At 55.7% G+C, this 115,343-nt stretch carries 103 protein-coding genes and 1 pseudogene (2 of these 104 running past the window's edge); 60 read left to right on the forward strand and 44 right to left on the reverse strand.

Translation table 11 applies throughout. The features are described 5' to 3' along the window. Together gshA and FQ179_RS19085 are read left to right on the forward strand one after the other, a co-directional pair. Positions 1-588, forward strand: the final stretch of a protein-coding gene (gene gshA / locus FQ179_RS19080) for a glutamate--cysteine ligase (protein ID WP_149398909.1). Its footprint begins 1,071 nt before the window's first position; 588 of the gene's 1,659 nt are visible here — the last part of the coding sequence; its start codon lies off the left edge, out of view; its stop codon occupies positions 586-588. Positions 589-944: 356 nt separating this feature from the next. Continuing rightward, the gene (locus FQ179_RS19085) at positions 945-1,757 is read left to right on the forward strand and encodes a Crp/Fnr family transcriptional regulator (protein ID WP_149398910.1); all 813 of its coding nucleotides are present in this window, start codon (positions 945-947) and stop codon (positions 1,755-1,757) included. Here the strand turns inward: FQ179_RS19085 and FQ179_RS19090 are convergent. The 5 genes from FQ179_RS19090 to FQ179_RS19110 form a co-directional block, all read right to left on the reverse strand. Further along, positions 1,746-3,179 carry an NnrS family protein gene (locus FQ179_RS19090; protein WP_223146295.1) on the reverse strand — a complete coding sequence of 478 codons (1,434 nt, stop codon included), beginning with the start codon at positions 3,177-3,179 and terminating at the stop codon, positions 1,746-1,748. The two genes, FQ179_RS19085 and FQ179_RS19090, sit on opposite strands and share 12 nt — an antisense overlap. Then, entirely contained in the window at positions 3,176-3,970 is a 795-nt protein-coding gene (locus tag FQ179_RS19095) for an ABC transporter ATP-binding protein (protein ID WP_149398911.1), read from the reverse strand. The genes FQ179_RS19090 and FQ179_RS19095 overlap by 4 nt, the downstream gene beginning before the upstream one ends. Then, entirely contained in the window at positions 3,967-4,770 is an 804-nt protein-coding gene (locus FQ179_RS19100) for an ABC transporter permease (RefSeq protein WP_149398912.1), read from the reverse strand. Before FQ179_RS19100 ends, FQ179_RS19095 begins: the two co-directional genes overlap by 4 nt. Before the next feature lie 8 nt (positions 4,771-4,778). After that, positions 4,779-5,834 carry an ABC transporter substrate-binding protein gene (locus FQ179_RS19105; RefSeq protein ID WP_223146296.1) on the reverse strand — a complete coding sequence of 352 codons (1,056 nt, stop codon included), beginning with the start codon at positions 5,832-5,834 and terminating at the stop codon, positions 4,779-4,781. Between the two features lie 147 nt (positions 5,835-5,981). Next, complete coding sequence (locus FQ179_RS19110) at positions 5,982-6,887, reverse strand: Rossmann-like and DUF2520 domain-containing protein (RefSeq protein WP_188074665.1); 906 nt, start codon at positions 6,885-6,887, stop codon at positions 5,982-5,984. A 393-nt stretch (positions 6,888-7,280) separates the two neighbouring features. Here FQ179_RS19110 and pdxK point away from each other — a divergent pair, with 393 nt between their 5' ends. Both pdxK and FQ179_RS19120 read left to right on the forward strand, forming a co-directional pair. After that, positions 7,281-8,096, forward strand: coding sequence for a pyridoxine/pyridoxal/pyridoxamine kinase (gene pdxK, locus FQ179_RS19115; RefSeq protein WP_149398914.1), 816 nt, complete (start codon positions 7,281-7,283; stop codon positions 8,094-8,096). Between the two features lie 64 nt (positions 8,097-8,160). After that, positions 8,161-8,967, forward strand: coding sequence for an META and DUF4377 domain-containing protein (locus tag FQ179_RS19120; protein WP_149398915.1), 807 nt, complete (start codon positions 8,161-8,163; stop codon positions 8,965-8,967). Positions 8,968-9,218: 251 nt separating this feature from the next. Here FQ179_RS19120 and FQ179_RS19125 read toward each other — a convergent pair whose 3' ends face one another. Together FQ179_RS19125 and FQ179_RS19130 are read right to left on the reverse strand one after the other, a co-directional pair. Then, complete coding sequence (locus tag FQ179_RS19125) at positions 9,219-10,718, reverse strand: tripartite tricarboxylate transporter permease (protein ID WP_149398916.1); 1,500 nt, start codon at positions 10,716-10,718, stop codon at positions 9,219-9,221. A 2-nt stretch (positions 10,719-10,720) separates the two neighbouring features. After that, complete coding sequence (locus FQ179_RS19130; protein ID WP_149398917.1) at positions 10,721-11,203, reverse strand: tripartite tricarboxylate transporter TctB family protein; 483 nt, start codon at positions 11,201-11,203, stop codon at positions 10,721-10,723. A 287-nt stretch (positions 11,204-11,490) separates the two neighbouring features. Between FQ179_RS19130 and FQ179_RS19135 the strand changes: the two genes are divergently transcribed. The 5 genes from FQ179_RS19135 to FQ179_RS19155 all read left to right on the forward strand — a co-directional run bounded on the left by FQ179_RS19135 (position 11,491) and on the right by FQ179_RS19155 (position 14,945). Further along, positions 11,491-11,919 (forward strand): DUF5602 domain-containing protein, encoded by a 429-nt coding sequence (locus FQ179_RS19135; protein ID WP_255475070.1) that lies wholly within the window; start codon positions 11,491-11,493, stop codon positions 11,917-11,919. Next, positions 11,916-12,434: a plastocyanin/azurin family copper-binding protein gene (locus FQ179_RS19140; RefSeq protein ID WP_149398918.1), complete on the forward strand. Its 519-nt coding sequence runs from the start codon at positions 11,916-11,918 to the stop codon at positions 12,432-12,434. Before FQ179_RS19135 ends, FQ179_RS19140 begins: the two co-directional genes overlap by 4 nt. Before the next feature lie 199 nt (positions 12,435-12,633). Further along, positions 12,634-13,365, forward strand: coding sequence for a GTP cyclohydrolase I (gene folE, locus FQ179_RS19145; RefSeq protein WP_149398919.1), 732 nt, complete (start codon positions 12,634-12,636; stop codon positions 13,363-13,365). Positions 13,366-13,485: 120 nt separating this feature from the next. Then, the gene (locus tag FQ179_RS19150) at positions 13,486-14,208 is read left to right on the forward strand and encodes a ferredoxin--NADP reductase (protein WP_370459902.1); all 723 of its coding nucleotides are present in this window, start codon (positions 13,486-13,488) and stop codon (positions 14,206-14,208) included. 35 nt (positions 14,209-14,243) lie between these two features. Further along, on the forward strand, positions 14,244-14,945 hold the full coding sequence (locus FQ179_RS19155; RefSeq protein ID WP_149398920.1) for an RNA polymerase sigma factor: 702 nt from the start codon (positions 14,244-14,246) through the stop codon (positions 14,943-14,945). A gap of 49 nt (positions 14,946-14,994) precedes the next feature. Here FQ179_RS19155 and FQ179_RS19160 read toward each other — a convergent pair whose 3' ends face one another. The 5 genes from FQ179_RS19160 to FQ179_RS19180 all read right to left on the reverse strand — a co-directional run bounded on the left by FQ179_RS19160 (position 14,995) and on the right by FQ179_RS19180 (position 22,269). Next, entirely contained in the window at positions 14,995-16,074 is a 1,080-nt protein-coding gene (locus FQ179_RS19160; RefSeq protein ID WP_149398921.1) for an ABC transporter ATP-binding protein, read from the reverse strand. Beyond that, positions 16,067-17,836 (reverse strand): iron ABC transporter permease, encoded by a 1,770-nt coding sequence (locus FQ179_RS19165; protein WP_149398922.1) that lies wholly within the window; start codon positions 17,834-17,836, stop codon positions 16,067-16,069. The genes FQ179_RS19160 and FQ179_RS19165 overlap by 8 nt, the downstream gene beginning before the upstream one ends. A gap of 83 nt (positions 17,837-17,919) precedes the next feature. Further along, entirely contained in the window at positions 17,920-19,017 is a 1,098-nt protein-coding gene (locus FQ179_RS19170) for an ABC transporter substrate-binding protein (protein ID WP_149398923.1), read from the reverse strand. A gap of 77 nt (positions 19,018-19,094) precedes the next feature. Continuing rightward, the gene (locus FQ179_RS19175) at positions 19,095-21,608 is read right to left on the reverse strand and encodes an extracellular solute-binding protein (RefSeq protein ID WP_149398924.1); all 2,514 of its coding nucleotides are present in this window, start codon (positions 21,606-21,608) and stop codon (positions 19,095-19,097) included. Next, positions 21,598-22,269, reverse strand: a complete 672-nt coding sequence (locus FQ179_RS19180) for a response regulator transcription factor (RefSeq protein WP_149398925.1) — start codon at positions 22,267-22,269, stop codon at positions 21,598-21,600. The genes FQ179_RS19175 and FQ179_RS19180 overlap by 11 nt, the downstream gene beginning before the upstream one ends. A gap of 645 nt (positions 22,270-22,914) precedes the next feature. On the opposite strand from FQ179_RS19180, the gene FQ179_RS19185 reads away from it, so the two are divergent. The 4 genes from FQ179_RS19185 (at position 22,915) to FQ179_RS19200 (ending at position 26,899) form a co-directional block, all read left to right on the forward strand. After that, positions 22,915-23,925, forward strand: coding sequence for a tripartite tricarboxylate transporter substrate binding protein (locus FQ179_RS19185; protein WP_149398926.1), 1,011 nt, complete (start codon positions 22,915-22,917; stop codon positions 23,923-23,925). A 104-nt stretch (positions 23,926-24,029) separates the two neighbouring features. Continuing rightward, positions 24,030-25,289: a CaiB/BaiF CoA-transferase family protein gene (locus tag FQ179_RS19190; RefSeq protein ID WP_149398927.1), complete on the forward strand. Its 1,260-nt coding sequence runs from the start codon at positions 24,030-24,032 to the stop codon at positions 25,287-25,289. A gap of 24 nt (positions 25,290-25,313) precedes the next feature. Next, on the forward strand, positions 25,314-26,045 hold the full coding sequence (locus FQ179_RS19195; protein ID WP_149398928.1) for an enoyl-CoA hydratase/isomerase family protein: 732 nt from the start codon (positions 25,314-25,316) through the stop codon (positions 26,043-26,045). A gap of 77 nt (positions 26,046-26,122) precedes the next feature. Next, a complete protein-coding gene (locus FQ179_RS19200; protein WP_149398929.1) occupies positions 26,123-26,899 on the forward strand; it encodes an enoyl-CoA hydratase/isomerase family protein in 777 nt (258 codons plus the stop codon). Between the two features lie 288 nt (positions 26,900-27,187). Here the strand turns inward: FQ179_RS19200 and FQ179_RS19205 are convergent, their stop codons facing one another. The 7 genes from FQ179_RS19205 to FQ179_RS19235 all read right to left on the reverse strand — a co-directional run bounded on the left by FQ179_RS19205 (position 27,188) and on the right by FQ179_RS19235 (position 36,038). Next, positions 27,188-28,177: a tripartite tricarboxylate transporter substrate binding protein gene (locus FQ179_RS19205; RefSeq protein ID WP_149398930.1), complete on the reverse strand. Its 990-nt coding sequence runs from the start codon at positions 28,175-28,177 to the stop codon at positions 27,188-27,190. Between the two features lie 37 nt (positions 28,178-28,214). Beyond that, positions 28,215-29,210 (reverse strand): tripartite tricarboxylate transporter substrate binding protein, encoded by a 996-nt coding sequence (locus FQ179_RS19210; RefSeq protein WP_149398931.1) that lies wholly within the window; start codon positions 29,208-29,210, stop codon positions 28,215-28,217. A 27-nt stretch (positions 29,211-29,237) separates the two neighbouring features. Then, positions 29,238-31,187: an acyl-CoA synthetase gene (locus tag FQ179_RS19215; protein ID WP_149398932.1), complete on the reverse strand. Its 1,950-nt coding sequence runs from the start codon at positions 31,185-31,187 to the stop codon at positions 29,238-29,240. A gap of 37 nt (positions 31,188-31,224) precedes the next feature. After that, positions 31,225-32,430 (reverse strand): CaiB/BaiF CoA-transferase family protein, encoded by a 1,206-nt coding sequence (locus FQ179_RS19220; protein ID WP_149398933.1) that lies wholly within the window; start codon positions 32,428-32,430, stop codon positions 31,225-31,227. Positions 32,431-32,495: 65 nt separating this feature from the next. Next, entirely contained in the window at positions 32,496-33,638 is a 1,143-nt protein-coding gene (locus tag FQ179_RS19225) for an acyl-CoA dehydrogenase family protein (protein ID WP_149398934.1), read from the reverse strand. Positions 33,639-33,651: 13 nt separating this feature from the next. Next, on the reverse strand, positions 33,652-34,848 hold the full coding sequence (locus tag FQ179_RS19230; RefSeq protein ID WP_149398935.1) for an acyl-CoA dehydrogenase family protein: 1,197 nt from the start codon (positions 34,846-34,848) through the stop codon (positions 33,652-33,654). An 8-nt stretch (positions 34,849-34,856) separates the two neighbouring features. Then, complete coding sequence (locus FQ179_RS19235) at positions 34,857-36,038, reverse strand: acetyl-CoA C-acyltransferase (protein ID WP_149398936.1); 1,182 nt, start codon at positions 36,036-36,038, stop codon at positions 34,857-34,859. Between the two features lie 416 nt (positions 36,039-36,454). Here FQ179_RS19235 and FQ179_RS19240 point away from each other — a divergent pair, with 416 nt between their 5' ends. Continuing rightward, entirely contained in the window at positions 36,455-37,225 is a 771-nt protein-coding gene (locus FQ179_RS19240; RefSeq protein ID WP_149398937.1) for an IclR family transcriptional regulator C-terminal domain-containing protein, read from the forward strand. 125 nt (positions 37,226-37,350) lie between these two features. Here FQ179_RS19240 and gspF read toward each other — a convergent pair. Beyond that, positions 37,351-38,331: pseudogene (gene gspF / locus FQ179_RS19245) on the reverse strand (type II secretion system inner membrane protein GspF); the annotation flags it as partial. A 91-nt stretch (positions 38,332-38,422) separates the two neighbouring features. On the opposite strand from gspF, the gene FQ179_RS19250 reads away from it, so the two are divergent. Next, on the forward strand, positions 38,423-38,845 hold the full coding sequence (locus tag FQ179_RS19250) for a CopG family transcriptional regulator (protein ID WP_149398938.1): 423 nt from the start codon (positions 38,423-38,425) through the stop codon (positions 38,843-38,845). Between the two features lie 30 nt (positions 38,846-38,875). After that, complete coding sequence (locus tag FQ179_RS19255) at positions 38,876-39,979, forward strand: PHB depolymerase family esterase (protein WP_149398939.1); 1,104 nt, start codon at positions 38,876-38,878, stop codon at positions 39,977-39,979. Between the two features lie 39 nt (positions 39,980-40,018). Here FQ179_RS19255 and FQ179_RS19260 read toward each other — a convergent pair whose 3' ends face one another. The 4 genes from FQ179_RS19260 to FQ179_RS19275 all read right to left on the reverse strand — a co-directional run bounded on the left by FQ179_RS19260 (position 40,019) and on the right by FQ179_RS19275 (position 43,365). Then, positions 40,019-40,342 carry a type II toxin-antitoxin system HicB family antitoxin gene (locus tag FQ179_RS19260; RefSeq protein ID WP_149398940.1) on the reverse strand — a complete coding sequence of 108 codons (324 nt, stop codon included), beginning with the start codon at positions 40,340-40,342 and terminating at the stop codon, positions 40,019-40,021. Between the two features lie 3 nt (positions 40,343-40,345). After that, positions 40,346-40,600, reverse strand: a complete 255-nt coding sequence (locus tag FQ179_RS19265) for a toxin HicA (RefSeq protein WP_149398941.1) — start codon at positions 40,598-40,600, stop codon at positions 40,346-40,348. A 147-nt stretch (positions 40,601-40,747) separates the two neighbouring features. Continuing rightward, entirely contained in the window at positions 40,748-41,731 is a 984-nt protein-coding gene (locus FQ179_RS19270; protein WP_149398942.1) for a tripartite tricarboxylate transporter substrate binding protein, read from the reverse strand. Between the two features lie 212 nt (positions 41,732-41,943). Further along, on the reverse strand, positions 41,944-43,365 hold the full coding sequence (locus tag FQ179_RS19275) for a CoA transferase (RefSeq protein WP_149398943.1): 1,422 nt from the start codon (positions 43,363-43,365) through the stop codon (positions 41,944-41,946). A gap of 93 nt (positions 43,366-43,458) precedes the next feature. Between FQ179_RS19275 and FQ179_RS19280 the strand changes: the two genes are divergently transcribed. From FQ179_RS19280 to FQ179_RS19295, 4 genes are all read left to right on the forward strand, one after another. Then, entirely contained in the window at positions 43,459-44,367 is a 909-nt protein-coding gene (locus FQ179_RS19280; protein WP_149398944.1) for a LysR family transcriptional regulator, read from the forward strand. Positions 44,368-44,523: 156 nt separating this feature from the next. After that, positions 44,524-45,324, forward strand: a complete 801-nt coding sequence (locus FQ179_RS19285) for an SDR family NAD(P)-dependent oxidoreductase (RefSeq protein WP_149398945.1) — start codon at positions 44,524-44,526, stop codon at positions 45,322-45,324. An 11-nt stretch (positions 45,325-45,335) separates the two neighbouring features. After that, complete coding sequence (locus FQ179_RS19290; RefSeq protein WP_149398946.1) at positions 45,336-46,277, forward strand: SMP-30/gluconolactonase/LRE family protein; 942 nt, start codon at positions 45,336-45,338, stop codon at positions 46,275-46,277. Positions 46,278-46,300: 23 nt separating this feature from the next. Continuing rightward, the gene (locus FQ179_RS19295; protein WP_149398947.1) at positions 46,301-47,269 is read left to right on the forward strand and encodes a tripartite tricarboxylate transporter substrate binding protein; all 969 of its coding nucleotides are present in this window, start codon (positions 46,301-46,303) and stop codon (positions 47,267-47,269) included. Between the two features lie 13 nt (positions 47,270-47,282). Here FQ179_RS19295 and FQ179_RS19300 read toward each other — a convergent pair whose 3' ends face one another. Next, positions 47,283-48,188, reverse strand: coding sequence for a LysR family transcriptional regulator (locus FQ179_RS19300; protein WP_188074666.1), 906 nt, complete (start codon positions 48,186-48,188; stop codon positions 47,283-47,285). Between the two features lie 112 nt (positions 48,189-48,300). Here FQ179_RS19300 and FQ179_RS19305 point away from each other — a divergent pair, with 112 nt between their 5' ends. From FQ179_RS19305 to FQ179_RS19330, 6 genes are all read left to right on the forward strand, one after another. Further along, complete coding sequence (locus tag FQ179_RS19305) at positions 48,301-49,125, forward strand: amidohydrolase (protein WP_255475071.1); 825 nt, start codon at positions 48,301-48,303, stop codon at positions 49,123-49,125. Then, a complete protein-coding gene (locus FQ179_RS19310; RefSeq protein ID WP_370459903.1) occupies positions 49,122-49,787 on the forward strand; it encodes a hypothetical protein in 666 nt (221 codons plus the stop codon). Before FQ179_RS19305 ends, FQ179_RS19310 begins: the two co-directional genes overlap by 4 nt. 51 nt (positions 49,788-49,838) lie before the next feature. Next, the gene (locus FQ179_RS19315; RefSeq protein ID WP_149398950.1) at positions 49,839-50,405 is read left to right on the forward strand and encodes a carboxymuconolactone decarboxylase family protein; all 567 of its coding nucleotides are present in this window, start codon (positions 49,839-49,841) and stop codon (positions 50,403-50,405) included. A gap of 32 nt (positions 50,406-50,437) precedes the next feature. Beyond that, positions 50,438-50,857, forward strand: coding sequence for a DUF2946 family protein (locus tag FQ179_RS19320; RefSeq protein ID WP_149398951.1), 420 nt, complete (start codon positions 50,438-50,440; stop codon positions 50,855-50,857). A gap of 65 nt (positions 50,858-50,922) precedes the next feature. Next, a complete protein-coding gene (locus FQ179_RS19325) occupies positions 50,923-53,052 on the forward strand; it encodes a TonB-dependent siderophore receptor (protein WP_149398952.1) in 2,130 nt (709 codons plus the stop codon). Between the two features lie 15 nt (positions 53,053-53,067). Continuing rightward, positions 53,068-54,648 (forward strand): PepSY domain-containing protein, encoded by a 1,581-nt coding sequence (locus FQ179_RS19330; protein WP_255475072.1) that lies wholly within the window; start codon positions 53,068-53,070, stop codon positions 54,646-54,648. A 54-nt stretch (positions 54,649-54,702) separates the two neighbouring features. On the opposite strand, the gene FQ179_RS19335 is transcribed toward FQ179_RS19330, so the two are convergent. After that, positions 54,703-55,026, reverse strand: coding sequence for a type II toxin-antitoxin system PemK/MazF family toxin (locus FQ179_RS19335; protein WP_149398953.1), 324 nt, complete (start codon positions 55,024-55,026; stop codon positions 54,703-54,705). Next, on the reverse strand, positions 55,023-55,232 hold the full coding sequence (locus tag FQ179_RS19340; RefSeq protein ID WP_149398954.1) for an antitoxin MazE family protein: 210 nt from the start codon (positions 55,230-55,232) through the stop codon (positions 55,023-55,025). The genes FQ179_RS19335 and FQ179_RS19340 overlap by 4 nt, the downstream gene beginning before the upstream one ends. A 202-nt stretch (positions 55,233-55,434) precedes the next feature. On the opposite strand from FQ179_RS19340, the gene FQ179_RS19345 reads away from it, so the two are divergent. Beyond that, positions 55,435-56,535, forward strand: a complete 1,101-nt coding sequence (locus FQ179_RS19345; protein WP_149398955.1) for a hypothetical protein — start codon at positions 55,435-55,437, stop codon at positions 56,533-56,535. 92 nt (positions 56,536-56,627) lie between these two features. Here FQ179_RS19345 and FQ179_RS19350 read toward each other — a convergent pair whose 3' ends face one another. Both FQ179_RS19350 and FQ179_RS19355 read right to left on the reverse strand, forming a co-directional pair. Further along, complete coding sequence (locus FQ179_RS19350) at positions 56,628-57,086, reverse strand: hypothetical protein (protein ID WP_188074667.1); 459 nt, start codon at positions 57,084-57,086, stop codon at positions 56,628-56,630. A gap of 368 nt (positions 57,087-57,454) precedes the next feature. Continuing rightward, a complete protein-coding gene (locus FQ179_RS19355; protein WP_149398957.1) occupies positions 57,455-58,828 on the reverse strand; it encodes a bifunctional DedA family/phosphatase PAP2 family protein in 1,374 nt (457 codons plus the stop codon). Positions 58,829-58,933: 105 nt separating this feature from the next. On the opposite strand from FQ179_RS19355, the gene FQ179_RS19360 reads away from it, so the two are divergent. The 11 genes from FQ179_RS19360 to kdpE all read left to right on the forward strand — a co-directional run bounded on the left by FQ179_RS19360 (position 58,934) and on the right by kdpE (position 71,771). Further along, complete coding sequence (locus FQ179_RS19360) at positions 58,934-59,269, forward strand: PepSY domain-containing protein (protein WP_149398958.1); 336 nt, start codon at positions 58,934-58,936, stop codon at positions 59,267-59,269. Positions 59,270-59,342: 73 nt separating this feature from the next. Then, entirely contained in the window at positions 59,343-60,101 is a 759-nt protein-coding gene (locus FQ179_RS19365) for a hypothetical protein (protein ID WP_149398959.1), read from the forward strand. Between the two features lie 25 nt (positions 60,102-60,126). Beyond that, complete coding sequence (locus FQ179_RS19370) at positions 60,127-60,792, forward strand: response regulator transcription factor (RefSeq protein WP_149398960.1); 666 nt, start codon at positions 60,127-60,129, stop codon at positions 60,790-60,792. Further along, positions 60,768-62,126 (forward strand): ATP-binding protein, encoded by a 1,359-nt coding sequence (locus tag FQ179_RS19375; protein WP_149398961.1) that lies wholly within the window; start codon positions 60,768-60,770, stop codon positions 62,124-62,126. Before FQ179_RS19370 ends, FQ179_RS19375 begins: the two co-directional genes overlap by 25 nt. 63 nt (positions 62,127-62,189) lie before the next feature. Continuing rightward, positions 62,190-62,909 (forward strand): DUF1003 domain-containing protein, encoded by a 720-nt coding sequence (locus tag FQ179_RS22815; RefSeq protein WP_255475073.1) that lies wholly within the window; start codon positions 62,190-62,192, stop codon positions 62,907-62,909. 632 nt (positions 62,910-63,541) lie between these two features. Beyond that, positions 63,542-63,631 carry a K(+)-transporting ATPase subunit F gene (kdpF, locus tag FQ179_RS19390; RefSeq protein ID WP_149398962.1) on the forward strand — a complete coding sequence of 30 codons (90 nt, stop codon included), beginning with the start codon at positions 63,542-63,544 and terminating at the stop codon, positions 63,629-63,631. 175 nt (positions 63,632-63,806) lie between these two features. Further along, positions 63,807-65,510 (forward strand): potassium-transporting ATPase subunit KdpA, encoded by a 1,704-nt coding sequence (gene kdpA, locus FQ179_RS19395; protein WP_149398963.1) that lies wholly within the window; start codon positions 63,807-63,809, stop codon positions 65,508-65,510. A 9-nt stretch (positions 65,511-65,519) separates the two neighbouring features. Then, the gene (gene kdpC, locus FQ179_RS19400) at positions 65,520-66,179 is read left to right on the forward strand and encodes a potassium-transporting ATPase subunit KdpC (protein WP_149398964.1); all 660 of its coding nucleotides are present in this window, start codon (positions 65,520-65,522) and stop codon (positions 66,177-66,179) included. 2 nt (positions 66,180-66,181) lie between these two features. After that, positions 66,182-68,266: a potassium-transporting ATPase subunit KdpB gene (gene kdpB / locus FQ179_RS19405; protein ID WP_149398965.1), complete on the forward strand. Its 2,085-nt coding sequence runs from the start codon at positions 66,182-66,184 to the stop codon at positions 68,264-68,266. Between the two features lie 59 nt (positions 68,267-68,325). Beyond that, positions 68,326-71,052 (forward strand): DUF4118 domain-containing protein, encoded by a 2,727-nt coding sequence (locus FQ179_RS19410; protein ID WP_149398966.1) that lies wholly within the window; start codon positions 68,326-68,328, stop codon positions 71,050-71,052. 26 nt (positions 71,053-71,078) lie between these two features. Then, positions 71,079-71,771 (forward strand): two-component system response regulator KdpE, encoded by a 693-nt coding sequence (gene kdpE / locus FQ179_RS19415; protein ID WP_149398967.1) that lies wholly within the window; start codon positions 71,079-71,081, stop codon positions 71,769-71,771. Positions 71,772-71,950: 179 nt separating this feature from the next. On the opposite strand, the gene FQ179_RS19420 is transcribed toward kdpE, so the two are convergent. Both FQ179_RS19420 and FQ179_RS19425 read right to left on the reverse strand, forming a co-directional pair. Then, the gene (locus tag FQ179_RS19420; protein ID WP_149398968.1) at positions 71,951-74,335 is read right to left on the reverse strand and encodes a heavy metal translocating P-type ATPase; all 2,385 of its coding nucleotides are present in this window, start codon (positions 74,333-74,335) and stop codon (positions 71,951-71,953) included. A gap of 316 nt (positions 74,336-74,651) precedes the next feature. Continuing rightward, entirely contained in the window at positions 74,652-75,512 is an 861-nt protein-coding gene (locus tag FQ179_RS19425; protein WP_149398969.1) for a DUF4396 domain-containing protein, read from the reverse strand. A gap of 615 nt (positions 75,513-76,127) precedes the next feature. Between FQ179_RS19425 and FQ179_RS19430 the strand changes: the two genes are divergently transcribed. Continuing rightward, entirely contained in the window at positions 76,128-76,319 is a 192-nt protein-coding gene (locus FQ179_RS19430) for a hypothetical protein (RefSeq protein ID WP_149398970.1), read from the forward strand. 19 nt (positions 76,320-76,338) lie between these two features. Beyond that, a complete protein-coding gene (locus FQ179_RS19435; RefSeq protein ID WP_223146298.1) occupies positions 76,339-79,254 on the forward strand; it encodes a plasma-membrane proton-efflux P-type ATPase in 2,916 nt (971 codons plus the stop codon). A gap of 230 nt (positions 79,255-79,484) precedes the next feature. On the opposite strand, the gene FQ179_RS19440 is transcribed toward FQ179_RS19435, so the two are convergent. Beyond that, entirely contained in the window at positions 79,485-80,894 is a 1,410-nt protein-coding gene (locus tag FQ179_RS19440) for a Cu(+)/Ag(+) sensor histidine kinase (RefSeq protein ID WP_149398971.1), read from the reverse strand. Positions 80,895-80,899: 5 nt separating this feature from the next. After that, positions 80,900-81,583: a heavy metal response regulator transcription factor gene (locus FQ179_RS19445; protein ID WP_149398972.1), complete on the reverse strand. Its 684-nt coding sequence runs from the start codon at positions 81,581-81,583 to the stop codon at positions 80,900-80,902. Positions 81,584-81,985: 402 nt separating this feature from the next. On the opposite strand from FQ179_RS19445, the gene FQ179_RS19450 reads away from it, so the two are divergent. Continuing rightward, on the forward strand, positions 81,986-82,219 hold the full coding sequence (locus FQ179_RS19450) for a four-helix bundle copper-binding protein (protein WP_370459918.1): 234 nt from the start codon (positions 81,986-81,988) through the stop codon (positions 82,217-82,219). A gap of 181 nt (positions 82,220-82,400) precedes the next feature. Here the strand turns inward: FQ179_RS19450 and FQ179_RS19455 are convergent, their stop codons facing one another. Beyond that, positions 82,401-83,819: a sugar porter family MFS transporter gene (locus tag FQ179_RS19455; RefSeq protein ID WP_149398974.1), complete on the reverse strand. Its 1,419-nt coding sequence runs from the start codon at positions 83,817-83,819 to the stop codon at positions 82,401-82,403. A 622-nt stretch (positions 83,820-84,441) separates the two neighbouring features. Between FQ179_RS19455 and FQ179_RS19460 the strand changes: the two genes are divergently transcribed. The 4 genes from FQ179_RS19460 to FQ179_RS19475 all read left to right on the forward strand — a co-directional run bounded on the left by FQ179_RS19460 (position 84,442) and on the right by FQ179_RS19475 (position 88,394). Next, positions 84,442-86,307: a copper resistance system multicopper oxidase gene (locus FQ179_RS19460; protein WP_149398975.1), complete on the forward strand. Its 1,866-nt coding sequence runs from the start codon at positions 84,442-84,444 to the stop codon at positions 86,305-86,307. Continuing rightward, on the forward strand, positions 86,304-87,281 hold the full coding sequence (locus tag FQ179_RS19465) for a copper resistance protein B (RefSeq protein ID WP_255475074.1): 978 nt from the start codon (positions 86,304-86,306) through the stop codon (positions 87,279-87,281). The genes FQ179_RS19460 and FQ179_RS19465 overlap by 4 nt, the downstream gene beginning before the upstream one ends. A gap of 66 nt (positions 87,282-87,347) precedes the next feature. Then, complete coding sequence (locus FQ179_RS19470; RefSeq protein WP_149398976.1) at positions 87,348-87,860, forward strand: plastocyanin/azurin family copper-binding protein; 513 nt, start codon at positions 87,348-87,350, stop codon at positions 87,858-87,860. Positions 87,861-87,908: 48 nt separating this feature from the next. Then, positions 87,909-88,394: a cytochrome c gene (locus FQ179_RS19475; RefSeq protein ID WP_149398977.1), complete on the forward strand. Its 486-nt coding sequence runs from the start codon at positions 87,909-87,911 to the stop codon at positions 88,392-88,394. A gap of 400 nt (positions 88,395-88,794) precedes the next feature. Here FQ179_RS19475 and FQ179_RS19480 read toward each other — a convergent pair whose 3' ends face one another. Continuing rightward, positions 88,795-89,484, reverse strand: a complete 690-nt coding sequence (locus FQ179_RS19480; RefSeq protein WP_149398978.1) for a VIT family protein — start codon at positions 89,482-89,484, stop codon at positions 88,795-88,797. Between the two features lie 270 nt (positions 89,485-89,754). On the opposite strand from FQ179_RS19480, the gene FQ179_RS19485 reads away from it, so the two are divergent. After that, positions 89,755-90,345, forward strand: coding sequence for a cytochrome b (locus tag FQ179_RS19485; protein WP_149398979.1), 591 nt, complete (start codon positions 89,755-89,757; stop codon positions 90,343-90,345). 126 nt (positions 90,346-90,471) lie between these two features. Here FQ179_RS19485 and FQ179_RS22380 read toward each other — a convergent pair whose 3' ends face one another. Further along, positions 90,472-90,633, reverse strand: a complete 162-nt coding sequence (locus FQ179_RS22380) for a hypothetical protein (RefSeq protein WP_188074668.1) — start codon at positions 90,631-90,633, stop codon at positions 90,472-90,474. A gap of 365 nt (positions 90,634-90,998) precedes the next feature. On the opposite strand from FQ179_RS22380, the gene FQ179_RS19500 reads away from it, so the two are divergent. From FQ179_RS19500 to FQ179_RS19525, 6 genes are all read left to right on the forward strand, one after another. After that, on the forward strand, positions 90,999-92,261 hold the full coding sequence (locus FQ179_RS19500) for a ferric reductase-like transmembrane domain-containing protein (protein ID WP_149398981.1): 1,263 nt from the start codon (positions 90,999-91,001) through the stop codon (positions 92,259-92,261). 74 nt (positions 92,262-92,335) lie between these two features. After that, on the forward strand, positions 92,336-92,629 hold the full coding sequence (locus FQ179_RS19505; protein WP_149398982.1) for an I78 family peptidase inhibitor: 294 nt from the start codon (positions 92,336-92,338) through the stop codon (positions 92,627-92,629). A 219-nt stretch (positions 92,630-92,848) separates the two neighbouring features. Then, positions 92,849-94,993 (forward strand): hydantoinase/oxoprolinase family protein, encoded by a 2,145-nt coding sequence (locus FQ179_RS19510; RefSeq protein ID WP_149398983.1) that lies wholly within the window; start codon positions 92,849-92,851, stop codon positions 94,991-94,993. A 12-nt stretch (positions 94,994-95,005) separates the two neighbouring features. Beyond that, positions 95,006-97,327 (forward strand): hydantoinase B/oxoprolinase family protein, encoded by a 2,322-nt coding sequence (locus FQ179_RS19515; protein WP_149398984.1) that lies wholly within the window; start codon positions 95,006-95,008, stop codon positions 97,325-97,327. A 55-nt stretch (positions 97,328-97,382) separates the two neighbouring features. After that, positions 97,383-97,889 carry an acetone carboxylase subunit gamma gene (locus FQ179_RS19520; RefSeq protein WP_149398985.1) on the forward strand — a complete coding sequence of 169 codons (507 nt, stop codon included), beginning with the start codon at positions 97,383-97,385 and terminating at the stop codon, positions 97,887-97,889. Between the two features lie 147 nt (positions 97,890-98,036). Beyond that, a complete protein-coding gene (locus FQ179_RS19525) occupies positions 98,037-99,254 on the forward strand; it encodes a sigma-54-dependent Fis family transcriptional regulator (protein ID WP_149398986.1) in 1,218 nt (405 codons plus the stop codon). Between the two features lie 33 nt (positions 99,255-99,287). On the opposite strand, the gene FQ179_RS19530 is transcribed toward FQ179_RS19525, so the two are convergent. The 4 genes from FQ179_RS19530 to FQ179_RS19545 form a co-directional block, all read right to left on the reverse strand. After that, positions 99,288-99,590 carry a type II toxin-antitoxin system RelE/ParE family toxin gene (locus FQ179_RS19530; RefSeq protein ID WP_149398987.1) on the reverse strand — a complete coding sequence of 101 codons (303 nt, stop codon included), beginning with the start codon at positions 99,588-99,590 and terminating at the stop codon, positions 99,288-99,290. A gap of 5 nt (positions 99,591-99,595) precedes the next feature. Further along, the gene (locus FQ179_RS19535; RefSeq protein ID WP_149398988.1) at positions 99,596-100,033 is read right to left on the reverse strand and encodes a hypothetical protein; all 438 of its coding nucleotides are present in this window, start codon (positions 100,031-100,033) and stop codon (positions 99,596-99,598) included. 100 nt (positions 100,034-100,133) lie between these two features. Then, positions 100,134-101,975 carry a chloride channel protein gene (locus FQ179_RS19540; RefSeq protein WP_223146299.1) on the reverse strand — a complete coding sequence of 614 codons (1,842 nt, stop codon included), beginning with the start codon at positions 101,973-101,975 and terminating at the stop codon, positions 100,134-100,136. A gap of 427 nt (positions 101,976-102,402) precedes the next feature. Further along, on the reverse strand, positions 102,403-103,110 hold the full coding sequence (locus tag FQ179_RS19545; protein ID WP_255475075.1) for an HD domain-containing protein: 708 nt from the start codon (positions 103,108-103,110) through the stop codon (positions 102,403-102,405). Positions 103,111-103,430: 320 nt separating this feature from the next. On the opposite strand from FQ179_RS19545, the gene FQ179_RS19550 reads away from it, so the two are divergent. Genes FQ179_RS19550 through FQ179_RS19565 form a run of 4 tightly spaced genes read left to right on the forward strand, consistent with a single transcriptional unit; the run spans position 103,431 to position 107,245 of the window. Next, positions 103,431-104,261, forward strand: coding sequence for an ABC transporter ATP-binding protein (locus FQ179_RS19550; RefSeq protein ID WP_223146300.1), 831 nt, complete (start codon positions 103,431-103,433; stop codon positions 104,259-104,261). Continuing rightward, entirely contained in the window at positions 104,242-104,949 is a 708-nt protein-coding gene (locus FQ179_RS19555) for an ABC transporter ATP-binding protein (RefSeq protein ID WP_149398989.1), read from the forward strand. Before FQ179_RS19550 ends, FQ179_RS19555 begins: the two co-directional genes overlap by 20 nt. After that, entirely contained in the window at positions 104,921-106,027 is a 1,107-nt protein-coding gene (locus FQ179_RS19560; RefSeq protein ID WP_188074669.1) for a branched-chain amino acid ABC transporter permease, read from the forward strand. The genes FQ179_RS19555 and FQ179_RS19560 overlap by 29 nt, the downstream gene beginning before the upstream one ends. 12 nt (positions 106,028-106,039) lie before the next feature. Continuing rightward, positions 106,040-107,245, forward strand: a complete 1,206-nt coding sequence (locus FQ179_RS19565) for a branched-chain amino acid ABC transporter permease (protein ID WP_223146301.1) — start codon at positions 106,040-106,042, stop codon at positions 107,243-107,245. A gap of 270 nt (positions 107,246-107,515) precedes the next feature. Here FQ179_RS19565 and FQ179_RS19570 read toward each other — a convergent pair whose 3' ends face one another. Continuing rightward, the gene (locus FQ179_RS19570) at positions 107,516-108,865 is read right to left on the reverse strand and encodes an ABC transporter substrate-binding protein (protein WP_149398991.1); all 1,350 of its coding nucleotides are present in this window, start codon (positions 108,863-108,865) and stop codon (positions 107,516-107,518) included. A gap of 326 nt (positions 108,866-109,191) precedes the next feature. Between FQ179_RS19570 and FQ179_RS19575 the strand changes: the two genes are divergently transcribed. After that, positions 109,192-109,494, forward strand: coding sequence for a HigA family addiction module antitoxin (locus FQ179_RS19575; protein WP_149398992.1), 303 nt, complete (start codon positions 109,192-109,194; stop codon positions 109,492-109,494). 109 nt (positions 109,495-109,603) lie between these two features. Further along, positions 109,604-109,834 (forward strand): hypothetical protein, encoded by a 231-nt coding sequence (locus tag FQ179_RS19580; protein ID WP_149398993.1) that lies wholly within the window; start codon positions 109,604-109,606, stop codon positions 109,832-109,834. A gap of 20 nt (positions 109,835-109,854) precedes the next feature. Here the strand turns inward: FQ179_RS19580 and FQ179_RS19585 are convergent, their stop codons facing one another. Continuing rightward, a complete protein-coding gene (locus tag FQ179_RS19585; protein WP_149398994.1) occupies positions 109,855-110,523 on the reverse strand; it encodes an FMN-dependent NADH-azoreductase in 669 nt (222 codons plus the stop codon). A gap of 75 nt (positions 110,524-110,598) precedes the next feature. Then, a complete protein-coding gene (locus tag FQ179_RS22510; RefSeq protein WP_223146302.1) occupies positions 110,599-110,763 on the reverse strand; it encodes a hypothetical protein in 165 nt (54 codons plus the stop codon). A 313-nt stretch (positions 110,764-111,076) separates the two neighbouring features. On the opposite strand from FQ179_RS22510, the gene FQ179_RS19595 reads away from it, so the two are divergent. After that, complete coding sequence (locus FQ179_RS19595) at positions 111,077-111,982, forward strand: LysR family transcriptional regulator (protein WP_149398995.1); 906 nt, start codon at positions 111,077-111,079, stop codon at positions 111,980-111,982. A 196-nt stretch (positions 111,983-112,178) separates the two neighbouring features. On the opposite strand, the gene FQ179_RS22980 is transcribed toward FQ179_RS19595, so the two are convergent. Further along, positions 112,179-112,472: a hypothetical protein gene (locus tag FQ179_RS22980; RefSeq protein ID WP_370459905.1), complete on the reverse strand. Its 294-nt coding sequence runs from the start codon at positions 112,470-112,472 to the stop codon at positions 112,179-112,181. Positions 112,473-113,304: 832 nt separating this feature from the next. On the opposite strand from FQ179_RS22980, the gene FQ179_RS19605 reads away from it, so the two are divergent. Continuing rightward, positions 113,305-115,343, forward strand: partial view of a cation-translocating P-type ATPase gene (locus tag FQ179_RS19605; protein WP_149398996.1) — the 5' portion only. It continues 865 nt past the right edge of the window; only the first 2,039 of its 2,904 coding nucleotides appear in the window; it begins with the start codon at positions 113,305-113,307; its stop codon lies off the right edge, out of view.

The following is a 115,343-nucleotide window of genomic DNA, read 5'->3' on the forward strand; positions in this document are numbered from 1 at the left end:
TGCCTGGATATCGACCCGTTTTCGCCCCTGGGCATATCGGCTCAAACCAGCCGCTTCATGGATGCCTTTCTGCTTTTCTGCGCTACCGAAGAAAGCCGGAACTTTCCCCAGAACGGCTACTGTGCCGACAGCCATAATAATTTTTCTATCGTGGTAAAAGAAGGCCGCCGGCCAGGGCTGGAGCTGGTCAAGAGCGATAAGAAAACACCGCTCTCTGACTGGGCCACCGAACTTATCGAACGCATCGGGCCTTATGCCGACCTGCTCGACAGCGCCTACGGAGGCCAGCAGTATCGCGCCGCACTGGCCGAGCAGGCTGAAAAAGTACGACAGCCCGGGCTTACCCCCTCGGCGCGGGTGCTTGATGATCTTCGTACTCGGCACCTATCGCTGCACGAGTACACGCTGCAGCAAAGCATGGCCACCCGTGATTTTCTGCGCGCCCAGCCCTTTGATGCCACCACTGAGGCGCAATACCAGCGTCTTGCCAGCGTATCTTTTGACGAGCAGCATCATCTTGAAAACAGTGACACTGAAGATTTTGACAGCTACGTGGCAAGATACAACGCCGCACTCGCACGCCCCTAGAAACTGCGGCAAACCACAGGGGCTGCAACCCGCGCCAGGCAAGGTGGCAAACGCGGGTTGCGATACGCAAGAGTATCCACGATTTGTCTGAATTTATGATAACCGTCAATTTTTTGTGGCGGGGTACAACGTAGAATAGTGCTCGCCGACATCCTATTTGGTTTGCGTCTTATGCACCATCATCGGCGTTCCTGCTTTAAATTCTTATCTGATCCCACCGTGAACCTCCTTGCTCCCCAATCGCGCCCTTGCTGCCGTGATCAGCAACGCTTCTCCGTTCTTATCAAAACACACGCTTCAAGCACGAGCGCTCAACGCCAGCCAGGCACCCGGCCCTTGCGCACAGGCTCCGTACCATGAGCCCAGGCGTACCCGTCTCCTACGAGCTCGCTGTTGCGCAGCGGCTGGCTTCCTCCCCCGTTTTGGCCCACGCCGGCCTCGAATCCCTTCACGTGCTAGCCTCCCAGGCGCGCCTTGTCAGGCTCAAAGCCAGACAACACCTGTTTCACTCCGGCGACCAAGCTAACCACTTTTTCTTTATCCATTCAGGCAGCATCGCCCTATACAGGCCCTCGTACAACGGCGACAACAAAATATTTCGCATCATGGAAGCTGGCGACTTGCTGGCTGAGGCATGCATGTTCCTCAACCCGGCGCATTACCCGCTTTCGGCGCGCGCCTGCTGCGCCACGTCGGTGTACCGCATCCCCCGCGAGCCCCTGCTGCTGCTTGTACGCAAATCCACTGACTTCTGTTACGCCATGCTCGAGGGCATGGCCCGGCGTATTTCGCAAACACTTAACCGTATCGACCTGCTCACCACCAGCAACTCAGCCCAACGCATGGTTACCTACTTCATGGATCTCTACATGCAGCAGCGCAGCGTAAGGCTTACCTTGCCTGCAAATCAAAACGTGGTTGCACGACAGCTCAACATCGCGCCCGAAACCTTTTCGCGCCAACTCAAATCGTTCAAACGTGCCGGTTACATTGCTGGCCGCAATCGCGAAATCAGCCTTATCGATGTACAGGGCCTATGCGCGGCGGTTGATCTCCCCCCACCCAAAGCACGCTTTGACACATTCAGGTCTGAAGAAGACGCCAACTTTTGCCCCATGCAGCTCAACTGCAATTATGCGCGCCAGCCCCTGGGTGAACTATCCATCTGACTGGGGCTCGGCGCAACCAGTCTGGCCATCAGTACGCTCTCCCAGCAACACTGGGCCAGCATAGAGCAAATAAACCACAAACGCCGCCGACCACAGCACGCCGGCACTAACCAGTAATGGCATCAGAAACTGACCGGCCAGCCATACGCCAGCCACTGCGCGCAGCAGTGCAGCGAGCACGAGGGTGCTCGCCACCAACGGCACCCAAATTCGTCTGTCCAGCCATTTGCCTGCATGAATGCGCCCTGCAATATTCATAATGGCAAAAATGGACAAGGCCATGGCACCGGCCATCAGCAAATGGCGGCCTGCCGAGGCGGTTATGGGCGCGCCCAACCAGGCCGCGCCCATGGCCCCGTAGCCAAGCGCTATTAGCCAATACGACCCATACAACATCAAGGCCCATCGTGTGAAAAGACGGCGGCCTATATGCCAGTCGTTGAGCAGGTTGAGTGTGGCCGCTGCGGCAGCCAGCGCCGTCCAGCCAGTAATAATGTCGGCTCCCGCCACAAACTCGACGGCGCTGCACAAGACAATGGTAAACACAGCCAGGTAACGTCGCGGCGGGCGGGCAAGATAAACCGTGACCTGAGTATCGTCTTCTTTACCCCCCAAGCGCCCTGACTCTACACGGTTGTTCATTACACTCATGGACACCCGGCTGGCCGCCACAATAATCAGCACCATCATGGCACCCACTGCCGCGTACAACCACGCAAAAGAAGACGCTCCCAGCAACAGCCTGGCTGCCTGAACCATTACAGAGGCACGGTCGGTGTGGGCAGACACGCCTTGCACAAAGTCGCCCTGCATAATCAGCGATACAAAAAAACCCGCCTGCAGTATGGCCAGTGCGGCGATGGCCCACGCAAAACTCGTGTGGCGTCGCTCAGGGTCACGCCAGAGCGGCGGCATAATCTGAGCCAGCAAGCCCACCCATAATGCAAGATTGCAGGCAGCCGCCGGCCACAAACCTATCGCCGGCCACCACCAGCCGGCCAGAACATAACTGGCGCGAGCAAGCAGCCAGAGCAAAACCAGATACGCCAGCGGCCGTCGCGTTATGGGCGTAGTGCCGGTAAACTCAGGAATCGCTGTAAGAGCAAAACCAGCCACCGAGGCCGCGCCAAAGCCATAAATAAGCTCATGGCCATGCCAAAGCACAAGCCCGCCCGGCACAGGCGGCATGATGTCCAGCCCGCCCAGCGAGAGCAGCCAGATCATCATAAACACCGGCGCACTTACTGCAGTGAGTGCAAAAAATGGCCGGAACCCGCACATCAGCACGGGCAGTCGGTCGACCATTGTCAATGCCGGGGTTGGCCCGGCTTTAAGCGCGGGGTGCAGCGGTGGGCTGTCTTTGTGTTCATCAGAGTGGGGGAACACCTGACCTGGCGCGAGACCGTGCGGTTGCTCGTTCATACTGAACACCCCCCGTGCTGGGACGGCTCGTCCTCATGACCCAAACGGGGCAAGTGCCCTTGCTCAAGCCCGAAACCTATGCGCACCTCATCGGCCTGCATCATTTGCCCAGTGGTCTGATAAATGTAGCTGTCGTCACGATCTGCTTGAACCCGTGAAAACGTAAACTCACGCACAAAACGGCCCGGATTGGGCGCCATCATAAGCACCCTGTCTGCCAGCCTAACGGCTTCCATCAAATCGTGGGTAATCATGAGAACGGCGGCACCCGCCTGCTCTACCTGATGCCGAAGTAAGCGATAAAGCTCAAGCTTGAGGCCAATATCAAGTGCTGAAAAAGGCTCGTCAAGCAGCAGCAGATCGGGCTCCAGCGCCAGCGCACGCCCCAGGGCCACACGGCTTTGCATGCCGCCTGATAACTCATGCGGGTATTTGTCCAGGTCTTCGACAGCAAGACCTAACCGCAAGGCCATTTTGCTTCCCTGCTCACGCCGCCGGGCCTTGGACACACCCTTGGCCTGCAGACCCAGTGCGATGTTGTCAACCGTGTTTTTCCAAGGCATGAGCCGTGGTTGCTGGAATACACACGCTGTGTCGCGAAAACTTGAGGTAACCGTGCCCTCAGAGGCGTTGATCAACCCAGCCACAATGTGCAATAGCGTGCTTTTGCCGCAGCCCGAAGGCCCCACCAAAGCCAGTGTTTCACCTGCCCGCAGATCAAGGTTGATGCCATCCAGAACTTCGGTCAGGGCATATCGGTGCACAAGCCGACGAATTTCAAGCGTGTTCATGCGGGCTCCGAACGCCAGCGCTCTACGCGACGTTTAAAGGGTTCGAGCACCAAGTATTCGACAGCCAGCAGCAGGCCGAGTACGGCAACAATCCAGCCCAGCGAACTTGCCGTATCGAGCTGCGCCCGTGATACGGCAAGTGCCGCGCCGACCCCATCGGGGGTGGTAAGAAGCTCTGCCATCACCACTACTTTCCAGGAAATGCCCAGGGCAGTGATCCAGGAGGGAAAAAGATAGGACAGCACGTGCGGGAAGTAAACGTCAACCAGCGTCATGTGCCAGGGCAATCGATAGGCGCGAGCCACGTCTTTGAGTTGATTATCTAGCGTACGCGCGCCCTGCATGGCACCTGCAAAGACCACAGGAAAGCACGCTACGAACACCGTAAATACTGGCGTGGCATCACCCATACCAAACCAGAGCATGGCCAGCACCAGCCACGCAATGGGCGGCATGCCCAGCAGCAGCGTGACCAAAGGGCGCGAAACCATGGCTGCAGTCAGTGACCGACCTGCCAGAAGCCCCGCAGCAGTACCCACCAGCAAAGCTGCACCCAGGCCGCTAAGGCTGCGCCTGGCCGAAATAAGCAGTTCGGGTGCGGCAATGCCCTCATGAAACATCTGCGTCAGCTGGTGCAAGGTTGCCACAGGGCCTGGAAGAACCAGCGGGCCATATGCGCGCGCGCCGGCCTCCCAGAGGGCACAGAACAGCAAAATGCTGGCGATCGCGCCCCAGCCGCTCCACAAATATGCCAGTGTTGCAGCCCCGGCATTTCGCAGCTTGAGCAAAAAATGCATCATTACCGTGATTACGCCCCCGCACCCGCATAAAAAGCATCATCAGGCAGCTTGCCGCCTACCGTTGCGGGTTCACGATCAAGCAATAACTGATAGAAGTACTCAAGCTCAGGGCGTGCCTCGATGGCTGTCGCATAATGCTGAGGCGCAAACATAAGCGAATCGGTAACCGCTTCCGGGGTGAGCATGGTAATGTGCTGCGCGACAAGTTCACCACACTCTTGTGGGTTGGCAAAACACCATGCCGTAGATTCGGCATAAGCCTTTTCAAAGCGGGCTAGCAGTTTGGGGTTGTTGCGCGCGGCACCCAGAGCCGCCATGCCTGCCTGAGGAATGCGGGGTGGGCGGTCAAGCAGCCGCCCCCATTCTTCTTGCAAATTAACGCTGCGATATAACTCGGGCGCCACGACAGAAACCGGAAACGAATGCGACTTGCGCAAGGCCATGGAAATGGCGGGTTCGGCAAGCAAGGCATGGTCTACCCGACGCATAAGCAGCAGTTGCACGGCATCCATGGGCGAGGCCACATAACGCAGCTTAAAGTCTTTACGAGAATCAAGCCCTTGCTTTTCGCACAGAAAACTAAAGAGAATGTCAGGCATATCGGCACGAAAAGGAATGGCGATCTCTTTACCTTTGAAATCAGCCAGGGTCTTCATGTTTGGGCTGCGAGACACCATCCACAAAATACCCCAAACCGCCACGTTAACGAGTGTAAGCGGCACGCCGCGGTTGTAAAGATTGGCCGCCACATTGGTAGGCGCGGCAATAAACGATGTTTTGCCCTCCATGGCAAGTGCCCTGAGCTGATCGGGGTTGGTCCATAACGTGAACCGGGCGCTGTCAGTTACGTCGGCAAGCGCACCACTTTCTATCATGTGAAGAAGAGGAAACGACACCGATGCCGGAGGGCCGGCCATATCAAGATGTGTACCCTGCTCGCTCGCTGGCTGCGCCGCCCATGCGTTTGCCGCAGAAATAAAGGGTGATAATGCCAACCCACCCAGCAGGTTACGCCGTTTGCGCGACAAACCGCCCGCCCGCCATGCTCGCCCGCCGTCAACCATTTTGATGCCTTTCTGTTGTGCACAAGACCCAGCACGCAGGCACGCCGCCCGGCACGCCCGCATTGCTAAGAGTAATCATTCGTATAAGCATAGTGTATTTTTTTGCGCGCCATTCATACATGATCTGGATCAATGTTGTGAGAGGGTTTACTCAGGCAGGCTGCGGGCCGCATCAAGCACACTATTGATGCTGGCGGCCTGAACGTCGTCAATGCGCCCGGCCTTTTGGGCAAGTGGAACGGAACGCCGGCACAGCGCGCGGTAGAAGGACGCCATCTCGGGATCGAAGTCGCCCAGCGCCTGAACATGCCGCTCCACCGTATGCGTATCGCCTCGCGATACGGGGCCTGGCATGCCCTTGGCAAGCCCCGAACTTTCGATCGAAGCAACTGTGCCTCGCAGCATGGGTAAAAAGGCGTCAAGCGCGGCCTGCTCGGTGCTGCCCCAACTTTGCCAGGCACGCACACCTTCGGCCAGCAACACATTGACAAACTGTGAGGCAAACCCGCACGAGGCATGGTAACGGACACGCATGCCTGCAGGAAGATGGTTGACCGTGCACCCAAGAGCCATAGCCAGGCGAGACAGCCGTTGGCTCAGAGGCTCGCCCGCTTCTATGGTGATGACGCAGCCCGACAGCGTACGCGCTGCCGTCACCGGATCTGCGAAGGTATGCATGGGGTGAAAGCCGCCCACCTCAGCGCCTTCTGCCAACGCTTTGCCCAGCACCTGCACCTCAGTGGCCCCACTGCAATGCACCACGCTACTACCCGGCCTCCAGCGTATGCTCTGCGCGGTAGGGGCAATGGCGGCATCGGACGTGGTAATAAAAATAAGATCACACTCATCAGCCACTTGCTGAGGCGACATCACGGCGCAGGCACTACAGCCCGTCGCCAGCGCGTTTGCACTGTCAACGCTGCGGCTGGCCACGGCATGCACGTGTGCCCCATTTTGGTCGAGACACCATGCCAGCGCACAGCCCAATCTGCCAGCACCAATAAAGCCGATTTTTGGAAAAACAGAAGCAAGCTCGGTGTGTGGCATGGTCATTGCCTTCCTGGTGAGGTAATTGTGCATTATGTGAAGAAGTTCTGACTGGTAGCCGAGGCGGTAATAAGGACTCGCTGCTTTCCTTGCCGTTCGCGGTTCGCGCCACCGACCTGCCTGGTCACAAAATTAAACTGTACATCGAACCACTCACGGAAGACGAACTAGAAAGCAAGCTTAAGCATCACCAGCCGAACGCTGCCGAGGTTTAAGCAGGCCATTGCCGAGCGCCCGGGCCCTATTAGTGATCAAAACCCGCATGCTCACCGTTAGGCCCTTCACGCGACGATAAGACGATTGGGCGGCGGGGTGCCGAAGTACAGCGTTCTACGCATGAAGACAACGATAACCATAGTTTTACAATGAACGCCCGTACTCACTGGCTGATGCCCCATCATGAACCTGCCGCTGCCCATAGATATTATTTCCGTGCAATCTCAAGTGGTTTACGGCCACGTCGGCAACAGCGTTGCTGTACCCACGCTACACGCTCTGGGCTTTTCTGTTGCGGCGGTCCCCACGGTGATACTCAGCAACACCCCTCACTATCCGACACTGCACGGCGGGCCCGTCCCGCTTGAATGGTTTAAAGGCTATCTGCAAGATTTGCGTGCCCGCGATGCGCTGGGCCATGTGCGTACTATTCTTATTGGCTACCTGGGCGGCCCGGATCAGGCACACGCGTTGGCTGAATGGGTGGTTGACGTGACGGCAGAGTACCCTTGCGTACGTGTACAGATAGACCCAGTGATCGGAGACCACGACACGGGTATTTATGTAGCGCCGGGTATGGTCGACGCGTATCGCAGCCACCTGCTGCCGCTGGCTCACGGGATTACACCCAATGGGTTTGAGTTAGCCTGCCTGACTGGTATGCCCACAGACGACACCCCCAGCGTTATCGAAGCGGCCCGCAGCCTGCTTACTGGAAACCTGCAATGGGTGGCGGTTACCAGCGCAGCGCCAGCAGACTGGGCGCCCGACCAGATTCACGTGGCAGTCGTCACACGTGACAGCGCAGAGATTGTGCGCCACGCCAGAGTTGACACCACGCCCAAGGGCACAGGTGATCTGTTCAGCGCCGCTACGGCGGCCCATCTACTTCAAGGCAACAGTCTGGCGGATGCCGCCAGGCTTGCCTGTGACCGTGTAGTGATGGCACTCGAAAACACACACCGTGCCGGCTGCGGCGAACTCGTGTTACCGCAATAACATCCTCCAAACTATGCCACACGGCGTGTCTTAAACCAAAATCTCCCCAAAAAGGAATAAACACATGAAACGCTCCCTGCTCTGGTGTCTTGCCCTAAGCGGCCTCACCGCTTGCGCCCAACAGACAGGTGGCCCTGCCAAAAGCACGCAGACAGCCACAGGCCATGATGACATACTGACCGCCTATCACTGGCAGCTGGAAAGGGCCATCGATGATCAGGGCACCGCACAACCCCAATGGATACGGCAGAACGGCAATGAAGACGGGCCCCTGGACCTCACATTTAAAGACGAACGTGTGTCTGTTAGCGGCTTATGCAACAAGCTGGGTGCCAGTTACGCAATAACTGGCACCCAGATGCACATCAACCAGGTTGTGGGTACCATGCGGCTTTGCCCTGACGAGTCACTCATGCAGTACGAGCAGGCAGTAGGCCAGCGGCTTCCAGAGGTATCTGCCTGGCGCGTAAAAACCCAGCCGGGCGCAGACCATCAACCATCGCTGACACTGGGTTTCAATGACGGCAGTCAGTGGATATTGCAGGGCAAGCCTACGCATGAAACGCTTTACCGCTCCTCGGCTGACATCGTGTTTCTTGAGGTGGCCGCGCAAACTGTGCCCTGCTCGCATCCACTAACCCCGAACAAACAATGCCTGAATGTGCGCACGGTTGACTATGATGCCAGCGGCCTCAAACAGGGCCAAGGCCAGTGGCAGGCCTTTTATGACGATATCGAAGGCTACCGCCATGAGCCAGGCGTGCGCACTGTGCTAAGGCTCAAACGTTACACGCGTCGCAATGTTCCGGTCGATGCATCCCGGTATGCCTACGTGCTCGACTTAACGGTTGAAAGCGAAAACACCCGCTAAAACCAATGACGAACGCGCCAGGCCAGATAGTGCCGGCCACGCCTTGTTGGCACAGCGGCAGTACTGGCAACAGTGCTGGGGCCTCAGGCTCACACGACGATTGAGCATGTGGGGCTTTCTGTGCACCAGGCCCCAGTGGGGCGTGCGGTGGGCGAGCGGTACGGTGCCCACACGAAAGTGGGAGAATCAGAAAGGGCAGGTATAACTTACGTTACACCTGCCCTTTCTGTTACTGCGACTGCATCAAACCACTAAGAAGCTGCCACTTCTACCAAGGGCTTATGCCGCAGCCGTTTATAGGCAACCATAACCAGCATCAAGATCGTGACTGCCATAAATGTGCCACTTAGCGGACGCTGGAAAAACACGAACGCATCGCCACGCGCAAGCAACAGCGCACGCCGGAAGTTTTCCTCCATCATGGGGCCCAGCACAAAGCCGAGCAGCAGCGGAGCAGGCTGAAAACCCACCGAAGCCAGAACGTACCCAAAAACGCCCAGAGCCAGCACCATGCCAACGTCAAACAGGTTGTTGTTGGCGCTATAGACACCAATGGCGATCAGGAACAACACCGTGGGGTAAATAAGGCGATAAGGCACTGACAGCAGCTTGACCCACATTCCGATCAGAGGAATATTGAGAATAAGCAGCATGATATTGCCGATCCAGAAACTGATCAGCAAACCCCAGAACATGGCAGGGTGTTCCACCATCATCTGCGGGCCCGGCGTAATGTTGTGGATCATTAACGCGCCCAACATCAAGGCCATGACGGCATCACCCGGAATACCAAGCGTAAGCGTGGGAATAAACGCCGTAATGGCCGCTGAGCTGTTGGCGGCCTCGGGGCCAGCCACACCTTCAATGGCGCCATGCCCAAAACGCTCGGGCGTTTTCGACACTTTCTTTTCCATGGCATACGACATGAACGAAGCCATGGTGCCACCAGCGCCTGGCAAAATGCCCAGCATGGAGCCAATGAGTGAGCCACGCGCGATGGGGCCAGCCGACTGGCGCATCTCGCTTTTAGTCACGCGCATTGCACTACCTTTCACTTTCGCGACCATCGACCCTTTGCCCAGGCGGCCGGCATTGGCCAGCACATCGGACACACCAAACAGGCCCATGGCAAGCGCGACCAGCGAAATACCATCCTGAAGCTCAGGTATACCAAAGTCAAAGCGAGCTACACCACTGTTGACGTCAGTGCCCACCACACCCAGAATTAGCCCGATGACAACGGACGCAATGCCTTTGAGTGGCGAACCGCTAGTCAGTGCCGATGCGGCCAGCAGCCCCATGACCATAAGCGCAAAGTACTCGGCCGGTCCAAACAAAAATGCCGCTTCAGTCAGCAATGGACTGAAGAACATCATCATGACGATACCCACGCACACCCCCAGAAACGAGGCGATCATCGCAATGAAAATGGCCGCCGCGCCGCGACCCTGACGTGCCATGGGGTTGCCGTCCACACAAACAACAGCGTGTGATGCCGTACCAGGCAGGTTCAACAGAATTGAGGTGGTTGCACCACCAAAGCTGGTACCGTAATACAAACCAGCCAACATCAACAACGCACCCGTTGGATCCAGCCCGTAAGTTACGGGCAGAAGCATGGAAATGGCGGCCAGCGCGCCAATACCGGGCAGAACGCCAATTAGGTTACCCAGCAATACGCCCACAAAGGCGTACATAAGGTTATTGATATGAAAAGCTGTGGTGAGGCCGAGCCAAAGGTTATCAATCATGATCAGCCCCAGTTAAAAAGAGGAAACTGCATTTGCATGCCGTAGTAGAAGACACCCACGGCAAAAGCGGTTACACCGAGGCCCAGTAACACTGAAGCCAGCAGCGAGTTGTCTTTGTCGCCCAGGGCTGCAATAAAGATCATGGCAAAGGTCGCGGGCACCAAGCCGCCATATTTGCCCAATAACATGAATGCCAGCATGGACCCAACTGTTGCCACCCATGGACGAATAGGCGAGGGCTTTTTCGCGGCAGCGTCAACCTCGTCTTCGGACGGCATCATTTCGTCTGGGGAATCTGGCGTGGCCACAATAAGCAGCCCGAGAAATGCAAGAAGCACACCCAGCATCAAGGGATAATAACCGGGCCCCATGCGCGCCAGCGTTCCCAGCGAGTAGTCAATGCTGCCAATGGCTGTACCCATACCAAGCAGAATAATCAGTCCGCCTGACGCAAACTTTCGAGGATTAAATTCAAATTTTTTCATAGCGATGCTTGTCTCTTTTCATAGCGATGTTTGTCTCTTTTTTCATGGCAATGTAGGTATTAATTGCCTCGGAACCTGCACGCACCTGTCTCGGCCCGCGCATTGGCCGGAAAAAAAAGAGTGTATGCAAGTTATCTGGCAATGGGGATGACAACATCATGACCATTTGGTAATGTTTGTGTGAATAGTGCCGGGGCACCAGCGCCACCGTGAAACGTAATCGGTTTGCGCCGCATCTAATGACTACAACGCGGCGATTTCCCGCTGCGCACCCTGGGAGACTTCTTATGTTCCGCACTTTGCTAACAACAGCTGCAACCGTTCTGGCATTTTCCTTTGGTACAGCTACCGCGCTGGCGGCGGGGCCCTCAATACTCACCGCTCCGCCCCCTGCTCCCTACAAAGCGGTTAGCACCCTGGTGAAGTTGCCTGACTTCATTCCCGGACTAGGTCAACTGTTCGTGAACCCTGACACACTTCCTGCAGGGCCGTTTCTCGGCTATGACCATGATGGCAAGCTCGTAAGCACCACATATATGATTCCGCTGTCCATGATGAAGCCTGACATGAACCTCAAAGACCTGAAAGCCCCCGCAGGCACGGTTGATCATGTCGACATGATGTACAACGCGGGCCATCCCGGCGTCGCAGAGCCACACGTGCACATTATTTTATGGAATGTGCCCGCTGCTCAAGAAAGCCGTGTAGCCAAATGAAAACTTTCAAACCTGATCCTCGCCGACGATTGATTTTGTCGGCGGGCGGGGGGTTGCTGCTGTCGGCCATCGTTTTCCGACGGGCCAACGCAGCAGATGAAATCGAAATCGCCATGTCCGGCACCCCAACCGGCTCCGACGTCTGGTTTCGTCCCAACGGGCTGTGGGTTAAGCGAGGCCAGGCCGTGCGGTGGGTCAACCGGGACGTCGGCAATGTCCATACCACGACCGCATATCACCCTGACAACCACAAGCCGCTGCGTATGCCAAAAAGTGCGCATGCCTGGGATTCGGGCTATTTATTACCCAACGAGTCCTTTGTAGTAACGTTTCAGGAGACCGGGGTATATGATTATTTTTGTACGCCACATGAGCATGCAGGCATGGTCGGGCGCATTGTAGTGGGCGAGGTAGATGCCGCTGAGCGGCCTTATGCCGATACAGATGCGCAATTACCCGCCGTTGCCGTCGCAGGGTTTCCTGATATTGCCAGTATTTTGAAAACGAAACGATGAAACAAACGAGGACGGACAATGAAGGCAACATTGTCGATCTCATCTTCGTTACCCTTCATCGCCTTTATTCATGGCACCGCACGCGGCATGCCGTTTATTGCCCACATGTCATGAATAGACCTGAGCCCAAGACCGTGTTCGGTACGGTCCGTGCTGATTGAAAGGTTTTTCCTTGCACCGAATCTGATGGGTCTGAATCATGTTTACGACTTTAACTCCGCCTTCCTTCACGCACAAAGAAGCTGCCCACAGAGGCTTGGCTTCAGAACGCATACGAGCCCGTTTGACCGAGGCCAACAGCCGCTACCATGCCAATGACAACATCTCTTCGTTTATTCAGGAGGGTGAACTGGACGAGCTTCGTGTCGAAGTGGAAAGCCGGGTACGCGAAGTACTGCGTTCATTGGTCATTGACATAGACCACGACCACAATACGTCAGATACCGCACGTCGCGTAGCCAAAATGTTTCTCGACGAGGTGTTTCGCGGCCGTTATCAGCCGGCACCACCCGTCACTGCGTTTCCGAACGTATCGCACCTGAACGAACTAATGATTGTCGGTCCGATCAAGATTCGCAGTGCGTGTTCGCATCATCTTTGCCCAATTCTGGGGAAAGTCTGGATAGGTGTATTACCTGGGCCAACCTCAGACCTGATGGGGCTGTCAAAATATGCCCGGCTATGCAACTGGATTATGAACCGACCACAAATCCAGGAAGAAGCCATCGTCATGCTGGCGGATGAACTAGAACGCCAGGTAAAGCCGGACGGTTTGGCCGTGGTGATGGCAGCCAGCCATTTTTGCATGAGCTGGCGAGGCGTAAAGGATGATGGTGTGTTGATGAAAAACTCAGTAATGAGGGGTGCTTTTTTGCACGATGCCACGCTTCGTCGCGAATTTTTAAGCCTGCTCACAGAAAAGCACGACTGACATGTTTTAAATGTTTGTTTGCTGTTTGCCCATGTACAACTCTGGTTTCTGATTGCCCACTGCAATAGGCTGATCAAAACAAAACAGGCACCTCAGTTGCACAGAAAAAAAGGAAAAATCGTGTCCATACCTACAATTCTCAAAGCCCGCCAGTCAGTTGCCGAAGGCACTATGGCATTTCACTTTGATAAGCCCGCAGGGTTTGATTTCAAGCCCGGGCAGGCTATTGATGTCATTTTGCCGCGCGAGGGCATCGCCAACGACTCACCTGATGCGCGTCATACATTTTCTATCGTAAGCGCGCCATTTGAAAACGAGCTTGTGGTAACCACTCGCATGCGCGACAGTTCGTTCAAACGTGCGTTCGGAAGCTTGCCTATCGGCGACCCGATTGAAATAGAAGGCCCCTTCGGCTCGCTGACCCTGCCCAAAAGCCACGCGCGCCCTGCTGTGTTGATTGCGGGTGGCATTGGCATTACGCCCTTCATGAGTATGGTGCGACACGCAAACAAAAACCAAACGCAGCAAGACTTGTTGCTCATTTACTCCAACCACCGCCCCGAGGACACCGCGTTTCTCGATGAGCTCCAGCAACTGGCAAAAAGCAACCCGCGATTTCACATGGTCGCCACCATGACTGACATGGATCGTTCGTCCCAGACCTGGGCCTCCCATACAGAACAGGTTGATGCAAACCTGATACAAGAAGCCACAAAAGGCTTAGACACACCCGTCTTTTATGTTTCGGGCCCTCCGGGCATGGTGCGGGCGATGTCAAAAATACTTGATGAAGCGGCTGTGGACGAAGAAAACGTGCACAGTGAAGAGTTCTATGGCTATTAAGTCTGGAGTCTTCGACCCAGGCATTTGGAGCAACCATGCAAAACTCACACAACCTGGCCGTATCAGCCATTTCGAGCCAGACACCAGATGCCGAGCTGGTGCTGCGCGCCGCCTCAGGCGAAGAAGCAGCCTTCGAAGCCATTATGCGCCACAACAATCGGCTGCTGTTTCGCACAGCACGCAGCATTGCAAGCACTGATGAAGATGCAGAAGATGTACTGCAAGAAGCCTACCTGCACGCGTGGCGCGCGCTTGGCAGCTTTCGTGCAGATGCCAAACTCTCAACGTGGCTGGTGCGAATTGTCGTCAATGAAGCGCTCGGGCGCTTGCGACGCAAACGCGCTAATGTCATTCCACTGGACGCTGCGATGATATCTCCAGATCCTGAAATACAAGCCTCGTTGGCGGCAGATGCCAACCGACAACCCGAACCAACCGCCATGCGTACACAACTGCGTAAACTGATGGAGGCCCGAATCGACCTGCTTCCTGATCTGTATAGAACGGTGTTCATGCTGCGTGCAGTCGAAGAAATGAGCGTCGAAGAAGTTTCGCACGTACTCGACATGCCTGAAGCAACCGTGCGCACCCGGTTCTTTCGCGCCCGAAGCTTAATGCGCGAAGGTCTTGCCAGCGATATGGACATGACACTGGGCGATGCGTTCTCGTTTGACGGGGCGCGCTGTGATCGCATTGTTGCCACCGTTCTGGCTAAGCACAGGGGTTCCCAGGCCTGAAGGCCGTTAGCCGCCTGACGCACTCAGGTAGCTAACGGCATGCCCAGGGTCAAACCGGAAACACCCATACATGCTCTGTGGGCAACTCCAGGCTGACGCCTTCCGGCACTCTTTCCTGCGTGCCATATGCACGCAGCACAAAGGTTTCTTGCGCATCAGCGCTGTGGCCGCGAAACAGGTATTCCCATTTTTCGCCCAAGTACATACTGGTCAACAAAGGCAGCTGCAGCGTGTTTTCTCCCCCACCAGTGCGCAGCCTGACCTGCTCGACACGTATGATGGCTCGTGCGGTCTGGCCTACGCTCAGGCCCTCGCCTGCCCTGCCGCGCAACGTCCATCCGTGGCATTGCACGGTTGCTTGCCCATCGGTAATATCGCTAACCGTACCTTCCAGGGCGTTGTTGCTGCCCATGAACTCTGCACAAAACAGAGAGTGAGGCGATCCGTACATTTCTTGCGGCGTTCCCTGCTGTTCGATCTTGCCATTGTTCAGCAGCAAAATACGGTCAGAGATCGCCATGGCTTCATTCTGGTCGTGCGTCACCATGATGGCCGAAAGGCCCAGTCGCAGGATCAGCTCACGCAAGAAAGCTCGGGCCTCTTCACGTAACTTGGCATCCAGATTGGACAATGGTTCATCCAGCAGAAGAACGGGCGGGTTATAAACCAACGCCCTGCCGATGGCCACGCGCTGCTGCTGCCCGCCTGAGAGCTCATGAGGGTAACGCTGCCCCAATTTGCCCAGCCCCAGTTGGTTGAGTATTTCTTGCACACGCGTTTGTTGTTCCGCCTTCTTGATCTTGCGAAGCTTGAGCGGATAAGAAATGTTTTCTGCCACCGTTTTATGTGGCCACAAGGCATAAGACTGAAAAACAATACCCAGTTCACGCTGATCTGCGGATACCTCGCTGCGGGTTTCGCTGTCATAAAGCACGCGTTCATTCATGACAATACGACCCTTTTTGGCCGCTTCAAGCCCCGCCACCGCCCGCAACAGCGTGGTTTTCCCGCTGCCCGAAGGGCCCAGCAAAGACACCACCTCACCGCGCTGCAGCTGCATGGACACCCCTTTGAGTACAGGATTGGTACCGTAGTCCAGGTGCAGGTTTTCGACAGATAATTCAATCATGAAGTTTGACTCCAAAGCGCAATGCCACGGCCAGGCCAGCGACAACCAGAACAATGTTTATGAAGGAGAGCGCTGCCACAATATCTATGGCGCCTGTTGCCCATAACGACACTAGCATGGACCCTATGGTTTCAGTGCCTGGCGAAAGCAGATAAACACCCGTGGAATATTCGCGTTCAAAAATCAGAAACATAAGCAGCCACGAACCGATAAGCCCGTAGCGCGCCAGCGGCACGGTAATGTGCCTGGTAACCTGTCCACGTGTAGCGCCTGTGCTGCGGGCCGCTTCTTCAAGCTCGGGAGCCACTTGCAGCAATGTCGCGGAGATCAGGCGTATGCCATAAGCCATCCAGACCACCGAATAGGCCAGCCAGACGCTGAAAATGGTCGATCTGAGTGCACGCATGGGTTCGATAGCATGCTCGCGCAGCCAGCCTGCCATGGGCAGTACCGAAAACCAGCCATCTTTGAGTGAGTTATCAAACCACATGGGCACAAACAGGAATACCCACAAAAATGCCAGACCTGCCAACAACCCTGGCACAGCACGTGGCACTAACACGCTGTAGTCCATAAAGCGGCTAACACCGTCATTTTTGCGGTGCGTCACCAGTGCGATGGCGGTGTAGCACGCCACGGCAAGGGCACCGCCAATAACACCGATAGCGACCGAGTTAACGATGGCCCTAATGAGGGTCGGTTGCTCAAAAACCGTGCGAAAGGCACTTACGGACAAGACATCAAACAGGGAAACGCCATACCCCCAGTTCGACACAAACGCCCGCAGCACGACGCCTGCCAAGGGCACAACAATGGCAACAAACAACCAGAGCATTACGACGGCGCCCGCCACCCAGCGCCATTTACCCAACGGGAGCGGGCGTGGGCGAGAGGCCTTGCCTTTGACCGTGGCATAGCGATTGGCACTGCGCAACAGGTGTCGCTGCAACATAACCAGCGGAATGGTAAAGGCAATTAACACCATGGCCACGGCCGCCATCAAGTGATAAGACGGGATACCCAGCTTGTTGGTCAGCTTATAAAGATAAGTTGACAGGACCAGGTGACCTTCTGGGTCGCCCAGCACCAGCATCAAGCCGAACACTTCAAGGCCCAGAAAGAACAGCAACACCGTGGCATACGAAATGGCGGGGCGCACCATGGGCAGGCTGACTGCCGTCATCACCTGCAACGGACTGGCGCCCGCAGTACGCGCGGCCTCTTCAACGTCAGAACCCAGGCTGTGCAGGGCCGACGAGATGTACAGATAGGCGTAGGGCACGTGCGTGAGCCCGGCAATTACGATAATTGCGGGCAAGGAATAGATATTCCAGGGCACAAAGCCCAGTATGTCATTGGCCCAGGTTGAGAAAAAACCCACAGGGCCTGCCGCCACAACATAGCCAAAGCCCAGCACCATGGGCGAGACAAATACCGGAACCAGAATCAGCGGTTCTATCCAGCGGCGCCCGGGCAGATCGGTACGCGATACCAAGAAGGCCAGGATCCCGCCCAGTGGTATGGCGATAATACAAAGCCCGAAAGCCAGCATAAAGCCACTTTTAAGCGCCTTGTAGAAATCCGGGTCAGAAAATATAAACGCATAGCCTTCAACGCCAAATTGGCGTGACGGCACAAAAAACGGTGCCGACAGAAAGCTTTGAATAACGATAAGAGACAACGGCAGGTAGATCGCCAGCGCCGTAAGGGCTACGGTCAACCCGCGCGGCAAAGACTGCCATCCGCGGCGCAAGGAATGCATTGATATCACCCTGGAAAATAATGCACGTCCGCGCCTAAGCTCGAGGCGCAGACGTGCTGGTCAGTAACGCGAACAGTAGCTACTTACTTGCCTGTCGCGGTACGCCACTCTTTGATGAACTCCAGGCGTTTGTCTTGTTGCAGATAGTCAAGCAGCGACTTGTCAACAGGAATAGGCTTGAGCGACTTGCCAAGCTTTTTGGTCATACCATCTACGTCATTGTCGCCATCGATATCATCGCGCACCGAGGCAAGGTCTGCCTTATTGGCGAGCACGTTCTGGCCCCGCTTGGACAGCAAGTAGTCCATCCACAGCTTGGCAGCATTTTCGTTTTTAGCCGTTTTACCTATAAACGCGACACGCGAAAGCACCAGGGTGTAGTCGGTGGGGTAGGCAACGCCAAGGCCAGGGTCTTTCTTGGCCCGCGTTTCAGCGTATGAGCCCAGCACGTTGTAGCCGATGAGGTTTTCACCCGAGGAAACGCGCTCCATCATGGTGCCGGTAGAAGACTGCACAACCATACCCGCCTTGGCGATGCCTTTGAGCACGTCAAAGTAGTTAGGATCATTGCGACTGTCTTGAACGGCCAGCATAAAGCCCACGGCCGATTTTTCGATATCGTAGGTGGTAACTTTGTTTTTGAAGCGGGCCAGATCACTGTCTATGAGTTTGGCCAGTGCCGGGTGTGTGGTGGGCACTTCTTCCGACTTGATCAGACGTGTGTTGTAAATAAATACGGCAGGCTCGTAGGTTGTGCCATAGGCCGCATCATTCCACACAGACCACTTTGGAAGATGGCTGATTTCAGGCGATTTGTACGTCATGGCGTAGTCAACGGCCAGTTTCAGCGCGGAATCCATTGACGAACTCCAGATTACATCGCCGCTGTTGCCGCCTGAAGCCTGCTCGCTGATGTATCGACTGTACAGCTCGGTGCTGTTCATGTCGTTGTACTCAACCTTGACGCCCGGGTACATGGCTTCGAAGTCTTGAATGACGGGGTTCGCGGCTTTGGTATCTGTGGTGGAATAGACAATGACTTTGCCTTCTTTCTTGGCAGCGTCCACGATCTGCTGGTAGTCGGCAGGGTAATTATCAGAGACTTGGGCAGAGACCGTGCCAATAAGAAAAGCACTGAATACGGCAGCCGAGACGGCTGCCAATTGTGGGCGACGTAACATAGTTGTCTCCTGGAAATATAGTTTTAAACACAAGCAGGCTTTAGCCCGTCTAACAACCATATTAAGGGCATCACCTGTCAGCGTCCTGTCATGAGGCTTCGGTCGGGCGTATCTGTAACCAGACGCTTCCAGTTTTTCAGAAAGCGGCTATGGCGTTGCTGATCCAGCCCAACCAGTAGTGCCGGCGTCAGTGCTATGGGCTGCACGATACTTTGCGACAGCATAAATGGGCCGCTCGGGTATCCTTTTTCTGTGTTCGTGGCCGTAATGGCGCCCAGGCCTGCCTGGTTGGCCGCCACTTTCTGGCCCTCGGGCGAGAGCAGCCAATCAAGAAACATTGCGGCCAACTGCGGATGGGCAGTGCTTCGGGCAATTAGCGCTGCACGCGAAAGCACCAGAACATAGTCTTGCGGCACAACAATGCCCAGCGCGTGCCCTGCTGCCTGCCGTGCCATGGCATAAGAACCAAGCACGTTGTAGCCCAAGTACAGTTGCCCGGATTCAATTTTGTCCAGAATATCAACGGTGTTGGCTTCGAGCTGGATCTCAACCTGCCCGAACGCGTTGGCCAGGCCCCAAAAGTTTGACGACAGGGTTGCGTCCTGCACAGCCAGCAAATGCCCGACACTGCTAACAGCAATATCGTAAGTACCTATACGCCCGCGCATGTCGACGGGTTCATGCTCCAGCAGGCTTAACAGCGCCTGACGTGAACGCGGCACGGTTTCTTCAGAAAAGCGATTCAGGTTATAGACCAAAACAATAGGCTCGAAGGTAAAACCAAATACCTCTGAACGCCATACAGCCCACGAAGGCAAGCGATGCCCGTATTCAGAAACATGACGCAATGCATAGCCGTCATTGGCCAGCTTGATCTGCAGATCGACCGCCGAGCTGATCAGCACATCAGCCTGCGGCAAGGCGTTTGCAACCGTCTGTTCATACAACTGGCGCGTGCCAAGCTCGTGATAAACCAGCTCAACGTCGGGATGGCTCTTTTGAAACGCAAGGGCCAGTGGCGCAAACAGTATGGTGTCGGTTGAACCCGCGATGGTCAGGGTTGTACCCCCATGATCTGCGGGGTAGCGCGTAATTGTGTCAGAGGGCGCTCCGGTGCCCTGCGCGGGTGCCCTGCCCGGCAGCACCAGGCCAGCTAGTGCCATCAAGACCACGGCACATACCAGGCTTACGGATGCGCCTGCCCGCTCCATACTCGCCGGCATGGAAATGGGCAAGGTCACGCACACCAACAGACCACCACCCCCGCGGTTGCGCAAGGTTAACGTACCGGTATGCGCCTCAACCACTGATTTCACAATTGATAACCCCAGGCCTGATCCAGGCATGGCTTCAGCCGCACTGCCACGACCAAAACGCTCCAGCACCCTTTCACTTTCTTCACTGGCAATACCTGGCCCACGGTCGGCAACCGTCAGACCCAGGCGATTGCCGGGCAGCTTGTCGACCTGAATTTCAACAACACCTGCTGGTGCATAGCGCAAGGCATTATCCACGAGATTGCGCAGCATCTCGCGCAAGGCCACCCTGTCTCCCCAGACGCGTGCACGACGTACTTCAGGGGCTATGGCAATACGTAACCGCTGCAGATCCAATGGACCTATGCGTTGCCGTGTTTCATTAACGATTTCCGCTATGCCTACCATGTCATTTCGACGAGACTCCATGCGATGCGTAATGGTGGCGTCCATAAGCAGCTGGTTGACCAACTGGCTGGCGCGGCAGGCGTTCAGGTGAATACGTGTGAGCCGCTCACGCATCTTTTCGGGGTTGGTTTCTTCCAGGGCTACTTCAGACTGCGCACGCAATGAGGCCAATGGCGTGCGTACCTGATGAGCCGTGTCGGCTACCAGATTGTTCAGGCTGTTCAGCATGCCTTGCAACCGCAGCATAAAGCCGTTGAGCGCATCGACCAGTCGCCGCACCTCGCGCGGAACCGGGCTGGCCAGAGCGTGCAAGTCATCGGGCTTGCGGTAACGAAGTTCATTTTCTATAAGTTTTAACGGGGCCAGAGCATGCGTTACACCGAACCACAACAAGCCTAGCGCGACCGCCACCATAATGAGCAAGGGCAACACACTGCGATTGAGGATTTCTTCGGCGAGCGCCTCACGCGCCCCGCGCGTTTCCGCCACCCTGACGGTGACCCAAGCCGCCTGCTGATTGAAGGAGGCCAGCCTGCCCACTGTGCTGATGCGAACATCATCGTTTCGATAGTGTGCATCGTAAAACGTAGCGTCTGCGGAATTGGCCAGAGGCAGATCACGGTCAAGGTCGTCGTAACCCGTAATCAGTTTGCCCTGGGCGTTGCGTACGGTGTAAAAAACCCGTTCGTTGCCCGACAACATGGCCAGTGCCGCAAAAGGAAGCTCCATGGTCACCTGATTGTCTTCGATTTGTACCGCCCCCGCAATCGACAGGGCCGAAGCCGCCAGCAGCCGGTCAAAGGCGCGGTCGGCTGCACGCTGTGCATAGTCGTGCAGAAAGACCGCAAGGGCTGCCGATAAGCAGAGCAGCAACACAACTGCCACCATGAAGATACGACTGCGAATCGAAAAAACATTACTGCTCATGGCAACGCGCCTGATAGCCTACGCCGCGTACCGTCACGATTTCAACCGAAGACCCCTGCAGCTTTTTGCGCAGTCGCGACACCTGAAGCTCGAGTGCGTTGGTCGATACATCGTCGTCCGCATTAAAAACCTGATTCATCAGCCGTTCTTTGTGCAACGTTTGGCCCATGCGCCCGAGCAATACCTCAAGCAGTCGAAACTCCCGTCGACCAAGGTCCAGGGGCTGACCACACCGGCTTGCCACGCGCCCTGCCATATCAAGAGAAAGGTCTCCATACTGCGCCAGGCTGGTCGTCGCACCCGCCGGGCGGCGCACCAGGGCACGCAGCCTGGCTTCTAGTTCGCGCAGATCAAACGGTTTGACCAGGTAGTCATCGGCACCCAGATCAAGCATGTTGACCTTATCTTCGATTTCGGAGCGCGCGGTCACAACCAGCACTTGCGCTTCACAGCCTGCCGCCCGCAACTCACGCAACACGGCAAAGCCGTCTTTTTTAGGCAGCATGATGTCAAGAACAATGGCATCAAAATCACCACTGACCACCCACGTCAAGGCCGAGTTGCCGTCGCGCACCCATTCAACGCAATGACCACTAGCACTGAGCTTGCTTTCAATGGCGTCACCCAGATCAAGATTGTCTTCCACTAACAATATGCGCATGCCGGCCTCTGTTGATCAAGCTAAGTTTTGACGATGGCTACGGACGGTTGGTCTGTAATTATTATTGTTTGGCCCGCTTTGTGAGGCGGGCTCTCGAAAACCTATGCCACGGCCAGAAGCGCAAGGCAGGCAATTGATTACCTGCTTTTTGCAGGTGCTTTTGCCGAAACCAACGGGCCATACAAAGCGCAAACAGTGCGATGGGCACTTCAACATTTAACACCCAATTATAGGAGCGGGCAGGCATATTTGCGCATGATAACCGTGCTCTGCACTGTAGAGCGCTTACCCGGTTGGTGTGCGCCCTATCGCCCACATCATGAGTACATTGTCGCAACATCGCAGCGCTGACGAGCCCGTCACCCTTGTTGCGCAAGAAATCAACAAACTGCCACAGCACACCTATCTATATGTTAGCCAATACGCCGCAAGGCACGGCTTCATCCCATTATTGGACACATTCACTTTCCCTTAGCCACAGACAGCAGCGCTTCGTAAACACGGCACGATTTTGTGCGATTAACGAACATTTCTTATTTTTTGGCCCTATATCTGTGTCTCCGAAACCCGCATTGCCTAGACCTGGGCCCGGCTGCCCGCGCAGAATAGAAACACTAAACCACCGAGTGATAACAGAGGTAGACAATGCTCTTCAAGTCCAAAAACTTCGCTGGAACCGCAACAACAGTACTGGCAGCCAGTCTGATAGCAAGTGCTTCATTCATCCCCTCTTTGGCGCATAGCGAGAACGTCGACAATTGGCCAGATCAACCCATTAGCCTGCTAGTGGGTTATGCGCCGGGCGGCACGACTGACGGCACTGCGCGCATCGTCGCACAGCAATTAAGTATCAAGCTGGGGCAAACCGTAGTGGTCGAAAACAAGAGCGGTGCCAATAGCAATATTGCAGCCGATGCAGCTGCCAGGGCCAAGCCTGATGGCTACACCCTGTTTGTGGCAACCGCATCAAACGCTATAAACCCAAGCCTGCCAACCAAGGCCAAGTACGACATGGAAACCAGTTTTGTTCCGGTGTCATTCATATGCAGCGTGCCTGACATTCTGGTGGTGCCTTTGGATCCGCCCATTAAGACGCTCAAGGAATACACCGCCTACGTAAAGGCCAACCCCGGAAAAATGACATTCGGGTCACCTGGAAATGGGTCATCCGTTCATCTGGCGGGCGAACTTTTCAAACAAGTAACCGGCGCCGAAATGCAACACGTTCCCTACCGCGGAAGCAGCCCTGCCGTCACGGACTTGATCAGCGGAAGAATTGGCTCGATGTTTGACAACCTGCCGACGGCTTTACCGCAGATCAAGGCAGGCAAGGTACGTGCGCTGGCCGTGGCCACACTGGAACGTACGCCGGCATTGCCCGATGTACCAACGTTCAACGAGTCGGGGTTTCCGGGTTTTGAAGCGTACTCATGGACGAGCATTGTTGCGCCGGCGGGCACACCAGAGCCTATTGTGACGAAGATTAATCTTGCCATGAAAGAAATTCTGGCTGACCCCAAGGTTAGAACTCAACTGGAGCAGCTAGGCTCGGTGCCCAAGTATATGACTACAGATGAATTTGGCGGCTTCATAAAACAAGAGATCAGCAAGTGGGGCGCCGTAGTCAAGAAGATCGATTTCAAGAACATAGATTGATCAAGAACCAGCGGCCACCGCATTGTGTTGGTGGCCGTGCCAGCGAATTCGCCTGATGCCTGGTGTTGATCGCTATCAGAATATTTTGAGGATGTTATCGCGTTATGAATGAGGCTTTGCAGGGCATAAAGGTATTAGACCTTTCACGAATTCTCGCTGGCCCCTGGTGCACGCAGATGCTGGCCGACCTGGGCGCTGAGGTAATCAAGATAGAGCACCCGACCAAAGGCGATGACACGCGACACCTTGGCCCACCATGGGCGACAGACACCAGCGGGCAGGCCTCGACCGACGCCACTTATTACGCATCGACCAATCGGAGCAAGAAGTCTATAGGCGTAGATATTGCTACGCCCGAAGGTGCGAAACTCATCCAGGCGCTGGCCGCCAAGTGTGATGTATTCATAGAAAACTTCAAAGTTGGTGATCTGGCAAGGTATGCGCTGGATTATGAAAGCATCAAGAAGGTGAACCCCGAGATTATCTACTGCTCCATTACCGGTTATGGCCAGACGGGCCCTTACGCAAATCGCCCAGGCTACGACTTTGTCTTTCAGGCAGAAGGTGGCCTGATGAGCATTACCGGGGAGCGAGACGACTTGCCCGGCGGCGGCCCTCAAAAGTCGGGCGTACCCATTGCGGATTTAACAACTGGGCTTTACGCCTCGACGGCCATTCTTGCAGCACTGAACTTCAAAAACACCACGGGCGCAGGCCAATATATCGACATGTCACTGCTGGATTGTGTCGCTGCTCTTGCGTCAAACCAGGGCACATATCATCTAATGAATGACATCAAGCCCCACCGTTGGGGCAATGCCCACCCTGCGCTGGTGCCTTACCAAATATTCGATGCCAGCGACGGTCAGATCGTGGTCGCTGTCGCCAACGACGTGCAATGGCAACGTTTGTGCAAAGCTATCCAGCGAACGGATCTTGGCGCAGACGCCCGTTACAAAACCGCCACCGGACGCATTAACCACCGCGACGAACTGCTGGCGCAGGTCGAAGAAACCATTCGGGCGCAAAGCTTCGAAACCTGGTTGAGGGTGTTTACAGAAATGGACATCCCGCACGGAAAAATCAACGATTACGAAGAGGTGTTTGCTCACCCCCAAATCGTCCATCGCGAAATGGCCGTGGAGGTCAAAAACGAAGATGACGATGCCAGTGTTCGCCTGATTGCAAACCCCATTAAATTCAGCCGCACACCCGTCCAGTACAAGCATTCACCCCCAAAACTGGGCCGGCATACGCGATCCATGCTGATGGAAATGCTAGACCTTTCAGAAGCTGAAATTGAAAGCCTGAACTCCCGCAATGTAATTCGATGCGGTCAGAAAACACCCGAGACTCATAGTTAAAACACGGGCACAAAAGGAAAAGACATGATTGAAACCGCAATTGAAAACGACGTTCTCGAGATTTGTATGAACCGGCCGGAAGCCAAGAATGCACTGACCCACGACATGTACCACCAGCTGACAGAAATACTGAACAAATACGGCTCCGGCGACGACTGCAAGGCAATTATTCTTTACGGTGCCAACAGCTGTTTTACAGCGGGCGCAGACCTAAAGGATTTTCAGCGCAAGCGTGGGCCGGGAGACTCACCCGCCGTAACGTTTTTGCGCGCCATTAGCCAGGTCAAGGTGCCTTTGATTGCCGCCGTCGAGGGCTATGCCATCGGCATCGGCACCACGCTGCTGCAACATTGCGACTTCGTCTACGCCACTGCCAACGCCAAGTTCCGCCTGCCTTTTGTTGCGCTGGGGCTTTGTCCAGAGGGCGGCTCGTCGCTTCTGCTCGAAAAGCTTGTGGGTCAACGTAAGGCGACTGAGTGGCTATTGAGCTGCCGGTATTTTGATGGGCAGGAGGCTCTGGATTCAGGCTTTATTACCGCGCTGACTGAAAGCGGCGAAACGCTGGGCAAAGCCAGAGAAATGGCGAATTCACTCGCCGGCTTGCCACAAGGCTCCATCACACTGACCAAATCCATGCTCAAGGGATGGTCGCAAGGCGGGCTTCAAGAGGCGTTCGACAACGAAGTGAAGATGTACGCTGAACGCCTTGCGTCAGACGAGACACAGGCACAAATCAAAAAATCGGCCAAGCGGTAGGCGCACTTCAATGCACAGGTCAGACGCGTCTGGCCCGAAGATACCGTTTTTAAAAACCTAGAACTGAATACTTATCAATGACTACTGAAAATCAAGAAGAGATTGTCGTGGAAACCATAGGCCAGGTTGCCGTGGTCACTTACAACCGTGGAGGCCGTCGCAACGCATTATCCTTGAAGGCGATCAAGGAGCTGACACGCATTGCAGAGTCTTTCCAGGACAATGCCGACGTTTCCTGCGTCATTTTGACCGGCACAAAATCAGAGTTCTCGGCAGGCGTTGACCTTAAGGATCCTGAGCGCTGGACGGTCGACCACCTTAGCCTGGATGAGCTGCGCATTCTTTCCTCCTGGGGGCCAAGAATGTGCAAGGCCTGGGAAGAAATTCCGCAAATCACTATTGCTGCGATCGAAGGGTTGATCATCGGCGGCGGTGTGGCGCTCGCGGTCAGCTGCGACTGGCGCGTTGCGGCACGCAGCAGCTATTTTCTTGTACCCGAGGCACAGATCGGCATACCGCTAGGCTGGCAGACCATACCCCGGCTCAACACGTTGGTGGGTGGTTCGCGCGCCAAGCAAATCATTTTGCTGGGCGACAAAGTCGACAGCCAGACCGCACTAGACTGGGGGCTGGCCGACTGGGTTGTTGATGACGGCGAAGCGCGCAACACTGCGCTGGCACTGGCAGAAAAGCTTGGGCGAACTACCGGCGTTATCGTAAAGATGACCAAAAAAGCCGTCAACGCGCACAACCATGCCCTGAATCATTTATCAAGCCACATGGACCTTGATCAGCTGCTTATGTGCAGCCAGGGTAATGAGGCCCGCGCAACCCGCGCGCAGTTTCAAAAATAATAGCAAGAACCACGCAACGCTAAACCCGACCGTTAGCGGTTGGGTTTAGCGTTGCGCACGTCGACGTCAAGAGCATCTGTATCAAAAAACACACCGCTTGAGGGCTGGCAAAGCGACATCGGCATGAGGGTGAAGTCGTTAGACTGAAAGCGTTGCTTGAATACCAGGCAACTCAGCCCCTATGTGGTTGCTTAATCTTGAATGACGTCAACTCACTTAGAGGCGGCAGTCACCATAAAGTGACTGCCGCCATCGCACTTGTGCTCATTGTTGCAGCACAGTTTCTAGTTACATCGCGCTACCGCTCTGCTCTATCAGACGCTTCCAGATTGGCGTCTCGGTTTTAACAACGGCATTGAAAACGTCAGGCGAGCTATTGGTAATCGGCACATAACCCATTTCCGATGCGCGTTTTTGCACTTCGGGCAATTGCATCACAGCATGAATCTCTTTGGCCATGCGATCCACGGCTTCCTGAGGGGCATTGGAAGAAGTGACAAAGCCCAACCAGCCTGAGATCTGATACGTTTCGTCTTCCAGGCCCTGTTCCATTAGAGTTGGCACCTCAGGCAGGGCGGGCATACGTTTGCGGCTGCTGACGCCTATCGCTTTAATTTTCCCCGACTCGATATGCGGCTTGGCCAACAAGGCGCTGGAGTATTGCATCTGGATCTCGCCGCGCAGCAACCCCAACATTACATCAGACTCGCCTTTGTACGGGATATGCGTCATGTCGGCATCTTGTTCCTGACTCATGTGCGAACCCATCAGGTGCGGATAAGAACCGATGCCGTATGAGCCGTAGCTGATCTTCCCTTTATTTGCGCTGACATAGTCAAGCAACTCAGGAGCCGTGTTGGCGGTCACGCTTGGCACGACCACCAATGCCAATGGCGCTTCGACCACTTGATACACCATGCTCAAATCACGCTCGCGATCGTATGGCAGTTTTTTATGCAGAAACTCGTTCGTCATCAATGCGCTTCCCGAGATCAACGTCAAAGTATGACCACCATCACCGGCTCTTACAGCGGTGTCTAATGCAATGATCCCCCCTGCTCCTGGCTTGTTTTCAACGAGCACAGGCACGCCCAGCGGCGCTGTAAGCTTGTCTGCAATCATACGGGCCAGGGTGTCAGTGGCACCACCCGGCGAAAACTGAACCACAAATTTGACAGGTCTCGACGGAAACGCTTCAGCAGATATGGCTGCGTTGCTGGCCAGACCAAACACCATGGTTGTTGCCAGCGTTATTCCTAATAATTTTTTTGAATACATAGTTATCTCTTTCGTTTGTAGTTTTTAAAGCCTAGACTCAATCAACTTTGGCACCGGAGCTTTCCACCAGTGCTGTCCAAATTGGCAGGTCACGTTCGTAGACGGCGGTTACTTTTTCGGGGTTGCTGTCCGTTATCATCAAGAAACCCATTTCTTCGAATCGCTTTTGAACTTCCGGCATTTGGGCCACCTTTAACAAGGTTGCCGCGATTCGTGCACTGATATCGTCAGGTGTCGACGCAGGTGCGGCGAACCCCAGCCAGCCTGACACCGAGTACGCATCATCAGTAAGCCCCTGCTCAACCAATGTGGGCAGGTCTGGAAGCGCGCTAATGCGCGTTTTGCCGGTAATGCCCAGTGCATTCATCGTCCCTGCCTGCACATGCGGCGTGACACCCATGGCACTTGCAAACGTGAAATGAATATCTTTTCCTAGCATGGCCTGCAAAATCGGCGCTTCGCCCTTGTAGGCGATATGGATCATGTCGGCGTCTTGTTTGGCGCTCATGTATGAGCCTGCCAGGTGCGGGTATGACCCAATGCCATACGAACCGTAATTGATTTTGCCTTTGTGTTCTTTTACATACTCAAGCAACTCCGGCGCGGTTTTGACCTTTACGTCTGAGTTAACCACCAACACTTGCGGGATGGTGGCAACCTGATACAGCAGCTTGAAATCACGTTTGGTTTCGTAAGGCACGTCTGTGTAAAAAAACTGGTTGGTTATGAACGCATTACTCGCCGCAAACAACAGCGTGTAGCCGTCTCCCTTTGCTTTGGCAACCATATTGGCTCCAATAATGGATGCCGCACCCGGTTTGTTCTCCACGATGACTGTTTGTCCAAGTTCAAGCGCCATTTTTTCAGCGAAGATGCGCGCTGCCGCATCAGTGCCGCCTCCTGGCGTAAACGGCACAACAATGCGAATTGGCCTGTCCGGGTAATCAGCGACGGCTATTGCCGGGACAGTGCCACACGCGACAACTGTTAACGCGCCAATAAGACGGCGACGGGTCAGTGTTTGCACAATCATGGTTTCTCCTGTGTCCTGTAGTTTTAATTAGCTTTGTTCTGAAAAGCTCAGATTCTCTGAACCTTCCAATTGCGCTTTAATGGGCAGAGGGCCAAGCTCTTTTTCTATTTCGGCTTTCATCTCTGCAAACAGTGCTTTGTGTATGGCCTCGCAGCCAGCAAAAGAAATCCGCACAGTGTCTTCACCCGGGGTATCAACACAAGGGCGCGCAGAAGTGGGGATACCAAGGTGATCACAGATGCTGGCGATCAGGCCCTGTGTCACTTCGAGCGCGGCGCGCAGTCGAAGCTCTGGCTTGTAGATTTTGCCGACGTTCGTCAACGGCATCTGATCGATGATGTAAAGCTGTCGAGGTCTGGCCGGCGCCTCGTCGACGCGTTCACAGGTAAATGCGAGAAGTTCGGCGGGGCTGGCGACAGCCCCTGGCATCAGGGTGGCAAACACAACGGGCAGCTCTCCCGCATACGCATCAGGTGCGCCTACCGCTGCACACATATGTACTGCGGGGTGTGCCCCCAGAGCATCCTCAATCACCTTAGGGTCAATGTTGTGACCGCTGCGTATGATCAAGTCTTTTGCGCGGCCAGAAAGATGCAGCCTTTCCTGCTCATCAAGCCAGCCAAGGTCACCGGTAATAAGCCACCCGTCTTCCGTAAAGGCCTGGGCGTTGTCGATGGGGTCGACGAAGCCTGAGAACACATTAGGCGCCTTAAAAAGAATCATCCCCTGCTCACCCACTGGCATATCTTTACTTGAAGGCTTGCCGCTTTCGTCGACTTCAACAATACGCAACTGTGAATAGGGCAACCTGAAGCCGACACACCCGGCAGGCGCCTGATGGGCTGGCGGTGTAACCGTCGAGATGCCTGCCATTTCAGTCATGCCCAGGCTTTCGTGAATGTGCAGACCAAATAAGCGTTTAAAGCGCGCTGCGAGCTCGGGTTCGAGTATGGCTGCGCCAGTACGGCAGTTTCTCAATGAAGAAATATCAGCGCCATCGAGCGGAACTGTTGTCAGTGCAGCGAGCACAGTTGGCACCACAGACAGATAGGTAGACTTATGCCTTTCCACCAGCCGCCAGTAATCCTTGATCACTGACCTGTTGCGAAACAGCGTTGTAGTGGGGATTACGATTTCGATACCCGAAGAAAGGCATGACAACGAACCTGTAATTGCACCGGCCACATGAAAAAGTGGATAGCCATTTATCGTGATATCGGTGTGCTGCATACCCTGCATCTGAACAAATGCCCACGCAGTAAAGACCTGTGCGCCATGACTGTGACGTGCCAACTTTGGAGCACCCGTCGTTCCACCCGTATGAAAGTACGCAGCAATGTCAGTTGGTGCGATATCCCTTTTACTGACAAGCTGATGGTCGGGCTGCTGAGCGATGAAAGCGTTAAAGTCGGCAACCCCAGCCGGCAGCGCTGGCGCGGCCGACTTGGCTTCGCCATGCGGCGCTATACGAAACACTCCTGTCAATGAGGGCACGCGGTCACGAAGACGCATGGCCTTTGCCCACATGCCTGCGTCTTCGTCCGAGCCCCATACAATCAAAATCTTTGACTGTGCAGCATTCATGAGCGACATAAGCTTGTCGTCGTTGAGCAAAGGATTGAGCGGCTGGACAATGCCGGCAGCCTCCCCACCCCAGAGCGCCAGATGATATTCGGGGCAGGCGGGCAGCAATATGGACACCACATCGTCAGGGCCTACGCCCAAACTGCCCAGTGCATTCGCTGTCTGGGTGATTTTTCTCAGCAGTTCAGCGTACGACCACCGTATAGGCGTGTCATCGGCTTCTGTAGAGTGTAAAAACGTTAACGCTGTTTTGTTGCCAAAGGCACGCGCCGAATTGCAAAACAGCTCATACGTATTGCGAACCGGTATAGCGGCTTCAATCGGTGTCTTTTCTATTTCCAGCACGTCTTCAATAGACTTGACCTGAAAAGCAGACGCAAAGGGAGCAGTCATACAGCCTCTTCAAAAATTATTGGGATGCAAATGCAACTCAGATGACGCCAGACGTTTTCAGCTCTTGAATGCGCTGCTCAGTCAGGCCCAGAAGCTGGGCCAGTACGTCGTCATTCGCTTCGCCAAGTTCGGGAGGTGCCATACGAACTGGCAGACGTTCACCCTTGAAGCGATAGGGCGGCGCAAACACATCAACGGAACCCGCTTTGGGGTGTGGCATAGATTGAATTAACCCGGCTTCAACGGTACGCTTGGATGTCAATGCTTCATGCAGACCCAATACTTCACCCGCGGGGATGCCGACGCGACTCAAGCGCTCAAGCAGATCCGCCCTTGTTCTGGAGGCCACCTCGTGATTAACTTCCACCGACAAGGTTTCACGGTGTTTACGACGTGACAGATTGGTGGTGTAGCGTTCGTCTTCTGCCAAATCTGGCCGATCAATAACCTCGAGACAGAACCGCTTAAACTGGGCATTGTTTCCCACAGCGATGGAGATTTGTCCATCTTTGGCCTGGTAGACACCATAAGGGATGATGGACGGATGAACGTTGCCGAACCGTTGCGGGTTCTCACCCATACGCAGCGCCTCTAGCCCATAGTAAGAAGACAACATGAGGCCGCAATCGTACAAAGCCATTTCGACATGCTGGCCATGCCCCGTCCGGTTGCGTTCGTATAGCGCGGCCAATACCGCTTGCGCCGAGTACATGCCCGTAAAAAGATCGGCGACCGCCACGCCAAACTTCAGAGGCGGCTGGTCCGCCTCACCATTTATCGCGACCAGGCCCGCTTCGCCCTGTATGACAACGTCATAGCCCGGGCGGCTGGCCTCAGGGCCTTTCCTGTCGTACCCCGATACTGAACAATAAATAAGTTCTGGGTGATCTTTGCTTACCTGCTCGTAATCCAGCCCCATATTTGTGACATCGTCAAACTTGAAGTTCTGAATGACGACATCACTTTCCTTGATCAAGTCACGGGCGATCTGCTGTCCCTGCGCTGTCTTCAAATCAAGCGTTATGGATCGCTTGTTTCGGTTTACGCAGTTGTAATACGCCGTCTCGGTCTCGCCGATCTTTATGCCCCAGTCGCGTGTATCGTCTCCACGAGTAGGGTGTTCAACCTTGATGACTTCGGCACCCATATCCGCCAAAACCATTCCACACCACGGGCCGGCCAGGATGCGCGACAGATCCAGTACGCGTACCCCGGACAAAGGAAGGGAAGCTTCGTTGTTCATTGTGTAACCCACCTGATTTTGGTTAACTGAAGTGGGGCGAGCTATTTCGCCCCGCCCGCGTAGGGTCAGCCACTCAGTGCCTTACCGAAAGCCATATACCGGCTCAAATGAAAATGTTCGTCGCCCAGTTGATGATCAATCATGATCAGGCGCTTGGCGTAATGAGACAGGGGCAGCTCCCATGTCATACCAATGCCGCCGTGCAACTGAACAGCTTCTTCGGCCACCAGAGTACCGACGCGCCCAACCGTAAATTTGGCCGCGGAAATCGCACGCGCGCGTTGTACACGGTCGTTGCCCTCCAGAGCTGCTGCAGCCCGGATAACGGCAGACCGGGTTTGCTCAATTTCCAGATAAAGATCGACCATACGGTGCTGAAGCGCCTGAAACCGGCCCAACAAAGCCCCAAACTGCTTACGTGTTTTCAGGTATTCCAGCGTTGCAGCCTGGGCTACTTCCATTGCCCCCAAACTTTCGGCGCACAAAGCCAGAACACCTGCATCAAGCGCACTTTCTATCGCGCCCTGGGCCTGGCCTTCAACACCCAACAAACTGTCTTGCTGCAGTTGAACGTTATCCAGAAAAATTTCTGCAAGACGGCCGCCGTCGATGGTTTGGCAGCCTCGTACAGTAAGCCCTGGCGTACTGGCGGGAATACAAAAAAGCGAGACACCCGCGTTGTCGTTAACCTCGCCCGATGTCCGGGCAGACACAATGAACACGTCACATTGCTCGCCCTGCGGCACCATAGACTTGGCACCGTTTAGCAGCCAGCCATCGCTGTTGCGTTTGGCTCGAGTTTGCACGTGGATCTGAACGGGTGAAGGTTCGACCTCCTCATGGGCGAACGCAACGACCTTGCTTCCCTCAACAATGTCAGTCAGCAGCGTTGGTGCCCGCGCATCACCTGATTTTGCTATGGCCTGTCCCGCCATCAGCGCGCCGAGCAATGGCTCCACCACCAGCCCACGGCCCAATGCTTCGAACACCACCGCAATGTCAAAACCTTCTCCGCCCAAGCCGCCTTCGGCTTCGGTGAACAAGGCACCCATGGCGCCGATATTGGCCAGTTCACTCCAGATTTTGGAGCTATATCCATGGGCAGATGCTGCGGCTTCCTCTCTCAGATCAAATGCGTATTGATCAGCGATAAATCGGTTAAGACTGTCCGCGAGCATGCGCCGCTCGTCCGTATGATTGAAGTTCATTTGAGTGCGGCTCCTACAGGCCCAGAATCATTTTGGAAATAATGTTTTTCTGGATCTCAGTCGATCCACCATATATCGCCAACTTGCGCTTATTGAAGTATTGCGCGGCGGCCGACGTCGCATTGAACGCTGCCTCACGTTCGTCGCCTGTCGGGTCCGCAATAAAATAGCGTGCCTGGCCTCCCATGGCTCGTCGAGTCAAAGAAGAAATCTCTTGGCGAATCTCACTACCGCATAGTTTAAGAATAGAGCTCTCCGCGCCTGGCGCACCACCATCGGCGACGGCTGCGATCACCCGAAGATTGGTAATCTTCAAGTTCTCCAGATCTATTTCCACTCGGGCCAGTCGGGCCGCAAACAACGGATCCTCTGCCAGTGGGCGTCCGCCTTTTACTCGCTCCGCCGCCAGCTTTTTAAGCTGATCAAGCTCAGCCGTTGCCAGGCCTATTCGCGCGCCGCCTGTACGTTCGTAGGTCAAAAGATACTTGGCACAATCCCAGCCTTTGCCTTCTTCACCCACCAGGTTTTCAACAGGCACGCGCACGTCACTGAAAAACACCTCATTAACCTCGTGTGAACCGTCGAGGGTGATAATGGGGCGAACTTCGATCCCTGGGGTGTGCATGTCAATGAGCAGAAAGCTTATGCCTTCTTGCTGCTTGGCACCTGTACTGGTGCGTACCAGGCAAAACATCATATTGGCGTACTGGGCATAACTTGCCCATGTCTTCTGGCCATTGACCACGTAGTGTTCGCCATGCGCATCCACCTTGCGCACGGCCGATGTTTTAAGCGAAGCCAGGTCAGACCCTGACCCTGGCTCGGAATACCCCTGGCACCACCAGTCAGAGCCATCCAGAATGCGGGGCAGCCAGTGTGCCTTCTGGGCCTCGGTTCCATACTTTATCAGTACTGGGCCGAGCAACGTAACGCCAAACGGCGTGTTGCTGGGTGCATTTCCCAATGACAGCTCGTTGTCGTAGATAAAGCGCTTTACGACGCCCCAACCTGGGCCGCCATATTCTTGGGGCCAGTTGGGTGCCAGCCACCCCTGTTTATATTGAATCGCCCACCATTGCTGCATCTCGGCTTTGCTCAAAGGCCAGCCACTTGCAACCTTGTTCTTCAGCGCCAGCGGCAGCTTGTCGGCCAAAAAGGCGCGTACCTCATCGCGAAACTGGTTTTCTTCGGAAGTAAATTTCAGGTCCATGCTGTGCCTCAATAAATTTCGAAGAGACCAGCCGCGCCCATGCCGCCGCCAATACACATGGTGACGACGGCATATTTGGCGCCGCGTCGCTTTCCTTCCAGCATCACATGGCCTACCTGACGCGCACCTGTCATGCCAAAGGGATGACCAATGGAAATGGCACCACCATTAACATTGAGCTTTTCCAGGGGAATACCCAACTGCCGCTGGGAGTACAAAACCTGAGAGGCGAAAGCCTCGTTCAGCTCCCACAGGTCAATATCCTGCACGGTGAGGCCGTAACGCTGCAATAGCTTTGGCACGGCAAAAACCGGGCCAATACCCATTTCGTCGGGCGCACAACCGGCAACGGCAAACCCTCGGAAGGCCCCCAAAGGCTGCAAGCCCAGGCGCTCAGCCTGCGAGGCTTCCATTAGTACACTGGCCGAAGACCCATCCGACAACTGCGAGGCATTTCCTGCGGTAATGAACTTACCCTCACCCCGAACCGGCTGAAGCTTTGCCAGGCCTTCCAGGGTAGTACCGGGACGGTTGCAGTTGTCACGGGTGGCGATAACGTCTCGCATGGTGACTTCGCCCGTTTCTTTATTTTTGTCTGCCATGCGCGTTGCGCATTGAACAATCTCGTTGTCGAACACGCCACTATCCTGGGCTGCAGCAGTGCGACGCTGACTTTCCAGCGCGTATTTATCTTGATCTTCACGCGATATGTCATAACGCTGGGCCACCACGTCAGCGGTATCTATCATGGTCATATGCAGGTCGGGCATGTTCGCCGCAAACCATGGATCAATATCGGTAGGCAAGGTATTGCCAGCGCGGATGCTTGAAATGCTTTCCACACCACCGGCCACCACCGCAGACACGCCTTCGGCGATGATGTTATGCGCTGCCATCGCGATGGCCTGCAGACCTGAGGCACAAAACCGGTTAACCGTAACGCCTGCTATGGACACAGGCAAGGCAGCACGCATCGCCGCCTGGCGAGCAATGTTCTTTCCAGTGACACCTTCGGGATAACCGCAACCAAAAAAAAGGTCGTCGATCATGGCAGGGTCAAGCCCTGAGCGCTCGACAGCTGCTTTTACGGAAAAGGCCGCCAGTTGGGGGCCGGGCGTCGCATTGAACTCTCCGCGATGTGATTTGGTCAGGGGAGTGCGGGCGGTTGAGACAATAACGGCTTCACGCATAATAATGTGCCTTTGCAATAAAAACGATGAGTACGGTAGTGAGATGGGAGTCCGTCGGGCAGGCTATTCAGGCTGTTGAAGCCCCGGCCTTGCTCTACCAGGTATCTATCTATCCTTTGAAGTGACACCTCGCAAGCGAAGTGCTGCGAGTGCCGGTATGCGATGCAAACAAGCCTACTCAACACGCCACGTTGAAATGGTGTGTGGGCTTGCCTGAGTGTTGAGTTTCAGATGGTCATTGCCATCTTTGAACTACGATGATCCAGTGTGCGTCTGCCGAAAATAAGGGTCAAGCATCAGCCCCCTCTTCGCTGCCTGAGCTTGCCTCCATAAAGCTCCAAATGTTCGCTAATCGCACACAAAATAGATTTTCGGCTGTATAGTTGCACCGGATTCTTTTGAGGGGGTGGCGTTATATGGAAGACTTTCGCGATTTGGAGGGCGACCCCAACTTCATGCGGTCTCTTGCGCGCGGGCTGCTCGTCATCACGGCATTTGCAGACCGCAAAACTCCCATGACTATCGCTGAACTGGCCCGCATTACCAAACTGGACAGGTCAGTCGTCAGGCGATGTCTTTATACGCTGACGCAGCTCGGCTTTGCCCAGACGCATGACAGCAGGTTTTCGCTTGATCCCAGCATTCTGCAACTGGGGCATTCTTACTTTTCGTCCTCCAGGCTGGTGGAAGCAAGCCAGCCCTATCTCGATCAACTGGGTAACAGCATCTACACAAACTGTGCGCTGGCCATAATGAGCAACCACGAAGTTGTGTATCTGTCGCGCTTCCAAAGCAAAAGGCTGATCCAGAAACACATAGGGCTGGGCAGCCGTCTGCCGGCCTACTGCACTTCGGTGGGGCGAGTGCTCCTTGCCATGCTCGACGCGGATGAACTCGATACATATCTAGATCGGGAAACCCTCAGGCCATACACCGAATACACAGTTTTCGAAAAAAGTCAGCTGAAACATCTGATAGAAAAAACTGCAGAAGATGGTTTCTGTATTCTTGATCAGGAAATCGAACTGGGGATGGCAGCGATTGCGGTTCCTGTAAAAACGGACGTAGCCCAAACCTCCATGGCACTGAGCGTAACAGTAAACACAAAATTTGTAGCCGCAAACCAGTTGCGCGACATGTATCTGGACAAAATGACTCAATTAGCCAGCAAGCTTTCCACACTGTGATTGCATGGCCAATAGCCGCACGCAATTTGAGTGTTAAAAGCTAAATTGCGATTTCCAACGTTGCGCCCCGCATCGAACGCAGGCTGGCCTGCCTTGCAAAGACGCTCCTCCTTCCCTACCAAGCCCTACTGCACCAGCTGATTGATTTCGATAATCGGCATCATCACGGCCAGCACAATCACCAGCACGATACCGCCCATGATAAGAATCATCATGGGTTCGAGCACCGCCGTCATGGTCATGGCGCGCCGTTCAAGCTCAACCGACAATACACCCGCTGCGCGATCCAGCATGGCCGGCAACTCGCCCGTACGTTCGCCGCTCCCAACCAGGTGGATTAACAACGGCGGAAACACCTTCTGCACCTGCAGCGCCTGAGCCAGCGGGCTGCCCTCCCGCACCCGACGGGTCGCATCATCGACTGCGGTCTGCAGCTTGCGGTTTCTGAGTGTGCGGCGCGCCGCATCAAGGGCAGCAAGCAATGGCACATTACTACCCGTGAGTATGGCCAGCGTGGCTGAGAATCGCGCCACGTCCACACCCTGTGCATAGCGACCGAGTATCGGCAACTTCAACACACGGGCATCCCAGGCCAGGCGGGCTGCTGGTTGTCGAAGATGCAAGCGCCATAAGCCGATGAGCACGACCAGGCAAATAACCGCGATCAGCCCCCATTGGCGCGCTGCGGCGCTGGCCGCAAGCATGATGCGCGTCAGCAAAGGCAACGACTGATGTGCCTGAGAAAAAGCACCCACCACCTGCGGCACCACATAACTTAGCAAGAAAATTACGATGCCGATGGAGACCATGGTGACAATGGCCGGGTAAATAAATGCAGTGAGCACCTTATTGCGCAATGCACCGCGTGACTCGATATAGTCAGCTAATTTCTCAAGCACCTGGGCCAGATCACCCGACTGCTCACCGGCATCAACCAGAGCGCGGTAGATCTCGGGAAAGTGTCTGGGATGGGCGGCCAGCGCATCACCAAGACGATGACCAGCACGCACGTCATCACGCACGGCAGCCAGTGTTTGGGCCACATGCTTGCGCTCGGCTTGTTCTAGTGTGGCGCGCAGTGCAGCCTCTAACGGCAACCTGGCGGCTTAATGGCACAACATAAATGCGAGAAAACAACAAACCTATCAAATTGAAACATCCGTAGACCATCCAAGTGGATGGTTTTATTATGTGCTCATGCCTCCAAGAACTCGCCCCCTCACTTCCGTTCCCAAGCCCGCCGACGAAAAGATCACCATCAATCTCGGTTACGTCGACCTTGGCCAAATCGACCTTCTCGTTCAGGAAGGCTTTTATGCAAACCGAACCGATCTGATCCGAACTGCCATCCGTAATCAGCTGGCCACGCATGGCGACGCCGTACGCCAGGCGGTCAGCCGAAAGACACTGGTGCTTGGCATTCAGCACTACACCACTGAAGATTTACTCGCGGTCCAGGCCGCAGGCGAAACACTTGATATCCGTGTGCTGGGCCTGGCGACCATCGCGCCCGACGTTACGCCCGAGCTGGCGCTCGCCACCATCCAATCCTTGACGGTACTGGGGGCTCTCCATGCCAGCCCCGCCGTAAAAGCAGCCCTGCGTCAGCGCATTCGCTGACTACCTCTTCGCAGTAAAGGCAATAAATCTATGCATCCCCAATTTCAACAGCTAATGAAGCAGGCCGCCCGGCTGACGCAATCCGGCGATCTGGCCGCAGCCACAGCCATGATCCAATCTGCGCTGCAAAACGGCGGCGCTTCCAACGCGCACAACCAGTATGACGACACCAACGTCATTGACGTCCAGGCCTGGGAAATCCCAAACCCCGACTATGCAACGTCTACAACTGCTACCTCTCACGAACAAATCATCACGCCTACGCGCAAGCCAGTCGTTACTGGCGATACCTTTATCGCGGGGTCATTTCACAACTCATCGGGCCAACGCGGCTACAAACTGTACGTACCACCCGACGCGGGCGAGCGGCCACTGCCATTGGTGGTCATGCTTCATGGCTGTACCCAGGACGCCGACGACTTTGCAGCCGGCACTGCCATGAACAAGATCGCAAAATCGCAGGGCTTCTATGTACTCTACCCTATCCAACCGGCCCAACTTAACCCACAGAAATGCTGGAACTGGTTCAAGCACAACCACCAACATCAAGGCCGGGGCGAACCTTCGATTCTTGCGGGCATGACAGGTAAAGTCATTGGGGAGCACGCCATCGATACGCAACGTGTTTACGTAGCAGGCTTATCGGCGGGCGGAGCCATGGCAGCCATCTTGGCCAGTGCTTATCCTGACCTGTACGCGGCGGCGGGCGTTCACTCAGGGCTGGCACCTGGCGCGGCATCGGATCTGCCGTCGGCGCTCGCCGCAATGAAAGGTGCAGGCAGTAAAAAGCCTATACACGCAGGCAGCGGTGTGCCCACCATTGTTTTCCATGGGGATCACGATAAAGTCGTGCACCCGGGTAATGCCCAGAGCGTGATTGCAGCCAGCGCAGGCGCGTCTGCACGTGTCGAAACCCTTCGTGTGCCAGGCTTGAATAACAAGCGTCACAGCACCAAGCACATGTACCGCAATGCGGCGGGCGACATCATTGCCGAGCGCTGGGAAGTCCATGGCGCTGGCCATGCCTGGGCCGGCGGGACAAAAAACGGTTCATACACGGATCAGGCCGGCCCCGACGCCACGGGTGAGATGTTGCGATTCTTTTTTGAGCGGTCGTTGGATAATAAGCGGTAGCCGTGTCAATCAGGCGGTTTAGCCACCTGGCACCGCCTGCTACATGGCCAGCTTGGCGCTAACCAGCCGATTCATGCTCACGCCTTTTTCAGCGGCCTCTAATGCCAGCTTGCGGTGAACCATGGGCGGCACCCGCACCGCAAAGCGCCCACTATAGGTACGGTCTGACATAGGCGACGGCACATTCTCGCCATTAGCCTGCATGTCGGCCACAACCTCGGCCACCGTGCCAATAATGCCGTGCAGCGCACGATCCATATCTGCATCTAACCACGACAGGCTGGGGAACTCTGTGCACAAGCCGATGTGTTCCTGGTCTTCTTCTGACCAGATTACCCGGTAGGTGTAGTGTTTTACGTCCATTTTTTATGGCTCCTCAGACGTTTTTAATTTGTCCAGTGCAGCCAGAATTTGGCGTATCTGGTACGTTTTAGCTTTGCCGTTTTTGTTTTGTATGTTGATGCGTGGGTCACCTTGCCAAGGTGTTTTGAAAACCACATGACTGCCGTTAGTTTGGCGCGGCCGGCCGAAAAACTTGCAGCAGACTTTCACCGCCTCTTCAAAACACACATCATGGGGATTAGCCTGCATCTGTTTGATAATTTTTTCGATACTTGGCATAGGTATTATCTTTACTAGCGCACTTATTGAATGGTATCAATAGTGACACCATAAATCAATACTTTGCGGCGTATCAGAAATACATGTGCGCACGCCAGAATATTTAATCCTGGCGCAGCAGCAAGCCCGTTTATAGCAAGAAGCCGATCAGCCTGCCTTCAGGCCCAACCGGGAGATGGTGTCCGACCAGCGGTCGTATTCCCTATCGATGAAATCTTGGCACTGCTGCGGACTTTTATTCATTACCTCAGCCCCCTGAAAGCGCAGGCTTTCTAGAATTGCTGGGTCTTTCATCGCTTTCTGAAGCGCCTGGTCCAGCTTTTTCAAAATATCGGTGCTCGTTCCCTTGGGCGCGAGCAGCACTTGCCACGTGCCACCATCAAACCCCTCAAGGCCAGGCACACTTTCACTTAACGTTGGCACGTCCGGCAGCACTACCGAGCGTTTATTCGATGTCACCGCCAATGGTTTCACCCGCCCATCCTGGATGAACGGCATGGCGCTGTTGAATGACCCTGAATACATAAAATTGGTGTTGCCACCGGCCAGATCGGTCAGAGCAGGCCCATTACCTTTATAAGGCACATGCTGAAACTTCAGGCCCAGCTTATTGGCGATGTCCATCGCAACCAGATGGTCAATAGACCCATTGCCAGATGACCCCATGAAATACTTATCCGGGTGGTTTTTCATGTCTTTATAAAAAGATTCTGCATTCTTCGCATCCACAGTCTTTTGCGACGTCAGCAGAATCAGAGGGACGGATACCGAGCAGCCAGCTGCAACGAATGCAGTCTTGGGATTCAAGTCTTCTCGGGCAAAGAGGGCTGGAGCCGTAGTGATCGAGGATGTGCCATACATCAGCGTATACCCGTCGGGCTTTGCCCTGAGAAGCTCCTGCGCACCGATATTGCCTCCTGCGCCGGGGCGATTCTCAATGACAATAGGAACCTTCAGTTCTTCGGATACCTTCTTGAACAGCACACGACCAATGGCATCTGTCGGCCCACCCGGTGCAAAGCCAATGATCAGCGCAATGGGTTTGTCGGGATAAGTGTTGGCTGCCTGCGCAACGGGGCCTGCGCAGACTAAGGCAGCCACGGCGGTGACAAGTGTTTTTTTACTTAACATAGTCCTTTCCAGGAGGCTCCCAGACTAAACAGAAGCGATGGTGTACTGCCCATCAACGAAAAGGCGTCGATACGTCTCATGTTTTCTGTCAAAGCCCGAACGCACTCCAGCTCCTTTGATTGTTGATGGTCTTTACTGCGATAGCACTGCAGGGTCGTACTCTAGAAGTTATAAGGGTCTGATCTGATTTGATGCATAAGTATGATCCGGCATCACTCCAGCCAGACAGGAGGGTGCGCGCCATTAGGAGCAGGTGGTAATACCCAGCGCGCAGGGGTTTTTGAAAACTGGGCAACGGGCGGCAGCTGCTGTAGTGGGCCGTATGCAGACTCGCGCAGCTCCAGCGCCGGATTCAAGCCTTCGGCAAAATGGCGCCTGGGTTTATCGCCGTCAAACTCACTATCCAGGCCCATGCTTTGTACCCACATTGAGGTTCTGGCCAGCGAAACCCTCACGTGATAACTGCCGCCTTCTTTGGCACGCCGCAACAGAGCCTGCATTACGCCAGCCGCACCGAGATATCCAGTCAGGTAATCATTGAGCAAGTAAGTGGGTACGACTCGCGGCCTTCCTCCCTGCCCTTCACTGACGGCGATTCCACTCGCTGTTTGACCCAACTGCTCAAAGCCGCCATAGCTGCCCCAAGGGCCTAGGTCACCGTATGCGGTAACCGTAACGTAGATAATGCCGGGCCGTATGGCCGCTGCATCGGCAGCACCCAGCCCACGACGAGCCATGCTTCCAGGGCGCCACGATTGCACCACCACATCGGCACCACTCATCAGTGCCCGGGCCTTAATCATATCGACTGGCGCATCGAAATCCAGAAAGGCGGATCGCTTGCCGATGTTGGTATCAATAGTCTGCCTGAACGGGTCTTGCATCATGGGCGACGTTATGCGCAGCACATCTGCCCCGTGCTCGGCCAGCGATCGCGCCACAACAGGCCCAGCAATCACGTGGCCCAGATCAAGCACTCGGATGCCGTCCAGCGGTCGCTGGCTAGGTCGTGGCGGCTCCGGATCGCTGTCCCCGATTTTCTCAATGTCAATCACGGGCGAGGCCTCCAGCAAAGCACCTTGCGGATGCGCGCGCCACTCTTCGCTGCTTCGGGCATAAATGCCCGGCAACTTTCGGTCTGCAAATGCCGTTTCGAGCTCATCCGCATCGCGCTGAGCTATGGCGGCACTTAGCGCCTCGGCTGAGTTTGCACATTGCAACAGATCGAGCACGCCATCACGCAAATGTGGATACGAGCCTATGGGAAAGAACCAGCGTGCGTCTCTGGTTTTATAAAAATCAGCCTTAAGTTCAGTGAGTAGCGACAGCGCTGGCAACGAATAGCCGCTTTGTCGCTGAAAATGCCCTGGATTGAGCGAGCTGGCAGCCTGCATCACATCTATGCCTATCGTCTGATGCTGCCCTGTCGCGGCATGCCACCACGCCTCGACGCCCAAGGCGTAGGCTCCAATCGCAGCAGCGGCTGACACAGTCAGTTTGTGAGGTGATTCAAAGCGCGGAGCAGAGCCGAAGCAGCGAATACGGGCCAAAGATTCATCGCCAAAACGCAGGGCATCGCAGAGGCTGGCTATCGCTTTGGATGTTTGCTCGGACATTGCGGTGGAATGGCTCATCTAAGACTCCTGTCAACGGAAGTTGAGTTTATGTTTGCCCGGTAACAATGTCCAACATATAATTTAGGTCTCTGTAAGACATAAAAAAGCTTAATGCTAAACAGCCGATTACTCCAACAATTTATCGCCGTAGCCGAAGAACTGCACTACGGTCGCGCGGCCCAGCGCATCGGCATGGCACAGTCCCCACTCAGCCAGGCCATTCAAAAACTGGAATCCTACGTCGGCACGCCACTCTTTCTGCGCAATAAACGCGCTGTTGCTCTAACCCCGGCTGGCCGCATATTTCTCGAAGAAGCCTATCAATGGCTCAAGTACGAGCGCACGGCCATAGAACGCACGCTGCACGCAAGCAGTGGCGAAATCGGTCAACTATCCTTAGGCTTTATTGGAAGTGTCGGATACGGCTTCATGCCTGACCTAATTGGTCATTTTCGGCGCAGTTATCCTGACGTCCGACTGCGCGTTGTCGAAATGACCACCAAAGATCAGATCGAGCAGCTGAAAGGGCGCTCTCTTGATCTTGGCCTTTTGCGTACACCCTTGGTTCAAGAAGCCTCATTCATCGAAACGCGTTTGTACCGGCATGACCACTTGATGGCAGCCCTGCCCAAGACGCATGCTTTAGCCGGCCAAAAGTCAGTTTCATTGCGACAGTTGTCGCATGAATCATTCGTATCGTTTTCAAGGGAGAAAGTTCCTACTGCGCATGCCCAGTTAATTGCCGCCTGTGCCGCGGCAAACTTTTATCCCCATATAGAGCAAGAATGCTCACAAGTAGCCGGCGTCATCTGCCTGGTGGCTGCAGGTCTTTCCGTGGCAGTAATCCCCAGCAATCTTGCATCGCTCATGCATCCCAAAGTTCAGTATGTGCCGCTATCCGACACAACCCACCATCTCTCGCAGGAAGTCTCCCTGGCCTGGCGTAAAGGCGATGGCAACCCAGCTTTAGCGTCGTTTCTTCAAGTGGCGTCAACCCAAGCACCACACGCTGCAGCGTAAGCAATCGGCTGTGTAGTCGTCCTGCTGCCGTAAGCGCCTAGCCCGCATCGCTCTTCTGTTATGCACAAATAACATAACAGAAGTCCGGGAAACAGGCTTGGTGGGTACCTTACCAACTCCTATGATGATTGGACAATCATTTGAGCGAGCAAAACAATGGGCAACAGGTTAAAGAACAAGGTCGCCATCATTACCGGCGCAGGAAGCGTGGGGCCGGGCTGGGGTAACGGGCGCGCCGCTGCATGGCGCTTCGCACAGGAAGGCGCTAAAGTCTTTGCCGTAGACCTGAACCCCAGTGCGCTGGAGAGCACAGTAGACCTTGTCCGCGCAGAAGGCGGAGAGATCACCCCCTTCACTGCAGACGTTACCCAGGCGTCAGAGGTGTCCAAACTGGTCGAGGCCTGCATCGCGACCTATGGCCGCGTTGACATCCTGATGAACAATGTAGGTGGCTCCCACAAAGGCGGGCCTGTTGATCTGTCCGAGCAAGACTGGGACAAGCAGATCGACTTTAACCTCAAAAGCGCCTTTCTCATGTGCAAGTACGTATTGCCGCACATGGCCGAACAGCAATCTGGCGCAATCGTCAATGTCTCGTCTACATCGGGCATACGCTGGACAGGGTCTGCCCAGGTTGCCTATGCAAGCAGCAAGGCCGGTGTTATCCAACTTTCCCGCGTCGTGGCAATTGAATATGCCAGCCTGAACATTCGCTGCAACGCCGTCATTCCCGGTCAGTTGCACACTCCCATGGTTGAAACACGGCTGGCTGGCCAGCGTGCTGGCGGGGATGTCGAAAAATTACTGCAACAACGCCAGGCACGCATACCTCTGCCGTTCATGGGAGACGGTCGCGACACCGCCAATGCAGCCTTGTTCCTGGCTTCGGATGAAGCCAGGTTCATTACCGGCACTGAACTGATTGTGGACGGCGGCATGGTCGCGCGCTGTTCCTGAGGAGTGAAACCATGTATTTGTCAGAACGCTATCCCGATCCTGCTATTCGCATACTCGATGAAAGCTTTGCCAAGCTCGTACTTGCGCTCGCCAAGGTAGAGCGGATTTCCAGCGATTGCCGATGGGCAGAAGGTCCTGTTTGGATGGGAGACCATCATTGTCTTTTGTGGAGCGATGTGCCGTCCAACCGCATTTTGAGATGGGATGAGCGCACTGGCCAGACCAGCGTGTTCAGAGAGCCATCCAATTACGCCAACGGCAATACCCGCGATCTGCAAGGCCGATTAATTACCTGCGAACATCTTGGACGACGCGTGACGCGTACCGAGTACGACGGCACGATCACTGTTCTGGCCGACACATTCAACGCCAAGCCGCTCAATTCACCCAATGATGTTGTTGTGTCTTCCGATGGGGCCGTGTGGTTCACAGACCCGCCCTTCGGCATTGCGGGCTACTACCAGGGCGAAAAAGCGCAACAGGAAATCCCTGAGGCAACCTACCGCCTCGCCCCTAAGACAGGTGTCTTGCAGGTTGTCGATGCCACTGTCCAGGGACCAAACGGGCTTGCCTTCTCGCCAGACGAAAAAACCCTATACGTTGTTCAGTCGCGCTCTGCGCCCCGCACGCTCGTCGCCTTCGATGTGGCGCCAGATGGCACGCTGTCGGGCAAGCGGGACTTCATCGATGCTGAAGCAGGTACTCCTGATGGCTTTCGTGTGGATATTGAAGGCAACCTCTGGTGTGGCTGGGGGATGGGCACGGCTGAGCTTGACGGCGTACGCATTTTCAACCCCAAGGGCCAGGCTATCGGACATATTGCCCTGCCTGAGCGTTGCGCCAATCTGACCTTTGGCGGCACACATCGCAATCGCTTGTTCATGGCATCGAGCACGTCGGTGTACTCATTGTTCGTCAACACACAGGGTGCCACGGTGGCATCACACTTCTAAATAAAATCAGCCTGGAGACTCTTATGCAACCTACTAAATTGATTCAGCATGCCGCTGGCGTGCTTCTGTTCGCCGTCGCCGGAACAGCATTGGCGCAAACTGGCACCACACGCATTGTTGTCGCGTTTCCTCCTGGGGGGCCTGCCGACACTCTCGCCAGGGTCGTTGCCAATGAGCTTAGCCCTATCATTGGCCAGAACGTTCTGGTCGAAAACAAGCCAGGCGGCAATGGCGCCATCGCAGCCAACGAAGTCAAGCGCGCAAAGCCTGACGGTACAACCATATTCTTGAGTTCCACGGGAGCCATCGCCGTAAACCCAGGGCTCTACAAAAAGCTCACCTACAACCCAGAAAAAGACTTCGTGCCCGTCACCATGCTAGTAGCCACGCCTGAAGTGCTGGCGCTGTCCCCCAAAAAAGGTATGAAAAACTTCGAAGACTTTGCAAAGGCTGCCGCCAAGGGAGGCGAGGGGGTCTCATTGTCTTCATCTGGCATAGGCAGCATGCCGCATATGGCCATCAGCCTGCTCAAGCGCACAACACACCTGAACATTCTGCATGTACCCTACAGCGGCGCAGCCCCCGCTATCAATGACTCCATGGGCGGACAGGTCGATGGGTTCTTCGGCGACATTTCAGGCCTGCTGAAATACATCGAGGACAATCGTCTGACGGCGGTGGGCGTTGCGGCCGGAAAGCGCTCCCCCGCACTGCCCGATGTACCCACATTCCAGGAGCTTGGATATCCGGATGTCGTGGCAATCAATTGGTACGGCGTATTCGCACCTGCGGGCACATCCCCCGAGGTTGTAAACACCTTGAACGCCGCCTTCAACAAAGCCATGCAATCTGAAAAGGCCAAGGCCTTTATAAAAAGCACCGGCGTTGATGCGTTTTCGACAACACCTGGCGAGTTCAAGAAAATGGTCACCGATGATACCGATAAATGGGCGGCGCTGATCAAGGAAGAAAATATAACGGTGAACGAATAAGACGCCGTGCCAGTTAGCCGGCCGTCCACGTTTCGATGACAAGCTCATGCAGCATATCCGACACACCATCATTCAGTTTGTTTATGCGCGCTTCGTGAACGGGGGTGGCAATGACCAGATCGTTAATGATGACGGGGTTCTCGATAAGGGCGTAGCGAAATCTACCCTGATGTCGCGGATCCTCAACTTCGGACTTGGGAAGAATCGAACACACTTCGGCCTGCAGTGTGGTTTCACCGACGCTCTGAACCAAATCCACCTCGGCAACGATGTCCAGACTGATGCTCAGCTCTCTGCAGGCCTTGTCGACCAGCGCACGTATGGAGTTGGGTGCGCTGGGCAACACCATGGGAAAGGCCTGCAGTTCGCTACCCTGAATGCGCGAGGAAGGAGCAGGCTGATACGTATCCGAGTAGGCCAGCACCAGTTCTTCGCGAAAAATGGATCGATAGCGCAGCAGGTCGGAAGGTGGAGGGTCATACAACAGGGCAATATCAATACGCGCCTTGCTCAGCCAGCCAAACATTTCGACGCTAAGCCCCTCTGTCACATTAAGTGTGGCACCCGGAAAAGCCTCTCGAAACCGCTTGACCAGTTCGGGCGCAATGCGTCTGGAAATTCTGGGCGGCAAGCCCAGCCGTATCCTGCCGTCGCACTGCGCGCGATATCGATCAAGATCTTCTTGCGCGATCCTGACAGCGCGGCTAATGGTTTGCGCATGATTGAGCAACCTGAACCCAGCTTCGGTCGGCTCCACGCCGCGACCTGTTCGGCGCAGCAAATGCAAGCCCAACCCAGCCTCAAGTTGCTGCATTTGACGGCTCAAGGACGGCTGAGAAATATGCAGTACGTCGACCGCACGGGAAAAGCTCTTTTGTTCGCAAACAACGATGAAGTATTCAAGTTGCTTGATGTCCATGAGCCTCCTCTCGCCGCGTCGTGTTATCGATTTTTTGAATAATGGAGTGTAGCCAATAATGGTCCGAGATAGTGCCCCACACGGGGCAAGCGCCCAGACAGTCGCGTGCAGTATGCCTGCACAGGCTTGCGACAGCCATTGCCACATTTTTGGCCCGGCCAGCCAGTTCCCCTTCGCGCCTGAGCGTTCTTATACGCCTGAGGATGCAGGTTTCGACATGCTGCACGCCATGCACCAGCGCCTGGGCTTGGAGCGCGGCGTGATCGTGCAGCCCAACTGTCATGGCTACGATATGTCAGCAGTCGTTGATGCCTTGCGACGTGGACAAGGGCAGTATCGCGCCGTCGCCCTGTTGCCAGACAACGTAAGCCAGAGCGAGATTGCCAGGCTGGACGGCGAGGGTGTGCGTGGTGTGCGCTTTAACTTTGTGGCACATTTGGCTGGCGCCACACCCGACAACATGCTCTCCATGGCCGAGCGCATTGCCACGTTCGGCTGGCATCTATGCATACACACAGATGGCAGCTCGCTGCTCGCCCTACTTCCCAAGCTCCAAGGTTCAGGGGTCCCCTTCATTATCGATCATATGGGTAGAGTCGATGCCGACGAGGGCGTGCACAGCGCGTCTTTTCAGGCATTGCTCTCTTTGCGAGATGATCCACTGGCGTGGGTAAAGATATCAGGAGTAGATCGACTGGCAGGTGGCCACTCACCCTACGACAAAGGCCATGGTTTCGTCCGTGCCCTGGTCGAGCACATGCCTGACCGCCTGCTTTGGGGTACAGACTGGCCCCATCCCAACGTCGCCGGCCCCGTGCCCGACGATCAAGAGTTACTAAACCTGTTCTGTGCCCTATGCCCCGACGCTGCACTTCGCGAGCGCATACTGGTTCATAACCCGCAGCAGCTATACCGTTTTAAGGATGCAAACTCATGAACAACATCGATGCCCCTGACACCAGCAGAGCGACTCTGGCGGAAACCATGCGTGAAGGCGCGCTCGCCGTGCTGGTGCGAATTCCCGACCATACCCTGACAAGGGCCCAGGCCATCGCCCTGTGCGGCAGCGCCGATATTACGGAGCATATCGCAGAAGTTGTCGACGACCGGGCAGCCGCACGATGTTTTCATGTCGTGCACGCCGTGGAACATGCCGAAACCTATATCTATGTTCTGGGTGGTACATCCACGCACGCCTTGGCGGTTGAGCGCCTGAGAAAAACCGTGCAGGCGCTGTACCCCACAGCCGATGTTACATCCCTTGAAGTGTGCCAGGTCGTCCCAGGCGCTTCGGCAGGGCTTGCTGGCGCCTGGCATTATGTCGTTGAAACCGATGTCAAGCCACAGGCTGAAAATGACTTCAATGACTGGTACCAGAACGAGCACCTTCCCGGTCTGGCCAGCGTACCCGGCACCGTGCTGGCGGTACGCTTAAAAAACCCACAAGGTTCGCCCCGCTATCACGCATGCTACCTGCTGCATACGCGAGAAGCATTCGGCTCCGAGCCGTGGCTGGCCGTGCGCGCCACGGACTGGGCCAGTCAGGTTCGCCCCAACTTCATGAATACAAAGCGGACCATGTTCACCGTGGCTGGCTAACCCACCTGCTGTGCGTCGCCCGGCGCCCACACATCAAAAAGGATTCGTTTTATGCCACGTTTGACCATGCCAGACCCCAGCTCCTTCACCTCTCATCAAAAGCGCGTACATGATGCCATCGCCAGTGGGCCACGGGGACGAGTACGCGGGCCGCTGGCAGTCTGGCTGAACCGCCCTGGGCTCGCAGAACATGCCCAAGCCTTGGGCCAATACTGTCGTTATGACTCCAGCCTGTCGCCGCGCCTGTCTGAACTGGCCATCCTGATCATGGCCGTTTACTGGCGTGCAGAGTTCGAATGGTGGGCGCACAAACCCATCGCCCTCGATGCCGGCATTACACAACACGTAGCCGATGCATTGCTGATGGGGTCAGCGTCGATTCCATTTGAACGCAACGATGAGCAGATCGTGCATGCATTCTTGACCAAGCTGTTGCAAGATCGCCACGTGCCGAATGAGCTATATCAAGATGCGGTAAAGACATTAGGGCAGGACCAGGTTGTCGACCTTGTCGGCCTGGCAGGGTATTACACGCTTATTTCCATGACACTCAATGTGTTTGAGATAGGGCTGCCCGAAGGTGAGCCACGCGTATTTGATGACGCGGAAAAAGCCTAAACACGTCTCAATACTGTGCTAGCATCGCGACTATGTTGCGCAGACCCGGCCACTTCCGCATACCTCTGAGCGTCCACAGCGTCATGCTGTGGCTCGCGACGGTGGCGTTTGTGTGCCGTGCCTTTATGCCTCTCGGGTATATGCCCGATACCACCGCACTGCGCAATGGTCAGCTGGTACTAACACTTTGCACAGCGGGCGGCGGCGTATCGTTTCTGTCGCTAAATGCCGCAGACAATGACCCGCAGCAAGACGTGTCGCGCGGCGATAGCTGCCCCTACGGCATGATGAGCGAGCAGGCTTTAATGGCACCGGGGCCAGATACGCTGCACATTGCGCTTCCCACCGCCGCCAAGGCCGTCTTTAACATACCCGTTTTTGCCACGCTCCCGCCCATGCCCCCTCTGGGGCCACCTCTCGGTTCGCGAGCGCCACCTTACCACCTCAGTTGATTTGTCTCCATGACGTCGATGCATTTCTGCGTCGGCCATCGATAACAAGTATCTGAGGTTTTTTCATGCCCTCCGCTTTTGTACGCGCAGCCATTGCCGCTGTGCCACTAGGCTGCCTGTTGCAGTCCGCTTTTTACGTCCCTGTCAGTCTGGCCGCCGAATCTGTCGCTCAATTACCGGCCATTTCCATTCGCGCCGCCGACGGGCTTGAGCTCAATACCGTTGTTTCCACGGGTTCTTCCCTGGATTTGACGCCACTGGAAACACCCGCCAGCGTAACGGTCATAAGTCGTGAACAGTTGGAAGAACGGGGCGACACAAGTGTGTCAGACGCCGTTAGCCGCGCACCCGGTATCAGCCAGATCGGCCACCCCGGAAATGGCGGTGACGCGCTGGCGGCTCGCGGCTTCACCGGCTCCAATTCAGTCATGCAGCTATACGATGGCATGCGGCAGTATGGCGGTATCGGCATTACCTTCCCGTTTGACACCTGGTCTATTGAGCAGATCGAAGTGCTGCGCGGACCGGCCGCCGTCATCTACGGTGAGGGCGCCATAGGCGGTGTCGTCAACGTTGTACCCAAAAAGCCCCAGCGCGGGCCCATCGAAAACGAACTACAGTTCAAACTGGGCACTGACAACACACAGGGGCTGGCCTGGGGCAGCGGCGGAGCCATAAACGACAAGCTGTCCTACCGTTTCGACATAAGCGGTAACCGATCCGATGGCTGGGTCGACATGGGAGACAACCGCGACCTAACGGTTTCGGGGGCCTTGACACTGGATGTCTCGCCCGAGCTCAGTCTGACACTAAGCCATGCGCAAGGCTGGCAGAAACCCATGCGTTATTTCGGCATGCCTTTGCGCGATGGTGAACAGTACGACGCATGGCGAGACAAGAACTATAACGTCGACAATTCGGACATTTCATTTCACGACCAGTGGACACAGCTTGCGGCAGAGTGGACGCCCAACGCAGACGTAACCGTGCGCAGCCGTCTCTATCAAATCGACAGCAGACGTCACTGGCGTAACGCCGAGAATTACGATTACCTACCGGCCAGCGGCCTTATTGAGCGCAGCGGTTACACAGACATTCGCCACCGGCAATCGCAAACGGGCAACACCACCGACGTTCGTATCGACACAAGCCTCTTTGGTCTGAAGAATCAGGTGTCAGTGGGGTTTGACATCAATCGCAGCCACTTCAAGCACAGCAATAACTCGCCTTATGGCGGTGTGTCTTACCGGGATCCAGACCAGGATGACAGAGGCGAATTCATCGACGTTGTATTGCCTATGCCGCGTTACCGCAATGTAGCGACCCAGTACTCGCTATTTGCTGAAGATCGCATCGAACTGACCCCGTCCTGGTCAGTGTTGGGCGGATTGCGCTATGACCACATCGACCTATCTCGGAGCGACCTGGCGGGCGGCACCACTTCTTTCGACAAGACCTTCTCCAACGTAGGCTGGCGTGTAGGTACGGTTTATGATCTCGCACCTGGCCTTGCGATTTACGGCCAATATTCTGAAGCAGCCGACTCGGTCAGTGCCATCATGATGATGTCACCCTCCAACAAAAACTTCGATTTATCGACCGGCAAACAATGGGAAGTTGGTATCAAACAGCAATTCTGGGGCGACCAGGGAGAATGGACGCTGGCTGCATACAGAATCGTAAAAAACGGCCTGGTCACACGAGACGTCGCCGACCCAACCACCAGTGTTCAAGTTGGCCAGCAATCTTCACAAGGTCTGGAGGCAACTGTGGGCCTGGATTTTGGCAAATGGCGTCTTGACGCCAACGCCTCTATTTTGCGAGCCCGGTATGATGACTTTACAGAAGCTGTGAATGGATCAGCGGTTTCGCGCAACGGCAACGTGCCCACCGATGTGCCTGAGCGCCTGGCCAATGTTTGGCTAAGCTGGAAATTTCTGCCCACATGGACGGCGAGTACCGGCCTGCGCTATGTTGGCAAGCGCTATGCGGATCGCGCCAACACACTTGAAATGCCTGCATACACAACCGTCGATCTCGCCCTTCAGTGGCAGGCGCGTAAAGACCTGCGATTCGCTTTGCGGGGCTTCAATGTCTTTGACCGACAGTATGCAGAGACGGCGTATTACAACCCCACGCAATGGTTGCAAGGGCCAGGGCGCCGGGTTCAGCTGACTGCCGACTATCGTTTCTAGCCAGGCGTAGCCATCATGACTAGCTTCTGGATGCGATTTAAGCGCATCACTTACCTCGTGCACCGGTGGACGGGTGTTGGTGCGTGCGTGCTGATGGCCATCTGGTTTTTAAGCGGCGTGGTCATGCTGTTTGTGGGTTACCCCAAACTCTTGCCCGCCGAGCGCCTGGCTGCGCTGCCAGTGCTTTCCGCCCCCGACTGCTGCGTGCCGGTCGAGGCTGCGTTAGCACAGGCCCAGAAACCGACGGACGTACGCGAAATTCAGCTGACGGCGCAGGGGGGCCAGCCGTATTACCGTCTTCTACAAAACGACGGGCGCTATATCTCGGTCAATGCACGAACGGGGCTTCTTCGCTCTCCGGTCACCAAGGATGAGGCGGTTCTGGCGGCGCGTACATACGGGGAGCAGGCCCGGCACGGTCAAGACGCTGGCAACCAACCGATAGCGGAAAGTACTACGCCTTTGCCCGGTCCGGTAATGGGGGCAACCTGGCTGGGTCTAACGCAAGAAGACCGCTGGACCCATTCTGGCATGCTGAATGCGCACAGGCCCTTGCATCGTGTTCAGCTAGAAGACCCCGCGCATACCTTGCTCTATGTGTCTTCCTCCACCGGCGAGATCGTCATGGATGCACCACGTGCTGAACGCGCATGGAATTATGTCGGGGCCTGGCTGCACTGGCTGTATATGTTCCGTAATCAGCCAACCGATCCTATCTGGAGCTGGCTGGTCATTGTTCTGTCGGCAGTAGGCGTCATCACCGCCGTAAGCGGAACCTTCGTGGGCCTTTGGCGCTGGCGCTTCAGCCACCCCTACAAATCAGGCTCGCATTCACCCTACCGGGATGGGTGGATGCGCTGGCATCATCTGGCAGGGTTATTGTTTGCCGCGACAACGTGCACCTGGATATTCAGCGGTCTGATGTCCATGAACCCGGTGGGGGTGTTCAACCCTCTGCATGCCAAACCAGATGTGGTGGCCTGGCGCGGTGAAACACCAGGCCAGGTGCGGCTGGAACTGCAGGCGCCTGAAGCACTGACCTTGCTGGCCCGAGAGGGCTTTTACGCACGGCAGCTTGAGTGGCGGGTACTGAACAAACAGCCCTATCTGCTTGCGCGTGACGCGGCTAATGATGTGAGGCTTATCGTACACGAGGCTGGCGGCTACATCGTGCGCAAACAGTGGCCTGAGTCTGTTCTGGTCGCGGGCGCATATCATCTTTTTAAAGCACCCATAGCATCTTCGAACCTGTTGAGTGACTACGATGCGTATTATTTTCACCGGGCGACTGCATCCATGTATGGCGCCGATGATCGGCGGCTACCCGCATTGCGTGTCGTGTTCAAGGACGCCGACGCCACCTGGGTTTACATCGACCCGCACACGGGAGACGTAGAACAATCCCTGAGCCGCAGGCAAAGAGTTGGCCGATGGCTATTTAACCTACTGCACAGTTGGGATTTTCAGCCCATGTTAAAGGCTGAACTCACGCGCAACATTGCATTGATACTTCTGAGCATTGGCGGCTTGGTAATGAGCGTGACGGGTGTGTGGATCGGTTATATACGACTGCGACGCAAGCTGTTGGCGGGTTAGCCATTTAAGGAACAAGGCCAACATTCAAAGCGTTTCACTTGATCGGGAAAATGACTAGGCGATCCCAACAACCCACAATAAGGTACGCTCTACGGCGCGCATTCGCTCGGAGTCCAGTTGACCAATTGTTTTGCCGATCTTCGAACGCGACAATGTTGCAATTTTGTCTACCATTACTTGAGATAGTGATTGCAGGCCGTTGGCAGGATTGGGCTCGATAGTTACACGAAAAGCGGTATCACGTATATCGCTGGTGATCGGGCATACGATAACGCTTTGCATTTCGGCAAGAAGATCTGACTGAATGATTAACGCGGGGCGGGGCTTACCAAGATCCCCCTGAAACGCCACAGTAACGAGGCTACCGCGACCACTCATAGCCAACCCTCCGTTGAGTTAGCCGCATCATCGGTAAATTCAAGGATTTCCCTCTCTGCTGAATCACTCTTTAGCTTGCGAACCTGCCGTGTGATTTGCTCAGCAAACTGGGGGGTGCGCGTGTCGGGCACCCACATCTGAAAGGGCCGCAAGCCTTCGGCCCGCAACCGGGCGCGGTGTCGTTCGACCTTGGCTGTCGTGCTCATGCCATTCACCCTCTCTGTTAACCATGTAAGGTATCATGTTACTTTACGTGATTACCGCAAATCAAGTTTTCCAAACGGTGCCGCACATGGTTATTTTCAGCACGAGGTGCAAGCACTTGCAAGTTGCACTCAACACAATAAAACCAGCCATCTGCCTCTGCTACAGTGAACACTCTTGCGTGTTTTCTGTCGAGCGTGTCCTGTGAAAACTCTGTTTGTGGCCGGCTTGCTGGCGTTTCTTGGTGCACTGTTAATTACCAGCACATTCAAACCCAAGCCTCTGGAGGCGCAATTGTTGCATCTGCAGGTTAAGCAGGCTTTGCCCGAAATGGCCGACGAGCTGGCTGCTGAGCCTGCCCAGATCCAGGCGCTGTTTCTTGCGTATGCAGAAGACCCCGTGTTGCTTGCCAAGGCAAAAATCGCCTTGCTGCGTTACCCCGAGATTGCCAGACCGCTTCTTCTGACATACGGAGAGAGCCCAGACTTCCAGGCGGTGCTTAGCCGTTATGGCGAAGACGCGCTCCTGCCGCTGCAGTATTTTGTCACCCATGAAGTCTTTACGCTTGAGTTCATGCGCAAGATCAGCGAAACAACCCAGAAGGCGCTAGGGTTGTTCGGTCAGTCTGAGGACGACACCTCCTCCGCCTCAAGCAGTAACCGCAGTGAAATCTCGAGCGAGGAGCGTGGCTGGTATGCCATACAGTTCATCAAGACAGAGGGCTACGACTTCATCGGGCAGTTTGTACTGGCTCCCAATGGCCAAGTCGGCTGGGTTCAGACCGAACGTGTGCTTGAAGGCATCAATAGTTTTTTTGCAGGCGGGGTTAAGGGGCTCGAAACTCGCGTACGCCGTGATGAACCTATAAGCGTGGGCGATGTGGGCTGGGCTGCGCTGGACGTCGCAATTGGCGTCAGTGCCTTCAAGATATTGCGGCTGGGCAAGGCCAGTGCGGTTAGCGGGCGCACCCTGACCTTTTCTCAGCGGTCTGCGGCGCTGGGCTCCGGCTTATGGCGCACAAGCGCGATCGGTATGCGCCTGGTGAAGTATGGCGCACCCGCCGTGTTGGCGTATATTGCCATTCGTCATCCAAGCGTCATCAACTCCTTACTGGGGTCTGTGGCTGAAAAATTTGGGCTGCCCGCTAGCCTGGTACAGGTAATAGGCTGGACGCTCGTACTGCTTCCTGTTCTTTTGTTGCTGCGTCTTTTGTTGCGGCCATTGGCATGGGTTGTTGCCGCCTTTTTGGGCTTGCTACGCTCGGCCGACAACTTGATGAGCAGGCGCCAGCCAAGCGCCTTATAAAGGATTCTTCAGTCTTCCTGACGATATCCCGCCTTCGCAAACGCTTCAAGGCCTTAGCTCAATCAACAAATAGATTGGGTTTGGCCATGCACTTAGGCGGTGGCGACCAGCATCCATAGTTGTCGGAAAACAAACGGATCAGCGATTACCCCTGCGCATCTGGCTATCGAATGGTGTAATTGGCGAATCTGTTCGATTATTCCCTTGGCCTGCTCGCTGCACGTTGCGGCCGCCATTTCTGGAGTTGGAGGTTGCACGTCGATCGTGCTGGCCTTCGTTCGACTTGTAATTTTGGCGATTATTTTCAGCTCGACGGTTTTCATTGCGTCGATTGTCAGCACGATGATCCCGGTTCGCGTCACGATGTCGGTCGTAATCACGACGGTCGGAGCGATGTGAGTGATTATCGCGAGTGTAGTAGCCTGGGCCGTAGTTACGATAGCGATAATCGTTATTACCGCGGTACCCGCCATAGCCGCTATAACCGCTATAACCGCTGTATCCATCGTAGCTTCCATATCCACCGTAATCGTTGTAATACGGTGAGTCATAGGCACAGGCTGAAAGCGTCAGCGCCAGGCCAACGACCACAACTGCGCGTGTCAGCAATGAACCGACATGGCGGCTCTCGCGGTTACTCCTGTTAAAAAAGGTCAAGGACATATACGTCTCCCAGTCTGCTTATGCAGACGGCTATTGATATCCTTATCCTACTGTGAAATAGACGGCTGCAGTGGGTTTTGAAGCTCGGTGCAACATCTGGCGAGAGAATATACGTGAATGAAACCCGATGAAACAAAGTTGCAAGCAAATTGAACGAATCCTCACTTGAGGCAGGGTATTCTCATCGCTCCTTCTATATAGACGGCAACACTCTGGCCCAAGTATTGGCTGGCGATACGACACCGCCGCCCAATTATTAGCGATTAATTTGTTGTTTCTGTTGCTGATAGGTATGCGTGCCTGTAAGGCAAAGCGCAAGCCATGCAAGGCCTTCCGCCAGTGCGGCCAAAACGTCGCTTAGGTAATGCGCCCCCAGGTATAGCCGGCTAAATGCTACCAAACTAACCATGGCAAATGCCAAAAGCGCCGTCCATACACGTCTGTTCCAGGAAGACGTGTTTGCAATAATGAATGCAGCGAGCATTCCATAAAACAACGTACTCGCTGCCGCATGGCCACTTGGAAAGCTATAGCTGCTCAGGCTAACGAGCGGCTGCTCAAATACCGGACGTGCACGCTGGAACGCGTGTTTCATCAGTACGTTGAGCAGCATGCCCCCTGGTACTACCAAAACCAGATTCAACAGCCAGTACCAATACCGTTTCGCTATGAGTATTGCAGCGAACACCAAGGTTATTATAGTGATGCCCACTGTGTTGTGCAGCAAGGAGATCATTTCCATAATCTGCGTCAGCCAGGGCACCGCATGCGCGTGCAACCATTGCGCGATATGCATATCGACGACAGTGATCGGGTCGCCAGTCATTACATCCTCTGCAATACCGCCAAATACCCAACTAGCTGCAATGAGAACCAGCGCACCGACCGAAAGGCGTAAACCCAAATAGCCATCGGGTGTAAGCCTGGCCCGAACAAATGCCAGTTGTGGCTCAAAACGTAAACGTAGTGCGGCAACTCGGGGCTGTGCCAAAAATCGAGACCATGCCGACTCAAGTGCGGCCTCATGACGCATCGCCCATCTCCATAGCCACACCAAGCCTAGTGAGAATGCCAAAACCCCGCCCAAAATAGCGCTTGCCCGCCCGATCCAGCCCGCCGCGAGTTGCCAGCTTGCGCCCAGGAAATAGCCAAGAAGTGTTACGGCCGCCGACCACAGGAAGGCGCCCATCATGTTATAGGGCAAAAAGAAGCGATATGGCATCTTGGACGAACCTGCCAAGAAAGGTACCAATGCACGGGCGAACCCCACAAAGCGCCCCAGAAAAACCGCCTTGCCCCCGTGCCGTGTAAAAAAAGCATCTGTTTTTGCGACGCGCTCTTCATTAATGCCAAAGCGAGACCCATAACGCAGCAGCGCAGGCCGGCCCAGGCATCGTCCCATCTCATAACCTAAGCTATCGCCCAAGGCGGCACCTATGGCGATGACCATGATTAGTACATCGAGGTCAAAAACGCCTTGTGCCGCCAGAAAGCCAGCTACCAGCACCAGACTTTCACCGGGCACGATAACCCCCAGAAACGCGGCAGACTCCAACGCGGCCCCCAGGAAAATAACCACATATCCCCAATGCCCGGCCCGGGTGACAAGCTCGATAAGGTAGTTCAGCACTGCCGACCTCGATTCTTTATTGTTTGTACTCAGTGTGAGCTAAGTCAGGCTACGTATTCTCCACCGTAGCGCAATTTTTTGCGTACCTTTATTTGGAGAACCACTATGTTTCGTTACACCAAAACCGCCCTTGTCGCCGCCATTTTAGCTTCGGCGAGTGTCGCAGGCTACGCGACAACCACAGCTAGCAGCGCTGAAAATGACGCCTCAGCCATTGGTAATGCAAAAATTTCACTCATACAAGCCATTACGGCGGCCGAGCAACACGTCAATGGCAAGGCGGTTCAGGCAGAGTATGAACAGACTAAAACAGGTTGGGCGTACGACGTAGAGGTGGCCAGCGGCGCCAACGTGTTTGATGTGAGCGTCGACGCCAATAATGGCACCGTTCTTTCTTCTATCCAAGACACTGCTGACAGCGAAGACCGAGCAACACGTTAATGCCAAGGCGGCAGCTAATACCCTTACTACATCCTGCACCCAAGAAAAGCTCTAATCCAGAAGAAGAACCACAATGAATACGTCGACGAAAACTGCCTTGAGCAAAGTTCCAGAAGTCACAATACTGTTTTGGATAATAAAGATCGCGGCAACTACGCTCGGTGAAACGGGTGGCGATGCCGTATCCATGTCGATGCATCTAGGCTATTTGATCGGCACGGGTATTTTCTCGGTCGTGTTTTTGGCAGCAGTATTTGCGCAGATCAAGGCCAAGGAATTTTATCCCTCTCTTTACTGGACAACCATCATCGCTACCACCACGGTTGGCACGACGCTGGCTGATTTCGCTGACCGGTCTCTTGGTATTGGCTATGCGGGTGGGTCGACCTTACTGCTGGTTTTGCTGCTCGGCTCATTGTTTATTTGGCATCGCACACTCGGCTCGGTCTCTGTTAGTACCGTTAACTCGCCCACAGCAGAAATGTTTTACTGGGTGACCATTATGTTCTCCCAAACGTTAGGTACCGCATTGGGCGATTGGACGGCGGGTACTGCAGGACTCGGGTACGCAGGTGCCGCTGTTGTCTTTGGAGCATTGTTAGCGTCGGTCGCGGCGGCTTACTATTGGACAAAAACATCGCGCACCCTGCTCTTTTGGGCCGCATTTGTGCTGACCCGCCCTCTTGGCGCGGTGGTTGGAGATTTTCTGGATAAACCGCTTAATGCAGGGGGGCTGGCTCTAAGTCGATATTCAGCATCGGCAGCGTTATTAGTCTTTATTATGGTGTGCATTCTCTTGTTTAATGAACGTGCTTCAAGCACAGCACACTAATTTATTTCCAACGGTAGGAGATGGCATGCGGATTTTACTGGTCGAAGACGATGCCATGATTGGCGAGGCCATCCAGGGAGCACTCAAGAATGCTTCGTACGCCGCCGATTGGGTCAAAAACGGCCAGACAGCCCTCACAACACTGGAGTGCCAGCACTATGACCTGGTACTGCTCGATCTTGGCCTGCCTGGCAAGGACGGGCTAGAGGTGCTGACCACCATCCGTGCCAAAGGCAACTCAGTGCCATTGCTCATCATCACAGCCCGCGATGATCTTAATGACCGTCTGCGCGGCTTAGACGGCGGAGCTGACGACTACGTGGTCAAGCCCTTTGAGATGGCCGAACTTTTGGCGCGTATGCGCGCTGTGCTGCGACGCAAGGGTGGAAGCGCAACGCCCGCTCTCAGCAACGGGGTTGTATCACTTAATCCGTCGACGCGGGAGGTGACTGTCAGCGACCGCCCTGCCATGCAACTCTCCAATCGCGAGTTTGCCTTGTTGCAAGCTTTGCTAACACGCCCTGGAGCCATTCTTTCCCGTAGCGACTTGGAAGACCGTATCTACGGTTGGGGAGAAGAGGTTGAAAGTAACGCGGTGGAATTCCTGATCCATGCTCTTCGAAAGAAGCTGGGTAAGGAGGCCATCCAAAACGTCAGAGGTATGGGATGGATGGTATCCAAGGGAAAATAAAACAATCGTTGCAGCTTCGGCTGTCGGTCTGGCTTTCGACGGCCATTCTTGGCATTGCGATCGCTGCTGGCGTGTTCTCCTTTGCCTCCGCGTTTCAGGAAGCCAACGAATTGCAAGATGATCAGCTCCGGCAAATGGCGGCGCTGGTGCATCGCTATCCATTGCCGATCAGCCAAGGCGCCATGCCTCAAGAAGTGCCTGGCACGGATCCCGAATCACAAATCGTTGTTCAAATATTGCCCAGTCACAATGCCCTCTTAACAGTATGGGAAGGCCTCGCCCTCTCCTCGCCCGTACACCTGCCCGATGGCATACAGACTTTCCGCGTACACGACGAAGCATGGCGACTGTTTGTGGCCTCGTCCAAGGAGGGCACTCGAGTAGTAATAGGACAACGCACAACCACGCGCGATGAAATTGCCCAAGACAGCGCATTAAGAACGGTTTTGCCGTTTATGGTGCTTGTCCCTATTCTATTGTTACTCGTGGGCGTATTGATTCGCCAGATGTTCAAACCCGTAAAGCAATTAGCTTCAGAGCTCAGCCGGCGCTCAGAACAAGACTTGACCGCACTCAGTGACACGCATATTCCCTCCGAGATTCGCCCTTTTGTCCGCGAAATCAATCAACTGCTTTCCCGTGTTAGACAATCAATCGCGTTGCAACGCCGTTTTGTCGCCGATGCCGCCCACGAGCTTCGCTCACCACTCACGGCGCTTTCCCTTCAAGCCGAGTTACTCAATGCAGCCGACATGTCGGCTCAAGGTCGACAGCGCCTCGACATATTGCAAAATGGCCTGCGGCGAACGCGAACATTGCTAGAACAATTACTGGCATTGGCCCGCGCCCAAGAGTCAGGCGACGAGCAGGCTGACGAGGTTTGCCTTGGCCAGGTTTTTCGTCAAGTTCTCGAAGACCTAATTCCTTTGGCACAGGCTAAACATATCGACGTGGGTGTGATTGGCGATGCCAGCACTACAGTATCGGCGTCTGCAATTGATCTAAAAACGCTAGTCAAAAATATCGTAGAAAACGCAATCAGGTACACGCCTGACGGAGGACAGGTCGATATATCGGTACGAGTCACACCCGATGGCGTAATACTGCAGGTTGATGACACCGGCCCGGGCATTGCTAAAGAAGAGCGTGCGCGCGTGTTCGACCCGTTTTATCGCGTGCTGGGTAATGACGAGGTAGGTTCAGGTCTGGGGCTGTCAATTGTGGGCGCGATTGCAGCGCGCATAGGCGCACGGGTAACGCTAGACTGCTCAGGTGGCGAAGAACCCACTCCAGGTTTGTGCGTAAGAGTGATGTTTCACCGCGGCGCGACATGAAGCGATTGCAAAGATGAATTTTCGCCATACCCCTCACCAGTTAGCGCAACGGAGCCGTTTAGAATGAAAGAACACTCTAAATCGGGTGTTGCGATGCAATCAACCTGCCATATATGCGGTCATGTCTTTCCCCGATCAAAATTGCGACCATGGATCTCCGTGCTGCCCCGCGTGTCAGATCTGATAGCTCAAAAAACCCCTGGCTGGATTGAAGGAAAGTACATTTGCAAACCTGATCTAGCCAAGTTTCGTCGTCAATATGTCGAAAAGCTTCTGGCAGATGAACGCGGAGAGCTAGACGATTTAACCCGGCAGGTTGTCGACAGTTTGGAAGCCGGAGAACTGGTTTCGCGCAATACCGAAGACGAAATTGCGATGAATTCCACTTTCGGCGAGCGTACCGCTGATAAAGTCGCGCAATTTGGCGGCAGTTGGGTATTTATAATTTCGTTCGGCGTGGTACTCATGGTTTGGATCACACTGAACGTTGCCGGCCTGTTTGCACGTCCCTTCGACCCCTATCCGTTCATTCTGCTGAACCTGGTGCTGTCTTGCCTAGCGGCTGTCCAGGCCCCAGTCATTTTGATGAGCCAGCGGCGGCAGGAAACCAAGGATCGCCTGCGTGCCGAAAACGACTACCGGGTGAACCTCAAGGCCGAACTTGAAATCCGCCAGTTACACGAAAAAATCGATCATCAACTTGCTCATCAATGGGAAAAGCTCGCCGAATTGCAGCAGATACAGATCGAATTACTTGAGGAACGTAACGATCGCCATCACTGATAGTCGTCGGCACGGCGGCCGCTGTTGGCATCGTTCAAAAAACGGATAGGGTGTGATTATTTCTCGTCTGCATATGTTTCGGGTAAGTTATTGACCCGTACACCGCACCTTGCTTCCGTTGTCCTAGCAAGTTGCCTTAATAGTTTTAATGGGGCCTGGCGCACTTCAGGTGCAAAGGTTTCAATCATGGCGCGCTCTTCGGCTATCAAGTCGGCTCGAATTTTTTGATAAAGCTTCTGCCCTGACTGCGTCGACTGGATCCGTATAGCCCTGCGATCAAGCGCGTCCTCGACGCGAACCGCATACCCCTAGCGCTCCAACGCGTTCACGACCCAACTTGCTGTGCTTTTACCCAGACACATTTCTCCGGCAAGCGTTTGAAGTCGTAGCGGTCCTTGCTTGATCAGGCTTTCTAACGCATAGCATTGCGTTACAGATACGTCATAGATCATCTCGAGAAGAAGTCGGCCATTTGCATATCGTCAGCCGCCAATGCACGCCCAGCGTCCCTCATCTACCAATATCCATACGATTTTTATACTTTCTTTATACGTTACGCCAGCATTTATAGAAAGATTTTATGGGCTTATGGATACAGTGGTGATTGTTAATTACCCATTGAGAAATTGTGTATGAGTTGGCTCGAACTATGTGCTGGCCTCGTTGCCCTGGGACTTTTTGCGTACCTGTTCTATGCCTTGATAAGGCCAGAAAAATTTTAAGAATTTAATCTTTAGGCGTTTCCAGCTTCGCTTGAAGCGCGATATTTTCACACGGCTAATTTCATGTAAAGGATGACTTGTGGACGATCTTATTTTCGTTAGTCTGACCATCGTATGTTTTGTGCTTGTCGCACTTTATATAGCGGCGTTAGATAAAATTCAGTGAGCCAAAACAATGCCAACCAATATATTGCAGTTCATAGTGCTGCTTGCCTGTATGGCAATGCTCACCATCGTCATGGGCAAGTGGCTTGCACATGCTTTTATCGGGTCAAAGCACAGCTCGCCTGAACGTTGGACATACAAACTATTTGGCATCGATCCCAACGAGTCTATGACATGGGGCCGCTATGCCGCTGCGCTGGTGCTGACCAATGCTGCGATGATGCTACTGGGCTATCTGCTTTTGCGTGTGCAGACGTGGATGCCACTTAACCCTTTGGCGTTATCTGCACAAACGCCAGCGCTGGCATTCAATACCGCAGCCTCCTTTATCACGAACACCAATTGGCAAGCTTATTCGGGTGAAGCCAGCCTAAGTAATTTCAGCCAAATGGCAGTAATCACATTTTTGATGATGACGGGCGCAGCAACCGGCGTGGCAGCCGGTGCTGCGTTTATTCGTGGGCTAGGCCGCGCCAACACCCAAAACTTCGGTAGCTTTTGGGTCGATGTAACGCGCATCATCTATCGCGTGTTCTTGCCACTTTGCTTTGTGATGGCGCTGGTTTATGTCTGGCAAGGCATACCGCAAACCTTGAGCTCCCAAGTGATGGCCACCACCATGGAAGGCGTGAAGCAACACATTATTCTGGGCGCCGTGGCCAGCTTTGAAACCATCAAACATATTGGCACCAACGGCGGCGGGTTTTTTGGCATGAATGCCGCACACCCCTTTGAAAACCCCACGCCGATTACCAACGCCTTGCACATTTTAAGCATGCCGCTCATTCCTGCCGCACTGACCTATGCGTTCGGCAGTATCCTCGCACGTCGGCGCCAGGGATGGGTGTTTTTCGGCACATTCCTGGTGCTTTTTATCGGCTTTCTGGCCATGGTGTATTCAGCCGAACAATCTGGAAACCCGCTACTGGCCGCTGCAGGTGCAGATCAGGCGCTGACTGCCGCCCAACCGGGCGGAAATATGGAAGGCAAGGAGTTGCGTTTCGGCATCGCCGGCACCAGCCTTTTCGTTGCGACCACTACCGCAGCAACCACAGGCTCGGTAAACGCCATGCACGACTCCCTCACACCATTGGGCGGTGCCGTCCCTTTAGCCCAAATGATGCTCAATAGCGTTTTTGGCGGAGCTGGGGTTGGCTTCATTAATCTAATCCAGTACGCCATTCTCACGATTTTTCTAGTGGGCATGATGATTGGTCGCACTCCCGAGTTTCTGGGCAAAAAAATTGAAGCACGGGAAATCAAACTGGTGATGCTGGCTGTGTTGGCGCATCCACTGAGCATTCTGGGCTTCACGGCGTTGGCCGTTGTATGGCCCGGAACAACGGATAGTTTGAATAACCCTGGAGCACACGGTTTCAGTGAGATTCTGTACGCCTATACATCAGGTACAGCAAATAACGGTTCAGCGTTCGCCGGACTGAATGCCAATACGCCGTTCTTCAACACCACAATCGGGCTTTCAATGTTGGTTGGGCGCTATTTGACGATGCTGCCAATGCTTGCTGTGGCCGGATCATTGGCGGCCAAAAAATCCGTACCCGAGACACAGGGCACGCTTCCCACTGCGACGCCGCTGTTCCTGGTTCTTACGCTATGTGTGATTGTCATGGTGGGCGGGTTGACGTTTCTTCCCGCCATGGTGTTGGGCCCTATCGTTGAACATATCGACATGTTGGCCGGTCGTCTTTACTAAAGGAATGATATGTCTGAAAGACACATGCTATTCAAAGGGATGGCCCGCCCAGTGCTGGTATCGAGCGTTTTCTTCATGTTGCTGGCTGGCCTGGCCTACCCGATGCTCACCACTGTCATAGCTAATAGGGTTTTCCCCGACCAGGCGCAAGGCAGCCTGATTAAACGCAACGGCGTGGTAATTGGCTCGTCATTGATTGGCCAGTACTTCACGCAACCGGTTTACTTTCATCCACGCCCAAGCGCAACGTTAGCACCCGACCCCGCCGATTCAGAAATAACCACAAGCATGCCTTACAACGCAGGCTTGAGCGGAGCCAGTAATCTGGGCCCCACCAACCGCAAGCTGGTGGATCAAGTGGCTAAGCGAGTGATGGCGTATCGCACGGAAAACGGTATGGCAAGTACTGCGAGCGTGCCCGTTGACGCGGTAACGGCATCCGCTTCGGGCCTGGATCCGGACATTTCCATTGCCAATGCCCAGCTGCAGGTCACACGCGTGGCCGAGCATCGCCAAGTGCCAGTGAGTACTGTCCAGCAACTGTTGAAAGCCCATATTACTGAGCGCTCCCTTGGCATATTCGGTGAGCCTCGCGTCAACGTCTTGAAACTTAACCTTGCGCTCGATGAATTATTACCCGCGCCCTTGCATGAAAAACCTAGAGAATAGCCATGAGTGATAGAAACACACCTCTACCTTTATTCGATCGGAAACTGGTCGGGCCTGCATGCCTGGAGGCACTCAAGAAGCTTGCGCCACAGGCGCAATGGAAGAACCCGGTGATGTTCGTCGTCTATGTAGGCAGCATTCTCACCACCGCTCTATGGCTGCAAGCCGTAATGTTTGACGAGCATGCCGCGCCTGGTTTTAGCCTGGCCATCACAGCATGGCTGTGGTTTACCGTGCTGTTTGCAAATTTCGCCGAGGCGTTGGCCGAGGGGCGCAGCAAGGCTCAGGCTTCGACCTTGCGCGGCATGAAGCACAAGACTATTGCAAAGGTTCTCCAGGAGCCCCATTACGGTAGCAATTGGCTGCCGAGAGAGGCCGACGACCTGCGCAAAGAAACTGTGGTGCTGGTTGAAACAGGTGATGTAATCCCTTTAGACGGGGAAGTTATCGAGGGTGTGGCCTCGGTCGATGAAAGCGCCATTACCGGCGAATCGGCACCGGTAATTCGCGAATCAGGCGGCGATTTTTCCTCCGTGACGGGAGGCACGCGAGTGCTATCTGACTGGCTGGTGGTACGCGTTAGCGTCAATGCGGGCGAATCGTTTCTGGACCGCATGATCTCCATGGTAGAGGGCGCCAAACGCAGAAAGACACCCAATGAAATTGCTCTGACAATTTTGCTGATCGGCCTGACGATTGTGTTTTTGTTGGTCGTGGTAACACTGGCGCCGTTTTCCGCATTTGCCGTGAGTGCGAGCGGCACGGGTCAGGCCGTCAGCGTCACGGCATTAATCGCGTTGCTGGTCTGTTTAATTCCGACCACCATCGGCGGCCTGCTCTCTGCAATCGGTGTAGCCGGTATGAGCCGCATGATGCAGGCCAATGTCATTGCCACTTCCGGTCGTGCTGTAGAAGCAGCGGGCGATGTGGACGTACTGCTGCTCGATAAAACGGGCACTATTACGCTAGGAAACCGGCAAGCCTCGAGCTTTCTTCCCGGCGAAGGTACCAGCGAACGGGCCTTGGCCGAAGCCGCGCAATTAGCCTCGCTAGAGGATGAAACGCCTGAAGGGCGAAGCATTGCCGTGCTTGCCAAGACGCGATTTAATCTGCGCCAGCATGAAATGGCTACCCTCAACCCAATGTTCATTCCATTTACGGCGCAGACGCGCATGAGCGGCGTGGATTTGACGGGCGACAGCGGGCCCCGCGTAATTCGCAAGGGTGCCGGACAAGCAATTCGAAAGCACATCGAATCACTTGGCGGCCGCTGGCCCGAGGATATACAGCTGAAAATGGATGAAATCGCACGCCGTGGCAGTACACCGCTAGTCGTGGCAGAAAATGCAGTAGTGCTTGGCGTGGTTGAACTAAAAGACATCGTAAAAGGCGGAATCAAAGAACGTTTTGCCCAATTGCGCCGCATGGGTATTAAAACTGTCATGATTACCGGGGACAATCGCCTTACAGCGGCCGCCATTGCGGCAGAGGCCGGCGTGGATGACTTTTTGGCGGAAGCCACTCCGGAAGCCAAGCTAGCCATGATACGCAGCTACCAGTCTGCAGGTCAGTTAGTCGCGATGACGGGCGATGGTACCAACGATGCACCTGCCCTGGCCCAGGCCGATGTGGCCGTTGCCATGAATACCGGCACGCAGGCCGCCAAAGAAGCAGGAAACATGGTTGACCTGGACTCAAACCCCACCAAATTGCTGGAAATCGTCGAAACAGGTAAGCAACTGCTGATGACACGGGGGTCGCTAACCACATTTTCTATTGCCAACGATGTGGCAAAGTACTTTGCCATCTTGCCGGCCATGTTCGTTACGACCTATCCACAACTAGCCATTCTCAATGTAATGGGCTTAGCCAGCCCACAATCTGCCATTTTGTCTGCTGTTATTTTTAACGCCCTCATCATCGTGTTTTTGATTCCTCTCGCCCTCAAGGGTGTTCGGTACCGTGCTTTGGGAGCCAGCGCGTTATTAAATAGAAATTTACTTGTGTATGGTTTGGGAGGTCTTGTCGTACCATTTGCAGGGATCAAGCTGATCGATATTCTGCTATTGGCTACACACCTTGTTTGAATAGTGCGTGTTTCAATACAAACTAAACATGGCCACCTTGTAGATGATCTTGCTCACCCATGAATGACTCACGACCCGACCCAGACGACCTGTTAGCACAAATTCGCCAGGACGAAGCCCGGGCGTCGCGCGGCAAGTTGCGTATTTATTTTGGCGCATCGGCCGGCGTGGGTAAAACCTATGCCATGCTCAGGGCTGCGGTTGAGCTCCACGCTAAAGGTGTGGACGTTCTTGCGGGTGTGGTAGAAACGCACGGGCGTAGAGAAACTGCGGCTCAAATGGGTGTACTGGAAGTACTTCCAGCCAAAAAAATCAACTACCAAGGACGGATCCTCAGCGAATTTGACCTCGATGGCGCACTGCATCGCCGCCCAAACCTCATTCTGGTTGATGAACTGGCGCATTCCAACGTCGCTGGTTCACGCCACCCCAAACGCTGGCAAGATGTAGACGAACTGTTGGATGCTGGCATTAACGTGTACACCACACTTAATGTGCAGCATCTGGATAGCTTGAACGACGTGGTGGGCGGCATTGCAGGCATTCGTGTACACGAGACACTGCCCGATACCTTCTTTGATCAAGCTGATGAGGTGGTATTCGTCGATACGCCCGCCGACGAGCTGATTGCCAGGCTGAACGCAGGCAAAATCTACATTCCCGATCAGGCTAAACGGGCCAGCCAAAATTTTTTCCGCAAAGGCAACCTGATCGCATTGCGCGAGTTGGCACTGCGTCGTGCTGCCGATCGGGTCGGGGAAGATGTACAGGCTTACCGCATGCGCCACGCTATCAACCAGGTGTGGAAAACTGAAGCCACCTTGCTGTGCTGCATTGGCCCTGAAGACGACAGCGACTACATTGTGCGAAGCGCCGCCCGACTGGCGCAGCAGATGGCAACCACGTGGCACGCTGTTTATGTTGAAACCCCAGCGCTGCAGCGACTCAGTAACGAGCAACGCGAACGTATTCTTCAAACTGTCAGGCTAGCCCAAGACCTGGGGGCCAAGACGGCAGTTCTTTCTTCTCAACATATTCCGCAAGCCCTGGCCGATTACGCCAGCCAGTGTAATCTGTCCAAGATTTTGATTGGGCGTCCTGAACGACGCCGCAGTTGGTTGGCGCGAGGGCTCGGGCAAAAGATTGCTGCGATCGCTCCCGACCTGGATGTGATCGAACTGGGCCGGGCACAAAATGCACCCGCACGCGCTGCCCAAAAAACGCGAAACCATAACACGGTTTACCCGCTGGCACGCTACGCGTGGGCGGCCGCAATCTGCGCCGCCACCACGCTGCTTACCCTGCCGTTGCGATCTGCACTGGACCAGGCCAACATTGTTATGTTGTTTCTGCTGGCTGTCTTGGGGGTAGCAATCCGCTATGGACGAGGCCCGGCCATGATGGCGGCAGTGTTAAACGTGGCAGTCTTCGATTTATTCTTTGTTCCGCCTCTTATGTCATTTTCCGTCTCGGATGTTCAATACTTATTGACATTCGGCGTGATGCTGGCCGTTGGCATCATTGTGGGGCAACTGGCTGCGGGGCTACGATTTCAGGTGCGTATTGCCAGACATCGTGAAGCACGTTCACAGGCGTTATTCGAGGTGGCGCGAGACTTGTCCAGTGTTTTGGTAATTGAACAACTCGTCGAAGTCGCCGAGCAAGCCATCGCACGCGAGTTTCGAGCACATGCCCATATTTTTGTGCTTGGCATGGACGACATGCTGCAAATGCCGCGCTCGGGTACCAATGTAGCCAGCCTGGATATCGGAGCCGCTCATTGGGCGCTTGAGAACAACGAGGCGGCAGGCTTGGGCACCGACACGCTACCCGGTAGCCCGTGGCTTTACCTGCCACTTAAGGCCCCCATGCGTGCAAGAGGCGTCCTCGCTATTTGCCCCACACAACCGCGGTTGCTGCTCGTGCCTGAACAGCGCGAGCAACTTGAAACCTTTGCGGTACTGACGGCCATCGCACTAGAACGGCTACATTATGTATACGTAGCCCAACACACTACCTTGCAAATGGAATCTGAACAGTTGCGTAACTCGCTTCTTTCGGCTTTGTCGCACGACCTGAGAACCCCATTGACCGCTCTGTACGGTATGTCGCAGATGCTAGAGTCGAGCTCGGACGAACTTTCAGTCGACACGAGAGAAATTGTGCAAACCATCGGTCGAAGTGCTCGCCGCCTAAACGCAATGGTCGATAACATTTTAGATATGGCCAGGCTACAAAGCGGCACGGTACAACTAAACAGGCAATGGCGACCTTTTGAAGAAGTCATCGGAAGCGCGCTACGATCCATGGACACAACACTTTCAAATCACCTGGTGGTTACGCGCCTTGCGTCTGAACTTCCTTTAATCTATGTTGACGCCACCCTGATCGAACGCGTACTGTGCAATCTTCTGGAAAATGCGGTCAAGTACACACCAGTGGGTAGTACCGTGACAATCGATGCCAAAGCAAGCGAACGACAATTCTTGGTGACCGTATCTGATGATGGCCCAGGGTTGCTTCCAGGCCGGGAAGAAGCCTTATTTAAAAAGTTTTCTCGGGGACAGCAAGAATCAACGACGCCGGGCGTAGGCTTAGGATTAGCCATTTGTCGTGCAATCATCGAGGCGCACGGCGGTGATATCTGGGCCGAGCCACAAGCCGAGCCCAGCTTATTACTGGCCGGTCATTTACCCGACACAAGTAAAAGACCCCGTGGCGCCACATTCGGTTTTTCTATTCCGCTTGGCATCCCGCCTAACATGCCCGACCGCTCTGAAGCATAGGGCAATCAAGCTGAAGCTCAAGCAACATGAACGACCCAACCCTAACTGCCCTAATTATCGAGGATGAACCCCTCATTCGCCGATTCGTACGCATGTCGCTCGAGGCCGAAAAGTGGCAGATATTCGAGGTTGACACCTTAAAGAAAGGGCTCATCGAGGCAGGCACGCGTCGGCCAGATCTCATCATTCTCGATTTGGGCTTGCCGGACGGTGACGGGCTCACCTACCTGAATGACTTGCGTGCATGGTCGACGACCCCGGTAATTGTGCTTTCAGCACGAACAAACGAAATCGACAAGATCGCTGCCCTGGACGCCGGGGCAGACGACTATCTGACCAAACCCTTTGGTATGGGCGAATTATTGGCGCGTGTTCGTGTCGTAATGCGGCGCGGTCGCCCAAATTTGACTGAGGGGTATGTATACACGTTCGGTGACGTAAGCGTCGATTTCGCGACACGTCAGGTACGTCGAAATAACGTCCTCGTACATTTGACGCCCATTGAGTACCGGCTTTTGAGCACTCTCATTGCATGCGCTGGAAAGGTGCTCACTTATGATTATTTGTTGCGCGAGGTGTGGGGCCCAACACAATCGGAAAACACGCATTATGTTCGCGTATATATGGGCCACTTAAGACAGAAACTCGAGTTCGACCCCGCTCGGCCAAGGTACTTGATCACCGAATCGTCCGTTGGTTATCGACTGCTCCCTGACTAAACGGGTCGTTTTTCGGGGCTTTAGTTGCTCTCGAGTTTTGCCCTTTTTAGTGCCGCATTTTGTATGCTGGCATAAAAACCATCCGCCTTATACGCTTTGTATTGCGCATCGGTTAGCTTGATATCCGCCGGCACTGTTCATTGATTGCCGTGTTTCTGTTCCAGGGTGATTATGGGCAGTCATTTTGCCTTGCGTAACCGCAACGCATTGACCACCACCGACGCCGAACTCAAACTCATCGCCAGCGCGGCAAACATCGGCGAGAGCAATAACCCCGTTAATGGGTACAGCACACCTGCAGCCAACGGCACACCCAATGAGTTGTACACAAAGGCAAACCCGAGGTTCTGTTTCATGTTCGCGATCGTGGCATCAGACAGGTGGCGCGCAGTCGAGATTCCGCGCAAATCGCCTTTGACCAAGGTGACCTGGGCGCTATTCATGGCCACATCGGTGCCGGTACCCATGGCAATGCCTACATCGGCTTTGGCCAAGGCCGGCGCATCGTTGATGCCGTCCCCGGCCATGGCAACAATGTGCCCTTGCTCTTGAAGTTTGGTGACAAGATCCAGCTTATCGGCTGGCTTTACCTCGCCATGGAATTCATCGATACCCAGGCGTTGCGCCACTGCCTTGGCGGTCGATACGCCATCGCCCGTGGCCATTATGACGCGAATCCCGGCCGCCTTTAGCTCATCCACAGCTTCTTTTGTGCTGGCTTTAATGGGGTCTGAAACCGCAAGTAATCCCATCAGGTGGCCATCTGCCGCAAGGTACATGACACTTGCGCCATCGACGCGAAGGCTTTCTGCCTTTTCATTGAGGCTCGCTACATCTACGCCCTCTTGCTCCATCAATGCCGTATTACCGAGTGCCAGGCGCTTGCCTTGGACTGTGCCGCGAACACCGATCCCCGTACCAGACTCAAATTCTTCTACTGTAGCCAACGCAATATTCTGCTCCCGAGCGGCATTGACGATGGCGTTGGCCAACGGATGTTCACTGCCTTGATCCAGGCTTGCAGCCAAGTGCAATATCTCTTCAGCGCTTCCTCCTTGCACGGGGACTGCCTGTTCAAATCTGGGTCGCCCTTCGGTCAGCGTGCCCGTCTTGTCCACGATCAGAGTATCGACTTTACGGAAGTTTTCAATGGCGGCGGCGTCGCGAAACAAAATGCCCTGCGTTGCCCCACGGCCAGTGGCTACCATGATGGACATTGGCGTGGCCAGACCTAGCGCGCACGGGCAAGCAATGATCAAAACAGACACGGCATTGATCAGGCCATATACCCAGCTTGGCGACGGCCCCCAGAACCCCCACACGAGGAACGTAATCACGGCTACGGTAACCACTGTCATGACAAAATAACCTGCGACGTGGTCAGCCATGCGCTGCATTGGTGCCCGGGAGCGTTGGGCTTGGGCGACGAGCTGTACTATCTGGGACAACACCGAAGCTGAGCCGACTTTCTCGGCAAGTATCACCAAGGCACCTGACGTGTTCATGGTGGCGCCTATCACTTTGTCGCCGACGCGCTTGCTAACTGGTAGCGGTTCACCAGTTAGCATGGATTCGTCTACCGAGCTCGTGCCTTCTTCTACCGCTCCGTCAACGGGCACTTTTTCGCCTGGCCGTACACGCAGGCGATCGCCTTCATGGATGTGAGTAAGGGGTACATCTTCCTCAGAGCCGTCAGCTCCGATACGCCGAGCCGTCTTCGGTGCCAATCCCATTAACGACTTAATAGCGGCGGACGTCTGCGAGCGCGCTTTTAACTCAAGGATCTGCCCGAACAGGGTTAAGGAAATAATAACGACTGCGGCTTCGAAATACACTGCGATGCGCCCCATGGACAAGAACGTATCGGGAAACACTTCCGGGATAACTGTTGCCACGACGCTATAGATAAAAGCCGCTGACGTTCCCAGGCCGATGAGTGTCCACATGTTAGGGCTGCGGTTTACAACCGACTTTACGCCTCGCACAAGAAACGGCCAGCCGGCCCAGAGCACGACGGGCAAGGAAAGCACTAATTCGATCCAGCTTTGGGTAGCCATGCCAAACCAGCCCAATTGGTGCCCGAACATGGCCAACGTCGTGACGATAATGGTTAGAGGCAAAGTCCACCAGAATCGGCGAGTGAAATCGGCGAGCTCAGGGTTGTCGTCATCAAGCGCGGGCATTAGCGGTTCAAGCGTCATCCCGCACTTAGGACAGTTTCCGGGATGATCCTGGCGAATCTCGGGATGCATGGGACAGGTGTAAATCGTGCCCGGTGCAATCGGCTCAGGTGGTTGTTCGCTCGTCTGGTCTTTGGACAGATACTTGGCTGGAACTGCTGCAAATTTAGTTTGACAGCCGGCGCTGCAGAAGTAAAACGTCTGACCATCATGATCAACATGGTGCGGTGATTGGTCGGTGACCGACATACCGCAAACAGGATCTTTTAGCGGTTGCGTTGTTGCATCGGCCGGCTTAGCGTGGGTATTGGTAACTGGCGTCGATCCAGAGCTAGATTGACCCGATTGGCCCTGATGAGCGTGTTCGTGATTAAGTGGTGTCATGACGTCGCTTTCCCATTTATATATTGGGCTACGCTGACTGCAGTCACCATCCTGAAACAGCGAAGAACCCAAGCTAAAAAACGATGGCCGACGTCCTCATAGTGCCACACTTCGATGAATACATATATGGCCGTTCATGGTCAATTGCATTACATTTTTGTCATGATGAGCGGCAACGCGACACCGCCAATACCCGACACATGCGTAACTGGCTGTGGTCGCCACGTTGTGCCAATCCAGGCGTACCTCACCGTGCGCCGTACAGCCTAACGGGTGCAGTGCCGACGTTCGCCGCAGCGAGCCTAATGCCGGTAGCCTACTGCAACGTGGCAAGCCATTCAGCAAGGGCAAGTCCAAACGCGAAAACGGTGAGCGAGAGGATCATCATTCCGAGAAGCACGACCTGCGGTACCGTTCGCGCCGACATGCCGCGTATCGCAGCCTTTGTTGATTCGCCCGCTGCAGAACGTGCCGGGTGCGCGCACGTCGCAGCCAACTTTATCGGTTCCGGCACCTTCGCAGTCAGCGGTGCGGATCGCACAGTCGTCATCCCGTGCTTCAGGTGACGTGCAACCAGCCACCAGTTCATTGGAAGCGCGACGATGAATCCCGCGAGCAACGCCATCGACATGCGGAACCAAAACTCCGGTTGTAGCGGGTCGAGAGACGCATCGAAATAGCGCACAAACAAGGCCGCCACCGGGACCATACCTGCCATCAGAATGTTCATCGAGAGAAATTCCGGGACGAACGTCGTTCTAAGCGAACGTCCGTACGAGCCCGCCATGTCGCGCATGAACAGGGCTTGAAAGACGGTCCAGCCGAACATGAAGCCAAGTGCATACTCAAGCGCAATTTCGGCAAGCCCTTCGATATGGAAGTAGCGCGCAAGCACTGCGCCGACTAGAATTCCCACTCCATCTCCAGCGACACAATGCATCGTGGACCCTAGCGCCTGACGCCAACGAACCGCAACGTACTGCTCGTGCAGTCCCTGGAGCGGCTCGCGGCAACCCAGCACGTAGAGAAACGCACCGATCGGCCCGGTATATGCAGTGAGCAGCACGAAGCCCCATTTCATGACAGCCGAATCGGGCGTCGCGCGAATGTCGACGGTGACAAAGACCAGCGAAAGTGCGACCAAAAAAAACCACAACAGCATCACTCCGTCAAGCATAAAACCCCTCCAAACCACTGTGCGCATGTCCAACAGCGTCCCCGCTAACGTAAACAGTCTGCCGGGCGTGCTCGACAGCTTCGACCTCGCGTTTGCGTATCAGGCGCTTCAGCCTGAGAGCAAGCGCACAAAGATGTTGCGGCGCAATGTCTCGAAAGTAAACATCGGGCCTTGCAGGCTACATCGTCGGCATGCGCGCCGTCTGTGCGCTGAGACACTGAAGCCTTCGCTGGTTTCATGGACTTTGACGATGCCCGTTCCACTCGTTGGCAGATGCGCCACTGCTTTTGTACCGACCCGCCGCCATCCCTGCGGCCCTTAATGAAGCCAGCCGATCACGCTCCTGCGTTTCTTGAGGCTCGATCATCTCCCGCCGCCTGGATACCTGAGCTTTGGTGTTAACGGTCTTGAGGCTGCAGAAGAATGCGTGCACAGGCGCGGGCCATGTCGTAACAGCTATGCATTTCGCGCAGACCGTTTGCGAGCATTTTCGGTCTGTGCGCTGGCAGACAGACATCGAACCGCAGCAGACCTATGTTTGCAGAACGGTCACACTTTTAGCACCGTCCCGCGGCCGACTCTGCGCGCATCGATTCACTTTATACGGAGAAGATCATGAAGCCAAACCCCCAGCCGATGACACTGAAGCGCCCAATGCTCGAAACCACTAAGGCGGATATGGCGAAGGCACCGCGTGTCAAAGAAGACCAGTTCTCTGCCAAAAAACGGGTACGACAAGGAGAGTGCACAGGTCGATGCCTACTGGTCAGCGCATCTACCGAAATGAGTTCACATCCGAATGTCTAAGCGACCATAGGCCTGCAAGATGAGCACATCAACCGCCGCCGGACTACCCACGTCGTCACCGGCCGACACCGACGATGACCTGAAGACGCTGCCGATCGCCGAAGTCCAGAAAAAGCTAGGCTCGTCACCCGACGGGTTGAGCGATGCCGAGGCGAAAAAACGTCTGACCCAGTATGGACCAAACGAGATCGAGGAGGAGAAGAGCAATGTACTGCTGAAGCTCTTGTCTTATTTTTGGGGCCCTATCCCCTGGATGATCGAAATCGCAGTCGTGCTGTCCGGCGTGGTACGCCACTGGCCCGATTTTTTTATTATCCTGCTGTTGCTGGTCGCCAATGCCACAGTCGGTTTCTGGGAAGAACGCCAGGCTGGCAACGCTATCGATGCTCTGAAGGCCAAACTGGCGATCAAGGCGCGGGTGAAACGCGACGGCAAATGGATTACCCCACCTGCGCGCGAGCTGGTGCCCGGCGATGTCATTCGCCTGCGCTTGGGCGATATCGTGCCAGCGGATGCGCGGCTTCTGGATGGCGACGAGGTATCGGTCGATCAGTCCGCCCTAACCGGTGAGTCGTTGCCGAAATCTTGCAAACCTGGTGACGCCGTGTTCTCGGGGTCAATCATCCGTCGTGGCGAGATTAGCGCGCTTGTCTATGCGACGGGCGGGAAGACCTACTTCGGCAAGACCGCCGAGCTGGTGCAGGCCGCCGCCACCGTCAGCCATTTTCAGAAGGCGGTTCTGAAAATCGGAAACTATTTGATCATGCTGGCCGTGATCATGGTGCTGGTTATTATCGCTATGGGTATCTATCACGGTGAGGCGATTCTTACTGTATTGCAATTTGCCCTGGTTCTGACGGTAGCGGCGATCCCCGTGGCCATGCCGACGGTGCTGTCGGTCACGATGGCCGTCGGAGCGCGTCTGCTCGCGAAAAAACAGGCAATCGTCAGCAAGCTGGTCGCCATCGAAGAGCTGGCCGGTGTCGACGTGCTGTGCGCCGACAAGACCGGCACGCTGACACAGAACAAGCTCACTCTTGGCGAGCCGTTTTGCCTTGACAAGATCACCGCCGAGCAGCTCATTCTGGCCGGTGCCCTCGCCTCGCGGGCGGAGAACAATGACACAATTGATCTCGCCGTGCTGGGCGGCCTAAAGGACCAGGCTGCGCTCAAGCCCTTTGAGGTCACGCACTTCCAGCCCTTCGATCCGGTGCACAAGCGCACAGAGGCCACCGTCAAGGCGGCAGACGGCAGCACGTTCAAGGTGAGCAAAGGCGCGCCTCAGGTGATACTCGCACTGGCGGCGAATGCGGCGACGGTTAAGGCCGCCGTGGACAAGGCCGTCGACGACTTCGCCGCGCGCGGTTTTCGTGCCCTGGGCGTCGCTCGGGCTGACGGCGACGGCGCATGGCAGCTGCTGGGCGTGCTGGCGCTGTTCGATCCGCCGCGCGAGGACGCCAAGGCCACCGTGGCGACCGCGGCCCAGATGGGTGTCAGGATCAAGATGGTCACCGGCGATGCGCTGGCGATCGCCAAGGAGACCGCCAAGACGCTCGGTATGGGCACGAATATTCTCGATGGTGCCACCCTTGGCGACTCCAAGTCCATAGAGACTGAAGCGGTCGCCAAGTCGGTCGAGGATGCCGATGGGTTCGCCCAGGTTTTCCCTGAGCACAAGTTTCACATCGTCGACATATTGCAGAAGCATGGCCACATCGTCGGCATGACCGGCGACGGGGTCAATGACGCCCCCGCCCTGAAAAAGGCCGATTGCGGCTTTGCTGTTTCTGGTGCGACCGATGCGGCGCAAGCTGCGGCCTCCATCGTGCTGGTGGCTCCCGGGCTGTCGGTGGTCATCGATGCGCTCAAGGAGAGCCGCAAGATTTTCCAGCGCATGAATAGCTACGCCATCTACCGCATCGCCGAGACGTTGCGCGTTCTTCTTTTCATGACACTGTCGATCGTCGTGTTCAAGTTCTATCCGCTCACGGCGATAATGATCGTGATGCTTGCGCTGCTCAACGACGGCGCCATTCTGTCCATTGCCTACGACAACGTTCAGTACAGCAACCGCCCCGAAGTCTGGAACATGCGTGTGGTGATGGGGGTTGCCACGGTTTTAGGGCTGGTCGGTCCGATCGCCGCATTTGGCCTGTTTTTTCTGGGCAACAGCATGTTTCACATGGGCCATCCGCAGCTTCAGACCATGATGTACCTGATGCTGTCGGTAGCGGGGCATCTGACGATCTTCCAGACCCGTACGCGCGGCCCGTGGTGGTCCACCCGCCCGGCGTGGATCCTGCTGGCGGCGGTATGTGGGACGCAAGTCATCGCGACGCTTATCGCGGTCTACGGCGTCTCGTTGGTGACGCCGCTGGGTTGGAAGTATGCGGGAATCGTCTGGGGCTACGCTTTCGCCTGGTTCCTGGTGACTGATCCCGTTAAACTGCTTGCCTACAAGGTCTTGGATGGTGCCAGGACCGACTCCAAGTCGAAGCCTGAAGCGCAGGCCGAGCTCAAACCGGAAGACGCCAAGCCGCAGCCTGAGGCGAAGACCGAACTCAAATCGGATGACGCCGCGCCACAGCGCGAAACAAAAGCCGAATCCAAACCGGACAATGCCAAGCCACAGCCCGAAGCAATGGCAGAACCCAAACCGGACAATGCCAAGCCGCAACCCGAAGCAATGGCAGAACCAAAACCGGACGATATCAAGATACAGCCCGAAGCAATGGCAGAACCCAAACCGGACGATGCCAAGCCGCAATCCGAAGCGAAACCTGAAGCTGGCTCCAGGTCGCCCACCGATTTAACGCCCGCATTGATTGAGCGTGTACATAAGCTCTATGAGGAACTGGGGCGCGAAGACGTTCACGCCGTCGAGGAACTGGAAAAAAAAGCGCAGGAAGGCCAGAAAGAGGCACCCAGAAAGTAGCAGGGGCGAATAGCACACGCGGACAATGCATCTTCGCCACTCGCAGTCAGCGCAATGTCTGTGCTACCCAAGTGCTGTCCCGACCGTGGATACCACCGAACTTACGGATAGCCTTCTACGGTGCCTAAGCCATCTATTACACCTGCGCCAAGGGGTCAACCTGTTTCCAACAGAGGCTGCACAAGCGATACAAGCCCGAATGCGAGCGTATTGATATGACTGCTATTTCATTAATTAGCGGGATTTGGAAGCACGATCTCAAAAACCAGATGTTTATTTTCATATTTTGCGGTAATGGTGCCGCCATGTGCGTCAATAATCGATTTAACAATGGCTAAACCCAAGCCAGCACCCTCACCCTTGCGTTGTCGAGACGGGTCGGCACGATAAAACCGATCAAATAGTTTAGGCAAATGCTCAGCATCGAGCATAGACCCTGGGTTTTCCACGCGGATCACAACGCTGTTGTCGCCACTGACCGCAAGAACGACCGTAACCGCCTGCCCTGTAGGGGTATAACGTATGGCGTTGGATAAAAGATTGCTGAGCGCGCGGCGTATCATCAACCTATCACCCTGAACACATAATGTGGGGCCACTGCATCTTAGTGAGACGGAACGTTCTTCGGCCCAAGCTTCAAAGTATTCAAAGAGTGTCTCCACTTCAGCCGCCAGGTTCACACTAACCAATTCTGGTTTGAGCTGGTTATTGTCGGCCTGCGCCAAAAACAGCATATCGCCGACCATTTTGGCCATGCGCTCGTATTCTTCCAGACTTGAGTAGAGGATCTCGCGATACTGCTCAAGGTTACGCGGCTGTGAAAGCGCCACTTCGGTCTGCGTTTTCAGATTCGTTATCGGGGTGCGCAGCTCATGAGCGATGTCAGCCGAAAAATTGGATAACCGCAGAAACACATCCTCAATGCGATCGAGCATTTCGTTGAACGACACGGCCAGTTCGGTCAATTCCACCGGAACGGTGCCAGGAGCAAGTCGAATATGTAATTGATCAGATTTTATTCCACGAATCTCCCGACTAATACGGCGCAGCGGCGCGTGGCCTTGATGCACGGCAAGCCAAGTTGCCAGAATCGCAATCAGACAAGCCGCCAAGGTAATGATCTTTAAGTAGCTGCGAAAGCTTTCAAGGTAGTGCAAATGAAAATTGATGCCAGTGGCAACCGCAATGGTTAACGGCTTATCGGCCTGCGGGTCACTTTGTGGCAGCTGCACCACTGCCGCTCTGTATGTCTGCCCCTTATCCCGCCAAATCCTCACCGAATCGACGTCAATGGCATCTACGGCGGGCGTGCCTCGCGCAAAAACATCAAGGTTTGCATTGGGGGTCGCATAAATCACATGCCCATCACTGCCCGATACGCGAAACTGCGCATTGTGATGGCCTGAAATCGCACCGGCCAATCGGCGCTTGAGCGCCTCAGGTGCTTGACCAATGGGTTGTTCGGCGAGCGACTGCGCCAGCGACTGCACAACGGCGTTAAGCTCGTCGACATCTTGCTGAACAAAGTGCGTATTAATCGACCGCGCAACCATCCATCCAAACGTAAGGAGTACAACAGTAATGACCGCGCCGATGGAGACGGTCAGGCGCAAGGCCAGTGATGCGGGGCGACGAGGCATGCTGTTCAGCTCGCGTTGCCCACATCAAGCATATAACCCATACCGCGCACCGTATGGATAAGCTTGGGTTCAAAGGCGTCGTCGATTTTGGCGCGCAACCGTCGAATCGCCACGTCAATGACGTTTGTATCGCTATCAAAATTCATGTCCCACACCTGGGAGGCAATCAGAGAACGAGGCAACACCTCGCCTTGACGGCGCACCAAGAGCTCCAGAAGCGCAAACTCCTTATTTGTCAGATTAATACGAACCTGCTGTCGTGTGGCCCGGCGACGCGGTATGTCTAGGACCAGATCGGCCACACGTAACTGATCACTGAAGACCGGCACCGTTCCTCTTCGTAGTAAGGTCCGCACCCGCGCGAGCAACTCGGCGAAAGCGAAGGGCTTGGTCAAATAGTCGTCAGCACCCAACTCCAGCCCTTTAACCCTGTCTTCTACGCTATCGCGCGCGGTCAAATACAGTACCGGTGTGGCCGATTTCGCGTCGCGTAAAGCTTCAACAATCCGCCAGCCATCAACATCCGGCAACATAACATCCAGGATGATCAAATCGTAGCGTTCTGTAAGCGCGAGATGGTGCCCGTCCAGTCCCGTATGGGCGAGATCGACGACAAAGCCTGACTCCATCAGCCCCTGGCGCACGTACTCGCCTGTTTTTATCTCATCTTCAACGACGAGCAGTTTCATCCGTTCGCTCCTGCGAATTCGTTTGGCCATGCCTGAAATGAGAGACGTTGCCAGCCCTGCACGATCAGCATGATCCCCACTCTACCTTGATGATGCTGTCATAAACATGACGTGCTCATTACAAAATTGTAATGCAGCATTTTTGGATGTGTTTCCTTTGGAAAGGTACCTGAAAATGGGCTTTCAATAGCCATGGATTACATGATGGGCGGCATGGGATTTGCTGTATTGAGAAGCTGATCTATTTTTTAGATCACCGTTTTTTTCTTAGCGTGTTCCTTCCTTTTGGAGAAAATTATGCCTCATGAAAAACATCAATCATGTATTGACGCGTGCTATACGTGCGCTACGGCGTGCGATCACTGTGCTGACTCATGCCTGAATGAGCAAGACGTAAAAAGTATGGCTGGTTGCATAAAGCTCGATATGGATTGCGCGCAAATGTGTCGCCTAGCCGCCAGTTTCATGGCACGTGGCAGTGAGTTTGCCCAGGCGGTATGCCAAGTATGTGCGGACATCTGCGACGCGTGCGCCGACGAATGTTCCAAACATCAAATGGAACATTGCAAGCACTGTGCCGAAACATGCAGAAAGTGTGCACAAGCATGCAGGCAAATGGCTCAAAGCGCGAAGTAGTTTTTACGGACCGCCCCTTCCAGATCAAACCGCTCAGCGGCTCCTCTGCCGATTTCAGTAACGCGCAACCGCTGGCGGCCGCTTCCTCACAAAGTCTTTTCAAGTCGATAACAGGTCTTTTGGGCCGTGCTTGATCGACCAGGGCTGATCGAGATGCTTTATGTGATCCTCCCTATCGTTTTCATAGATGGCGCGGCGATTTTCCAGAGCGCCAGTGTGCTTCGATCTGCTCCAGACTCTTTCCTTTGGTCTCAGGTACAAACCTATAAACAAATAGCCAGGCACCGATCGCGACGAAGCCGTAAAGCCAGAAAGTGCTGGCTTGCCCTAACACTGAAACCAGCGTCAGAAAACTCACCGCAACCAGCAGGTTTGCGATCCAGTTGGTCACCGTGACGGCACTCATCGCGACGCCTCGGTTTTGGAGGGGGTATATCTCCGAAATCAGGAGCCAGAAGATGGGCCCCAGACCGAACGCGAAGCACGACACATACACCAGCAGGCCACCGATCGCCACTTCGCTTTTGACACTCGCTAACTGCGGAAACTGGAATGCTGCACCCAGAACACCCAAGCCGGCGATCTGGCCGGCCAGCCCGGTCAACAACAACGGCCGCCGGCCGACCCAGTCGATCAGGAAGATCGCCAGCACGTGGAAGCACCACATGACTGCAGCCAGTCCCGCCCCCGCCAGGATGGCTGGTCCAGTGCCGCTGATACCTGCGAACTTGAAGATGGTCGGCGCGTAGTAGATGACGGTGTTGATGCCAGTAATTTGCTGAAAAATGGCCAAGCCCAGGCCCACGATCATGGGCATCCGCAGCGACGGCTGAAACAATCCGGCTAAACCGCCATGGCCCTGCTGCGCCATGCTCTGTTGAATCTCTCTGATTTCCTGGTCGACGTCTGACGTGGTCCGCGCCCGCTGCAGGACCGTGCGCGCCTGGCTGATCTTTGACCTACTGATCAGCCAGCGCGGGCTGTCGGGTAGCCACCACATGCCGATGATCAATCCGAGGGACGGCAGTGCCGCCAGGCCAAACATGTAGCGCCATCCGTGGCTTGCCGAGAAGGCGTAGTCGACCAGATAGGCGACCAGTATGCCCGTGGTGATGGCCAGCATGTTGACAGCCACCAGCGCACCACGGACCTTCGTCGGCACCAGCTCGGCGATGTACATAGGAGAGATGAACGAGGCAATGCCAATGCCGACGCCGCTCGCGATCCTGGCACCGACCAGCCAGCCGACAGTCGGTGCCATCGCCGTGACGATCGCGCTTAGGGTGAAGACAGCGCCAGCGAGAATAATCATCCAACGTCGCCCGTAGCGCCCCGTCAGCGCGCCTCCGGCGGCTGCCCCGACCACCGCGCCTACCAGAACGGCACTGACGACAAACTCCTCCATCGTCGGCGAAAGCGAGAACTCGTGCTTGACGAACAAAATGGCACCTGAAATGACGCCTGTGTCATAGCCAAAGAGCAAGCCCCCCAGCGCGGCAATTCCTACGGCAATGTAGACAAACCGATTTATCGCTGGTGTCTGACCCGTGGCTTGCGCGTTAGGGTCGGCAGCCACCACTGAGGGCGCCTTAGTTGACATGTTAGTTTCTTCATTGAGAAGACGATATTAAGTGCATTGTTGATTGTCTCCGCGACTGCGTCTGTGCGCTAGAGCACGAATGCGGCAGGGCAACCGCCTGCAGCGGGGTCTGCTTCCACGCTCCCGAGAATAGTCACGCAGAGCTCTGGCGGTACAGCTCATTACCGAGAGGATCAACCCACTCTCCTGCCTGGGCTGACCAACATGGGAATACTGCGTTTTTGCACGCATCAGCGTGAAAAAACGCCTATCAAGATGCGTAAACAGAATTTTCTCCCATTGCAATATCCCATCCATTGGCCTTTGGCGTTACGGTCATGGCTCGCCGTCCTATCGATGGCGAAACCGACAAGCGTGTCGGTAATCTTGCGCCGTTCCGTTTGAACTTCAGGGTGTACTTCTGGCGCGGTTGCGGCCACTACATATTTTGCTCCATGGTCCCAATTCAACTGGATATAAAAATTACATCATTAAGGACAGCCACACATTACAGAAACGTAATGGTGGCGTCATCGGATCGACAGGAGCACTTCGTTAAAGTGCTAGCTATTAGTTTAATTGAAGCTTAGATCGTCGAAGAATGATTGACGTCTGCCCTCTTTTGACCTTGGGATACACCCGCGTGAAACCTCAGCTACCGTCTTCTCTCGCCTCGCATTTATTGCCCCGTCGTCGATTCGTTCAAGGTCTTGCGGCCGGCGGCGTATTGCTGGGCGTGTCGCACTTTGCCCGGGCCGCCGGGATATCGTCCACGAACACCAGCACAGGCGCAGCCTCCGTGCTTTCAGGAACCGAATTCAATCTTGAAATCGGTGAGTCACCCGTTAACTTTACCGGTAACCCACGAATGGCGACGACGGTTAACGGCTCGCTTCCGGCACCCACGTTGCGTTGGCGCGAAGGCGATACCGTAACCATCCGTGTGAAGAATCGTCTGAAGGAAGCGACATCCATCCATTGGCACGGCATCATCCTGCCTTTCCAAATGGATGGCGTGCCAGGCATCAGTTTTACTGGAATCGCACCTGGCGAAACGTTTACCTACCGCTTTAAGGTCGAACAAAGCGGCACGTACTGGTATCACTCGCATTCAGGCATGCAGGAGGCGACCGGCGTTTACGGTGCCATTATCATTGAGCCGGCGCAAACCGACCCTATACGCGCTGACCGCGAGCACGTCATTCAGCTCTCAGACTGGACCGACGAAGACCCCATGCGGGTGCTCGCCAAGCTGAAGATGCAGGGCGACTACTACAACTATAACCAGCCAACAGTGGTCGATTTTTTCCAGGATGCGTCCCAAGAAGGGTTAAAAACCGCCATCGACAAGCGCAAAATGTGGAACGAAATGCGCATGAGCCCGACCGATCTGGCAGATTTGTCCGCCAATGTGCTCACCTATTTAATGAACGGGACAACGCCGGCCGGCAACTGGACGGGGTTGTTCCGCCCCGGCGAACGAGTGCGTCTGCGGTTCATCAATGGTGCAGCGAACACCTTTTACGACGTACGTATTCCCGGGCTGAAATTAACCGTTGTTCAGGCCGATGGCGTGAACGTAGAGCCGATAACGGTGGACGAATTTCGCTTCGGGCCAGGTGAAACTTACGATGTTCTGGTTGAGCCCAAGGACGATACCTATACCGTTTTCGCCCAGGCGATGGATCGCACCGGGTATGCGCGTGGCACGTTGGCAACGCGTGCCGGCCTTTCAGCTGCGGTTCCCCAGGTTGATCAGCCTGAGTGGCTCGCCATGGCTGACATGATGGGCGCAATGGGTGGCGGCATGGCAGGGATGAATCACGGTGGCTCGGCGCAAGCGGCGATGCCTGGCATGGATCACAGCGGCATGGCTGGCATGAGCGCTGGCGGTATGGCGGGTATGGACCACGGGTCGATGGCAGGAATGAATCACGCAGGCATGGCTGGCATGGACCATAGCGCCATGAGTAAAGACAAGGCCAGTAGCACAGTACGCCATGCCAGAACCGAATATGGCCCCAGTATCGACATGCGTGTCGATATGCCGCGCACCAACCTGGATGATCCGGGTATTGGGCTGCGCAACAACGGCCGACGCGTACTCACCCTGGCGGATCTGCACACGGTGGGCGGTGCCATGGACCCACGCGGGGCCGAGCGCGAGATCGAGCTGCACCTTACCGGCAATATGGAGCGCTACAGCTGGTCGTTCGACGGCGTTGAGTTTGGCAAGTCCACCCCCGTGCATTTTCGCTATGGCGAGCGGGTCAGGGTTATTTTGCATAACGACACGATGATGACGCACCCCATGCACTTGCATGGCATGTGGAGCGAGCTGGAGGCGCCCGATGGCAGCTTTCAGGCTCGGCGCCACACGATTCCGGTGCAACCCGCGCAACGCATCAGCTTTCTCGTGACCGCCGACGCACTGGGTCGCTGGGCCTGGCATTGCCACCTGATGCTGCATATGGATATGGGCATGTTTCGCGAAGTGGTGGTGGCATGAGTTCAACAAACCAGAGAAAGGCAGTGCAGTCCATGAACAAGCGCACAAAGAAACACATTCTTGCACTGGCTATGGCAACACTGGGTATTACCCCATCAATGGCCTTCGCCCAGGCACATGACGCACATACTGGCCATACCTCTACACCAGCCGCCGTGGCCCCTGCTCACGATATGGGGGCAGTGGATAAGGGCAGCGGCGAGATGGACCACGGAGCCATGCAAATGCAAGGCGGTTCGGCACCACCAGATGCGCGTGACCCAGACGCCTATTCGGGTGGGTATACGCTCGATTCAGGCAAGTACTCTTTGGGCCCGGCACAGCGCCTACGTATGTCCGACGAGCACAATTTCGGCTCCGTATGGTTCGATCGGCTTGAGTACGTTAAGTCCGGCAGCAATGAGGGGCTTGCCTATGAGGGTCAAGCTTGGTACGGCGGAACTTACAACCGCGCCGTGTTGAAAGCTGAAGGCGAAGTGGCGAACAGCAAACTTCAAGACTCCCAAACCGAGCTGCTTTGGGGACACGCGATTTCTACGTTCTGGGATACCCAGTTAGGGATTCGTTTCGATCACGGACAGGGAGCGCCAAATAGAAAGTGGCTGGCATTGGGCGTGCAGGGCCTGGCACCCTATTGGTTTGACATTGATGCCACAGCTTATGTGGGGCCCAGCGGCAGAACCGCGTTGAGCTTGAGTGCGGAATACGACTTACTGATTACACAGAAACTCGTGTTGCAGCCTCGCGTAGAAGTGAACTTCTACGGCAAACGCGATGAGGCTCGCCAAATCGGTAGCGGCCTGTCGGATGGCACGGCCAGCTTGCGTCTGAAATACGAAGTAACTCGACAATTTGTTCCTTATATTGGCGTGGAGTGGGCCGGCAAATTTGGTCAAACAGCCAACTTCGCGCGAGATGCTGGCGAACGTGCTCACGAAACACGTTTCGTAGCCGGGTTGAGTTTTCGATTCTAACTTTTCACCTGAAGAACACCATGGCAGGCGTCCTTCTTTCTATCATTTGTTTAAAAGAGCCTTTTGATGAAGAAAGCAATCTCCGTATTGATATTGACTGCACTACCGGCATTTGCGCTGGCCGCCGGCAGTCACAGTGGTAGCCATGCGATGAAAGATGGCACGATGATGCGAGACAACGATATGAGCAGTATGCACAAAGACAGCACCGACGTTGGGCAAGCTGGCAATGGCGCCAAAGTGACGCGTACGATTGAGCTTGTTATGGATGACACCATGCGTTTCACTCCAAGCCAATTTAGCGTCAAGCCAGGAGAGACGGTTCGATTCTTCATGAAAAATAACGGCAAAGTTCCTCATGAAATGGTGATCGGGTCGGTCGCTGAGATCAAAGAGCATGCGGCTATGATGCAAAAAGCGCCAGGAATGCAGCACGCTGAACCCAACATGATCACGGTCAACCCTGGGCAGAAAGGCGGGATAGTATGGCAATTTCCACAGGCTGGAACTGTTGATTTTGCTTGCCTTCTGCCAGGGCACATGGAGGCCGGAATGATCGGCAAAGTGAAAGTGGGTTAATCACCGGTGGCACACTTCCCGATGTTAGGTAAAACAAGGATAGATTGAATGACAACTACGGTGAAAAAGAAGGCAGCTATTGCCGGGATCGTCGGAGTATTGGCGTTTGGGGTTGCCGCGTACCTGTATGCATCTGCCACCGATACAGCTGGCGCATACATTGATCCAGCGGATCAAACACTTGTGGCTGTTGGAAAAAAAGTCTATGCCAACAATTGTGCAGCGTGTCACGGTGCCAAGCTTGAGGGCCAACCAGACTGGCGGATTCGTCTGTCAAATGGCCGCTTGCCTGCGCCACCGCATGATGAGACCGGACATACTTGGCATCACCCCGATGCCGTTCTGATCGATATCATTAAAAATGGCTTGGTCCCCGGCATCACGGCGCCACCGGGGTATGTGACTGATATGCCAGCCTATGGCAAGTTGCTCTCAGATCACGATATCGTGGCGGTGCTCGCTTACATCAAAAGCTCTTGGCCCGAGCAAGCGTTAGCCGCACAGAAAAAAATCACTCTGCAACCGCCCCAATAAAAGTCACTCGAATAGTACGGTCTTAATTGAGGCCGGATCTCGCGGCCTTATGGCGCCCCGTCATGCCGCTACATACAAGGACTGGCCTTCGTTCCCATTGTCATAGCTCAAGGATGGGCAAGCCATACGCCGCGAATACAGCGCGGAACATTTAAATCTGCAACTCAACACTTACGATGTCCTCATTGGAGCGTTTTGCGGATGAGTCGCTGCATCCGGCTTCCAGTCAGCGCACGGAATGCAGTCGTACGGCACTATGGCCAGACCCATGCTCTTAGACGAACACACGACGGGAACGACCACAACCCATAATCGCTGAAAACTAAGCGGATCAGCTATCATTTTGTTGACTATAGATACTGCTTAACGGGAGCATTCAGCACCCGCTCTGAGCCCCTCATCAGACAGCCACTCCGATGAGTGCGCCAACTGTTGCGGTCAAGCCCATTGCCAACGCACCCCAGAAGGTCACACGTAATACGGAAGGAAACACCGGTGCACCGCCAGCGCGCGCAGCGAGAAGGCCCAGGAGCGCAAGAAACACGAGCGAGCTCCCCGCAAGACCCCACATAAGTGCCGCACTCGGAAGCATCAGGACGATCAATAGCGGAAAAGCAGCGCCGGCAGCGAACGTAGCAGCGGAGGCGAAGGCAGCTTGAACTGGTCTCGCTGCCAAAGTATCGGATATGCCAAGCTCGTCTCTGGCGTGTGCACTGAGCGCATCATGGTTCATAAGTTGGGTGGCAACACTTGTTGCCAACGACTCATCCAGACCACGCTTGACATAGATCGACTTCAGTTCTGCGTGCTCCTGATGAGGATTGGCAGCCAATTCTTTACTTTCGCGAGCCAAATCTGCACGCTCAGTATCAGCTTGCGTGCTTACCGAAACATACTCGCCAGCCGCCATTGACATGGCGCCTGATACGAGGCCCGCAACGCCCGCAACGACTATGGTGCTTGTACTTGCACCAGCCGCCGCCACACCTAACAAAAGGCTCGCTGTGGAAACAATTCCATCGTTTGCGCCAAGAACGGCTGCGCGAAGCCAGCCTGTTCGATGCGTTCTATGGTGTTCGCTGTGTCTCATATATTCCAACAGAATTTACTGACAACGTTCATGAGGTTTCCCTAATGATCATCTGGGATCAACATAGGCGCAAAGTGGCTGACACTTCAGCACGGCTGTGACGCTACCCCAATCGCTGAGATCGACTCAAAGCGGCGTGCCTTTGGACGTTGGCGGTTGCTAAGAACGAATTTGGCGATATTTATGATGATATTGCTCGATTAGTTCCAAACTGGAAACTGGGCAGCTTTTGAAGCTTCCTCACTTTGCGATAAGGCAATTGGAGTCATTATGAACGATCTACACTATTCATTGTGGGGTCGCCGACTCCATTGGCTTGTATTCATTCTTGTCGCTGCGGCCCTGACAATGATTTACGCACATGGCTGGTCACCTAAGGGCTCAACCATTCGCGCAGTATTCAAATGGTCCCATATGCAGTTCGGTATCGTCATTCTGCTGGTGATGTTGCCACGGATAGTTGTGCGTTGGCGTAGCGGCCGTCCATCGATTGTGCCGCCACCTCCGCGGTGGCAAGAGCAACTCGCCCACGCAGTGCAATTTGTGTTGTACGTTTTGCTGTTTATCGTGCCGCTGCTTGGCATTGCCAATCGTCTGTGGTCGCCCGATGCCTGGAATTTTCTCGGCATTACGCTGCCGCATGTTGCCGTGACAGACAAAGGTTTTTCAGAACAGCTTGAAGAAATTCATGGAACGCTCGGGAACGTATTAATGTATCTGGCGGGCGCCCACGCTGTCATTGCGTTGGTGCATCACTTCTTACTGCACGACAGTACGCTGAGGAATATGCTGCCCTTCTGGCGCAGTGCGGATGCCTCTCGTACCAATACAAAAACACGCATTGATACGCAAGGCGAATAAAACGTGACAGTGCAGGTAAATCCTCAAGCCTAATCTGGGCGGTGGAACCTCGGATGCAGCGGCACACTAACCGGCTCCACACATACGGTGAGCAATGGTTGTCGTTTTGAGGTAATTCGTACAGGTTTATTTGAGCGGTATCTGACGATATGGGTGGCCTTGGGCATTGTTGTCGGGGTGAGCCTGGGAATAGTGATACCCGATTTTCTCCAAACGGTGGCGTCGCTTGAAGTGGCGCACCTCAATCTGGTCGTTGGTAGTGGATGTGCTGGTGGAAGTGCCAGTCATGCTCTCGCTGGTCGCGATCATCAACGGCTGGTGCCTATCATCGACAGATGATGCACGAGTTCGAAGGACAAGGAATCGGACGCGTAGTCACGCCGTTGATGCGTTTACAAGACGCCGCGTACACTAAGATCATTCTGGTGACCTTACCTGACGTTACCCCGGTATTGCAGGCCCCAAAAGTCCAGCAGTCTTGTAACCTTGATATCAGTGATTACGTGCAAATTGAGCCTGATCAAATCAGATGATGCCGGAAGTGTGACACACTTGTTTTGAAGTCGCCCGTACACAGTACGAAACTGCGCTTACTTGTACTCTCGCCACCGCGACATGGCGGCGATGGATCCGAGCCGAGCCTAGGGAACCACATGCCTGGACTGTTGGTCATCACCTTCTTTTGCCTCGTTGCGGCTGCACTTTCTTTCAGCTCGGTCTCAGCGTACGGCCTCGGCAACGCGTTCGGCGTCGCCACCGGATCGGTTGCCGTCGTCGCCATGAGTCAATGCCTAATCCTGGCCGCCCGGCCACGTTTGCTAGAGCCGTTGTTCGGTGGGCTCGACCATATGTATCGCGCGCACAAGTGGCTAGGGATCACGGCCCTCGGCTTAATGTTGGTGCACAACCAGTTTGATCCTGATTTCGAACACTGGGTGCAGGAGAGCGGAATTGGCGATTTCGCCAAAGACCTCGGCGAGGTCGCGCTCTACGGCTTGATTACACTGATTCTGTTAAGTTGGATCAAGCGCTTACCGGTGATCGGCTGGGAAATCCCCTACCAGCTCTGGTGGTTTACCCACCGTCTCACTGGAGCCTTCTTTGCACTCGTTGCCGTACACCAGTTGCTGGTTGATACGCCGTATAGCTGGAACGACCCGCTGGCTATCTATCTGAACGTGTTCTGCGCCCTCGGGTTTGGTAGCTATCTGTTCGTTGAACTGCTGGCCCGGCGGCTTCGAAGACGTGCCTACCGGGTCGAATCACTGGAGCGGCATGCGGGGGTGGCAGAGCTAGCACTGGCTCCGCTAGGGCGACCCATGCGTTGGCACCCGGGTCAGTTCGCCTTTCTGAACGTGCCAGGGTTTGGTTTGGGCGAGGCACATCCCTTCACCATCACCGAGCCGCTGCAACCGACCGGTCGCATTCGCTTTGCTATCAAGCCACTGGGCGACTGGACGCGGCGTCTCCCCGACAGACTCTCACTCGGTGCCACCGTCGAAGTGGAGGGTCCATACGGTCGCTTTGATTTCCGCAAAGGTGGGCTGAAGCAGATCTGGATCGCCGGCGGCGTCGGAATCACCCCTTTCCTGGCCTGGGCTCAAAGCCTTGCTGTCGATGAGCAACGCTCGATCTATCTGCTCTATACCGTCCGTCGCGAGTCGGATGCTATCGGTCTTGATGTCCTGCGTGAAGTAGCAAAGATGGTACCAGCGTTTTCCTTTGACCTCGTCACCAGCGGCCACGAGGGCCGGCTGACGGCGGACGGCCTCGTCGCGCGCGCACCATTCAGCCCGAAAGACGTAGACTTGTTTTTCTGTGGACCGTCAGATCTGCGTCGAGCCATCTTGCGCGGGCTCGAGACCCGCGAGCTGGCGCCGAAGCGCGCGCATTTCGAGTATTTCGAATTCCGCTAACTCGGCATGCACCCGCAGCGCTACACTTTAAATCTGCCGCAACCGTGCGGCAGACGCTAAACAAGGAAGACTCCATGCTTTTGCGCACTATATTTGCTTCCTGCCTGTTAACGGGGCTTGCTGCCTGTGTCAGCAGTGCCCCACCGCCGGCATCCACTACACCGGGCGTCTGCAGCCTGCCGCCCGACAGTCCGATACAGGGGCATCATATTTCTTCGGAACTGCAACAAAAGGCGCAGCAATTGAGCGGTGCCAACGTTGTGCGTGTCATCCGGCCCGGACAAACCATAACCCCCGAACCCAACGCTGCACGCTTGAATCTGCAGCTCGACGCTCACGATGTCGTCGTCAGGGCATATTGTGGATAAATAGCCGCGTTCGGATTCCACTCAGCGTATGGAATCCGGTCGTACAGCACTGCGACTTGGCCCGGGCAGCCAGCCCAGTTGTCTGCCTTGTTCTCAAAAAAACATAACTAATTCAAAGCACTGAAAAAACTGATCTGGCGGCGACCAAAACTGGCATTTAATTTGCGTAATTCTCTTGGGCAGGCATAGACAACGCCTGAAGACAAGAGGAGACATTCCATGCAAATTCAAGCACCGGTACAGGTGATGGGCATCGACGCGGGCGGGACGATGACCGACACCTTTTTTGTGCGAGAGGACGGCCGCTTCGTCGTGGGCAAGGCCCAGAGCAATCCGGCGGACGAATCGCTCGCCATCTATAACTCGTCTGTCGACGCTTTGTCACACTGGCAACGCGATGTCGACGATGTGTATCCCGAACTACTTACCTGCGTGTACTCTGGCACCGCCATGCTCAACCGTGTCGTCCAGCGCAAGGGCCTGGACGTGGGGCTCATCGTCAATAAAGGGTTCGAGCACGCCCATTCTATGGGTCGCGCCATCCAAAGCTATCTTGGCTACGCCCTGGAAGAACGCCTGCACTTGAACACCCACCGCTACGACGAACCGCTGGTCCCCTTGCACCGTACGCGCGGCGTAACCGAACGCACAGACGTTCAGGGCGAGATCGTAATCCCCCTGCGCGAAGAGGAGGTGCTTCAGGCCGTGCGTGAGCTGGTGACAGCAGGAAGCAAAGCCATCGTCATTGTCTTGCTGCAATCGCATAAAAACGGCACCAATGAGCGACGTGCACGGGATCTGGCCCAGGCAGAACTAAAGCGCCTTGGCCAGGATATCCCCGTCTTCGCCTCGGTCGATTACTACCCCCAACGTAAAGAAAGCCACAGAATGAACACCACCATTCTGGAGGCCTACGCCGCAGAACCATCTCGCCAGACACTCAAGCAAGTCAGTGATCGGCTGCGCAAGCACGGCGCCAAATTCGATTTGCGCGTCATGGCCACGCATGGGGGCACCATCAGCTGGAAGGCTAAAGAACTGGCGCGCACTATTGTTTCGGGCCCCATCGGCGGCGTGATCGGTTCACGCTTGCTGGGGCAATCGCTGGGGTATGAAAATATTGCGTGCTCGGATATCGGCGGCACATCCTTCGACATGGCGTTGATTACCAAAGGCAATTTCACCATTGCGGCTGATCCGGATATGGCCAGACTAGTCCTCTCGTTACCGCTGGTCGCCATGGATTCCGTGGGCGCAGGCGCGGGTAGCTTTGTGCGGCTTGACCCCTACAGTGGGTCAATCAAGGCGGGCCCCGACAGCGCGGGCTATCGGGTAGGAACGTGTTGGGCCAACAGCGGCCTGGACACTGTCTCGGTGTCTGACTGTCACGTGGTTCTGGGTTACCTGAACCCCGACAACTTCCTAGGCGGCACCATCAAGTTGGACGCCAAGCGCGCGCACGATCATATCCGCAAGCAGATTGCGGAGCCCCTGGGCTTGCCGGTGGAGGAAGCGGCGGCGGGCGTTATTGAGCTGCTCGACTTGCACCTGCGCGAATACCTGCGTTCCAACGTTAGTGCCAAAGGCTATAACCCCACGGATTTTGTCTGCTTCAGTTACGGCGGCGCCGGGCCGGTGCACACCTATGGGTATACAGAAGGCCTGAACTTTCGCGACGTCATTGTTCCTGCCTGGGCCGCCGGGTTTTCTGCCTTCGGCTGCGCCTGCGCTGACTTTGAATACCGCTATGACAAGAGTGTGGACCTGGCCATACCGCAACACGCGTCGGCCGACGAAAAGGCTTGCGCTGCGCGCACATTGCAAGACGCGTGGTCTGAACTGGCCGGCAAAGTGGTGGAGGAATTTCAGATTAATGGCTTCAAGGCAGAAGATGTCATTCTGCGGCCCGGTTACCGCATGCAGTACATGGGGCAGCTGAATGACCTGGAGATAGATTCCCCCGTTACCCGTGCCGACACTGCCCAAGACTGGGACCGCATCACCGCCGCCTACGAAACCACTTACGGACGGGTGTATGCCAGTTCGGCCCGCTCACCCGAACTAGGCTTCTCGGTAACGGGCGCCCTCATGCGCGGCATGGTGGTTACGCAAAAACCCGTCTTGCCCGAAGACCCGGATGGCGGGCCCACGCCGCCCGAAACGGCAAGGCTGGGTGTGCGCCGGCTTTATCGCCACAAAACCTGGCATGACGCCGTGGTCTGGAAAATGGAGGCACTCAAGGCGGGCAACGTCATCGCCGGCCCGGCCATCATCGAGTCAGACGCCACCACCTTTGTGGTGCCCAGGGGGTTTGTTACCACGCTCGACAAGCACCGCTTGTTCCATCTGAAAGAAGACAAATAGGGAGACACGAACATGGATATGTATTCAACGACAGGCTTCGCCGACCTGCTGGGAACAGGCGAAACCCTCAAGCAATTTCGTGACGGCGTGCTTGATCGCACAGCACGCACAGGCCATTACAACGGCCTGACGCAGCTGGCGTTGCGCGAACAGGACCCAATACGCTATGAAAAGATATTTTCCAAACTGCGTGGCGGCCTGGTGCATGCGCGCGAGACGGCCAAGCGCATTGCGGCAAGCCCCATTGTTGAGCAAGAGGGAGAACTGTGCTTTACCCTCTATAACGCCGCAGGCGATTGCGTGCTGACGTCCACCGGCATCATTATTCATGTAGGCACCATGGGCGCGGCGATCAAGTACATGATCGAAAACGACTGGGAGCGCAATCCTGGCATCCACCCGGGCGATATGTTTACCAACAATGACTGCGCCATAGGCAACGTGCACCCCTGCGATATCGCCACCATCGTGCCCATATTCGCCAAAGACAGGCTTGTGGGGTGGGTGGGCGGGGTAACGCATGTGATTGATACCGGGTCGGTGACGCCGGGCTCAATGTCTACAGGCCAGACGCAGCGCTTTGGCGATGGTTACATGATTACCTGCCGCAAGACGGGAGTAAACGACACGCCCTTGCGCGACTGGCTGCACGAAAGCCAGCGTTCGGTGCGCACGCCCAAGTACTGGATACTGGACGAAAAGACCCGTATTGCAGGATGCCACATGGTGCGCAGCCTGGTCGAAGAGGTCATAGACGAAGAAGGCGTAGACGATTATCTCAAGTTCGCATTTGAGGTGATAGAAGAGGGACGCCGTGGCTTGCAGTCGCGCATCCGCGCGATGACGCTGCCCGGCAAATACCGCAAGGTGGCGTTTGTGGATGTGCCCTACCGCCATGGCGACGTGCAGACCTCCAACGCCTTTGCCAAGCTCGACTCCATCATGCACTCGCCGGTTGAAATGCACGTGCGCAAAGATGGATCGTGGCGTCTGGATTTTGAAGGGGCCAGCCGTTGGGGCTGGCATAGCTACAACGCCAATCAGGTCGCCTTTACCAGCGGTATCTGGGTCATGATGACGCAGACGCTGGTGCCCACACAACGCATTAATGACGGCGCGTATTACGGTACCGAATTCCATCTGCCCAAAGGCACCTGGATGAACCCCGACGACCGGCGCACCGGCCATGCCTATGCTTGGCACTTTCTCGTGTCAGGCTGGAGTGCGCTGTGGCGCGCGCTGGGGCAGGCCTATTTCAGCCGTGGTTATCTTGAAGAGGTTAATGCGGGCAACGCCAACACCAGCAACTGGTTGCAGGGTGGCGGCATCAACCAAGAAGGCGAAATACACGCCGTCAACAGCTTCGAGGCCAGCTCATGCGGAACCGGCGCGGGTGCCATACGCGATGGCCTGAACCACGCCGCCGCCATCTGGAACCCCGAAGGCGACATGGGCGATATGGAAATCTGGGAAATGGCCGAGCCGCTGATCTATCTGGGCCGCAATGCCAAGACAAACTCGGCCGGTTATGGAAAGTATCGAGGCGGTTGTGGGTTTGAGTCACTGCGCATGGTCTGGAAAGCGCAAGACTGGACCATGTTCTTCATGGGCAATGGCTACATGAACTCAGACTGGGGCTTTATGGGCGGCTATCCGGCCGCCACCGGATACCGCTTTGAGGCCCACAAAACCGGCTTGAAGCAGCGCATCGCCAAGGGGGAGAGCCTGCCATTGGGCGCTGACCGCAATCCCGACCAGCCCGACTACGAGCACCATCTGGAACCCGGCGCCATCGTCAAGCGCGACCACCAGTGCATGACGACAGAAGACTGCTACGAGAACTACGACCTTTACCTGAATTATCTTCGTGGCGGGCCAGGCTTTGGGGATCCGCTGGAGCGCGCAGCCGATGCCATTGCACGAGACCTTAACGGCGGTCTGTTGTTGCCGGAATATGCACTTAAGGTCTATGGCGCAGTCGTCAGCCAAGACCCCGCCACAGGGGTTTGGCAGGTGGACGACAAAGCAACCCAGGCCGAGCGCATGGAAATCCGCAAGCGCCGGCTTGCACGCGCCGTTCCGGTAAAGGAATGGATGGCAGCGGAGCGCGAACGCATTCTCGCCAAACAGGCCTCAGTGCAGGTCAAGCATATGTACGCCACCAGCTTCGGGCTGTCGCCCAAGTTTGAACACGCATTCCGAGAATTCTGGAGCCTGCCGAAGAGTTGGACGCTTACTGAGGAAGAGCTTGACGTTCCGACCTACGGCGCAAAATGCCGCATGGACTTATCACGTATGCCCGACGTCAAGACCGTGGTGCTGGTCGACGAGTAGTCATAGCGCACCTGCGCTCACAGAGGCAAACAAAAAACCAGCAAGGAGACAGACAATGACACAGTACACGCAAGAGCAAATCGGCAAGCTCGTGGATGGAAAGCTGGACTGGGACACCACCATGCGTATGCTCGCCATGCCCAAGGATGCAGAACGGTTCCAGCAGTATCTGGCGGCACTGCAGCAGAAGGTAGATTGGGACGACCTGATTGTCCTTCCACTGGGGCCACAGCTCTATATCGCACAGTGCGCCAAAACAAAAAAATGGCAGGTCAAATGCGGTTGCGGCCATGTATTGTGCGATTGGAAAGAAAACTGGAAACTGCACGCACACATCTACGTGCGTGAGAATGAGCAGGCCATGAAAGAGGTGTATCCGGCGCTGATGGCACCAGACACGCAATGGCAGGTGTACCGCGAATACTACTGCCCCCAATGCGCCGCCATGCTCGACGTTGAAGCACCCACGCCATGGTATCCGGTCATACATGATTTCGAGCCAGATGTTGATACGTTTTACAAGGAGTGGTTGCGTATTCCCTTGCCCGAGCGGGTCGATTGAGCACAGGTGTATTTGGTTACGTTTTTCTGTGGCTTCAGTATGGAAATTAATCTGCGGGATCGATAATATTTATCTCCATCAACCCTCTGTTGCGCGTCCTCGCGCTTGCCAAGGCGACAGGGCGCGCCATCCTAACTAAGGGCAGATATGGCAGATCCGGGCAACCAGTTTCATCCTGAACCAGGCGCAGAGTCTGACATAGTGAACGCCTGGGAGGTTCTACTGCGCGAGGCACACAGGCCTGCCCCGCAGCCACGGCGCAATATCGCGGATACTGCCTGGCAGTGCTGCCGCAACGCCACGGTTGCGCCGCATCCACAGCAAGATTCAACACCCGCACACCAAGACCAGTTCGCCATGCGAAGTGAGGCCAACCGTGCCAAACCTGCACCATTGCGCGCACTCACTAATCCTGAAAAACATCAGGGATGGGCTGAGCTTGTCAGCGCAGACCCGGCCATGCTCGAGCTGGTCACGCGTGCACAAGGAATGCGCAATGCACACGCACCTGTTCTGCTGCATGGCGAAACCGGTGTGGGCAAGGAGCTTTTCGCACGTGGCCTGCACACCGGCGGACCATTTGTGGCCATCAATTGCGGCGGCTTGCCGCGTGATCTGCTGGCCAGCGAACTGTTTGGCTATGGAGACGGCGCATTTACTGGTGCGCGCAAGGGAGGCATGCCCGGCAAAATCGAGGCTGCCAGCGGCGGCACATTGTTTCTGGACGAAATCGGAGAAATGCCGCTTGAAATGCAAGCCCATCTGCTTCGTGTGCTGGAGCAAAAAGAACTATATCGTGTCGGCGAAACGGTGCCCCGTAACGTGACATTTCGCCTTGTTGCCGCCACAAATCGCGATCTGCGCCAAGAAGCCCAAGCCGGACGCTTCCGCCTGGATCTCTTCTATCGCATTGCGGTATTCACGCTGCACATACCCCCGCTGCGCAACCGGGATGGCGACATCTCATTGCTTGCCCACCATTTCTGGCATCAGTTCTGCCGCGAACACGCGCTGCCATCCGCCGGCATCGACGACGCGGCCATGCAAGCCTTGCAGGCCTATTCCTGGCCAGGCAATGTGCGAGAACTTCGCAATGTGCTTGAAAGCGCCAGGCTCTTGAGTAACGGCTGCACCCTCATGCGCGACATGTTGCCGCCAGAAATAGTGCGAGCTAGCCATGAGGGCTGCGAGCCCGCGCTTTACAACAATGTCATCAGCATGGAACAAGGCGAGCGCTTGCTAATTCAACAGGCCATCACGGCCTGTAGCGGCAATTTGACCCTGGCTGCAAAAAAACTGAATATCGCCAAGAGCACGCTTTACTTCAAAATGGGGCGTTATGGTTTGTCGCGACGGGTGTTGTGATGGTTTCTATTCGTCGCGCACCGGTTTTGGTCATTACGGCGTTTGTTGTGCCGCGTGCTTCACCCTTAAAATTTGAACGGTGCGGGCATCTGGCAGTACACGATAAAAAACGATGTAGTTCGGATGCACGACTAATTCGCGCAACCACTCTGGCAAGCCCGGACGGCCATGCCGGCCAAGCTCCGGATGCTGTGCAAGGGTCTTGGTCTTGTCGCGCAACTCCTGCCCGAAACTCTTGGCTCGCTTAGGGCTGTCTTTGCCGATGTAACGCACGATGGCGCGCAAGTCATCACGTGCCATGGGTCGCCATTCAATGCGATAAGGTCTGGCCGTCATGCGCGTTATTTCTTTGACAGGCCAGCAATATTCGCATCCATCTCGGCGATCACCTCATCGTGCGGAATGCTCGCCCGAGGGTCATCAATGGATGCTTGAATCTCGTTAACCAGCCACTGGTTATAGGCGGCCGCTTCGTGTGCTCCGCGCATGGCGTTGGCCCTGCCGCGGTTACGTATGTCGTGCTTCTTATCGGCCGGGTCGTATTCGCTGGCGTCAAATTGGCCTACCGTGATACCAATAGCTCGCAGCACATTCAAGGCGGCCAAGGGAGTGCCGAAGCGGCGCGGCTCGATGCTGCGGGCTTTGGACAGCAAGGCACCCGAACCGCTACGAGTGTCAATCTGAACGAGAAACGACCCGCCCTGCCCCTTCAATGTAACGCCTGACACACCGCCAGCGTTATTCGCAGCGCGGAGCTGCTCCAGGGTCATGCTTTGCATGTCTGGCTCCTTATTTATTAACCATGTATCCTTGTTTTATTGTGCATGAAATCAAGGAGAGATGCAAACACCCTACCGCCCCCTTCCACCCCGGAGCTGACTATGGTGGTGTGGACTGATCTGGAGGCTTCGGCACCTCATTGCCTAAGTCGAGGCTACCGGCCAAATTGACATTTTCGACTAGATCCTCCCATGTCACCACTCCCAGCACGCTGTCTGGCCCCGCCACTGTCCCGTCACGGGTCATCAAGGCGTTGTGAGCGCGTTGCCGCCGCAATAGCGAAACCAGGTCGAATACCTGGATGGTCGATTCCACCACAACAGGCTTGAGATCGGCGAGTTCCCGCAGCGGGGTGGAACGGGCCACACCACTGTCAACGGCGGCCCGCAGAGCATGCGCTGGCACTATCCCCACCAGTATTTCTCCATCGAGCAGCACGACGCGCGGCGTCTTGTGCAGCCGATGCCAGCGCTCCAAGGCATCGCCGAGGATGGCGTCTGCGTCCAGACACAAGAATGGTGCATTGATAAACTCCAGTGCCAGCCGCGTCAGGTACAACTGACTCTGGATTGCGGTTGTAATGTGCTGCCCACGTCGCGTCAGCTTCATGGTGTACACCGTGTCAGCCAGCAACAGCCGACGCATTGCATAGGCCATTGAAACGCTAATGATCAGCGGAATGATCACGTGATAGTCGCGCGTCATCTCGAAGGTCATCACCACCGCTGTCACCGCCGCACCCGTGGTGGCACCGACCATGCAGGCCATGCCGATGACTGCCGCCGTACCTATGGTAATACTGGCGCCGGGGACCAGCGCGTGCACGCCGGCCGCGAACGCTGCACCCAGCATGGCGCCAATATACAACGACGGAGAAAACACACCACCCGATGCCCCCGAGCCCAGGGTTAGCGATGTCGCCAGCACCTTCAGCACTGCCAGCAGCAGGGCCAGCCAGCCCATGGTCAACGTGCCATCAAGGGCGTCCTGCACCGTGGCGTAACCAACACCTTCGGTGTAGTAGTGCCCCGTGTATCGGAGCATCAAGTACATCAGCACGCCAATCAGCAACATACCCAGCGCATGCCGCAGGTAACCCTTGCCAGGAATGTGCTTGAACAAGTCCTCAAACCAGTAGATGGAGCGGATATAGAGCATGCCCGCGATACCGGTCAGCAACCCCATCAGAATGTAGCTGAGCAGTTCCAGCCCCGGTATGGCTGCTGGATGCGACAGCATCAACGGCGGCATCACGAAAGACGCACTATCGCCGAAAAACGCCAGACCAATCAGGCTTGCAGTACCGCTCGCAATCATCACCGGGATTAACGTACGTGCGCTGATTTCCACCAGCAGCAGTTCGGCGGCAAACAACACCCCGCCAAGTGGGGTATTGAAGGTTGCGGCGATACCAGCGCCACCACCACAGGCGATCAGCACCAAGCGCTGCCATTCGGGAATCTTCATCCACAGTGCAAGCCGCGAGCCGAACGCCGCACCGATCTGCACGATCGGCCCTTCACGCCCCACAGAACCACCGGAACCAATCGAAATCGACGAAGCCAATGCCTTGATCAGCACCACCGGCGCACGGATCACACCGCGTTTGAAATACACCGCATCGATGACTTCGGGTATGCCATGACCCTTGGCTCCTGGCGCGAAATGATTGACTAAAAAGGTTACGATCAGCGCACCGACCACCGGTGCCAGGATGAAAAAGACGCCCCAGGTGCTGGGAAGGCTGTGCTGCAGATTGTCGTAGACCGTGTCGAAGCGACCGTAGAAAAACAGGTTGTGGAATATCCCGATGAGTTTGCGAAAGCCCACCGCACCGAGACCGGCAATGACTCCCATCGCCACCGCCAGCGCTGCAGTGGCGATCTCGGCCCGCGTCTCACGGAACAAGTTGGCCCGCACTGCGTCGAAGCGCTTATACACCCGGTCCTCCCTGCAAAAAAAGCGGTTTAGCAGAGGTGGCTCCTCAGGTTGCCCTGAACACCTTTATCGGTAAAAACTCGGCTTTCCTGGTGTGAGGCGTTGTCGCTCGATGGGTTCTTTTGTAGCCCCAAAAACATCGCCCTTCGCCACTGGACTATGCACGACACAATGATTTATTCGAGTGCCGTAAGAGAGGAAGGTGCAAGACCCCGCGAGCACATCGTGTCGCTGTACTGATAAGTACCTGAATAGTCACGCAACAAAACCTGGTGAGTGGTGTGCCCCAAGTGTTTCGACATAAATATTATGCCCCTGCTCTTCGCAGTAAGCCATCTTCATTTTTTAGTGATAATGCCCGAGCGCACCCAGGTCATCGCAATGCCCGGTGTGTGTGCATTGTTTGCAGGGGCGGGACATAAAAAACACCTCAGCTATCTACACAACCATTGCCAGCGAGTTCATCAAGAAAACCATTATAGAAATCAATTAATAATTGATGGCGCAGCCGGGCTATCTTCGCCCCTTGTTTTGTACGAAAGTTTGCGCTGAGTTTTAATAGCTTGGCTGGAAAGTGATCCAGAGCGAAGCATCGGTCTTGAAGCTCTCTGCTATCACCTTTTGGATCAGAAACATTATAGAGTTCAGTGCCCATGCGGCCAGCCGTATAAAAACAGCGCGCTACCCCGATAAGCCCAATGGCATCAAGCCTGTCTGCATCCTGCACAATGCAAGCCTCCAAAGGCTGAGGCTTTACGTCTGCTGAAAAACTATGTGCCTGTATGGCATGAGCCACTAATGAGCAACGATCATCGCTCCAGCCAATACTCTGCAATATCTCTGTTGCACGCTCTGCTGCAAGAAACGAAGCCTTCTTGCGTAACGGCGAGTTTTTTTCAACCGCGACGCAATCATGCAAAATAACCGCAGCAACAATAACTTCAAGATCGCCGCCTTCAACCTCGGCTATTCTTCTTGCATTAGCCCAAACACGCGCAATATGAGCTAAGTCATGTGCGCCATCGTTGGATTTTGCGTCTATTGCAAAGGGAATTATTTTTGATGCCAATTGCCTGTGTTCGAAAAACAAGCGGGCAATATCTGAAAATTCGTCCAACTTCATATCAGTGCTTGTCATTGAAGCCGTCCTTGGTGTTGAGCTGCGAGGCATGCCGTATGCACGTGCGAATTAGGCCACGGCGAGATCGTGATCGATTTTACCTTTCCACTGCGTCTGCGCCGTCACGGCTTTTCAGTGACAGGAAAATGGGATGGCCGAAGCAACTTCACGCTTCATCAGCACCCGATGCCCGCTCTTCGAGTGCGGGGCGGACAAACCTAACTGGCGCGCATGCGTCATCCAACGAGCTTACTAGGGAATTGTCCGCATACGGCTCGCACCAGTGCTGTGATAACCTGATTTCACAATTTGAAACGCACGGTCTGCAGGAGGCATGGGTGACAGACACGGCAGCATCTTCTCCGCCGGCTGGGTCCACTGGCCAGGGCCCCTGTCTGCTCGAGGTTCGCGATCTTGCGAAAAGATTTGGTGGCCTGCGTGCCGTCGATCATTGCTCCTTTCGTGTCGAACAGGGCACCATCACCGGTCTGATCGGCCCCAATGGCGCAGGCAAGACCACCGTATTCAACCTTATTACTGGCTTCATTCCTCCCGATTCAGGGCGAATCCTGCTCGATGGCGAAGACATAGGCCATTTGCGGCCCGATCAGATCTTCGCCCGGGGCCTGTGCCGCACTTTCCAGATACCGCGCGAACACGGCTCGCTCAGCGTGCTAGAAAATTTGCTGCTGGTGCCAACAGGGCAATCGGGTGAACGCTGGTGGAACGCTCTGTTTCACGGCAGAAAAATCCGGGTCGAGGAATCGCACAATCTGGAGAAGGCTCGCGAAGTTCTGGAGTATCTGCAGCTGACCCATGTGCAGAATGAATACGCGGCCAACCTGTCCGGCGGCCAGAAGAAGCTCCTGGAAATGGGCCGCACACTGATGGCCGATCCACGGATCATCCTGCTGGATGAACCGGCTGCGGGCGTTAACCGCACCCTGCTGCAGGCCATTATCCAGAACATCCAGTACTTGTCCCGCGAACGCGGCATCACGTTCCTGCTCATCGAGCACGATATGAACATGGTCATGAGCTTGTGCAATCCTGTCATCGTCATGAGCGAAGGCCGCAAGCTCGCCGAAGGCGATCCAGAGTCAGTGCGTAGCAACACGGCCGTGCTCGAAGCCTATCTGGGGGGGCAATATGCCGCTGCTGCAGGTTGACTCGATCACCGCAGGGTACGGTGACACCGAAATTTTGCGCAGCGTATCCATCGTCGTGGAATCCCACGAAGTCGTATCCATAATCGGGCCTAACGGGGCCGGCAAATCCACCCTGATGAAGACAATCTTCGGCCTGCTGCATCCGCGTCAGGGGTCAATCTCCTTCGATGGGCACGACATCACGCACGTGGCGCCACACCGCATCGTGCGGCTGGGCATGTGCTACGTGCCGCAGGTGGCCAACGTCTTCACATCACTCACAGTAGAAGAAAACCTGGAAATGGGTGCGTTTCCACTGGGTTCGGCCGACCTGACAGAAAGCAAGAGCCGCGTCTATGCAATGTTCCCTAAGCTGCGCGAGCGCCGCCGTCAGGTGGCCGGCAAGATGTCCGGCGGCGAACGACAAATGGTTGCCATGGGCAGCGCCCTGATGATGAACCCTAAGCTACTGCTGCTCGACGAGCCCACGGCGGCTCTGTCGCCCAAGCTGGTGGATGAAATCTTCGAACGCATTGCAAGAATCAATAAAAGTGGCATTGGTGTGCTGATGGTCGAGCAAAATGCGCGGCAATCCCTGAGCATGGCCCATCGTGGTTATGTACTGGCCAATGGCGAAAATCGCCAGGAAGGCACGGGCGGCTCTCTGCTCGACGACCCCAATGTCGGGCGTCTTTATCTTGGGGGATGATTTAATGGTCGATTCAGCGCAATCTACGGCAGACGTGGCTACCCAGGACGAAGCCGATACCCCTACCGTCGATGCGCGGGATTCCGGTGGCGCGCGCAGCAGTCGTTTTGTAGGCACCGTGCTGCTGCTAATTCTGATCGCCATGTGGATCGGCGGTTGGTATTCCGGCACCAGCACCGAAGAAATGCTGTCCCTGACGGCTTGGGGCGTGATGCTGGGCGGTATCATCGCCCTGGGCGGCATCGGGCTCACCCTGTGTTACGGCGTCCTGAAATTCCCCAATTTCGCTCATGGCGAATTTCTCACCCTGGGGGCTTACGTCACCTACGGGGTGATTCTGGTTCTACCGAAGTCCAATCCAATCTGGCTTTTTTCCTTCGGCTGGGAATTGGTCATCGGCTTGCTGCTGTCAGCCGTCGTCACGGCCATCGTGGCCGTCGTGATCGATCGCGTGCTGTACCGGCCGCTACGCAAGCACCAGTCGCCGCTGGTCCTGCTGGCCATGGCGTCGCTGGGTATGGAGTTTTTGCTGCGAGGCATCGTTTATCTGATTTGGGGGTCAGACTACCATTTCTATTATTCCGGTCGTGCCAATCCGGCGCTGTACCTGCCTTTTGGCTTGCGCCTGCAGGCTGACCAGCTCTTTGTCTTTGCTCTGGCCATCGTCCTGGTGGTGATGCTGTATTGGATGCTGACCCGCACACGTATTGGCAAGGCCATGCGGGCCACAGCAGACAATCCCGATCTGGCTCAAGTGCGCGGCATCAATACTGAGCAGGTGATCGCCTGGACATGGTCCATCGGTGCGGGCTTGGCCGCCATTGGCGGCGTCATGTATGGCCTAGCGTCACAGATGCGCCCAGACATGGGCTTCGTATTGCTGCTGCCCATCTTTGCGGGTGTCATCATGGGTGGGATCGGCAGTGCGTGGGGCGCGTTGGTGGGTTCCATCATCATCGGCGTGGCCATGCAGCTAACCTCTGCCTTCATGAATCCGGCTTATGGCCCAGCGGTCGCTTTCATCCTGATGGTTCTGGTGCTGCTGATGCGGCCCCAGGGTCTGTTCGCTCAACACTAGGAGCTATGCGCCATGGACTCATTGCATGTGCTCAAGGCCTGTTTCCTGCTGGTTCCAGCCACTCTGTTGGGATGTCTGCTGTTTTCGCGCTGGCGCTGGCTTGCGCGTCTGCCGGCGGCAGTCGCCCTGGGCTGCGTGCTGGCCTTCGGCATTGCGGCATGGGCGCCAGGCGCCATGGATTACCTGGTGTCTTTCTCCATCATGGCGACCATCTACTCCATCCTGTCGCTGGGCCTGAATGCGCAATGGGGGTACAACGGGCACCTGAACTTCGGGATCGCCGGCTTCTTTGCCATGGGCGCCTTCACGATGGCGCTTTTCGTCACCTCTCCACCCTCAGGCGTGATGGCGGCGTATGCCCAGCAGTGGTTCGGCCTGAATGCGCCCTTTTTGGTGGGTGTTATGGCCGCAGGCATCTTAGCGGGCCTGTTGGGCTACCTGATCGCGCAGCCCATCCTGCATCTGCGTGCTGACTTCCTGGCCATTGCCACGCTGGGCATCGCCGAGATCATTCGGCTCATCTTTCAGAATGAACGCTGGCTGGCCAACGGGCCACAACCGCTGTCCGGCATCCCCCAGCCCCTGTCTTGCGTGTTTGACAGCGGCGGCTGCAGCTGGTTGCCCGATGGGCTGAACCGTGTGCTCTCGATCATGCAGCCCGGCGACTACAGCTATTTGTATCTGGTGATCGTAACCGTCAGCCTGGCCGTGGTGTACATGGTTCTCGAGTCCATGGTGCGCTCGCCGTGGGGGCGGGCTTTGCGCGCGGTACGTGACGAAGAAGACTCCGCTGCCATGAATGGCAAGCATGTTAAATCGCTGCGCGTGCAGTCCTTTGTGCTGGGTACCGTCGTCATGGGCGTGGCCGGAGCCCTGTATGCGCCCTACATGGTCACCATAGACTACAGCCACTTCAAGCCGCTGTTTGCGACCTTTCTGGTCTGGGTGATGCTCATGCTGGGCGGAAGTGGCAACAACAAGGGCGCCATCTTGGGGGCCTTCGTTATCTGGGCCGTCTGGAGCGGCACAGGTTTTGTCACCGATTACCTGCAGACGGCCCTGCAGGGCGTCGCACCCGATGTGGCTTCGCGCATGTCCTTTTTGCGCTGGGCTTTTGTGGGGCTGCTGCTGGCCATCATCGTGCTGTATCGCCCGCAAGGCATCCTGCCAGAGAAAAAGCGCGTGTCCCGCTTCTTGAGCGACGTGCCCGAAGATTAAACCTGTGCACGGTCGCGCTCCCGCCGGGCTTGACCGTCCATACCGACAGCGGTCGAGACCTGGGGCAGATCTACGCGCAGGAACGGGCCAAATCGTGGGTAGACCGGAGCGTAGGTGCACACCGAAACGTTAGGTAGATCAAAGCACAGGAACGGACCGAAACCTTGGTAGACCGAAGCGCAGGTGCGCGCCGAAATCTGGGTCGCATTGGAAGACGCCACCATTGAAAAAGGCCACTTGCGTGGCCTTTCCCCATACAGAAAGCAGTAATTATGCTTCCGGGATGTCCTTGGCAGGGATCATCTTCACGGTCTCGATTTTGTCACCCGAGTACTTCCAGATATTGACCGGCGTGATGACATCGCCGTTCTTGTCGAAATCGCAGGGGCCAGCTGCCCCGTTGTAGTTGATTTCCTTTCCGGCTTTCAGGGCTTTCAACATCTCGGTAACCCGAGCCTGATCACCACCATCGATCATTTCGCCCGGGGGGTTGGCGACCTTGCGCAGCTGGTCGCGCAGTACCGTACCCGTGATTTTCGACGCGTCGGTTGCGCCCGCAGCAACCACAGCAGCCATGGCCAGCCCCGCAACCATGCCTGCATCATAAGAGCAGGTGGTGAAGGGCGGGAAATGGTCATATTTGTAGGTCGACAGGAAGTTCTTGGAGAAGTCCTTGTACGACTGGGTGCTGGTGTCTTCGCCAGGCGCGGTACCGTAGCGTCCGTCCATGTCCTTCTCACCGACCTCCTTGATGATGTCGATGCTGGCGTTGCCGTCGGTGAATTGCCAGTTGGTGAAATTGAAGCTGTCGCGGGATTCCTTGCAGATGGCAATGGTGTGCGCCGGATAGCTAACGATGATGAGCAGGTCAGGCTTGTCCTTCAAGGCCTGGGACAGCATGGATTTGTAGGTGGGCTGCACTTCTTCGGGGTGGGGCACTTCGGCCAAAACCGTGCCGCCACGCTTCTTGAAGGCATTGGTAAACGCGTTGGACAGACCCTGCCCGTAAGGGTTGTTGATGTAAATGGTAGAAACACGCTTGAACTTGTAGTTTGGGTCGAATTCGCCGTTGACGAACTGGGCGGCCACGACACCCTGCATTGCATCCGAAGCACTGGTGCGAAACAGCAGGTCGGCTTTGGCGTCGGCCGGCAATACCGTTACCAGCGGGGACGTGGTGCCGTTGCCGATTTGCAGAACGCCAGCAGGAATGGTGGCAGACGTTGCAACAGCCACAGTCACCCCGCTGGACCAACCGTTGATGATGACGGGTGTCTTCTGGGTGTCGATCATCTGACGGGCAGCTTGAACGCCCACGGTGGGCAAGGTGGCACTATCGGCCGTCAGGTGCTTGGCGATAATGGGACCACCAAACACTTCTTTGGCCGCCATATTGATCTGGTCGACGGCGAGCTGGACGGCGTCGCGATAGTACGGGCCAAATTCGGCAGCAGAGCCTGTCATGGGTGCAATCTGCCCCAAGATGATGGCCGGCGGCGCGCCCGCAGCCAGTGCACGGTGCAATGGAAGCACGCCGCCGAGCACTGCGACGCCGCCAGCGGCCCCGACGGACTGCAGAAAATGACGGCGTGATTGTGCGGAAGGGATTCGATCAGACATGTAGTTGTCTCCTTTCTGTTGACTGACTGGATGGCAGGCAAACGCGAAAAGCTCGCACGCATTGGAGTCTGGCACCCGGATGGGGTACTGATTGAACAGTCTCGTGCGGGCCTGGGTATCAAAAGCAATGACCCATGGAAACTAGCTTCATTACATAGTCTTACTTGTCTGATGTCAATCCGGGATTCAAGCAGGTATTGGTACAACGTGAGGATGTCCAAAGCTTCATGAGGGCAAGCGCATTGCTCGCGTTGCAGGCTTGCAGACAATGTCTGAAGGTTCAGAGCAAGTCGAAAGCGTCAGCTAATACTGAAACGGAGTCCATCATGATCAAAAATGGTATGCGCCCGATTCACCCGGGCGAAGTCTTGCGCGAGGAATACCTGGCCCCCCTTGGCATAAGCGTCAATGCCTTGTCCAAGTATCTACACGTGCCGGCGACTCGTATGAACGAAATCGTACGAGAGCGTCGTGGCATTACACCGGACACGGCACTGCGGCTAGCGGCGTTCTTTGACGGTGACGCAAACTCTTGGCTGAACCTGCAGCAGGCCTATGATCTGAAATCAGTCGATAAGCAGGTCGTCCAGCGCATTCTCAAAGAGATACAGCCGTTGGAGCATGTTTAAACATCCATCAACGAAACGCTAATTCCTGCAACAGATGCGCTATATCTTGCCCCATGAGATCTGAATGCCCTTTTGGCCTGGAAGGCCAGTCAACGTGAGGTCTTCTACTATGAAAACAGTACGAGTGAAAATTGACCTGGCGGAGCCCGACTCACGACCAAAAGGACGGGTTGATCTTGCCCGGGTTGTTGCAACAACAAAGGAGCAAATCGCCGATCAAATCGCGATAGACGAGCAAGAGGCGCGGCAGGATGCGCTTAAACATGCACCCGACAAGTGGCCGAGGCTCGACACATCGTCTACGCCAGATCAAAACGTTGTCGAAGCAACCAAAACGTAGCCCCGGGCTCAGCAGCTTGATTAAGCGGAAGTGATCAGAGTTCTGGACGCAATGCGGTCGAGCTGCCGCCCGACGTTGGCCGCAGCCTCGGTCACTTCCGTGACGAATTTCTGCAGAAACGCGTCGCGTGTGATCTCGCCCATATCGACGGACTTCGCGTTACCGCCGGCGACAACCGTGACGTCTTCGATACCGATCACCCTAAGGATCAGTCGCAGGTAATTGGTAGCAATATCCCGGTCGCGGATCGGAGATCCCTCGGTGTAGACCCCACCCGATGCCATCAGGATAGTGCAGGCCTTGCCGTGAACCAGGCCTTCGCCGGCAAAGCCGAGCGTCTTGCCCTTGCGCACGATGTGGTCAATGTAGGCCTTAAGAACGGCGGGAACGTTGTAGTTGTAAACCGGTGTAGCAATGACGATGTGGTCGGCGGCTAGGATCTCGCTGACCAGCTCGTCAGAAAGATGCAGAGTTTCCTTCATTTCAGGAGTTTGCTGTTCGTCCGGAGTGAAATAGGCGCCGAGCCACGGCATGGTCACGAACGGGAGATTGCTCTCCATCAAATCTCGCTCGACTACGTTTCCGCCAGGATGAGTCTTCACCCATTCCTCGACAAACATCTTGGTAAGTCCGCGGGACATGGAGTGCTCGCCGCGCGGGCTGGATTCAACAACAAGAAGGGTGGGCATAGAGAAAATCCTTGGTAATTCAGGTTGTGGAAACTGCACGGTATTTGTGCTGTTCGATGACAACGGTGCGACGAGTCAGCCGAAGCGAAAGCCGGAGATGGGTTTACCGAGTACGACACCGCGGAAGTCGACGATGGCCTCCTCGTCCGAGGCCGCACCAGCGGCAACCATCAGCGGCAGGAAATGGTCCTCTCGAGGCTGCGCGTCGCGTGCGCCCGGCGCACTCTCCCAGTCGATCAACGATTGATCACGCGTCGCTGTCGCGGCGATGCTTTGCCGCAGCCAGGCGTCGAATGCCTCGGCTTTGAGATCGGCTCCTCCCTGTGACCCGAGATAACGACGAGTGCAAGCGGCCGTTCTTTAAGTGTGGAGGCAAACGTGTCGAGGTAGTCCTCAAGCGGCTTCCAAACGGCTCGCATGGTTCCGGACTTCAGGAATAAGGAGGGGCCGCCGCCGTGGTTGATAGAGTATGTAGGTTGCATGGGGACACTATAAAAGCTGTAATCTATCGGCGGAAGCGATTAAATTATGATGGTTTCCATCACTCAAGGAGATGGCTTTGATAGGCAGGCTTACGCTTGATCAACTGCGTGTGTTGGTGACGATCAGCGACGCGGGGAGCTTTTCGGCCGCAGGCCGCTCGCTTGGCCGGGTCCAGTCCGCGATCAGCCAGGCGATGAAGACGCTGGAGGATATCCAGGGGGTTGAGCTGTTTGATCGCTCTCGCCAGAAACCGACATTGACGGCCGTGGGCCGTGTGCTTGTTGACCAGGCGCGTATGACGCTCGCCAGCGCGTCTCGTTTCGAGGCCATCGCGGCTGGAACGCGCACCGGTCTTGAGCCGGCGCTCGTCCTGGCGATCGATCCATTGGTTCCGACCGCGCCACTCATCGACAGTCTGCGCGCACTTCGCGACACATTCCCAAACTTGTCGGTCTCCTTTTCTACCGAAGGCATAGGTGGCGCCGAGCGGCGCCTGCGGGATGAGTCCGCGTCGCTGGCCTTCTGTCTTTTACTGCCGTCCGTACCTGACGATCTGATGGCCTATCCCCTCATGGATCTCAACCTTGTGCCGGTAGCCGCAGCCGACCACCAGCTCGTACGCCTCGATCGAAAACTGGACAGGGCCGATCTCGAAGCTCACGTGCAACTGGTGCTGTCCGATGTTCACGGCATCGATGGTCCGAGCCACGGGGTCATCAGCAGTCGGATCTGGCGTTTTGTCGATCTAGGACGTCGGCTCGACTTTCTGCTTGCCGGGTTTGGCTGGTGCAAAATGCCGCTCTTCATCATTGAGCCGTATCTGACAGACGGCCGACTGGTGAAGCTGGACATCACTGACGAGGGGATCTCACCGACGGGAGCGCTGCCGATCTATGCCGCCCATGTCCGCGACCGTCCGTTGGGGCGTGGAGGAAGCTGGCTGCTGGAAGATTTACAAAGTCGCCTCATTAACTAGCGCTTGAAAGTGCACCCGACAACGGGGGGTGGCCCGACACATTATCAACGCCAGATCAAGACTTTATCGAAGCGACTAAAACGCAGCCCCAGGCTCAGCAACGAGATGGATTGGACGATATTTTCAAATAGCCAACACCTGCTTGAGACTAATGCCGCCAAGCACAGGCGTACAACGCCTAAACCAGACGCCAGTCTCATGATAGCAATCGACCTATCTCTTCTGTGAGGGCGCGCCCCAAAACTGCATGTTGATCTTCATCAAGGTGCACGCCGTCTACTCGACTGGTTGACGTTACCGACCCTGCATCAAAGAAATGGCAACTGTTCTCTTCCGCCATCTGTTTAATTGCCTCGGCAAGCCCAGCAGCCTTGGTCTCCGCCCCCTCAAACTTTAGCGTGATTTTGCCTTTGGCTTTTTGAATTGGCGGAGGATTCGACTCTCTGTTCGATACCCTCAAGTCCATTGCGACCTGGCTTGTACGGATCATCCCAGACTGTGCGGCGTCCGTTAAGGCAATCCTCAATGACCCGAGCCTCGATGCCGTTTTTTCGCAACTGTAGTTCAACGATTCCCGGCCATCGCTGGTCAAAGTTGAACCGTCGACGGGTATCTGGAATGATGCCCCAGCTTAACGAGTCTGCGTAAACGAAGATTTGATGCATAACCATTTGTCTCCTGGCTCTAACGAATAGCTAACTGGCGGCGCTTTAATGCCATCTTAACCAGCGACGGATGAGCACAATTCAATGCACGTTTTATGGATATTGAATATAGATCAGAACTGCATACTCATCAGGTTGGAATTTCACTTGGTGTTGAACCACGCTGTAACTCAACAGGCTGAGCTTCAGAGCACGCAAAAATTGCTGCCTCATCAAGGCTAGCGTATGGTCGCTTTGGCCGCCCGACTCCATACCTGCCCACGCTTCAATCCCAGCTGAAAAGGACCTATTTCGGTGAGTCTGGACGCCACACAGGCGCGAATATCGCCCTTGCTCAAGACGATCTTGAGACGTCGAGGCACCTGCAGCGAATACGACGACCAGCCGATTTGACCGGCTGATCTGCGGTGTTCGTCAGCGCGAAGACCGCGAGCCTTGCTTCGTGCTCTAATTAATTAGGCAACTGCCAATTTCAAGAGCCGCGATGCCTGCCACCCTCGCACCGGACGAGTTCCGAAAAATGCACGCTCGATGGCGCGCCGCCAACTCATTCTCGAGGGGCCGGCGCCGCGCCGTGCGCAGGGCCTCATCTCAGTAAGATGAGCAGATCACTCACCACACTGCCCGCCTGTTGGGTCTGTTACAGAAGGCGGTCGCATGACTGAAAAGAATATGCAGTCGAAGAAACTCGCCGAACGGCCCAACGATCCGTCGCTGATTGACAGCACCGAGTTGGCGCTGGCACTCGGCGCCGACCTGGAACAGGGCCTCAGCGCCGAGGAAGCCGCCAGGCGACTGTTGGCAGACGGCCGCAACGAATTGCGCGCCCTGCCCCCCGTACCCGCATGGCGTCGCGCCCTGGCGCAGTTGCAAGATCCGCTGGTCTATTTGTTGGGTGCGGCGGCGGCGGTGGCTTTGGCCGCCTGGTGGTTCGACGGCCGCGGTGAAGGCGGCGTGGCAGGCTGGCCACTAGACGCCATCGTCATCGCCGCCGTAGTGTTATTGAACGCGGTGCTAGGCTGGCTACAGGAGGCCAAGGCAGCGCAAGCCGTCGCGGCGTTGGCGAAAATGACCATCGCCACATCGGCCGTGCTGCGCGGCGGCGCCGTGGCACGTGTGCCGAGTGCCGAACTGGTCAAGGGCGACCTGCTGGTGTTGGCCGAAGGCGACGCGGTGGGCGCAGACGCGCGCCTGACGCAGGCCGCTGCGCTGCGCGTGCTGGAGGCCTCACTCACGGGCGAGAGCGAGGCGGTGCTGAAAGACGCCGCGCCGCTACCGGCGCCAGCGGCACTAGGTGACCGGCTCAACATGGTTTTCAAGGGCACCGCCATTGCCCAAGGTACCGGACATGCCGTCGTCATCGCCACCGGCATGGCCACCGAGATGGGTGGCATCGCTACGCTGCTGGACACCACGCCCGATATGCCGACTCCGTTGCAAGGCGAGATCGCCTACCTGGGCAAGGTGCTTGGCATCGCTGCAGTGGTGATTGCTGCAGTGGTGGTAGCCACCACCCTGCTCATCTCCGACATCCATGGCATGGCCGACGTGGTGCAAGTGCTGCTGCTGGGCGTCTCGCTGGCCGTGGCCGCGGTGCCCGAGGGGCTGCCCGCTATCCTTTCGGTAGTGCTTGCAATGGGCGTTCGCCGTATGGCGCGCCACCATGCCATCGTCAAGAAACTGGCGTCAGTGGAGACGCTGGGATCGGCCTCGATCATCGCCTCCGACAAAACCGGCACGCTCACTCGCGGCGAGATGACGATCCAGCGCGTGATGACAGCATCAGGTCGCAGTGACATCACCGGCGTGGGCTATGCGCCCGAGGGGCGGGCAGAAAGCAGTGGTGCCGATCTGACGGACAAGAAGGAACTTGGTAAGGGGCCGCAGCGCGACGAACTGATCGCCGTGCTACGTGGTGGTTGCCTGGCAGGCAACGCCGAGCTCCAGCAGGACGACGCGGGGACTTGGATCGTGCAGGGCGACCCGACCGAGGCGGCCTTCCTAGTGGCTGCGCGCAAGCTGGGCAGCAGTGATGAGCCAGCCAAACGCAAGGACCAATACGAGCGCATCGGAGAGATCCCGTTCACCTCGAAGCGCAAGATGATGTCCACGCTGGAGGTGAACCATGCCGACGCTGACACGCATGTGCTTTTCACCAAAGGCGCGCCCGACGTGCTGCTCGCACATTGCACGCAGGTGCTGCTAGGCAGCAAGGCGGTGGCACTCGACGACGCGACGCGCACACGCATCCTGGCCGACGTGGACACGATGACCGACGCCGCGCTGCGCACACTCGCCGTGGCGCGCCGCACTCTGGCGGCAGACGTGCAGATTCCGAACGACGCCGATGATGCGGCCGCGCTGGAACAGGACCTAGTCTACATCGGCACGGTGGGCATTATCGACCCGCCGCGTGCCGAGGCTGCAGTCGCCATCGATCAGGCACGTCGGGCAGGGATTCGCGTGATCATGATCACCGGCGACCACCCGCGCACGGCCGCACGCATAGCGGCTGATCTGGGCATCGTCGAAGCCGGAGCCGCAGTGCTGACGGGAATGGAGCTCGATGCGCTGGACGACGCGGCATTCGACACAGCGGCACAGCAGACCTCAGTCTTCGCGCGCGTGTCGCCCAGGCACAAGTTGCGCATCGTTACAGCGTTGCAAGCGGCCGGCAATGTGGTGGCGATGACGGG

It is taken from the genome of Pusillimonas sp. ANT_WB101, from assembly GCF_008369125.1.
Lineage (GTDB): Bacteria > Pseudomonadota > Gammaproteobacteria > Burkholderiales > Burkholderiaceae_B > Allopusillimonas.

Excerpts from the sequence above, each read along its gene's own strand:
- FQ179_RS19325 (WP_149398952.1), top strand. The coding sequence starts at position 50,923 with ATGCCCTCCGCTTTTGTACGCGCAGCCATTGCCGCTGTGCCACTAGGC.
- FQ179_RS19535 (WP_149398988.1), bottom strand. The coding sequence starts at position 100,033 with ATGCAAAGCATGACCCTGGAGCAGCTCCGCGCTGCGAATAACGCTGGC.
- FQ179_RS19085 (WP_149398910.1), top strand. The coding sequence starts at position 945 with ATGAGCCCAGGCGTACCCGTCTCCTACGAGCTCGCTGTTGCGCAGCGG.
- FQ179_RS19500 (WP_149398981.1), top strand. The coding sequence starts at position 90,999 with ATGCCTGGACTGTTGGTCATCACCTTCTTTTGCCTCGTTGCGGCTGCA.
- FQ179_RS19285 (WP_149398945.1), top strand. The coding sequence starts at position 44,524 with ATGGGCAACAGGTTAAAGAACAAGGTCGCCATCATTACCGGCGCAGGA.
- FQ179_RS19375 (WP_149398961.1), top strand. The coding sequence starts at position 60,768 with ATGGATGGTATCCAAGGGAAAATAAAACAATCGTTGCAGCTTCGGCTG.
- FQ179_RS19175 (WP_149398924.1), bottom strand. The coding sequence starts at position 21,608 with ATGAGCAGTAATGTTTTTTCGATTCGCAGTCGTATCTTCATGGTGGCA.
- FQ179_RS19170 (WP_149398923.1), bottom strand. The coding sequence starts at position 19,017 with ATGTTACGTCGCCCACAATTGGCAGCCGTCTCGGCTGCCGTATTCAGT.
- FQ179_RS19135 (WP_255475070.1), top strand. The coding sequence starts at position 11,491 with ATGTTCCGCACTTTGCTAACAACAGCTGCAACCGTTCTGGCATTTTCC.
- FQ179_RS19515 (WP_149398984.1), top strand. The coding sequence starts at position 95,006 with ATGGATATGTATTCAACGACAGGCTTCGCCGACCTGCTGGGAACAGGC.
- FQ179_RS19335 (WP_149398953.1), bottom strand. The coding sequence starts at position 55,026 with ATGAGTGGTCGCGGTAGCCTCGTTACTGTGGCGTTTCAGGGGGATCTT.
- FQ179_RS19560 (WP_188074669.1), top strand. The coding sequence starts at position 104,921 with ATGTCGGGCGTCTTTATCTTGGGGGATGATTTAATGGTCGATTCAGCG.
- FQ179_RS19330 (WP_255475072.1), top strand. The coding sequence starts at position 53,068 with ATGACTAGCTTCTGGATGCGATTTAAGCGCATCACTTACCTCGTGCAC.
- FQ179_RS19480 (WP_149398978.1), bottom strand. The coding sequence starts at position 89,484 with ATGAGACACAGCGAACACCATAGAACGCATCGAACAGGCTGGCTTCGC.
- FQ179_RS22815 (WP_255475073.1), top strand. The coding sequence starts at position 62,190 with ATGAAAGAACACTCTAAATCGGGTGTTGCGATGCAATCAACCTGCCAT.
- FQ179_RS19315 (WP_149398950.1), top strand. The coding sequence starts at position 49,839 with ATGCCACGTTTGACCATGCCAGACCCCAGCTCCTTCACCTCTCATCAA.
- FQ179_RS19210 (WP_149398931.1), bottom strand. The coding sequence starts at position 29,210 with ATGATTGTGCAAACACTGACCCGTCGCCGTCTTATTGGCGCGTTAACA.
- FQ179_RS19580 (WP_149398993.1), top strand. The coding sequence starts at position 109,604 with ATGAAAACAGTACGAGTGAAAATTGACCTGGCGGAGCCCGACTCACGA.
- kdpF (WP_149398962.1), top strand. The coding sequence starts at position 63,542 with ATGAGTTGGCTCGAACTATGTGCTGGCCTCGTTGCCCTGGGACTTTTT.
- FQ179_RS19545 (WP_255475075.1), bottom strand. The coding sequence starts at position 103,110 with ATGACAAGCACTGATATGAAGTTGGACGAATTTTCAGATATTGCCCGC.
- FQ179_RS19575 (WP_149398992.1), top strand. The coding sequence starts at position 109,192 with ATGATCAAAAATGGTATGCGCCCGATTCACCCGGGCGAAGTCTTGCGC.
- FQ179_RS19340 (WP_149398954.1), bottom strand. The coding sequence starts at position 55,232 with ATGAGCACGACAGCCAAGGTCGAACGACACCGCGCCCGGTTGCGGGCC.
- FQ179_RS19230 (WP_149398935.1), bottom strand. The coding sequence starts at position 34,848 with ATGGACCTGAAATTTACTTCCGAAGAAAACCAGTTTCGCGATGAGGTA.
- kdpE (WP_149398967.1), top strand. The coding sequence starts at position 71,079 with ATGAACGACCCAACCCTAACTGCCCTAATTATCGAGGATGAACCCCTC.
- FQ179_RS19260 (WP_149398940.1), bottom strand. The coding sequence starts at position 40,342 with ATGGACGTAAAACACTACACCTACCGGGTAATCTGGTCAGAAGAAGAC.
- FQ179_RS19450 (WP_370459918.1), top strand. The coding sequence starts at position 81,986 with ATGGCTGGTTGCATAAAGCTCGATATGGATTGCGCGCAAATGTGTCGC.
- FQ179_RS19280 (WP_149398944.1), top strand. The coding sequence starts at position 43,459 with ATGCTAAACAGCCGATTACTCCAACAATTTATCGCCGTAGCCGAAGAA.
- FQ179_RS19215 (WP_149398932.1), bottom strand. The coding sequence starts at position 31,187 with ATGACTGCTCCCTTTGCGTCTGCTTTTCAGGTCAAGTCTATTGAAGAC.
- FQ179_RS22980 (WP_370459905.1), bottom strand. The coding sequence starts at position 112,472 with ATGATCCGTACAAGCCAGGTCGCAATGGACTTGAGGGTATCGAACAGA.
- FQ179_RS19290 (WP_149398946.1), top strand. The coding sequence starts at position 45,336 with ATGTATTTGTCAGAACGCTATCCCGATCCTGCTATTCGCATACTCGAT.
- FQ179_RS19090 (WP_223146295.1), bottom strand. The coding sequence starts at position 3,179 with ATGAACGAGCAACCGCACGGTCTCGCGCCAGGTCAGGTGTTCCCCCAC.
- FQ179_RS19265 (WP_149398941.1), bottom strand. The coding sequence starts at position 40,600 with ATGCCAAGTATCGAAAAAATTATCAAACAGATGCAGGCTAATCCCCAT.
- FQ179_RS19225 (WP_149398934.1), bottom strand. The coding sequence starts at position 33,638 with ATGAACTTCAATCATACGGACGAGCGGCGCATGCTCGCGGACAGTCTT.
- FQ179_RS19440 (WP_149398971.1), bottom strand. The coding sequence starts at position 80,894 with ATGCCTCGTCGCCCCGCATCACTGGCCTTGCGCCTGACCGTCTCCATC.
- kdpC (WP_149398964.1), top strand. The coding sequence starts at position 65,520 with ATGTCTGAAAGACACATGCTATTCAAAGGGATGGCCCGCCCAGTGCTG.
- FQ179_RS19455 (WP_149398974.1), bottom strand. The coding sequence starts at position 83,819 with ATGTCAACTAAGGCGCCCTCAGTGGTGGCTGCCGACCCTAACGCGCAA.
- FQ179_RS19410 (WP_149398966.1), top strand. The coding sequence starts at position 68,326 with ATGAATGACTCACGACCCGACCCAGACGACCTGTTAGCACAAATTCGC.
- FQ179_RS22380 (WP_188074668.1), bottom strand. The coding sequence starts at position 90,633 with ATGACTGGCACTTCCACCAGCACATCCACTACCAACGACCAGATTGAG.
- FQ179_RS19430 (WP_149398970.1), top strand. The coding sequence starts at position 76,128 with ATGAAGCCAAACCCCCAGCCGATGACACTGAAGCGCCCAATGCTCGAA.
- FQ179_RS19190 (WP_149398927.1), top strand. The coding sequence starts at position 24,030 with ATGAATGAGGCTTTGCAGGGCATAAAGGTATTAGACCTTTCACGAATT.
- kdpB (WP_149398965.1), top strand. The coding sequence starts at position 66,182 with ATGAGTGATAGAAACACACCTCTACCTTTATTCGATCGGAAACTGGTC.
- FQ179_RS19235 (WP_149398936.1), bottom strand. The coding sequence starts at position 36,038 with ATGCGTGAAGCCGTTATTGTCTCAACCGCCCGCACTCCCCTGACCAAA.
- FQ179_RS19275 (WP_149398943.1), bottom strand. The coding sequence starts at position 43,365 with ATGAGCCATTCCACCGCAATGTCCGAGCAAACATCCAAAGCGATAGCC.
- FQ179_RS19360 (WP_149398958.1), top strand. The coding sequence starts at position 58,934 with ATGTTTCGTTACACCAAAACCGCCCTTGTCGCCGCCATTTTAGCTTCG.
- FQ179_RS19300 (WP_188074666.1), bottom strand. The coding sequence starts at position 48,188 with ATGGACATCAAGCAACTTGAATACTTCATCGTTGTTTGCGAACAAAAG.
- pdxK (WP_149398914.1), top strand. The coding sequence starts at position 7,281 with ATGAACCTGCCGCTGCCCATAGATATTATTTCCGTGCAATCTCAAGTG.
- FQ179_RS19435 (WP_223146298.1), top strand. The coding sequence starts at position 76,339 with ATGAGCACATCAACCGCCGCCGGACTACCCACGTCGTCACCGGCCGAC.
- FQ179_RS19530 (WP_149398987.1), bottom strand. The coding sequence starts at position 99,590 with ATGACGGCCAGACCTTATCGCATTGAATGGCGACCCATGGCACGTGAT.
- FQ179_RS19130 (WP_149398917.1), bottom strand. The coding sequence starts at position 11,203 with ATGAAAAAATTTGAATTTAATCCTCGAAAGTTTGCGTCAGGCGGACTG.
- FQ179_RS19160 (WP_149398921.1), bottom strand. The coding sequence starts at position 16,074 with ATGATTGAATTATCTGTCGAAAACCTGCACCTGGACTACGGTACCAAT.
- FQ179_RS19125 (WP_149398916.1), bottom strand. The coding sequence starts at position 10,718 with ATGATTGATAACCTTTGGCTCGGCCTCACCACAGCTTTTCATATCAAT.
- FQ179_RS19200 (WP_149398929.1), top strand. The coding sequence starts at position 26,123 with ATGACTACTGAAAATCAAGAAGAGATTGTCGTGGAAACCATAGGCCAG.
- FQ179_RS19555 (WP_149398989.1), top strand. The coding sequence starts at position 104,242 with ATGCCGCTGCTGCAGGTTGACTCGATCACCGCAGGGTACGGTGACACC.
- FQ179_RS19105 (WP_223146296.1), bottom strand. The coding sequence starts at position 5,834 with ATGGTTGACGGCGGGCGAGCATGGCGGGCGGGCGGTTTGTCGCGCAAA.
- FQ179_RS19140 (WP_149398918.1), top strand. The coding sequence starts at position 11,916 with ATGAAAACTTTCAAACCTGATCCTCGCCGACGATTGATTTTGTCGGCG.
- FQ179_RS19475 (WP_149398977.1), top strand. The coding sequence starts at position 87,909 with ATGACAACTACGGTGAAAAAGAAGGCAGCTATTGCCGGGATCGTCGGA.
- FQ179_RS19365 (WP_149398959.1), top strand. The coding sequence starts at position 59,343 with ATGAATACGTCGACGAAAACTGCCTTGAGCAAAGTTCCAGAAGTCACA.
- FQ179_RS19165 (WP_149398922.1), bottom strand. The coding sequence starts at position 17,836 with ATGCATTCCTTGCGCCGCGGATGGCAGTCTTTGCCGCGCGGGTTGACC.
- FQ179_RS19310 (WP_370459903.1), top strand. The coding sequence starts at position 49,122 with ATGAACAACATCGATGCCCCTGACACCAGCAGAGCGACTCTGGCGGAA.
- FQ179_RS19565 (WP_223146301.1), top strand. The coding sequence starts at position 106,040 with ATGGACTCATTGCATGTGCTCAAGGCCTGTTTCCTGCTGGTTCCAGCC.
- FQ179_RS19255 (WP_149398939.1), top strand. The coding sequence starts at position 38,876 with ATGCATCCCCAATTTCAACAGCTAATGAAGCAGGCCGCCCGGCTGACG.
- FQ179_RS19320 (WP_149398951.1), top strand. The coding sequence starts at position 50,438 with ATGTTGCGCAGACCCGGCCACTTCCGCATACCTCTGAGCGTCCACAGC.
- kdpA (WP_149398963.1), top strand. The coding sequence starts at position 63,807 with ATGCCAACCAATATATTGCAGTTCATAGTGCTGCTTGCCTGTATGGCA.
- FQ179_RS19350 (WP_188074667.1), bottom strand. The coding sequence starts at position 57,086 with ATGACTCACCGTATTACAACGATTACGGTGGATATGGAAGCTACGATG.
- FQ179_RS19425 (WP_149398969.1), bottom strand. The coding sequence starts at position 75,512 with ATGCTTGACGGAGTGATGCTGTTGTGGTTTTTTTTGGTCGCACTTTCG.
- FQ179_RS19240 (WP_149398937.1), top strand. The coding sequence starts at position 36,455 with ATGGAAGACTTTCGCGATTTGGAGGGCGACCCCAACTTCATGCGGTCT.
- FQ179_RS19465 (WP_255475074.1), top strand. The coding sequence starts at position 86,304 with ATGAGTTCAACAAACCAGAGAAAGGCAGTGCAGTCCATGAACAAGCGC.
- FQ179_RS19155 (WP_149398920.1), top strand. The coding sequence starts at position 14,244 with ATGCAAAACTCACACAACCTGGCCGTATCAGCCATTTCGAGCCAGACA.
- folE (WP_149398919.1), top strand. The coding sequence starts at position 12,634 with ATGTTTACGACTTTAACTCCGCCTTCCTTCACGCACAAAGAAGCTGCC.
- FQ179_RS19525 (WP_149398986.1), top strand. The coding sequence starts at position 98,037 with ATGGCAGATCCGGGCAACCAGTTTCATCCTGAACCAGGCGCAGAGTCT.
- FQ179_RS19420 (WP_149398968.1), bottom strand. The coding sequence starts at position 74,335 with ATGACACCACTTAATCACGAACACGCTCATCAGGGCCAATCGGGTCAA.
- FQ179_RS19570 (WP_149398991.1), bottom strand. The coding sequence starts at position 108,865 with ATGTCTGATCGAATCCCTTCCGCACAATCACGCCGTCATTTTCTGCAG.
- FQ179_RS19295 (WP_149398947.1), top strand. The coding sequence starts at position 46,301 with ATGCAACCTACTAAATTGATTCAGCATGCCGCTGGCGTGCTTCTGTTC.
- FQ179_RS19305 (WP_255475071.1), top strand. The coding sequence starts at position 48,301 with ATGCCTGCACAGGCTTGCGACAGCCATTGCCACATTTTTGGCCCGGCC.
- FQ179_RS19120 (WP_149398915.1), top strand. The coding sequence starts at position 8,161 with ATGAAACGCTCCCTGCTCTGGTGTCTTGCCCTAAGCGGCCTCACCGCT.
- FQ179_RS19180 (WP_149398925.1), bottom strand. The coding sequence starts at position 22,269 with ATGCGCATATTGTTAGTGGAAGACAATCTTGATCTGGGTGACGCCATT.
- FQ179_RS19595 (WP_149398995.1), top strand. The coding sequence starts at position 111,077 with ATGGCTTTGATAGGCAGGCTTACGCTTGATCAACTGCGTGTGTTGGTG.
- FQ179_RS19520 (WP_149398985.1), top strand. The coding sequence starts at position 97,383 with ATGACACAGTACACGCAAGAGCAAATCGGCAAGCTCGTGGATGGAAAG.
- FQ179_RS19370 (WP_149398960.1), top strand. The coding sequence starts at position 60,127 with ATGCGGATTTTACTGGTCGAAGACGATGCCATGATTGGCGAGGCCATC.
- FQ179_RS19250 (WP_149398938.1), top strand. The coding sequence starts at position 38,423 with ATGCCTCCAAGAACTCGCCCCCTCACTTCCGTTCCCAAGCCCGCCGAC.
- FQ179_RS19100 (WP_149398912.1), bottom strand. The coding sequence starts at position 4,770 with ATGATGCATTTTTTGCTCAAGCTGCGAAATGCCGGGGCTGCAACACTG.
- FQ179_RS19110 (WP_188074665.1), bottom strand. The coding sequence starts at position 6,887 with ATGACCATGCCACACACCGAGCTTGCTTCTGTTTTTCCAAAAATCGGC.
- FQ179_RS19470 (WP_149398976.1), top strand. The coding sequence starts at position 87,348 with ATGAAGAAAGCAATCTCCGTATTGATATTGACTGCACTACCGGCATTT.
- FQ179_RS19505 (WP_149398982.1), top strand. The coding sequence starts at position 92,336 with ATGCTTTTGCGCACTATATTTGCTTCCTGCCTGTTAACGGGGCTTGCT.
- FQ179_RS19485 (WP_149398979.1), top strand. The coding sequence starts at position 89,755 with ATGAACGATCTACACTATTCATTGTGGGGTCGCCGACTCCATTGGCTT.
- FQ179_RS19445 (WP_149398972.1), bottom strand. The coding sequence starts at position 81,583 with ATGAAACTGCTCGTCGTTGAAGATGAGATAAAAACAGGCGAGTACGTG.
- FQ179_RS19270 (WP_149398942.1), bottom strand. The coding sequence starts at position 41,731 with ATGTTAAGTAAAAAAACACTTGTCACCGCCGTGGCTGCCTTAGTCTGC.
- FQ179_RS19510 (WP_149398983.1), top strand. The coding sequence starts at position 92,849 with ATGCAAATTCAAGCACCGGTACAGGTGATGGGCATCGACGCGGGCGGG.
- FQ179_RS19205 (WP_149398930.1), bottom strand. The coding sequence starts at position 28,177 with ATGTATTCAAAAAAATTATTAGGAATAACGCTGGCAACAACCATGGTG.
- FQ179_RS19220 (WP_149398933.1), bottom strand. The coding sequence starts at position 32,430 with ATGAACAACGAAGCTTCCCTTCCTTTGTCCGGGGTACGCGTACTGGAT.
- FQ179_RS19095 (WP_149398911.1), bottom strand. The coding sequence starts at position 3,970 with ATGAACACGCTTGAAATTCGTCGGCTTGTGCACCGATATGCCCTGACC.
- FQ179_RS19185 (WP_149398926.1), top strand. The coding sequence starts at position 22,915 with ATGCTCTTCAAGTCCAAAAACTTCGCTGGAACCGCAACAACAGTACTG.
- FQ179_RS19585 (WP_149398994.1), bottom strand. The coding sequence starts at position 110,523 with ATGCCCACCCTTCTTGTTGTTGAATCCAGCCCGCGCGGCGAGCACTCC.
- FQ179_RS19195 (WP_149398928.1), top strand. The coding sequence starts at position 25,314 with ATGATTGAAACCGCAATTGAAAACGACGTTCTCGAGATTTGTATGAAC.